This is a genomic window from Pseudomonas sp. FP597 (assembly GCF_030687435.1).
Lineage (GTDB): Bacteria > Pseudomonadota > Gammaproteobacteria > Pseudomonadales > Pseudomonadaceae > Aquipseudomonas > Aquipseudomonas lactucae.
Genome location: NZ_CP117432.1, coordinates 3,448,884 through 3,564,226, shown reverse-complemented (window position 1 = coordinate 3,564,226; position 115,343 = coordinate 3,448,884). Strand labels below are relative to the sequence as shown.

99 protein-coding genes and 3 tRNA genes (1 of these 102 only partly in view) are annotated in these 115,343 nt (G+C 61.3%); 41 read left to right on the top strand and 61 right to left on the bottom strand.

Annotated elements, in window-relative coordinates:
• The first annotated feature begins 148 nt into the window (after positions 1-148).
• Together PSH66_RS16305 and PSH66_RS16300 are read left to right on the top strand one after the other, a co-directional pair.
• Positions 149-463: a hypothetical protein gene (locus PSH66_RS16305; protein WP_042945775.1), complete on the top strand. Its 315-nt coding sequence runs from the start codon at positions 149-151 to the stop codon at positions 461-463.
• Between the two features lie 11 nt (positions 464-474).
• Positions 475-1,623 (top strand): PQQ-dependent sugar dehydrogenase, encoded by a 1,149-nt coding sequence (locus PSH66_RS16300; RefSeq protein ID WP_305427221.1) that lies wholly within the window; start codon positions 475-477, stop codon positions 1,621-1,623.
• A 68-nt stretch (positions 1,624-1,691) separates the two neighbouring features.
• On the opposite strand, the gene PSH66_RS16295 is transcribed toward PSH66_RS16300, so the two are convergent.
• Both PSH66_RS16295 and PSH66_RS16290 read right to left on the bottom strand, forming a co-directional pair.
• Positions 1,692-2,171, bottom strand: a complete 480-nt coding sequence (locus tag PSH66_RS16295) for a nuclear transport factor 2 family protein (RefSeq protein WP_003174233.1) — start codon at positions 2,169-2,171, stop codon at positions 1,692-1,694.
• Between the two features lie 40 nt (positions 2,172-2,211).
• On the bottom strand, positions 2,212-2,775 hold the full coding sequence (locus tag PSH66_RS16290) for a TetR/AcrR family transcriptional regulator (protein ID WP_042944779.1): 564 nt from the start codon (positions 2,773-2,775) through the stop codon (positions 2,212-2,214).
• A gap of 123 nt (positions 2,776-2,898) precedes the next feature.
• Between PSH66_RS16290 and pssA the strand changes: the two genes are divergently transcribed.
• Both pssA and PSH66_RS16280 read left to right on the top strand, forming a co-directional pair.
• Positions 2,899-4,242, top strand: coding sequence for a CDP-diacylglycerol--serine O-phosphatidyltransferase (gene pssA / locus PSH66_RS16285; RefSeq protein WP_078824859.1), 1,344 nt, complete (start codon positions 2,899-2,901; stop codon positions 4,240-4,242).
• Positions 4,243-4,391: 149 nt separating this feature from the next.
• A complete protein-coding gene (locus PSH66_RS16280) occupies positions 4,392-8,108 on the top strand; it encodes a hypothetical protein (protein WP_305427220.1) in 3,717 nt (1,238 codons plus the stop codon).
• A 61-nt stretch (positions 8,109-8,169) separates the two neighbouring features.
• On the opposite strand, the gene efeO (PSH66_RS16275) is transcribed toward PSH66_RS16280, so the two are convergent.
• Genes efeO (PSH66_RS16275) through efeU form a run of 4 tightly spaced genes read right to left on the bottom strand, consistent with a single transcriptional unit; the run spans position 8,170 to position 12,394 of the window.
• Entirely contained in the window at positions 8,170-8,991 is an 822-nt protein-coding gene (gene efeO, locus PSH66_RS16275) for an iron uptake system protein EfeO (protein ID WP_003174229.1), read from the bottom strand.
• A gap of 46 nt (positions 8,992-9,037) precedes the next feature.
• A complete protein-coding gene (efeB, locus tag PSH66_RS16270) occupies positions 9,038-10,321 on the bottom strand; it encodes an iron uptake transporter deferrochelatase/peroxidase subunit (RefSeq protein ID WP_305427219.1) in 1,284 nt (427 codons plus the stop codon).
• Positions 10,322-10,335: 14 nt separating this feature from the next.
• On the bottom strand, positions 10,336-11,538 hold the full coding sequence (efeO, locus tag PSH66_RS16265; protein WP_305427218.1) for an iron uptake system protein EfeO: 1,203 nt from the start codon (positions 11,536-11,538) through the stop codon (positions 10,336-10,338).
• A 10-nt stretch (positions 11,539-11,548) separates the two neighbouring features.
• Complete coding sequence (efeU, locus tag PSH66_RS16260) at positions 11,549-12,394, bottom strand: iron uptake transporter permease EfeU (RefSeq protein WP_078824855.1); 846 nt, start codon at positions 12,392-12,394, stop codon at positions 11,549-11,551.
• A 168-nt stretch (positions 12,395-12,562) separates the two neighbouring features.
• Between efeU and PSH66_RS16255 the strand changes: the two genes are divergently transcribed.
• Entirely contained in the window at positions 12,563-13,579 is a 1,017-nt protein-coding gene (locus tag PSH66_RS16255; RefSeq protein ID WP_141064018.1) for an AraC family transcriptional regulator, read from the top strand.
• Positions 13,580-13,697: 118 nt separating this feature from the next.
• Here the strand turns inward: PSH66_RS16255 and PSH66_RS16250 are convergent, their stop codons facing one another.
• The 17 genes from PSH66_RS16250 to PSH66_RS16170 form a co-directional block, all read right to left on the bottom strand.
• The gene (locus tag PSH66_RS16250; protein ID WP_141063935.1) at positions 13,698-15,113 is read right to left on the bottom strand and encodes an efflux transporter outer membrane subunit; all 1,416 of its coding nucleotides are present in this window, start codon (positions 15,111-15,113) and stop codon (positions 13,698-13,700) included.
• The gene (locus PSH66_RS16245) at positions 15,110-18,289 is read right to left on the bottom strand and encodes an efflux RND transporter permease subunit (protein ID WP_078733393.1); all 3,180 of its coding nucleotides are present in this window, start codon (positions 18,287-18,289) and stop codon (positions 15,110-15,112) included. Before PSH66_RS16245 ends, PSH66_RS16250 begins: the two co-directional genes overlap by 4 nt.
• A 15-nt stretch (positions 18,290-18,304) precedes the next feature.
• Entirely contained in the window at positions 18,305-19,546 is a 1,242-nt protein-coding gene (gene mexE, locus PSH66_RS16240) for a multidrug efflux RND transporter periplasmic adaptor subunit MexE (protein ID WP_078733419.1), read from the bottom strand.
• A gap of 310 nt (positions 19,547-19,856) precedes the next feature.
• The gene (locus PSH66_RS16235) at positions 19,857-20,939 is read right to left on the bottom strand and encodes a chemotaxis response regulator protein-glutamate methylesterase (protein WP_003174221.1); all 1,083 of its coding nucleotides are present in this window, start codon (positions 20,937-20,939) and stop codon (positions 19,857-19,859) included.
• Positions 20,902-21,432: a chemoreceptor glutamine deamidase CheD gene (gene cheD, locus PSH66_RS16230; RefSeq protein WP_003174220.1), complete on the bottom strand. Its 531-nt coding sequence runs from the start codon at positions 21,430-21,432 to the stop codon at positions 20,902-20,904. Before cheD ends, PSH66_RS16235 begins: the two co-directional genes overlap by 38 nt.
• Positions 21,429-22,238 carry a protein-glutamate O-methyltransferase CheR gene (locus PSH66_RS16225; RefSeq protein ID WP_003174219.1) on the bottom strand — a complete coding sequence of 270 codons (810 nt, stop codon included), beginning with the start codon at positions 22,236-22,238 and terminating at the stop codon, positions 21,429-21,431. Before PSH66_RS16225 ends, cheD begins: the two co-directional genes overlap by 4 nt.
• A gap of 9 nt (positions 22,239-22,247) precedes the next feature.
• Positions 22,248-22,787, bottom strand: a complete 540-nt coding sequence (locus PSH66_RS16220) for a chemotaxis protein CheW (protein WP_003174218.1) — start codon at positions 22,785-22,787, stop codon at positions 22,248-22,250.
• A gap of 36 nt (positions 22,788-22,823) precedes the next feature.
• The gene (locus tag PSH66_RS16215; protein WP_305427217.1) at positions 22,824-24,482 is read right to left on the bottom strand and encodes a methyl-accepting chemotaxis protein; all 1,659 of its coding nucleotides are present in this window, start codon (positions 24,480-24,482) and stop codon (positions 22,824-22,826) included.
• Positions 24,483-24,511: 29 nt separating this feature from the next.
• On the bottom strand, positions 24,512-26,551 hold the full coding sequence (locus tag PSH66_RS16210) for a chemotaxis protein CheA (protein ID WP_141063934.1): 2,040 nt from the start codon (positions 26,549-26,551) through the stop codon (positions 24,512-24,514).
• Positions 26,552-26,592: 41 nt separating this feature from the next.
• Positions 26,593-26,880: a lipid asymmetry maintenance protein MlaB gene (locus tag PSH66_RS16205; protein WP_078733386.1), complete on the bottom strand. Its 288-nt coding sequence runs from the start codon at positions 26,878-26,880 to the stop codon at positions 26,593-26,595.
• A 22-nt stretch (positions 26,881-26,902) separates the two neighbouring features.
• Positions 26,903-27,271, bottom strand: coding sequence for a response regulator (locus PSH66_RS16200; protein WP_003174214.1), 369 nt, complete (start codon positions 27,269-27,271; stop codon positions 26,903-26,905).
• Positions 27,272-27,280: 9 nt separating this feature from the next.
• Positions 27,281-28,192, bottom strand: a complete 912-nt coding sequence (locus PSH66_RS16195) for a methyl-accepting chemotaxis protein (RefSeq protein ID WP_370694855.1) — start codon at positions 28,190-28,192, stop codon at positions 27,281-27,283.
• 416 nt (positions 28,193-28,608) lie between these two features.
• Positions 28,609-29,139, bottom strand: coding sequence for a sterol desaturase family protein (locus PSH66_RS16190; RefSeq protein ID WP_003174212.1), 531 nt, complete (start codon positions 29,137-29,139; stop codon positions 28,609-28,611).
• Positions 29,140-29,175: 36 nt separating this feature from the next.
• Positions 29,176-29,664, bottom strand: a complete 489-nt coding sequence (locus PSH66_RS16185) for a response regulator (protein WP_003174211.1) — start codon at positions 29,662-29,664, stop codon at positions 29,176-29,178.
• Complete coding sequence (locus tag PSH66_RS16180; protein WP_003174210.1) at positions 29,661-31,976, bottom strand: ATP-binding protein; 2,316 nt, start codon at positions 31,974-31,976, stop codon at positions 29,661-29,663. Before PSH66_RS16180 ends, PSH66_RS16185 begins: the two co-directional genes overlap by 4 nt.
• Positions 31,973-32,626, bottom strand: coding sequence for a response regulator transcription factor (locus PSH66_RS16175; RefSeq protein WP_003174209.1), 654 nt, complete (start codon positions 32,624-32,626; stop codon positions 31,973-31,975). The genes PSH66_RS16180 and PSH66_RS16175 overlap by 4 nt, the downstream gene beginning before the upstream one ends.
• A complete protein-coding gene (locus tag PSH66_RS16170) occupies positions 32,623-33,789 on the bottom strand; it encodes a sensor histidine kinase (protein ID WP_305427215.1) in 1,167 nt (388 codons plus the stop codon). Before PSH66_RS16170 ends, PSH66_RS16175 begins: the two co-directional genes overlap by 4 nt.
• A 156-nt stretch (positions 33,790-33,945) precedes the next feature.
• Between PSH66_RS16170 and PSH66_RS16165 the strand changes: the two genes are divergently transcribed.
• Positions 33,946-34,464, top strand: a complete 519-nt coding sequence (locus PSH66_RS16165; RefSeq protein ID WP_305427214.1) for an SgcJ/EcaC family oxidoreductase — start codon at positions 33,946-33,948, stop codon at positions 34,462-34,464.
• 72 nt (positions 34,465-34,536) lie between these two features.
• Here the strand turns inward: PSH66_RS16165 and PSH66_RS16160 are convergent, their stop codons facing one another.
• The 6 genes from PSH66_RS16160 to PSH66_RS16135 all read right to left on the bottom strand — a co-directional run bounded on the left by PSH66_RS16160 (position 34,537) and on the right by PSH66_RS16135 (position 42,563).
• Positions 34,537-35,874 carry an MFS transporter gene (locus tag PSH66_RS16160; RefSeq protein WP_003174206.1) on the bottom strand — a complete coding sequence of 446 codons (1,338 nt, stop codon included), beginning with the start codon at positions 35,872-35,874 and terminating at the stop codon, positions 34,537-34,539.
• Between the two features lie 117 nt (positions 35,875-35,991).
• Positions 35,992-36,873, bottom strand: coding sequence for a DMT family transporter (locus PSH66_RS16155; RefSeq protein ID WP_305427213.1), 882 nt, complete (start codon positions 36,871-36,873; stop codon positions 35,992-35,994).
• 355 nt (positions 36,874-37,228) lie between these two features.
• The gene (locus PSH66_RS16150) at positions 37,229-37,522 is read right to left on the bottom strand and encodes a hypothetical protein (RefSeq protein WP_003174204.1); all 294 of its coding nucleotides are present in this window, start codon (positions 37,520-37,522) and stop codon (positions 37,229-37,231) included.
• 374 nt (positions 37,523-37,896) lie between these two features.
• Positions 37,897-39,387 carry a methyl-accepting chemotaxis protein gene (locus tag PSH66_RS16145; protein WP_305427212.1) on the bottom strand — a complete coding sequence of 497 codons (1,491 nt, stop codon included), beginning with the start codon at positions 39,385-39,387 and terminating at the stop codon, positions 37,897-37,899.
• 357 nt (positions 39,388-39,744) lie between these two features.
• Positions 39,745-41,898 (bottom strand): TonB-dependent siderophore receptor, encoded by a 2,154-nt coding sequence (locus tag PSH66_RS16140; protein WP_003174201.1) that lies wholly within the window; start codon positions 41,896-41,898, stop codon positions 39,745-39,747.
• Positions 41,899-42,071: 173 nt separating this feature from the next.
• Positions 42,072-42,563, bottom strand: a complete 492-nt coding sequence (locus tag PSH66_RS16135) for an Lrp/AsnC family transcriptional regulator (RefSeq protein ID WP_003174200.1) — start codon at positions 42,561-42,563, stop codon at positions 42,072-42,074.
• A gap of 121 nt (positions 42,564-42,684) precedes the next feature.
• Here PSH66_RS16135 and PSH66_RS16130 point away from each other — a divergent pair, with 121 nt between their 5' ends.
• Positions 42,685-43,722 (top strand): histone deacetylase family protein, encoded by a 1,038-nt coding sequence (locus PSH66_RS16130; RefSeq protein WP_305427211.1) that lies wholly within the window; start codon positions 42,685-42,687, stop codon positions 43,720-43,722.
• Between the two features lie 61 nt (positions 43,723-43,783).
• Positions 43,784-45,175, top strand: coding sequence for an amino acid permease (locus tag PSH66_RS16125; protein WP_305427210.1), 1,392 nt, complete (start codon positions 43,784-43,786; stop codon positions 45,173-45,175).
• Here PSH66_RS16125 and PSH66_RS16120 read toward each other — a convergent pair.
• Positions 45,172-47,772: an autotransporter outer membrane beta-barrel domain-containing protein gene (locus PSH66_RS16120; protein WP_305427209.1), complete on the bottom strand. Its 2,601-nt coding sequence runs from the start codon at positions 47,770-47,772 to the stop codon at positions 45,172-45,174. The two genes, PSH66_RS16125 and PSH66_RS16120, sit on opposite strands and share 4 nt — an antisense overlap.
• 411 nt (positions 47,773-48,183) lie before the next feature.
• Here PSH66_RS16120 and PSH66_RS16115 point away from each other — a divergent pair, with 411 nt between their 5' ends.
• The gene (locus PSH66_RS16115) at positions 48,184-48,438 is read left to right on the top strand and encodes a hypothetical protein (protein ID WP_305427208.1); all 255 of its coding nucleotides are present in this window, start codon (positions 48,184-48,186) and stop codon (positions 48,436-48,438) included.
• 49 nt (positions 48,439-48,487) lie between these two features.
• Here the strand turns inward: PSH66_RS16115 and PSH66_RS16110 are convergent, their stop codons facing one another.
• From PSH66_RS16110 to PSH66_RS16025, 18 genes are all read right to left on the bottom strand, one after another.
• Positions 48,488-49,249 carry a PIG-L deacetylase family protein gene (locus PSH66_RS16110; protein ID WP_305427207.1) on the bottom strand — a complete coding sequence of 254 codons (762 nt, stop codon included), beginning with the start codon at positions 49,247-49,249 and terminating at the stop codon, positions 48,488-48,490.
• A gap of 177 nt (positions 49,250-49,426) precedes the next feature.
• A complete protein-coding gene (locus tag PSH66_RS16105) occupies positions 49,427-50,086 on the bottom strand; it encodes a glycosyltransferase family 2 protein (RefSeq protein ID WP_003174192.1) in 660 nt (219 codons plus the stop codon).
• Complete coding sequence (locus PSH66_RS16100; RefSeq protein ID WP_305427206.1) at positions 50,083-50,682, bottom strand: SAM-dependent methyltransferase; 600 nt, start codon at positions 50,680-50,682, stop codon at positions 50,083-50,085. The genes PSH66_RS16105 and PSH66_RS16100 overlap by 4 nt, the downstream gene beginning before the upstream one ends.
• A complete protein-coding gene (locus tag PSH66_RS16095; protein WP_003174190.1) occupies positions 50,679-51,437 on the bottom strand; it encodes a PIG-L deacetylase family protein in 759 nt (252 codons plus the stop codon). The genes PSH66_RS16100 and PSH66_RS16095 overlap by 4 nt, the downstream gene beginning before the upstream one ends.
• Complete coding sequence (locus PSH66_RS16090; RefSeq protein WP_305427205.1) at positions 51,434-52,432, bottom strand: acyl-CoA dehydrogenase family protein; 999 nt, start codon at positions 52,430-52,432, stop codon at positions 51,434-51,436. The genes PSH66_RS16095 and PSH66_RS16090 overlap by 4 nt, the downstream gene beginning before the upstream one ends.
• Before the next feature lies 1 nt (position 52,433).
• Complete coding sequence (glgX, locus tag PSH66_RS16085) at positions 52,434-54,593, bottom strand: glycogen debranching protein GlgX (protein ID WP_305427204.1); 2,160 nt, start codon at positions 54,591-54,593, stop codon at positions 52,434-52,436.
• Positions 54,594-54,726: 133 nt separating this feature from the next.
• Positions 54,727-54,993 (bottom strand): DUF2934 domain-containing protein, encoded by a 267-nt coding sequence (locus tag PSH66_RS16080; protein WP_003174187.1) that lies wholly within the window; start codon positions 54,991-54,993, stop codon positions 54,727-54,729.
• Between the two features lie 23 nt (positions 54,994-55,016).
• The gene (locus PSH66_RS16075; protein WP_305427203.1) at positions 55,017-57,767 is read right to left on the bottom strand and encodes a malto-oligosyltrehalose synthase; all 2,751 of its coding nucleotides are present in this window, start codon (positions 57,765-57,767) and stop codon (positions 55,017-55,019) included.
• A complete protein-coding gene (malQ, locus tag PSH66_RS16070) occupies positions 57,764-59,848 on the bottom strand; it encodes a 4-alpha-glucanotransferase (protein WP_305427202.1) in 2,085 nt (694 codons plus the stop codon). Before malQ ends, PSH66_RS16075 begins: the two co-directional genes overlap by 4 nt.
• Entirely contained in the window at positions 59,845-61,590 is a 1,746-nt protein-coding gene (gene treZ / locus PSH66_RS16065) for a malto-oligosyltrehalose trehalohydrolase (protein WP_305427201.1), read from the bottom strand. Before treZ ends, malQ begins: the two co-directional genes overlap by 4 nt.
• 19 nt (positions 61,591-61,609) lie before the next feature.
• Entirely contained in the window at positions 61,610-63,163 is a 1,554-nt protein-coding gene (gene glgA, locus PSH66_RS16060) for a glycogen synthase GlgA (RefSeq protein WP_141063920.1), read from the bottom strand.
• A gap of 585 nt (positions 63,164-63,748) precedes the next feature.
• The gene (locus PSH66_RS16055; RefSeq protein WP_305427200.1) at positions 63,749-64,702 is read right to left on the bottom strand and encodes a D-2-hydroxyacid dehydrogenase family protein; all 954 of its coding nucleotides are present in this window, start codon (positions 64,700-64,702) and stop codon (positions 63,749-63,751) included.
• 26 nt (positions 64,703-64,728) lie between these two features.
• Entirely contained in the window at positions 64,729-65,730 is a 1,002-nt protein-coding gene (locus PSH66_RS16050; protein ID WP_141063918.1) for an alpha/beta fold hydrolase, read from the bottom strand.
• Between the two features lie 47 nt (positions 65,731-65,777).
• The gene (locus tag PSH66_RS16045) at positions 65,778-66,221 is read right to left on the bottom strand and encodes a YqaA family protein (protein WP_003174179.1); all 444 of its coding nucleotides are present in this window, start codon (positions 66,219-66,221) and stop codon (positions 65,778-65,780) included.
• A 3-nt stretch (positions 66,222-66,224) separates the two neighbouring features.
• Positions 66,225-66,671: a DUF411 domain-containing protein gene (locus tag PSH66_RS16040; RefSeq protein ID WP_305427199.1), complete on the bottom strand. Its 447-nt coding sequence runs from the start codon at positions 66,669-66,671 to the stop codon at positions 66,225-66,227.
• Between the two features lie 75 nt (positions 66,672-66,746).
• Positions 66,747-67,211 (bottom strand): SRPBCC family protein, encoded by a 465-nt coding sequence (locus PSH66_RS16035; protein WP_305427198.1) that lies wholly within the window; start codon positions 67,209-67,211, stop codon positions 66,747-66,749.
• Positions 67,212-67,292: 81 nt separating this feature from the next.
• Positions 67,293-69,287: a methyl-accepting chemotaxis protein gene (locus PSH66_RS16030; RefSeq protein ID WP_003174176.1), complete on the bottom strand. Its 1,995-nt coding sequence runs from the start codon at positions 69,285-69,287 to the stop codon at positions 67,293-67,295.
• A 139-nt stretch (positions 69,288-69,426) separates the two neighbouring features.
• Entirely contained in the window at positions 69,427-70,422 is a 996-nt protein-coding gene (locus PSH66_RS16025; protein ID WP_305427197.1) for an aldo/keto reductase, read from the bottom strand.
• A 115-nt stretch (positions 70,423-70,537) separates the two neighbouring features.
• On the opposite strand from PSH66_RS16025, the gene PSH66_RS16020 reads away from it, so the two are divergent.
• Both PSH66_RS16020 and PSH66_RS16015 read left to right on the top strand, forming a co-directional pair.
• Positions 70,538-71,455, top strand: coding sequence for a LysR family transcriptional regulator (locus PSH66_RS16020; protein WP_141063914.1), 918 nt, complete (start codon positions 70,538-70,540; stop codon positions 71,453-71,455).
• A gap of 108 nt (positions 71,456-71,563) precedes the next feature.
• Positions 71,564-71,758 carry a hypothetical protein gene (locus PSH66_RS16015; protein WP_003174173.1) on the top strand — a complete coding sequence of 65 codons (195 nt, stop codon included), beginning with the start codon at positions 71,564-71,566 and terminating at the stop codon, positions 71,756-71,758.
• 1 nt (position 71,759) lies between these two features.
• On the opposite strand, the gene PSH66_RS16010 is transcribed toward PSH66_RS16015, so the two are convergent.
• Positions 71,760-72,140 carry a fe2+ zn2+ uptake regulation protein gene (locus PSH66_RS16010; RefSeq protein WP_305427196.1) on the bottom strand — a complete coding sequence of 127 codons (381 nt, stop codon included), beginning with the start codon at positions 72,138-72,140 and terminating at the stop codon, positions 71,760-71,762.
• Between the two features lie 206 nt (positions 72,141-72,346).
• Here PSH66_RS16010 and PSH66_RS16005 point away from each other — a divergent pair, with 206 nt between their 5' ends.
• Positions 72,347-72,505 (top strand): hypothetical protein, encoded by a 159-nt coding sequence (locus tag PSH66_RS16005; protein ID WP_003174171.1) that lies wholly within the window; start codon positions 72,347-72,349, stop codon positions 72,503-72,505.
• A 75-nt stretch (positions 72,506-72,580) separates the two neighbouring features.
• Positions 72,581-72,654: transfer RNA gene (locus PSH66_RS16000), tRNA-Cys, on the top strand.
• A 224-nt stretch (positions 72,655-72,878) separates the two neighbouring features.
• Here PSH66_RS16000 and PSH66_RS15995 read toward each other — a convergent pair.
• A complete protein-coding gene (locus PSH66_RS15995; protein WP_003174170.1) occupies positions 72,879-73,124 on the bottom strand; it encodes a hypothetical protein in 246 nt (81 codons plus the stop codon).
• Complete coding sequence (locus tag PSH66_RS15990; protein ID WP_305427195.1) at positions 73,125-73,661, bottom strand: GNAT family N-acetyltransferase; 537 nt, start codon at positions 73,659-73,661, stop codon at positions 73,125-73,127.
• 362 nt (positions 73,662-74,023) lie between these two features.
• Between PSH66_RS15990 and PSH66_RS15985 the strand changes: the two genes are divergently transcribed.
• The 3 genes from PSH66_RS15985 to PSH66_RS15975 all read left to right on the top strand — a co-directional run bounded on the left by PSH66_RS15985 (position 74,024) and on the right by PSH66_RS15975 (position 76,933).
• Positions 74,024-74,632, top strand: a complete 609-nt coding sequence (locus tag PSH66_RS15985) for a LysE family translocator (RefSeq protein ID WP_003174168.1) — start codon at positions 74,024-74,026, stop codon at positions 74,630-74,632.
• 342 nt (positions 74,633-74,974) lie between these two features.
• The gene (locus tag PSH66_RS15980) at positions 74,975-75,955 is read left to right on the top strand and encodes a GlxA family transcriptional regulator (RefSeq protein ID WP_305429619.1); all 981 of its coding nucleotides are present in this window, start codon (positions 74,975-74,977) and stop codon (positions 75,953-75,955) included.
• Positions 75,956-76,003: 48 nt separating this feature from the next.
• Positions 76,004-76,933: an ADP-ribosylglycohydrolase family protein gene (locus tag PSH66_RS15975; protein WP_003174166.1), complete on the top strand. Its 930-nt coding sequence runs from the start codon at positions 76,004-76,006 to the stop codon at positions 76,931-76,933.
• A gap of 119 nt (positions 76,934-77,052) precedes the next feature.
• Here PSH66_RS15975 and PSH66_RS15970 read toward each other — a convergent pair whose 3' ends face one another.
• From PSH66_RS15970 to PSH66_RS15950, 5 genes are read right to left on the bottom strand one after another with little or no spacing between them, the layout of a single operon-like run.
• Positions 77,053-78,291, bottom strand: a complete 1,239-nt coding sequence (locus PSH66_RS15970) for an FAD-binding oxidoreductase (RefSeq protein WP_305427194.1) — start codon at positions 78,289-78,291, stop codon at positions 77,053-77,055.
• A gap of 3 nt (positions 78,292-78,294) precedes the next feature.
• Entirely contained in the window at positions 78,295-79,866 is a 1,572-nt protein-coding gene (locus PSH66_RS15965; protein ID WP_305427193.1) for an aldehyde dehydrogenase (NADP(+)), read from the bottom strand.
• 59 nt (positions 79,867-79,925) lie between these two features.
• Positions 79,926-80,873, bottom strand: a complete 948-nt coding sequence (locus PSH66_RS15960) for a dihydrodipicolinate synthase family protein (protein ID WP_305427192.1) — start codon at positions 80,871-80,873, stop codon at positions 79,926-79,928.
• Positions 80,874-80,906: 33 nt separating this feature from the next.
• Positions 80,907-81,833, bottom strand: a complete 927-nt coding sequence (locus PSH66_RS15955; protein WP_305427191.1) for a 4-hydroxyproline epimerase — start codon at positions 81,831-81,833, stop codon at positions 80,907-80,909.
• A gap of 12 nt (positions 81,834-81,845) precedes the next feature.
• Complete coding sequence (locus PSH66_RS15950; RefSeq protein ID WP_141063899.1) at positions 81,846-83,471, bottom strand: APC family permease; 1,626 nt, start codon at positions 83,469-83,471, stop codon at positions 81,846-81,848.
• A gap of 188 nt (positions 83,472-83,659) precedes the next feature.
• Here PSH66_RS15950 and PSH66_RS15945 point away from each other — a divergent pair, with 188 nt between their 5' ends.
• From PSH66_RS15945 to PSH66_RS15895, 11 genes are all read left to right on the top strand, one after another.
• Complete coding sequence (locus PSH66_RS15945; RefSeq protein ID WP_305427190.1) at positions 83,660-84,439, top strand: AraC family transcriptional regulator; 780 nt, start codon at positions 83,660-83,662, stop codon at positions 84,437-84,439.
• Between the two features lie 84 nt (positions 84,440-84,523).
• Positions 84,524-86,587, top strand: a complete 2,064-nt coding sequence (gene treS / locus PSH66_RS15940) for a maltose alpha-D-glucosyltransferase (protein WP_078733337.1) — start codon at positions 84,524-84,526, stop codon at positions 86,585-86,587.
• Between the two features lie 207 nt (positions 86,588-86,794).
• A complete protein-coding gene (gene pstS, locus PSH66_RS15935) occupies positions 86,795-87,823 on the top strand; it encodes a phosphate ABC transporter substrate-binding protein PstS (RefSeq protein ID WP_003174158.1) in 1,029 nt (342 codons plus the stop codon).
• A gap of 73 nt (positions 87,824-87,896) precedes the next feature.
• Positions 87,897-88,865, top strand: a complete 969-nt coding sequence (pstC, locus tag PSH66_RS15930; RefSeq protein WP_003174157.1) for a phosphate ABC transporter permease subunit PstC — start codon at positions 87,897-87,899, stop codon at positions 88,863-88,865.
• A complete protein-coding gene (gene pstA, locus PSH66_RS15925) occupies positions 88,862-89,755 on the top strand; it encodes a phosphate ABC transporter permease PstA (RefSeq protein ID WP_003174156.1) in 894 nt (297 codons plus the stop codon). The genes pstC and pstA overlap by 4 nt, the downstream gene beginning before the upstream one ends.
• A gap of 76 nt (positions 89,756-89,831) precedes the next feature.
• On the top strand, positions 89,832-90,593 hold the full coding sequence (gene pstB / locus PSH66_RS15920; RefSeq protein ID WP_010210300.1) for a phosphate ABC transporter ATP-binding protein PstB: 762 nt from the start codon (positions 89,832-89,834) through the stop codon (positions 90,591-90,593).
• On the top strand, positions 90,593-91,294 hold the full coding sequence (locus tag PSH66_RS15915; protein WP_003174154.1) for a hypothetical protein: 702 nt from the start codon (positions 90,593-90,595) through the stop codon (positions 91,292-91,294). The genes pstB and PSH66_RS15915 overlap by 1 nt, the downstream gene beginning before the upstream one ends.
• Positions 91,291-91,881 carry a hypothetical protein gene (locus PSH66_RS15910; RefSeq protein WP_003174153.1) on the top strand — a complete coding sequence of 197 codons (591 nt, stop codon included), beginning with the start codon at positions 91,291-91,293 and terminating at the stop codon, positions 91,879-91,881. The genes PSH66_RS15915 and PSH66_RS15910 overlap by 4 nt, the downstream gene beginning before the upstream one ends.
• A gap of 99 nt (positions 91,882-91,980) precedes the next feature.
• On the top strand, positions 91,981-92,178 hold the full coding sequence (locus PSH66_RS15905) for a hypothetical protein (protein ID WP_305427189.1): 198 nt from the start codon (positions 91,981-91,983) through the stop codon (positions 92,176-92,178).
• Between the two features lie 244 nt (positions 92,179-92,422).
• Positions 92,423-92,509, top strand: a tRNA-Leu gene (locus tag PSH66_RS15900).
• A gap of 206 nt (positions 92,510-92,715) precedes the next feature.
• Positions 92,716-93,621 (top strand): tetratricopeptide repeat protein, encoded by a 906-nt coding sequence (locus PSH66_RS15895; RefSeq protein ID WP_305427188.1) that lies wholly within the window; start codon positions 92,716-92,718, stop codon positions 93,619-93,621.
• Positions 93,622-93,739: 118 nt separating this feature from the next.
• Here the strand turns inward: PSH66_RS15895 and PSH66_RS15890 are convergent, their stop codons facing one another.
• The gene (locus tag PSH66_RS15890) at positions 93,740-94,066 is read right to left on the bottom strand and encodes a DUF2388 domain-containing protein (protein WP_042944715.1); all 327 of its coding nucleotides are present in this window, start codon (positions 94,064-94,066) and stop codon (positions 93,740-93,742) included.
• A gap of 321 nt (positions 94,067-94,387) precedes the next feature.
• Here PSH66_RS15890 and PSH66_RS15885 point away from each other — a divergent pair, with 321 nt between their 5' ends.
• On the top strand, positions 94,388-95,020 hold the full coding sequence (locus PSH66_RS15885) for a hypothetical protein (protein ID WP_003174049.1): 633 nt from the start codon (positions 94,388-94,390) through the stop codon (positions 95,018-95,020).
• Between the two features lie 219 nt (positions 95,021-95,239).
• Positions 95,240-96,124 (top strand): alpha/beta fold hydrolase, encoded by an 885-nt coding sequence (locus tag PSH66_RS15880; protein ID WP_305427187.1) that lies wholly within the window; start codon positions 95,240-95,242, stop codon positions 96,122-96,124.
• 71 nt (positions 96,125-96,195) lie between these two features.
• Here the strand turns inward: PSH66_RS15880 and PSH66_RS15875 are convergent, their stop codons facing one another.
• Together PSH66_RS15875 and PSH66_RS15870 are read right to left on the bottom strand one after the other, a co-directional pair.
• On the bottom strand, positions 96,196-97,017 hold the full coding sequence (locus PSH66_RS15875; protein ID WP_305427186.1) for an AraC family transcriptional regulator: 822 nt from the start codon (positions 97,015-97,017) through the stop codon (positions 96,196-96,198).
• Positions 97,017-97,565 carry a YbhB/YbcL family Raf kinase inhibitor-like protein gene (locus PSH66_RS15870; protein WP_003174045.1) on the bottom strand — a complete coding sequence of 183 codons (549 nt, stop codon included), beginning with the start codon at positions 97,563-97,565 and terminating at the stop codon, positions 97,017-97,019. The genes PSH66_RS15875 and PSH66_RS15870 overlap by 1 nt, the downstream gene beginning before the upstream one ends.
• 342 nt (positions 97,566-97,907) lie before the next feature.
• Between PSH66_RS15870 and PSH66_RS15865 the strand changes: the two genes are divergently transcribed.
• The 5 genes from PSH66_RS15865 to PSH66_RS15845 all read left to right on the top strand — a co-directional run bounded on the left by PSH66_RS15865 (position 97,908) and on the right by PSH66_RS15845 (position 102,665).
• On the top strand, positions 97,908-98,576 hold the full coding sequence (locus PSH66_RS15865) for a GntR family transcriptional regulator (protein ID WP_003174044.1): 669 nt from the start codon (positions 97,908-97,910) through the stop codon (positions 98,574-98,576).
• Positions 98,577-98,651: 75 nt separating this feature from the next.
• The gene (locus tag PSH66_RS15860; RefSeq protein WP_003174043.1) at positions 98,652-99,461 is read left to right on the top strand and encodes an ABC transporter substrate-binding protein; all 810 of its coding nucleotides are present in this window, start codon (positions 98,652-98,654) and stop codon (positions 99,459-99,461) included.
• Between the two features lie 12 nt (positions 99,462-99,473).
• Complete coding sequence (locus PSH66_RS15855) at positions 99,474-100,250, top strand: amino acid ABC transporter permease (RefSeq protein WP_305427185.1); 777 nt, start codon at positions 99,474-99,476, stop codon at positions 100,248-100,250.
• Between the two features lie 2 nt (positions 100,251-100,252).
• Complete coding sequence (locus PSH66_RS15850; protein ID WP_305427184.1) at positions 100,253-101,032, top strand: amino acid ABC transporter ATP-binding protein; 780 nt, start codon at positions 100,253-100,255, stop codon at positions 101,030-101,032.
• Positions 101,033-101,054: 22 nt separating this feature from the next.
• A complete protein-coding gene (locus PSH66_RS15845) occupies positions 101,055-102,665 on the top strand; it encodes a gamma-glutamyltransferase family protein (protein WP_305427183.1) in 1,611 nt (536 codons plus the stop codon).
• A 55-nt stretch (positions 102,666-102,720) separates the two neighbouring features.
• Here the strand turns inward: PSH66_RS15845 and PSH66_RS15840 are convergent, their stop codons facing one another.
• Complete coding sequence (locus PSH66_RS15840; RefSeq protein WP_003174039.1) at positions 102,721-103,626, bottom strand: LysR family transcriptional regulator; 906 nt, start codon at positions 103,624-103,626, stop codon at positions 102,721-102,723.
• Between the two features lie 96 nt (positions 103,627-103,722).
• On the opposite strand from PSH66_RS15840, the gene PSH66_RS15835 reads away from it, so the two are divergent.
• The 4 genes from PSH66_RS15835 (at position 103,723) to PSH66_RS15820 (ending at position 107,780) form a co-directional block, all read left to right on the top strand.
• On the top strand, positions 103,723-104,514 hold the full coding sequence (locus tag PSH66_RS15835) for an SDR family NAD(P)-dependent oxidoreductase (RefSeq protein ID WP_305427182.1): 792 nt from the start codon (positions 103,723-103,725) through the stop codon (positions 104,512-104,514).
• A 173-nt stretch (positions 104,515-104,687) separates the two neighbouring features.
• Positions 104,688-106,088, top strand: coding sequence for an aspartate aminotransferase family protein (locus PSH66_RS15830; protein WP_305429617.1), 1,401 nt, complete (start codon positions 104,688-104,690; stop codon positions 106,086-106,088).
• 69 nt (positions 106,089-106,157) lie between these two features.
• Entirely contained in the window at positions 106,158-107,525 is a 1,368-nt protein-coding gene (locus PSH66_RS15825) for a glutamine synthetase family protein (protein WP_305427181.1), read from the top strand.
• Positions 107,526-107,699: 174 nt separating this feature from the next.
• Positions 107,700-107,780 (top strand) — tRNA-Asn (locus tag PSH66_RS15820).
• 326 nt (positions 107,781-108,106) lie between these two features.
• Here the strand turns inward: PSH66_RS15820 and PSH66_RS15815 are convergent.
• Positions 108,107-109,030, bottom strand: coding sequence for an Abi family protein (locus tag PSH66_RS15815; protein WP_157135721.1), 924 nt, complete (start codon positions 109,028-109,030; stop codon positions 108,107-108,109).
• A gap of 475 nt (positions 109,031-109,505) precedes the next feature.
• On the opposite strand from PSH66_RS15815, the gene PSH66_RS15810 reads away from it, so the two are divergent.
• From PSH66_RS15810 to PSH66_RS15800, 3 genes are all read left to right on the top strand, one after another.
• A complete protein-coding gene (locus tag PSH66_RS15810; protein WP_305427180.1) occupies positions 109,506-109,670 on the top strand; it encodes a hypothetical protein in 165 nt (54 codons plus the stop codon).
• Between the two features lie 68 nt (positions 109,671-109,738).
• On the top strand, positions 109,739-111,460 hold the full coding sequence (locus PSH66_RS15805) for a ShlB/FhaC/HecB family hemolysin secretion/activation protein (RefSeq protein WP_305427179.1): 1,722 nt from the start codon (positions 109,739-109,741) through the stop codon (positions 111,458-111,460).
• A gap of 32 nt (positions 111,461-111,492) precedes the next feature.
• On the top strand, positions 111,493-115,343 hold the start of the coding sequence (locus PSH66_RS15800; RefSeq protein ID WP_305427178.1) for a hemagglutinin repeat-containing protein. 12,028 nt of this gene lie beyond the right edge of the window; the window shows 3,851 of its 15,879 coding nt (coding positions 1-3,851); it begins with the start codon at positions 111,493-111,495; its stop codon lies off the right edge, out of view.

Below are 115,343 nucleotides of genomic sequence, written 5' to 3'. Positions count from 1 at the left end.
ACTCGGAGGCTGCGGGAAAAGTTTCCCCGAACGGATACGCGGACAGATTGTGTTACACCTGATGAGGAAGTATTTAGTTACCAAAGCCGAACCCTGGGCGTAGCGTGTTATCGAAAGCACGTATTTTCCGTTCCAGAGAGGCATTGTCATGAACACTGCTGTGCGTCACCTTGCGGCACTGGCCTTAGGCCTGGCACTTGCGGGCGCTGCCCAGGCGCAGAACCTGCCCGGCAACAATAACGGCAACAACGGCCCCATTCACCGCGCCAACCCCAACAGCATGCAGGGCACACAGCCCAGTGCGCCGGCGGTTCGCGGGATTCAGACCGGGCCGACCACACGCACACCGACCCTGGAAAACGGCGGCATCGGCAATCGCTACCCCACGCGCGATGCAGCGCCCAGCCGGCCGGCCACCGAAACCAAAGCCCCCACTTATGATGCCAACGGCAATCGCCGGTAAGGACGCGCCTTATGTTTCTACGCAAAACCCTGCTAGCCGTTATCTGTGCAACCAGCATCAGCGCCGTTTACGCCGCCGATGCCCAACAGTTCCCGAGCGAACAAGGCAGCCTTTCCGTCACGCCGATCGCCCAAGGCCTGGATCATCCCTGGGCCGTCGCGTTCCTGCCGGACAGGCAAGGTTTTCTGGTGACTGAGCGTCCCGGCCATCTGCGGTTCGTCAGCCCGGACGGCAAGCTCTCCGCGCCGTTGAGCGGCGTCCCGCAGGTGTGGGCCAAGGGGCAGGGCGGCTTGCTGGATGTGGTGTTGTCGCCCGATTTCAAGGAAGACCGCATGGTCTATCTGTCGTACGCCGAAGGCGGCGGCAAGGGCGGCACGGCCGGCACCGCGGTGGGTCGTGGGCGCCTGGCGAGCGACCTCAGCGGCTTGACCGATTTCAAGGTGATCCTGCGCCAGGAGCCCAAACTGTCCACCGGCAATCACTTCGGTTCGCGCCTGGCGTTCGACCGTGATGGCTACCTGTTCGTGACCCTTGGCGAAAACAATGACCGGCCCACCGCCCAGGACCTGGACAAGCTGCAAGGCAAAGTCGTGCGGATCTTCCCGGATGGCCGCGTGCCGGATGACAACCCGTTCGTGGGCCAGGCAGGCGTACGCCCGGAAATCTGGTCCTATGGCCAGCGCAATCCTCAGGGCCTGGCATTGAACCCCTGGAGCGGCACGGTATGGGAAAACGAACATGGGCCTCGGGGTGGCGATGAAATCAATGTGATCGAACGCGGCAAAAACTATGGCTGGCCGCTGGCGACCCACGGCATCAACTACTCCCTGACACCGATTCCCGAAGCCAAGGGCAAAACCGTTGCAGGCACGGTAGAGCCGCGTCATGTGTGGGAGAAATCACCGGGTATCAGCGGCATGGCGTTCTACGATGCCGATCGCTTCAAGCCGTGGCAGCACAACGTCTTTATCGGCGCGCTCGCCAGCCAGGAGCTGATTCGCTTGCAGTTCGATGGCGACAAGGTCGTGCATGAAGAGCGCTTGCTGGGTGGGTTGAAGGCGCGGATTCGCGATGTGCGGCAGGGGCCGGATGGGTTTTTGTATGTGCTTACGGATGAAGATAACGGCGCGCTGTATCGGGTCGGTTTGAACCAGGACTAGTCTGCGTCGGCAATCCATAACCGGAGAGCGATCCACCTGTGGGAGGGGCACTGCCCCTCCCGCAGGTTTTACAGGCCCAGGTCGGACAGCCCCGGATGATCATCCGGGCGGCGGCCCAAAGGCCAGTGGAACTTGCGTTCGCTTTCCTTGATCGGCATATCGTTGATGCACGCAAAGCGGTGGGCCATCAGGCCGTTCTCGTCGAACTCCCAATTCTCATTGCCATAGGAGCGGAACCAGTTGCCCGAGTCGTCGTGCCATTCGTAGGCATAGCGCACCGCGATGCGGTTATCGGTAAAGGCCCACAGCTCCTTGATCAGTCGGTAATCCAGTTCCTTGGCCCATTTACGCGTGAGGAAACCCTTGGCTTCTTCGCGGTTATGCGCGAACTCGGCGCGGTTGCGCCATTGCGTGTCGAGGGTGTAGGCCAGGGATACACGGTGTGGGTCGCGTGAGTTCCAGCCGTCTTCGGCCAGGCGCACTTTTTCGATGGCCGATTCACGCGTGAACGGCGGGAGGGGCGGGCGTGTTTCTGGGGTGGATGACATGTCATGACTCCTGTTAAGAAGAAGTTGCGCCAGCGTGCGTTCACAGTCCCAATAACGTTTGCGCCATGCATTGCGCATTATCAGCGGCTGTTGAATCGCCCATCACTAGGGCAACGGTGATGGCGCCATCGATCAGGATCAGCAAGTGCGCGGCCTGCCGTCCGGGGTCGGGGGTGCCATGTGCAGTACAGAGTTCGAGCAGGTACTCGAACAGCTTTTGTTTGTGGGCCTTGGCCAGCAGGCGCACCGGGTCGTTCGGGTTGCCGGTTTCACCACTGGTGTTGATGAAGGCGCAGCCGCGGAAATCCGCCGAGCCGAACCAGGTTTTCAAGGCGGCGAATACCGCCAGCAAGCGTGCGCCGCTGCCGTCGACCTGTTCGACTTCGCCACGCAGCCAGTGCATCCAACGCCCATCGCGGCGTTGCAGGGCGGCAATCACCAATTCGTCTTTATTGGCGAAGTAGCGGTAGATACTTTTTCTCGAGACGCCGGCGGTTTTCACCAGTAAATCCATGCCGGTGGCGGCAATGCCATGGCGATAGATCAACTTCTCGGTGACGTCGAGGATAATGTCGCGGGTTTCATTACTGGGCATGTCGTTCATGCTTAATACAGTAGAACGATCGTTCTTCTTTGTCGATAAAATTTTCCATGCCCGGTAGCGAGACCTGAGCAGGCTCATGGTGTAAGCTCGGGCCCTCTTCGGATTCGACCCATTGCGAGCCTTATGCCGTCGTTCTTCAAACGCTCCCTGCTGCCCAAGCTACGTGGTTTTCCAGTCACACCCGAAGCCATTGAGGTGCTGTCCGGCGCCGATGCTTATCGGCGCTGCCTGCTGGAAAAAATCCCCCAGGCCACCCGGCGTATCTACATCGTCGCGCTGTATTTGCAGCAGGACGAAGCGGGGCAAGAGATCTACGACGCCCTGCACGCGGCCAAGGCCGCGCGGCCGCAGCTGGATATCGTCGTCGTGGTCGACTGGCTGCGCGCCCAGCGCGGGCTGATCGGCGCCGGCAAGCAGCCGGGCAACAGTGCCTGGTACCAGGCCATGACCCAGAGCCACGCCAGTGAAGTGCCGGTGTACGGCGTACCGGTGCAAACCCGCGAGCTGTTCGGCGTGCTGCACCTCAAGGGCTTTGTGATCGACGATACCGTGCTGTACAGCGGTGCCAGCCTGAACAACGTGTACCTGCACAAGTTCGACAAGTACCGTTTCGACCGTTACCACCTGATCCACAGCCAACCGTTGGCCGACTCCATGCAGCACCTGGTGGAGCATGGCCTGGTGGCATCCAAGGCGGTGCACCGTCTCGACCTGCCGAACCCGCCCACCACCCGCAGCCTGCGCAACGACATCGGCGACCTGCGCAGCCGTCTCAAACACGCGGCCTACGACACCACGGCCGGGCAACTGCCCAATGGCCATTTGTCGGTGAGCCCTTTGCTGGGCGTCGGCAAGAACAACCCGTTGAGCCGGGTGATCCTGGAGCTGATCGCCAGCGCCCAACAGCAACTGACCCTCTGCACGCCATACTTCAACCTGCCGCTGCCGGTGACCCGCGAAATCAACCGCGCCCTGGCGCGCGGCGTGAAGATCGACATCATCGTCGGCGACAAGACCGCCAACGACTTCTATATCCCGCCCAGCGAGCCGTTCAAGGTCATTGCGGCATTGCCGTACCTGTACGAAATCAGCCTGCGCCGTTTCGCCAAGCGCCATCAGGCAATGATCGACAGTGGCCAACTCAACCTGCACCTGTGGCACGACGGCGACAACAGCTACCACCTCAAGGGCATGTGGGTCGATGAGCGTTACACCTTGCTCACCGGCAACAACCTCAACCCTCGAGCGTTCCGCCTCGACCTGGAAAACGCCTTGCTGATCGATGATCCCAAGGCCCAGTGGCTGGCGCCACGGCGCGCGGAGCTGGCGCAGATTTTCCAGCACGCCACGCGCATCGGCGGCTACCAGCAGTTGCAGACCCTGGTGGACTACCCACCCGCAGTCGGCAAATTCCTGCGCCGGGTCAGTCGGGTGCGGATCGAGCGCTTGCTGTACCGGATCCTGTAAATTTTCCCACTGGTGGCGGCGCCGCATTCCCACTTGAGGGGCAGAAGTATCCGATAACCTGTTCATAGACAGACTTTCTAGAGTGCCTCCCATCCGTTCAGGGATGGGCGGGTTAATCCTTCATGGGTCAATCCGAAAGAGCAACGTTCATGTCGATAATGCCTGTTACCGCTTCGCCCGCTACGCCCATCCCTCATGCTTATCCCTCGGACGCCATGGTCGCCGGCCAGTTGACGACGCCTCAACCGCCTTTGGCGTCTGCTTCTGCACGACGCACACGACGAGAATCCGGGGATATATCACCACTGGCGCCCGCACACCGCTGGACCCTGTCTTCGGCGCAAGTGGCCAACCCGGATCGCAGGGCTGCCGACAAGCTTCTCGGAGAGCGTCTGCTCAACTCGATGCAAGACGGGTATTCCGTGGTGCAAGTGCCGCCGGGTACCTCCCTGGCCCCGGCGTTGGCTGTCTATCGACAAGTTCTGGCCCACCCTGAATTACAGGCGTGGTTCACCAGCAAGGGGTTGGAGACCGATACCCTGACGTTTCGTAAGGACAGCGTGAGCGGTTACGTCAACCGTAACGGTGTGCGCACGGCCGTCACATTCAATACCTCGGACGACTCCGGTTGGTGGCAGGCCAGTGTGAAACTGCGTGCGATCAGGGATCTGCTGGACCCGGCGGACAAGGGCGTCGATTACCTGGCCGGTGATGAAGACTGGGTGCCTCATTCATTGGTAATGCAGGCGTTTGGCATGCCGTTACCAGCCGAAACAGATGAGCGCGCGCAGATCATTACACAACTGCGCACTTCGGGGCTGGTGATGTCGCCCGAGCCGTATCAGCGAATAAGCAGCGGCGTGGTGCGTGTTCGACAAACCATTGGTGATCTGGATGAGCGCGCCTACCTGGCCGAATACCTGCAAGGTCAATTCAAGGACCTGCCTGACGATACGCCTGTCGATTTGTCGCAGCAGCAGGCGTCACTGTCGGTCGACTCGTCGTTGGCAGCGGATGATCAGCCCCTTCGCGAGCGTCTTCAGGCCTTCAGCCAATCGCCTGACCTGCAAGCGTTGCTCAAAAGCAAAGAGCTGCTTTGGCCCGGCCAGCCGTTTCGGATTTGCGAAGGGAAACTCGAGCACCGGACCAGCGAAGGCGAGTGGGTCGACGTGACGAGCTACGTCACGCAGGTGACGGCCCTGGGCCGTGATTTGAGCGCGTTGGTCAGCCTGAGCCAAACCCGTGGAAATGCCGTGTATTCGCAGCCTTATTACGACATCCGCCAGCTTCTTGATCACAAGGGCCTCGGCTCGCCCCGAACCGCTGGCGAGACGCGCAATGCAGTGCAGTGGCTGCGCACCGCTTTACCGCCGGCTCCGGCCCTTGGAAATTACAGCGGTCTTATGGACGATGAGTGGTCACCCGGTCAATTGACACCAGAGGACAAAACCCTCCTCAAGGCTTGGCTCGACGACAACTGGAAGGGCGCAAGCCCGCGAGGTCTGGGCTATCTCGATCAACAGAGTGTACAGGCGCTGCAACAGCACCCGAGTGAACACCTGCAGAAGCTGCTCGACAGCCAAGAGGCGCTGACACTGGGCGAGCAACTGGCGCGACTGTTGAAATGGCAGGGCACGCCATTGTCCAAGCCCGTGCGACAACAATTGGTGATTGCCGCGCTCAAGTTGCGTGCCGATCCGAACGCACCGGCCAAGCCGGGCCATATCGCCGACTACAACCTGTACCAACCCGCCAATATGGGGCGCCCCTTCAGCGCGGTACGCGGCGAGGTAGAGAAGCACCTGCAAGATCACCACGGTCTGGACCCTAAGATGGCAGCACTGGCGGCCCATATCGGCTTTGCACAGGCGGCTCCAGAGTTTCTGGTGCGGGATGTGCCTCAGTCGATCCACATAGGCACGCCCGCCTGGATGGAACTGCGCCTCGGGGCGGCGATGGCGGAGCGCACGGCGCCTGGGACCTCCCGCAGGATGAGCGAGGAGCAGGTCAGTGAATTGACAACGCTGGCGCCCACCAGTGAGGGCCAGGCTACCCTGGTTCAGCTGGAAGCGCTCAAGGTGTTGCTCGATTGGGCGGTGCTCAACGGTGTCGTTCCCGCAGCCGTGGATGGTCAACACCCCCCGTCGGCGGTCAAGACCGCCAGCGAAGCGTTCTTCAAGCAGCGCAGCGAGGTCAATGAAGCCGTAAACACGCTGATTGATCTGCCCATGCGTCGGTCCCTGGCCAGCGAACAATTGCTCAAGGTTTTCCCAGACGTTACGCCCGACCAGCTTGAAAAAATGAAGGTCTTGATTGCCGACGTTGACGCTCGTCGCAACCTGCCCATTTCCGAGCCGCGTACACGCTCCCTGATAGAAACGTACATGACCGGCGACCTGATACCCGGCAAATGGATACTTGCCGACGACATGCCGCAGAGCTTGGTGCAGCCCAGATCGACGCCCTTTCAGATCCATCAGGGTGTCCCAGCGCCTGCGGACAAACGTGCCGAACTGGATGCACGTATTCGACGGCTGCCCGACCTCGACAGCCTCGTACAGACGGCGGTCAACGAGCACCGCCAACGGTTGCAGAAAGCCTATGGCACTCAACTCAAGCTTATGTTTGCCGAACTCCCTTTGGCCGATCGCCAGTTCCTGGAAAAAGGCCAGGTCAGGCTGTTTACCTTGCGCGCGGAAACGGGCCTGCCACCGGTCGAAGAAACGGCGGCGCATCGGGCCGCGGCCAAAGGCCTGCAAGGTACGTTGATGCGTGTTCAACACGGCGCCACCGTGCGTTATTACGAAGTGTTTGCCAATGGGAAAATCGTCAAGCGTACCGACCTTCCCAAAACACTGAGGCTGGGCGACGTGCTTGCCGGCAAGCCTAACCCCTTGGGTCTGCAGGGTGCCTACGTGGTCGCCTTTACAGGTGGGTTTCCTCTGGCCGTGGACTTTGACGCTTATGCAAATGGTAGCGTGCCGCGCGCCGATACCACGTCTAAGGTGATCATCGAAGCACTCGGTGCGCCGATCCCCGGTGAAGCGCCGGCGACGGGTGACTCGCTGAGTACTGAGGTGCCCAACAGCTTCGCTTCGCCGAAGATCAACCAGATTGCGACGCGTATTGCCCAGGATAATTTCTATGAGTCCGCCGATGGAATGCTTGCCAGGGCCAAAGGCACATTACCGCTGGAGCGGCGGCGTGAAGTGCTAGCACGTGAAAAAGCGATTCTGACGGGGCTCGTGCCGTTTGTGGGGGCGTACCAGGATTTTACGAACGGCAACATCGGCAGTGGTTTATTCAACCTTGCGTTGGATGTGGGAGGACTGGCCCTGGGGGCAGGCGGTCGAGTGCGGTCGCTGTTGCGCGCAGGCAAGGGGCTGACCCCCAACCCGGTCATCGGCATCGTGCGCAGGTTGGGAAGCACCGTGGTGCCCGTCACGCCCAAAATCGCCTGGTCAAAACCGGTGGCCAGTTTCGGTGACCGGGCGTTTAACTTCATCAAGGAATCGGTGTTGTTCACCAGCGCGGCCATGAACCCGGCGGACGGTTATGCACAACTGGTCGATGCCGGGCTCAAAGGCCTGTTCAAAATCACTTTGTTGGCCGGCGGCGTCTCCAGGCTGGGCAAGGCGGCTCCGCATTTGGTCACCGTCGAGGAAAAACTGAGGGCTTACTGGCTGGCCGGAGGTTGGAGTCGCGCGTCAACGCCTGTGCAAACCGGTACAGCCGGAACCTCACAAGGGGTCGTCATTCATGCCATTCAGGTCGGTGAGCATTGGTATGCGACCGATCCTGAAAAAGGCGTACCGTTCGGCACACCCTTGCATGACTTTAAACCTTCGGCCATGCCGGTTGCCTGAGCCCCGGAGGCAGAGGTGGCCAGGGCCGGCCGACCTCTGCCGCGTTACCTGAGGGGGTGTATCAGTTCAAACCCAGCTTGCCACGCAATGTCGACAAGTCTTCAGCCAAGGTGTTGACCGGCCCCACCAGCGCCTTGCGGTCGTTTTCCTTGACCTTGTCGTAGGTCTCGAAGCCGCCGTCCTGGGTCTTGTACTTGGCCAGGACCTTGTCGACGCTGGCGAAGTTCTTGTCGACCTTGGTCAGGAATGCCTTGTCTTGCTGCGCGATCTGGCCCCGGAACAGGTCGACGATTTTCTTCGCGCCGTCGATGTTGCCCTGGAAGTCATACAGGTCGGTGTGGCTGTAGCGGTCTTCTTCGCCGGAGATCTTGGTGGCGGCGACTTCTTCGAGCAGGGCGGCGGCACCGCCCACGACTTTCTCCGGCGGGAAGGTCAGGCCGTCGACGCGGTTCTTGAGGTCGCTGACGTCGGTGTTGAGCTTGGCGGTCAGTGTCTCCAGGCCCTTGGTCGAGTTCTGCGAGAACAGCGCGTATTCGATGCGATGGAAACCGGTGAAGTCCTCGGCGGTCACGCCTTTTTCATGGTCGTCGACACGCGAGTCAATGGACGCGTCGAGGTCGCTGAACAGTTCGGCGATCGGCTCGATGGATTCATAGTGCACGCGGGTCGGGGCATAGAGCTTCTTGGCCGTGGCCAGGTCGCCTTTGTTGATGGCGTCGGTGAATGCCTGGGTCTGGGTCACCAGCTCATCGATTTGTTCGGTGACGTAGATCTTATAGTCCGATACCGGGCCTACCAGGTCCAGCGGCGCCGTCGTGGCGGCGAAGGCGGCCAGGGGCGAGAGGGTCATTAACAACGACAACGCGAGAGTCGACTTCTTCATGGGACGGTTTCCGCTGTGGGGGTTGGTTTCAGGTATTGGCAGTGGTTTAGGGGTGCGAAGCCGCGAGCAGCGTGCGTCCAAGGTAATCTTTAGGGCCGGTGACCCCCGGCAAGGTGAAGAAGTACCCGCCGCCGACCGGCTTGAGGTATTCCTCCAGTGGTTCGCCGTTGAGCCGGGTTTGCACGCTGATAAAGCCTTTCTCCAGGTCAGCCTGGTAGCAGATGAACAGCAGCCCCATGTCCAATTGACCGTTTTTGTTGACGCCGTTGGAGTAGTTGAACGGCCGACGCAGGATCAGGTTGGCCTGGGTCTGCGGAGTACGCGGGTTGGCCAGGCGGATATGCGCATCGAGCTTGGTCAATTTGCCGTGCGGGTCCTTGCTGTAGTCGGGCACCTGGCTTTCCATTTGGCCGTCCATGGGCGCGCCGGTGGTCTTGACCCGACCGATGATGCTTTCCTGTTCTTGCAGGGGCGTGCGGTCCCAGCGTTCGACGAAGTTGCGGATGATGCGCACTGCCTGATAGCTGCCATGGGCCGCCCAGGTGGGCTCGTCGCTGCCGGGCTGTACCCAGACAATCTGGTTCATCGCCTTGTCGTCGTTGGAGTCGGGGTTGGCCGAACCGTCACGAAAACCCAGGAAGTTACGCGCGCTCTGCGCAGGCGTGCCGGGCTTGGCGGGCGCCTGGGGCGGCACGCTGCCTTCCTGCTTCCAGCGCACCAGCAGCAGGTCGGGCAGGTTTTTCACGATGTCGCGCAAGGCGTGGATATTGGTGTCCGGGGTATTGGAGCTGAACTGCAGGCTCAAGTCGCCATGGCACTGCGCCGGTTCCAGCGCATCGTTGGGAAAGCCGACCATGCGGCTCAGGCGCTTGGGTTTGACGGCGCCGAGGCCGAAGCGCTCATCGAACAGCGACTCGCCGACGGATACCGTGATGGTGAGGTTGTCCGGTGTGACCACCGGGCCGAGGATTCCGGAATCGGTAGGCGGCAGTTTCGGGTCGACCTGCGCCACGGGGCCGCCGGTCATCAGGAAACTGATGCGTTCGTTCAGGGTGCGGAACAGGCGCTCCAGGTCTTCGCGGTCGCTGGCCAGTACGTCGAACGCCACGACCATGCCGCAGGCCGGACGCGGGGTGACGATGCCGCTCTGGTGCGGGCCAAAAAAGTCGTGGTGGTCCTGGGTCTTGTCGCTGCGCGGAGCCGTGGTGACTTGCTCGGCGGCAGCCATGGCCGGGCAGGCCAGGCTGCTACCGGCAATCGCTGCGCCGGTGGCGGCCATGCCCAGCAGGACACGGCGGCGTTGTGCATCAAACTGTCGGGTATCACTCATTTGTGCGGTCGTCTTCACTGCAGGCCGGAAAGGCCAAGGGCGGGGTCGATTCCATCGAGTGCAACGGCCAGAGCCTTGGCCTTGTCGGCGATCTGCTTGCGCTGATCGACGGTAACGCTGTCGTACGTGCTGTAAGTGTTATCGACCTTAAAGCCTGCGAGTTCGGCATCGAACGCGGCAAGGGCACTGTCGATTTTCGGCAACAGCTGCGCGCCGGATTTGGTCAGCAGCGGGCGCATCAGCTCCACCACCTTGTGGGCGGCCTCCAGGTTGGCGGCGAAACCGTTCAGGTCGATGTGGCTGTAACGTTCTTCTTCACCGCTGAGGGCGCGTGCATCGGCCAGGCTGTTGAGGTTGCGCACCACGATGTTCACCAGTTGTTCCGGTGGCAGGGACTGGGCCAGCAGTTGCTGTCTGAGGGTGGTGACATCCGTCACCAGGCGCTGCGCAAGCGGTGTCAGGCCATCGAGGCTGCGTTGCTGGAACAGGCTGTATTCGAGGCGATGGAAGCCGCTGAAGGCCGGGTCCTGCTCGCGTTTTTCAAAGTAATCGGCGCGCGCGTTGATGGCATTGTCCAGTTCCGCCAGGCGTTGGGCTGCCGGGGCCAGGCGCTGGTAGGCCGCGCGGGCCGGCACATACAGCGCCTGGGCCTGGGCCAGGTCACCGGCCTCGATCGCCTGTTGCAGAGCGGTCGTGGCCTTGACCAGCGCAATGCCCTGGCTGCTCAAGTACACACGAAATTCCGACAGCGGGCCGATAAACGCCACCATCGACGGCTTGGCCTTGGCCTGGGCATCGGATGCCGCCGTGGGGGTCACATGCAAGGTGCCACGCGGGTTGCTCAGCAGGCCGCAGGTGATCGCATAGTCGCCCGGCAACAGGTTGGCATTGATCACCTGGCTCAGGCCGGGGGCGATGTTTTCGCGTTCTTCGACCACCAGCACACCATCGAGAATTTCCCATTCCACCGCCCGTTCGGAGCGGTTGATGATGCGAAAGCTCGCGCGTCCGGCAGGCACTGTCAGCGCATTGGGTTCACAGGCGTGGCCATGGATGGTCACCGCGATTTCATTGCTGTTGGCCTGGCGCTTGGCGGCGGCCAGTTGCGATGCATAGTAGAACAGGCCGCCGGCGGCGATCATCACGACCACCGAGCCGGCCACCGCCCAGCGCAAGGCGCGGGATGGCGGGGCAGGTTGAGGCGTTGGGTTGGACAAGAGACGGTCCTTACTGGCTGGAAGCGGAAGAAGGGGCAGCGGCTGGCTTGGCCGGCGTCGCGGGCAGGAAGAACATCACCAGCGCCACCACCAGGTAAATCAGGTAGGCACCCAGCGTGCTGACGGTCGGTGCTTCCTGATAGCCGAACATGCCGGCCAGCACCGAGCCCAATGGGCTGTCCATTGGCAATACGGCGCTGAAATCGAACAGCACGCTTTGCAGGTGGTTCCACACCCCGGCTTCGTGCAGGGCCTGCACCGAGTTGGCGAGGATGCCGGCCGCGACCACCAGGATAAACAGGCCGGTCCAACGGAAGAATGCACCCAGGTTCAAACGCATGCTGCCGGTGTAGATCAAAAAGCCCACCACAATCGCCAACACCAGGCCGAGCAGGGCGCCCAGCGGTGCGCCGGGGCCTTCGCTCTGCTGAAACACCGCCAGCAGGAAAAACACGGTTTCGAGGCCTTCGCGGGCCACGGCGAAAAACACCATCAGGATCAGTGCGATGACCTGGTGCCTGGACCCGGCCAGCGCCTGATCGAGGGAGGCGTGCAGTGAATGCTTGATCGAGCGCGCGACCTTGCGCATCCAGAACACCATTGAACTGAGGATACCCACGGCGACCAGCCCGACCACGCCTTCGAACAGCTCCTGTTGTTTCTGCGGGAACTCGGCGCTGACCAGTTCCAGGCCGCCGCCCACCAGCAGGGCGAGCGCAGCGGCGAGGAACACCCCAATCCACACGGCGGGCATCCACTGGCCGCGGCCGGTCTGTTGCAGGTAGCTGGCAATGATGCCAACGATCAAGGCTGCTTCAATGCCTTCGCGCAGCATGATCAGAAAAGGGACGAGCATTCAGCACCGCAGGGTCATTAGATAGGGTGCTAAGTTGTAACATAATGATACTCATTGCTAAACGTGAAATATTGACTTTTGCTGAACGGCGGCTGAACGGTGGTGGCAAAGCGCAACCGCCCTTATGATGCACGCCACCTTATGCACGAGCGGATTGCCCCACTGCCCATGTCGGAAAAAGACACCATCTCCATCCACCTGGTGCGCGAAGCCTTGTTGCAGAGCTGCAAGCCGGGGGCGGCCACCGCCGAGGCCCTGAGCAAAGTCGGGATCGACCCGGCGCTGCTGCAACAGCCTGCCGCCCGCGTGCCGGCGGCTGCCTATGCACGCCTGTGGCGCTTGCTGGCGCGGCGTTGCGATGATGAGTTTTTCGGCATGGACCCGCGCAGGCTCAAGTCCGGCAGCCTGGCGTTTCTCTGCCGGGCGGCCATCGCGCAACCGAGCCTGGCGGCCGGCCTGGAAACCGGCTTGGGCTTCCTCTCGCTGATGCTGGAACACCTGCCGGCGCAACTGGTGCGCCAACAGAGCCTTGCGGAAATTGTGTTGCTGGAACCCGATGTCGAGCCCAATCGCGCCTTTACCTATTTCACCTACTGGATGATCGTGCACGGCGTCGCCTGCTGGTTGGCCGGGCGGCGCATCCCGATCCTGGCCATCGAGTTGCGCTGCCCGCCGCCGGATTTTTGTGATGATTATCGGGTGATGTTTTCAGACAACCTGCGCTTTGACCGACCCCGTACGCGCATGATTTTTTCCGCTGAGTGCCTCGACCTGCCGATCAAGCGCAGCCCGGAAGAACTCAAGCGCTTCCTTGCCCAGGCGCCGGCCAACATCCTGGTCAAATACCGCGATCCCGACAGCCTGGCCATGCGTATCAAGCACGATCTGCGTCAGATGCCGCCCGATACCTGGCCGGAAACCGAGGGCCTGGCGGCGGTTCACTGTATTTCCGCCTCGACTTTACGCCGCCGCCTGGCGGAAGAAGGGCAGACCTATCAGGGGTTGAAGGACAGCGTGCGCAAGGAGTTGGCTATCGTGTGGCTGGCAGAGCCGCAGATCAGTTTTGCCGAGATAGCCGAGCGATTGGGGTTTGCTGATACCAGTTCGTTTTATAAAGCGTTTCGTAAGTGGAGCGGGTCAAATCCGGGGCATTATCGGAGTTTGATTCTTAATGAGGCTACGTAGGACGTAAGGGTCTTGTTTTCAATTTTTTAGGATATTTCAAACAAAAAAAGCCCCATGACCGAATCGATCACGGGGCTAAAAATTGGCTGGATGCGACCAACCAAAGGAGCTCTTTACGTTACTTGGCCGTCGCGACGACCGTATCCGGCTGCCATCCGCCGCCCAGCGCCTTGTAGATCGCCACAATCCCGCGATACAGGTCGACTTCGGCCTGGGCCTGGGTGTCTTCGGCGGCCAGGCGTTCGCGCTGGGCGTCGAGCAGGACCAGGAAGTCCACGGTGCCTTCGCGGTAGCGGATCGCGGCGAGGTCGGCGGCGGCGCGGCTGGACTCACTCTGACGGATCAACGAGACCAGGCGCTGTTGGCGTTTACCGTAATCACTGAAGGCATTTTCCGATTCTTCCAGCGCCAGCAGCACTTGTTGCTCGTAGGTGGCCAACGCGCCATCAGCTTCGGCGTCGGCGCCACGCAGACGCGCGCGCACGCTGCCCAGGTCAAAGGCGGCCCAGGTGATGCTCGGGCCCAGGGACCAGGCATTCGCCGCGGCCGAGCCGATCTGCGAACCACGCCCGGCGGTAAAGCCGAGGAAGCCGCTGAGGCTGACCCGTGGGAACAGGTCGGCCTTGGCCACGCCGATGCGCGCGGTGGCGGCGGCCAGTTTGCGCTCGGCGCTGAGGATGTCCGGGCGCCGTTGCAGCAGTTGTCCCGGGTCGCCAATCGGCAACGCCTTGGCAATCGCCGGCAGGTCTTTCGGGCTCAGGTCCACGCTCAGCTTGTCGGGGCGCTGGCCGAGGAGGGTGGCGATGCGGTTGCGCTCGCGCACCTGTTCGGCTTGCAGTTGCGGCACGCTGGCTTCTACCGCCGCCAGGCGTGCGTCGGCGCGTTCCACGTCGAGCTGGTCGCCCACCCCGGCATCGCGCAGGCTGACGGTGATGGTGCGCGACTCCTGCTGGTTCTTCAGGTTGTCCAGGGCGATGCGTTCACGCAGTTGCGCGCCGCGCAGTTGACCGTAGGCGTCCACCAGTTCGGCAATCATCGTGACTTGCAGCTGGTACAAGTCAGCCTCGGCGGCTTGCTGGTCGGCGTCGGTGGCTTCCAGGTTGCGCTGGATGCGGCCGAACAGGTCCAGCTCCCAAGCCATGTCCAGGCCGAGGTCGTAGCGCTCGGTCTTGATCCGGCGAGAGGTTTGCCCCGGGACCTGGCCCTTGCCCTGGTCACTGCTGACGCGGCTGGTGATGGTCGGCATGGCGTCATTGCTGGCGTCATCGCGGATCGCCCGTGCCGCCCGCAGGCGGGCAAAGGCGACGCGCAGATCACGGTTGCCTTGCAGCGACTGAGTGACCAACTGGTTCAGGGTCGGGTCGTCGAACTGTTGCCACCAGATGCCTTCGAACTTGGCATGGTCATACTGCTTGGCATCGGCGGCGGCGGTGATGTTCGCCGCTTCCGGGGTCTGGGTTTTGTAGTCCGGGCCCACGGCACAGGCGCTCAACGCCAGTACCAGCAAGCTCGGCAAAAAGACGTTCACACTCATTGCTGTGTCTCCAGCTTCAAGGCCTTGGCCGCTTTGCGCGCTTCCTGGCGCTCCACATAGCGACGGATCAGTACGTAGAACACTGGCGTCAGCAACAGACCGAAGAAGGTCACACCGATCATCCCGGAGAACACCGCCACACCCATGGCATGGCGCATCTCGGCACCGGCACCGCTGGAGAACACCAGGGGTACCACGCCCATGATGAACGCGAACGAGGTCATCAGAATCGGCCGCAGACGCAGGCGGCAGGCTTCCAGTACCGCGGCGAGCGGGTCGAGGCCTTCCTGCTGTTTGTCCTTGGCGAACTCGACGATCAGGATCGCGTTCTTGCAGGCCAGGCCCACCAGTACGATCAGGCCGATCTGGGTAAAGATGTTGTTGTCGCCGCCGGAGATGATCACCCCGGTAATCGCCGACAGCAGCGTCATCGGCACGATCAGGATCACGGCCAGTGGCAGGCTCCAGCTTTCGTATTGGGCGGCCAGTACCAGGAACGCCAGCAGCACGCAGAGCGGGAACACGAACAGCGCGGTATTGCCCGAGAGGATTTGCTGATAGGTCAGGTCGGTCCACTCGTAGGTCATGCCGTTGGGCAGTTCATCCTTCAACAGTTTTTCGATCGCGGCCTGGGCCTGGCCGGAGCTGTAGCCCGGTGCGGCGTTGCCGTTGATTTCAGCGGTGATAAAGCCGTTGTAGTGCATCACACGGTCCGGTCCCGAGGTGTCGCTTACCTTGATAAAGGTCGCCAACGGGATCATCTCGCCCTTGTTGTTGCGCACTTTCAGCTGGCCGATCTGGTCTTCATCCAGGCGGAACTGCTGTTCTGCCTGCACGTTGACCTGGTAGGTGCGGCCAAAGCGGTTGAAGTCGTTGGCATACAGCGAACCCAGGTAGATCTGCAGGGTGTCGAAGATGTCGCTGATCGCCACGCCGTGGGTCTTGGCCTTTTCCCGGTCGATGGCGGCATCGACCTGAGGCACGTTGACCGTGTAGCTGGTGAACAGGCCGAACAACTCCGGCACGTTATGGCTCTTGGCAATGATGTTCTGGGTTTCCTTGTACAGCTCGTCGTAACCCAGGTTGCCACGGTCCTCGATCTGCAGGCGGAACCCGCCGATGGTGCCCAGGCCCTGTACCGGCGGCGGTGGGAAGATCGCCATGTAGGCTTCCTGGATGTTGCTGTACTGGCCGTTCAAGGCGCCGGCAATCGCACCGGCCGACATGCTCGGGTCTTTACGCTCGTCGAACGGTTTCAAGGTCACGAACACGATGCCGCTGTTCGGGCTGTTGGTGAAACCGTTGATCGACAGGCCAGGGAAGGCCACCGCACTGTCCACGCCCGGTTGCTTCAAGGCGATTTCGGACATGCGCTTGATCACGTCTTCGGTACGGTCCAGGCTCGCGGCGTCGGGCAGCTGGGCGAAGGCCACCAGGTATTGCTTGTCCTGGGCCGGTACGAAACCGGTCGGGGTATGGGCAAAGCCGAACCAGGTCAGCACCATCAGGCCTGCGTACAGGAACAGGGCGATGCCGCTGCCGCGAATCACTCGGCGTACGGTGCCGACGTAACCGTGGCTGGCCTTCTCGAAGAAGCGGTTGAACGGACGGAACAACCAGCCGCCGAAAATCTTGTCGAGCACCTTGGAGAAGCGATCCTTCGGCGCGTCATGGCTGCGCAGCAACACGGCGGCCAGGGCAGGGGACAAGGTCAGCGAGTTGAACGCGGAGATCACCGTGGAGATCGCGATGGTCAAGGCAAACTGCTTGTAGAACTGGCCGGTCAAGCCACTGATAAACGCCGCTGGAATGAACACCGCGCACAGCACCAGCGCGGTGGCGATGATAGGGCCGGTCACTTCGCTCATGGCTTTTTCAGTCGCCGGGAACGGTTCCAGGCCCAGCTCGATGTTGCGCTCGACGTTCTCCACCACAACGATGGCATCGTCCACCACGATACCGATGGCCAATACCAGCCCGAACAATGACAACGCGTTGAGCGAGAAGCCGAACAGGTGCATCACCGCAAACGTACCGATCAACGATACCGGCACCGCCACCAATGGGATGATCGAAGCGCGCCAGGTCTGCAGGAACAGAATCACCACCAGCACCACCAGGATCAGCGCTTCGAACAGCGTATGCACCACCGCTTCGATGGAGCCGCGCACGAAGATGGTCGGGTCATAGACGATGCTGAAGTCCATGCCTTGCGGGAAGCTCTTTTTCAGCTCCGCCATCTTGCTGCGCACTTCGTTGGAAATCTCGATGGCGTTGGATCCCGGACGTTGGAAGATCGGGATCGCCACTGCCGGCTGGTTGTTGAGCAACGAACGCAGGGCATATTGGCTGGAACCCAGCTCGACCCGTGCGATGTCTTTGAGACGCGTGATTTCACCGTTATCGCCGGAACGAATGATGATGTTCTCGAACTCTTCCTCAGTGACCAGACGGCCCTGGGTGTTCACCGACAACTGGAAGGCGGTAGCATTCGGCGCAGGCGGCGCACCGAGGGCGCCAGCGGCCACTTGACGGTTCTGCTCACGGATGGCTGTCACCACATCGGTGGCGGTCAGGTTGCGTGAAGCCGTCTTGTTCGGGTCCAGCCAGACGCGCAGGGAGTAGTCGCCCATGCCGAACAGCTGCACATCACCCACGCCGCCCAGGCGCGCCAACTCATCCTTGATGTTGAGCAAGGCGTAGTTGGACAGGTAGAGCATGTCGTAACGCTGATCCGGGGAGGTCAAGTGCACCACCATGGTCAGGTCGGGGGAGGCCTTGTCCACGGTGATACCGATGCGCGTCACTTCCTCCGGCAGTTTTGGCTGCGTACGCGTCACACGGTTTTGCACCTGCACCTGCGCGTTGTCCAGGTCGGTGCCCAGAGCGAAGGTGATGGTCAGGGTCAGCTTGCCGTCGGCGGTCGACTGCGAGGACATGTACAGCATGTTCTCGACACCGGTGATGGCCTGCTCAAGCGGGGCCGCCACGGTCTCACCGATGACCTTGGGGTTGGCGCCCGGGAAGTTGGCGCGCACCACCACGGTCGGCGGCACTACTTCCGGGTATTCGCTGATCGGTAATTGGAACAGCGAGATCGCGCCGGCGATCAGGATCAACAGCGAAAGCACCGCTGCGAAGATCGGCCGCGAAATGAAGAACTTGGAAAAATTCATCTTGAGTCGTATCCCTTAACCGCGTGGAGTCGCGACACTGGCCAGTTTGGGCGCGGGTTTTTCCGGCGCCACTTGTTCCAGGTTGCTGGCTTCAAGCGCTTGTCGTTGTTGGGCCAAGGCGGCGAGGGTTTCCTTGCTGGCCATCGGAATGGTTTCCGGTGCGACCGGCGAGCCCGGACGCACGCGCTGCAGGCCCTTGACGATAATGGTGTCGTCCTTGTTCAGGCCGCTGCGCACGATGCGCAAACCTTCGATCTTCGGCCCCAGTTCCACCGAGCGATAGGCCGGCTTGTCGCCTTCCATCACCAGCACGAACTTCTTGCCCAGGTCGGTGCCCACGGCTTCGTCGTTGATCAGCACAGCGGAGTAGGTGCCGCTGCCCACCAGCTTCAGGCGCGCATACAAGCCAGGGGTGTATTCGCCCTTGCTGTTATCGAACACCGCACGACCACGGATGGTGCCGGTGGCCGGGTTGACCTGGTTGTCGACGAAGTTCATCTGGCCCAGGTGCGGGTTGCCGGTTTCGTTGGACAGGCCCAGGTACACTGGCGTAGTGGCGCCACGACGGCCCTGGCGAGCCAGTTCGGTGTATTTGAGGAACACGCGCTCATCGGCGTCGAAGTAGGCGTAGACCTTGTCGGTGGAGACCACGCTGGTCAGTGCGGTGGTATCGGCGGTCACCAGGTTGCCGGCAGTGATTTCGGCACGGCTGACGCGGCCACTGATCGGCGCGGTCACGCGCGTGAAGCTCAGGTTCAGCTTGGCCAGGTCCAACTGCGCCTGGATCCCGGCGACGGCGGCGCGGGCTTCCTGGGCGGCGGTGGTGCGCGAGTCGGCCAGTTCGGCGGAGATCGCATTGCTCTGGCGCAGGCGTTCGCCACGCTGGGCTTCGTTGTCGCTGCGGGTGGCGGCGGCTTTGGTTTGAGCGAGCTGGGCTTCAAGGCGGCGCACTTCAGCCTGGAACGGACGCGGGTCGATCTGGAACAGCAGGTCGCCTTTCTTGACCAAAGCGCCTTCGGTGAAAGCAACTTGGTCAATCTGGCCAGAGACCCGTGGACGAATCTGTACGGTTTCCGGCGCTTCAAGACGGCCGGTGAATTCGTCCCACTCGTTGACCGGTTGTTCCAGCACCTTGGCCACGCTGACTTTGGCCGCTGGCATGGCGGCCGCTTGTTCCGGGGTCTTGCCGCACGCGCTCATCACCACCACGGCCAGGATCGCCAGGGGGAAGCGCAAAGGTTTGAATGACTGTTCCATGAGGTGCATCCGCCAATGTATTTGAGATGGGCGGATCATGCGCGGGGACGCGGTATGTCACGAATCGAATGAAGCAAAGGTAACTATCATTCGGAATGATATAAGCGCGAGATTAGCCCTCTAGCCTGGGGGTTTCGTTAGGGGGCTATCAATAGGCGTGATAATACTTGATGAAGCAGTCAGGCCTGGCGGGTCGCCTCGGGAGCACGGCTATCTAACTGACGCGCCGCAGCCTAAATGTGGGCAATCAGCCAGATACGTGTCGGCTATCAGGACGTCAGGGGAGCAAGCTCCCTCGCCACAGGTGTTTTCACTTATGCAAAATCGCCTGGTGAATATCCTGCAACGCCATGATGCGCTGGGCGGCATTGAGCTTGATGGCTTCCTTGGGCATGCCGAACACCACGCAACTGGCCTCGTCCTGGGCCACCGTGGCGGCACCGGCATCGAGCATTTCCTTGAGGCCACGGGCGCCGTCGTCGCCCATGCCGGTCATGATGATGCCGGTGGCGTTCTTGCCGGCAAACTTGGCCACCGAGCGAAACAGCACGTCCACGGACGGCCGGTGTCGGTTGACCAGCGGCCCGTCGATGACTTGCGCGTGATAGAAGGCGCCGCTTCGAGTGACCATCAGGTGCTTGCCGCCGGGGGCGATCAGCGCCAGGCCTGGGAGTATGCGGTCATTGTTGCGCGCTTCGCGCACCTCAATCTGGCACACGCTGTTGAGGCGTTCGGCAAATGATGCGGTGAATTTCTCCGGCATGTGCTGCACGATCACCATGCCCGGGCACACCCTCGGCAGCGCCGTCAACACGGCCTCCAGCGCCTGGGTGCCGCCGGTCGAGGTGCCGATGGCGACGATGCGTTCGGTGGTCTGGGCCATGGCCTGGCCGTTGGCGGCGGGCAGGATCGCATCGGCACTGAGCTTGCCCGCCGGTACAGGGGCCGGGGTCGGTCGCGCAGTGCGCTTGCCGAGGTTCTTGACATTGGAATTGGCAGCCGCGCGGATCGCCGCGACCAGCTCCGGCGCCGACTCGATCAGGAAGTTTTTCAAGCCGGTGGTGGGTTTGGTGATGATTTCCACCGCGCCGGCCGACAGCGCCTGCAGGGACGTCTCCGCGCCTTTCTGGGTCAGTGAGGAACAGATCACCACCGGCGTCGGGCGCTCGCTCATGATTTTGCGCAGGAAGGTGATGCCGTCCATGCGCGGCATTTCCACATCCAGCACGATCACATCCGGCCATTCCCGTGCGAGTTTGTCCATGGCGAAGATCGGGTCGGACGCCGCGCCCATGACGTGGATGTCCGGCGTGTCGTTGAAGATCGCCAGCAGCACCTGGCGCACCACGGCCGAGTCATCGACCAGCAATACACTGATTTTTTTGGAAGGCATTGTTTTCAAGGATTCCCATTGGTTGATGCCGGACCCAGACGTTGCCGTTCCACAGGTCGAACACGATGGTGCGATAACCGGTACTGCCCATGTCCTGGGCCGTCAGGTGCAAGTGATGATGCTCGGCCAGGGCCAGCGCCGCGCGGATATTCAGGCTGGCCACATTGCGCGCCGGCAAGTATTGCTGTGCAGGGAACATCTCGCCGCCGCCGAACACCTTCACCTGATAATCCTGCGCCTGTGTGCCATGGGCGCGCGCGTGCTGAAGCAGCAGCTCCAGCGCTTCGTCACCGTATTTGCCATCCAGGGGCTGATCATGGCGCAAACGTGCCGGCAGCATGAAATGACACATGCCGCCGATCAGCCGTTGCGGGTGCCAGAAGGTGAACGCCACGCAGGAGCCGAGCAGGGTGCGCAGGCGCGTCGGCCGCGTCATAAAACTGACCTGGCCTGGCGCCAACACCACTTCGGCCGCACCGAGGGGCTTTTTCATGGCTTGCGGTAAATCGACGGTGCCACCAGCTTCAGGGTGTCGTTCACCCCATTGAGGCTTTCGGAGTGACTGATGATGAAATGGCCGCCGGGTTTGAGCAGCGGCAGCAGGCGTGCGACCACCTGGCTCTTGGTCTGCTGGTCGAAATAGATCATTACGTTGCGCAGGAAAATCACATCGAATTCGCCCAGGCCCGGCAGTGGTTCGTTCAGGTTGACCTGCACGAAGCTGACACGGTTGCGCAGGCTCTTGTCGATCAGGAAGGTGCCTTCCTGACGGCCGATGCCCTTGAGGCAGTACTTGGTCAACAGCGGCTGGGGCAGGGTGCCGATGCGCTCCATCGAATAATGCCCGGTGCGCGCCTTGGCCAGCACCTGGGTGCTGATGTCCGAGCCGACCACTTCCCAGGGCGTGGTGCCCAGGGCCTCGGCCAGGGTCATCGCCAGGCTGTAGGGTTCTTCGCCCGACGAGCTGGCCGCGCTCCACACGCGAAACACTTTGCCCGGCGCGGCCTTGGGCAGCACCTGCTGACGTAGAAAGTCGAAGTGCTTGGGCTCGCGGAAAAAATAGGTCTCGTTGGTGGTCAGCAGGTCGAGCGCGACTTGCAGCTCACCCTTGCGCTGATCGCTCATGATCAGCTTGAAGTAGTCTCCATAGCTCTCCAGCTCATAGTGCTTGAGACGCTTGAACAGCCGCCCGGCCACCAGGGCTTTCTTGGCCGGCGACAGGTTGATGCCTGCCGCCCGGTACAACCAGGATTGGAACTGACCGAACTCACGGTCATTGAGCGAAGAGGTGTCTGCCATGATCACACCTCAACGCGGGTCGAGGTCGAGCGCCGGGCCCTGGGCGCTTTCGGCCAGGCTGGACATCTCATCGATAGACAGCACTTTGTCCACCTCCAGCACAATCACGAACTTGCCTTCGACCTTGGCCATGCCACCGATGAAGTCGGCACGAATCCGCGCGCCGAAGCTGGGCGGCGGCTCGATCTGCGCCGCCGGGATCTCTTGCACGGCAGATACCGTGTCCACCAGCAGTCCGATGTCCTGGGGCTGACCATCTTCGGTGCTCGCTTCGATGATGATCACACAGGAGCGCCGGGTAATCGCCGAGTTCGCCCGGCCAAACCGCGCCGACAGGTCCACCACCGGCACCACGGCGCCGCGCAGGTTGATCACGCCGCGCACGAACGCGGGCATCATCGGCACCACCGTCAGGCTGCCGTACTCGATGATTTCCTTGATGCCCAGAATGCCGATGGCGAACATCTCGCCGCCGAGCATGAAGGTCAGGTATTGGGCATCCTCATCGGCCGTAACCGCGGCCTGTCGGGTAGTCATCACTGCACCCATGTCATTCTCCCTATAAGCCCGTGTCGATGCCTGGCATCAGAAACGGGTGAATTCCGATTCGTCCGGGGCGCTGGCCATGTTGTAGGCATAGGCCTGGCGCGGAGCCTGCGGTGCCGGGCGCGGTGGCTGACGGCCGGGCTTACTGCCCTGGCTGTCTACGTGGCTGCTTTGCACCGCGGCCCTGGGGGTGGCGTCAAGCACGAAGAAACTCATGGCTTGTTGCAGCTGCTCGGCCTGACTGCTCATTTCTTCGGCGGTGGCGGCCAGTTCCTCGCTGCTGGAGGCGTTCTGCTGGGTGACCTGGTTGAGCTGGGTCATGGCCGTATTGATCTGCGCGACACCGGCGGCCTGTTCCTCGGACGCGGCGCTGATTTCCTGCACCAGGTCGGAGGTCTTGTTGATCGAGGGCACCATCTCGTCGAGCAACTTGCCGGCTTTCTCGGCCATGTCCACGCTGCTGGACGACAACTCGCCGATTTCCTGGGCGGCCACCTGGCTGCGTTCCGCCAGTTTGCGCACTTCGGCGGCGACTACGGCAAAGCCTTTGCCGTGTTCGCCGGCCCGTGCAGCCTCAATGGCGGCGTTGAGCGCCAGCAGGTTGGTCTGGTAGGCGATGTCATCGATGATGCTGATGCGCTGGGCGATTTTCTTCATCGCCACCACCGTCTGCTGCACCGACTCGCCGCCGTCGGTGGCTTCCTTGGCGGCCTTGCTGGCCATGCCATCGGTGACCTTGGCGTTTTCGGTGTTCTGGTTGATGCTGGCGCTCATCTGCTCCACCGACGCGCTGGTTTCCTCGACGCTGGCGGCCTGTTCGCTGGTGGCCTGGCTCATCGATTGCGCGGTGGCGCTGACTTGCTCCGAGGCGCTGGCCAGGTTGTCGGCGGCGTTGCGCACTTCGCCGATGATATGCGCCAGTTTGCCGACCATATTGCGCATGGCGTTGAGCACCATGCCGGTTTCATCCTTCGAGCCTGGCGCGATAGGGGTATTGAGATTGCCCTCGGCCAATTGCTCGGCGGCGCTTGCAGCCAGTCGCAGTGGGCGGGAAATGATCCGCGCAATGAATAGCGCCAGCCCCAGGCCGATCAGCAGCGCCGCGCCCAGTACCACAATGATCAACAGGCGTGATTCTTCATACAGCGCCGAGCCCCTGTCACCGGCTACCGTGGCGCCGGCGTCGTTGAGTTCGACCATTTTCTGCAAGCGGCTGGTCAGCTCGTCGAAGTGCACCTTGGATTCGCCGCGCAGCAGGGCGCGCGCCTGCGCTTCCTGGTTCTGCCGGGACAGCTCGAACAATTGCAGGCTGGCTGCCAGGTAAGCGCTCCAGGCGCTCTTCACGCTGACCAGCAGCTGACGGTCCTCGTCGTTCGACAACAGTTGTTCGTAGGTGCCCAGCCGGGTTTCGAACTGCTGGCGCGCTTCCACGGCTTCACGCTCGGCCTGGGCTTTTTCCTCGGCGATTTCGGTGCTGATGTTGCGGTTTTCTTTCAGTCGGTAGTTGGCGGCAAAAAAACGCATGCCTGCCGCCGCGCGCATCGACGGCATCCAGTTGCCCCGGATCTCCTGCGCCGCATGGTTGACGGCGCCGAGCTGGAGGATGGCGAACGCGCCCATGCCCGCTGTGAGCGCCAGGACCACCAGGAACGAGCTGATCAACTTGGTGGAAATCTTGAGATCGTAGAACCATTTCATCGGGAAACCTCCATGGAATTACAAATGCTTCAGCGCACGACGACCGAGGCCGACGGTGGCACCTGAGGCGTGCGCGCTTCTTGTTGTACGATTTGATTGAGCAGTGCCGGCACATCCAGAATCAAGGCCACCGCACCGCTGCCCAGAATGGTCGAGCCGCTGATGCCGCGCAGCGCGCCGAACAGCTTGCCCAAGGGTTTGATCACGGTCTGGAACTCGCCGAGCAGGTCATCCACCACCAGCCCGGCCTTGTGTTCGGCATAGCGCACCACTACCACGTTCTGACGGCGGGCCGCCGGGCCTTCGTGGTTGAAGTGCTCGCGCAGGTCCACCAGCGGCAACACCTCGCCGCGCAGGTCCAGGTAGCCCTGGTCGCGGCTGGACTGGCGCTGGCGTTCGTCCAGCTCGATGCATTCCTGGACCATGTCCAGCGGAATCACGTAGGTGGATTGGTCGATGCCCACCAGGAAGCCATTGATGATCGCCAGGGTCAGCGGCAGGCGAATGCGCACCACGGTGCCCTGGCCCGGGCGGCTGTCGAGGTCGACGGTGCCGCGCAGCAGGGTGATATTGCGCTTGACCACATCCATGCCGACGCCCCGCCCGGAGAGGTTGGTGACGGCCTCGGCCGTGGAGAAACCGGCTTCGAAAATCAGGTTGTAGATCTCCTGGTCGCTGAGCACCGCACCGCTGGCGACCAGCCCGCGTTCCTGGGCTTTTTCCAGGATCCGTTCGCGGTTGAGGCCGGCGCCGTCGTCGGCGATCTCGATCACGATGCTGCCGGAGTCGTGGTAGGCATTCAGGCTCAGGTGGCCCTTGGTCGATTTGCCGGCCGCACGCCGTGCCTCGGCGTTTTCGATGCCGTGGTCCATGGCATTGCGCAACAGGTGCATCAGCGGGTCGCCGATTTTCTCCACCACGGTCTTGTCCAGCTCGGTTTCCGCGCCGCTGATGATCAGGTCGATGTCCTTGCCCAGCTCCTGGCTGACATCGCGCACCACGCGGCGGAAGCGATTGAATGTATCGCCGATGGGGATCATGCGCAGGTGCAGGGCGCCGTCGAGGATCTCTTCCACCAGTCCCGACACGGTGGACGTGGCTTCCTGCAACGGGTCGTTGTTGCAGGAGCGGGCCAGCAGGCTGGCGCCGGCGCTGGCGATGACCAGCTCGCCGACCAGGTTGATCAATTCGTCGAGCTTGTCGGCATTGACCCGCACGTAGCTGCCGTCCCGGGGCTTGGCTTCGCTGGTCGTCGCCACCCGCTGTTGCGCCGTCTCCACGGGGCCGGGGGCGGCCTGGGTGACCAGCTCGGTGCTGGTGATGGCGCCGCTGTCGCTCGGCTCATCGACGGCGTGGATGTGCACTTCACAGTCATCGCGTACGAAATCGAAGACTTCATTAAGGGTGGTGTGGCTGGCCTTCGAACGCAGGTCGATCTCGAAGCCCAGGTAGCAGCTTTCCGGGTCCCAGGCGTCCATGGGCGGAATGCTCTCGGTCAGGGTGGTGACCTGCAACACCTGGCCCAACGTGTCGAGGTAGCGCAGGAAGGACAACGGGTCCATGCCATTGCGGAATACGTCCACGCCGAAGCGCAGGGAAATGTGCCAGAGCACCTCGGCCTGGGGCGCGTCATCCGCGCCAAAGGTTTCGATGGCGGCGCTGGCGGTCTGCAGCGACTGATAGGCACTCAGCGCCTCGCGCAACACCTCGCCGCGCGCCAACGTCGCAGGTTGCAGCGCGCCACTGTGGTGGTCGACCGCCTCGATCAGATCGAGAATGTGGTCGCCGCACTTGAGCAGCACCGCGATCAGCCCCGCATCCACCGTCACACTGCCGTCGCGCAGGCGGTCGAGCACGTCTTCGACGATATGCGTGAACCCCACGATCGGCGCCAGGCCGAAGAGCCCGGCCGAGCCCTTGATGGTATGTGCGGCGCGAAACACCGCGCCAATGGCATCCTCATCACCTGGCTCGCTCTCCAGTTGCAGCAGGGATTGCTCCATGACCTGCAACAGCTCGCGTGCTTCGGCGATGAAGGTCTGCTGTGCCTGATCGAGATTAATACTCACCTGGACATTCCTTTGTCGCTCGTTGATCGGGGTAGGGCGCGCTAAAAGACAGTGCCGCCACATAATTGCAACGTTTGGGTCACCGCCTGGCTTTGTCCGACAAGGCTTACCGGCGTACCGCCGGCTGTGGCCTCACGGTGGATCACCGCCAGTAATTGCAGGCCGGCGCCGTCGATTTCCGTGACCTGCGACAGGTCGAGCTCCAGGCGCGGCGCAGTGCCGAGTTGGGGCAGCAGCTCGGCGGCCAGTTCGGCCACGGTGTAGATCGTCAGTTCGCCCTCGATGCCCACGCGGGCGATGCCTTCGACTGTTTCGCTGATGATGGGCATGGGGCCTCCGGGCCGTTAGCGATCAGGGCAGGATCAATTTGGACACCGCCGCCAGCATCTGCGCCGGCTGGAACGGCTTGACCACCCAGGCTTTGGCGCCCGCGGCCTGGCCTTCGGCTTTTTTCGATTCCTGCGATTCGGTGGTCAGCATGATGATCGGGGTGAACTTGTAGCTGGCCAGCTTCTTGACCTCCTTGACGAAGGTAATGCCGTCCATGTTGGGCATGTTCACGTCGCTGATGATCAGGTGCACCTTCTGCCCGTTGAGCTTGCCCAGGGCATCCTTGCCGTCGCACGCCTCGATTACGTCGTAGCCGGCGCTTTTCAAGGCGATGCCGACCACTTGCCGCACGCTGCTCGAGTCGTCGACCACTAATACATTCTTCGCCATGCTCTGCTCCTAGAAAAAGGTGATGTCTTCTGAACTCTGTTGCACGGCCGTGGTGCCATGGTGCGTACGCCGCTGCTCGTCGGTGGCATAGGTAGCCTCCATACGCGCCAGCCACTGCCGGGCATCCACGGCCACCGGCTGGTCCGGCGCCTGACTGGCCTGCAGCAGGTGCTCATGCAGGGCGTGCATGTTGTCGCGCACATGACTGAGGATCTGGCTGACCCGGTCCTGGAATTGCAGGTTGACCAGCACCTCGGTCATCTCGTCGCGAATCCCGTAGCTTTCCTGCTTGAGCAGGTCGGCGGAGTCGGCCAGGTGACCGGTGATGGTCTGAAAGCGCTCAAGCACCTGCTGGATACTCTGCTCGGACGCGGCCACCGAGTGGCTGTCCTGGTCGGCGCTGCTGGAGGCCGCCTGCACCAGTTGGTTGATGGCGTTATTGATGATGTCGACCTTGGCCGACATCTGCTGGCCGGTCTCGCTGGACTTGCTCGACAGGCTGCGCACCGCATCGGCCACCACCGCAAAACCACGGCCGGCGTCACCGGCGCGTGCTGCTTCGATCGCCGCGTTGAGGGCCAGCAGGTTGGTTTGTGCCGCGATCGCCGCCACATCAGCGGCCATGCTGCGCAACTCACCGGTATAGGCCGTGAGGCTGCGTACTTGCGACAGGGTCTGGTCGCGGCTCGATTGAGCGGCCCTGAGGGAATCGATGACCTGGCTCAGCTCGCTGTCGCTGCGCGCCAGCACCTTGAGGGCGCCGTCGGCGGCCTGCCCATCGAGCTCGCCGGCGGCTTGCTGTGAGGCCTGCACAGTGTCCTGCAACCGCGTGGAAATACCGGTGAAACGATTAGCCAGGCTGACAATGGCGTCTTCGGTCTGCTGGCGCGAGCTTTCCACCTGTTTGGCCCAGATCGGCATGGCGCCGAGCAAGACTTCGTCGAGTTGTGCCCGTGAATCCGCGCTCTGTTGCGCGGCCTGCGTGGCGCCAGGGGCTTGCAGCGCAAGGGCGCGGCGCACCGCCTCGTGCTGCGCCCTTGCGCTCCAGGCGCAGGCACCGAGGCCGATCAACGCCAGCACCGCGCAGGCCGCCAGGTTGGCCGGCGACGCGGACTGCAGGAGTATCCAGACGACGGCGGGGATGACTGGGAGTAAAGCGAACCAAAGAATACGCGGATGACCGGGAAGGGCAGTACGGCTGGATTGACTCGGGGTCATGAGTTCGGTCCTTGAACAGTATTGCGGATATAAACAACATAGAAGTTATCCGCCCCATTCGCCGCAACTTTAGTCCTCTCTATATGCCTTCCGTCTGGTTTATGACGGGTACGTTACCTTCACTCCACGCGTTCAACCCGCGCCGGCGTGCGAATGAAGGTGCGAAACACGTGATCCCACAATGGCGAGGACACGCCGAAGTTTTTTTCGATGCCTTGGCGGTGATGCAGGTCGTGATTGGCAACCAGCCCCGGAATATAGCGGTACGCCCAATGCGCGGGGCGGTGCATCACGTAATGCACCGAGATGTAATAGAAGTAGCCGGTCACCGCGCCGATGAACGCCGAGGTCAGGCCGGTGTACCAGGCAAACAGCAGCAGCGCGGCAAAGGTGGTGCTGGTTTTCCAGCTCGACACCCCGATGTAGGCCAGTACATCAACGTGATGGGTCCAGTGTTCGCGGCGGTACAGCGAGTGGAACAGGAAGCGGTGCGCCGAATACTCCACCAGCGTCCAGGCCAGCAGACCGGCGAGCAGTTGCCATGGATCCAGGGGCGCCAGCCACAGCGCAAAGCCGATGAACAAGGGGATGGTGAAGAAATCCAGGTAATACGCGACTGACGACATCAGCCATTTGTTCGAAGCCGCCATGTGCGGGCCATCCTTGAGGTGCGATCGATGGGGGAGCTAGGCCGGAGTGTCCCCGGCGGCGTGGAGATTGCCCGTTGATTCACGCCGTTGCAACAACTCGATCCGCTGCGCCGGTACCAACCTGCGCAAGGTTTTGTAGAGCGCGCGGGTTTCCAGCAGGTTCCATACCCGCAACATGGTTTCCAGCGCGTCCAGTGGCTTGCTGATGAAGTCCCTGGCACCCAGCGCCAGGGCACGTAGGCGCGTGTCGCGGGTGGCGTCGGCGGTGAGCACCAGGATCGGCAGGTATTCGTCGTGGGGGATGCGCCGGTTGAGTTGCTCCAGCACCGCAAAACCGTCGAACTCGGGCATGTGCAGGTCGAGGATCACCAAGTCCGGCTCGAAGCTGTTGAACAGTTCCAGGGTGAGCAGCGGCTGGGTGCTGCTCAGCACGTTGGTCAGTCCTTCGCGCGCCAGCAGTTGCTCCACCAGTTCGAGGTTAGGGCGTTGGTCGTCGATGATCAGAATACGCAGGTCGGTGTTCACGCGGGCTCCGGGAAGTACTGGTCGAGATGGGCGAGAAACGCAGGCACGTTGATGGGTTTGTTCAAGACCGCCGTGGCGCCTGCGTCCTGCAAGGCCAGGCGGGTCCGGTCGCTGGCGTCGGCGGTGATCATCAGCACCGGGGTGGCGTGGGTGACCGGTGACTGACGCAGGCGTTGCAGCACTCTCAAGCCGTCGATGTCCGGCAGGGAAACATCCAGCAGAATCAACTGCGGCCCATGCTGCGCGGCCAGGTCCAGGCCCAGTTGGCCTTGCATGCTTGACAGCAGTTTTATCCCCGGCCGACGTTGCAGCAGGGTTTCGATCAGCGCGAGGCTGGAGAGGTTGTCCTCGATACACAGCACCTTGCCCTGAAACGCGCCAGTCAACGGGGCGGGGCGCTTGAGTTCGCTGTCGATGAGCGGTAATGCAAGGCTTTGCGGGGCGTGCAGGCGTACCCACGGCAGTTCCAGGGTGAAACGCGAACCGATGCCGGCCTGGCTGTGTACGTGCAACTGGCCGTCCATGTTTTCCAGCAGGCTTTTGCTCAGCGCCAGGCCCAGGCCGCTGCCTTCCACATTCGGGTCGGCGCCCAGACGCTCGAAGGGGGTGAACAGCTGCCCCAGGTGATCGGCCGCGATGCCCTTGCCGCAATCGCACACCGACACGCCGATGCGCTGGGCGTCGACAGTCACCTCGATGCTCACTTGCCCGTCGCGCCGGTTGTATTTGATCGCATTGGACAGCAGGTTCAGCAGCACCTGGGTCAGGCGCTGGCGGTCGGCGACGATGCCAATGTCGGCCGCCAGGGTGGGCAGCGGCTGCAACTCAATACCCGCGTCGGTCGCCATGGGGGATACCAGCGTCAGTGCCTCTTGCAGCACCTGCGTCAACGGTAGTGGGGCGATGTTCAGCGCCAGGCTTCCCGCTTCGATCTTGGCGATGTCCAACACTTCGTTGATCAGCGTCAGCAGGTGCTGGCCGGCGCGCAGGATATGCCCGACATGCGCCTTTTGCGTCTTGGCCGCGTCCATGTCCAGCAACTGCGCAAAACCCAGGATCGAATTGAGCGGGGTGCGCAGCTCGTGGCTCATGCGCGACAGAAACTCACTTTTGGCGCGGCTGGCGCGCTCGGCTTCCTCGCGTGCGGTGCGCAGGGCTATTTCTGCGGCGCGGCGGTCGGTGATGTCGCGGGTGATCTTGGAAAAGCCGCGCAACGCGCCGGTGCCGTCGTACTGCGCGGTAATCACCACACTGGCCCAGAAACGCGTGCCATCCTTGCGGCAGCGCCAGCCTTCTTCGGTGTAGTCGCCGTCGCGGGTCGCCTCGCGCAAGGCCATCTCGGGGTGTTGCGGGCATTCCTCGGGCAGGTAGAACAGCGAGAAATGCCGGCCGATGATTTCCTGCTCGGTGTAGCCCTTGATGCGTTCGGCGCCGTTGTTCCAGCTGGTGACGTGACCTGCTGTGTCAAGGGCGAAGATCCCGTAGTCCTTGACCCCGTCGATGATCAGCCGCAAGCGTTCTTCGTTGTCGCGCAAGGCGCGTTCGCGTTCAGCCAGCAGCACGCCGGCTTCCACCAGGCGCGTGCCCAACTGGCCGATCTCATCCTGTTCCGGCGGTTGCGCCAGCAACGGCTGACCCAGCGCCAGGCGTTGCGCATTGCGTTGCACGTTCTGTACCCGCGCCACAATGCCCTTGGACAGGAACAGCACCGCGACAATCGCGCCGAACAGCCCGCAGATCGCCGCCAGCCAGGTCGACAGCAACAGCCGTTGACGGGTCTCGGACGCCGCGGCGCTGCGCTCGGCCAGCAGTGATTCTTCCAGGGTCAGCATGCTGCTGATGTGTTGGCGCAACGCATCGAGAATGTGCTTGTTGCTGATCAGAATGGCGCCAATCGATTCCGCCGTGGCGTCGCGGTCCTTGAGCATCTCCTCCAGCCCATCGACCTTGCCGTCGATCAACGGCTTGATCGCACTGAGTTGCTCGCGCACCCGTGGGTCGCGCACGTTGCGGTCGAGCCGATGCAGCGCCGCCTCGATCTGCGGCCTGGCGTTCAAATAGCTGGGCAGGAAGTCCTCGCGCCGGGTCAGCAGGTAACCGCGTACACTGGCCGCCGCCTCGGCGAGCAGGGTGTGCACGGCCTGGATATCGCCCTGCACCCGCAGCACCCGGCGCACATCCTCTTCGGCGCGGGCGGTCTGCCGTTCGGTGATGTAGATCAGCACCAGCGACAACAACAGCACCACCAGCGGCAGCGAAATCACCACCAAGGCCTTGCCCCGCAATGGCAAGTCGGCCCAGCGCCGCTTCATGGTTGCACCACCAGGCCCAGCGCGATGCCACGCACGGCGGCTTGGGTGCGGTCGGCCGCGCCGAGCTTGCCGATCACCCGTTCCACATGGGCTTTGGCCGTGCCGGTGGTAATGCCTAACTGCTCACCGATGGCACGGTTGCTCATGCCATTGGCGACCAGGCCCAATACCTGACGCTCGCGCGGCGTGAGGTGTTCGGCGGGCGCGGCACCGCTGGCCTGGCGCTCGGTCATGCGCCGCAACAGCCGCGCACTGACCGCCGTATTGAGCGCTTCGCCGCCGGCGGCCACCTGTTGCAAGGCCTGGATCACCTCGTCACGGCTGGCATCCTTGAGCAGGTAGCCCACCGCACCGGCATTCATCGCGGCTTCCAGATGGTCGGGGCTGTCGTCCATGGTGAACATCACCACCTTCAGGTCCGGCAAGCGTTGTTGCAGCAAGCGCGCGGCGCCCAGGCCATTGAGCACCGGCATGCGGATGTCGAGGATGACGATATCCGGCAGCAGTTGCTCGCACAGTTCTACTGCGTGTTGTCCGTCACGGGCCTGGCCGACCACCTCGAACTGCGGGTGGCCGGCCAACAGCGCGACAAAACCGGTGCGGGTGACTTCGTGATCGTCCGCCAGTACCAGGCGCAACACCGGGCTCATTGCGCGGCTCCCTGGGGCTGTATTGGCACACGGGCCTGCAGTTGCGTGCCACCGTCGACTGCACTGACGCAGCTGAAAAGACCGCCCAGCAAGCTGGCGCGCTCATGCATGGTGGCAAGCCCCAGGTGCTGGGCGGCATCGCGTGGTTGTTCGCAGATGAAACCCCTGCCGTTGTCGTCCAACTGCAGCACGGCAGTCGCGTCGCGCAACACCAGCGCCAGTCGCACCTGGCTCGCCTGTGCGTGCTTGAGCACATTATTGATGGCTTCCTGGCCGATCCTGAACAGGGCGATTTCCACTTGGCTGGGCAGTCGCGTTTCGCACTGCGCCTGCCACACCACATCGATCCCGGCGTCACGCAGGCGATCGGCTTCTTTATCGAGGGCCTTGAACACACCGAAATCATCCAGCACGGTGGGACGCAGGCCCGCGATCAGTTGTCGGCCCTCGCCGACAGAGTGCTGGGCCAGGCTGAGGATCGCTTGCAAGTCCGCACTCAATGCCTGCGGCAGGTCCGGGCAGCGACCGGCGAAGCCTTGCAGCCGTTGGTGCAAACCGGCAAGGGTCTGTGCGAGGCCGTCGTGCAGGTCGTAGGCCACCCGTTTGCGTTCATCTTCCTGCGCATGCAGCAAGCGGTTGACCAGGTCGGACAGCGTGCGGTCGCGCGCCTTGAGCGTGGTCAGCAGGCGGTGGTTCTCCACATGGGTGGCCAGCAGCGTGGCGAGCAGTTGCAGGGATTCGATGTCCTCATGTTCCGGCGCTCGCAGGCTGACGCTGTTGCTCACGATCAACATGCCAAAGGCCGCGCCGTGACTGCCGCACAACGGCACCTGCAAAGCACTGTGCGGCTGCGTCTGCCAGCGTGGCGCGCGCAGGTCGCGGTCGGCGAGGACGGCCAGGTTGGCCAGGCGCGCCGGGCTGCCATGGCGAGCCGTGATCTGGGCGTCGCCCTCGGCCTCCCATTCCAGCAGCACGCCGTGGTCCATCGCGAGGAAGCCGCAGGCCCTTGTCAGCACGCGTTCGCGCATGACATCGGGGGCCAACTGCGCCAATGCCTGGCCCGTGTCCACCAACAGGCGCAGGCGTGCGGTGCGACTTTCCGATTGTCTGAAATGCGCGCGCATGGCCAGGGCGCTACCGGGGTCAAAGGGTGTGTTCTGCATAACGGGATGCTCAGGGGCGCGAGGGGGCTATTAGACCTTGCCGGGGCGGTTGAGCGCTATCTGCCAAATGGCATAGGCAAATGCCTCCGGTTGGCCGATGGCGCACGGCGGGCGGGTTGGCAAAGTGGGCGCCACGACAACCCCTGGAGTATTGCAATGACTTTCAAAGCCGCTTCGATCGCCCTGGTTCTTGCCTTCAGCGCACCCTTGGTTCAGGCCGCGCAGACGTCACCCTATGTCTACCGTGAGGTGGCCCAGGCACCGGCCAATGTGAAAGATCGTGAGATCGCCGGTTTATTCGACCGTTGGAACAGTGCCTTGCAGACGGGTAACGTGAACACGGTGGTCGACCTGTATGCGCCGGATGCGGTGTTGCAGCCTACCGTGTCCAATCAGGTGCGCACCACGCCGGACCAGATCAAGGACTACTTCGATCACTTCCTGGCGCTCAAGCCGGTGGGCCAGATCAACTACCGCGAAATCCGCCAGCTGGGCAGTAACGTGGCCATGGACAGCGGGGTCTACACGTTTACCTTGACCCAAGCGAACGGCGAGAAGCGTGAAGTGCAGGCGCGTTATACCTTTGTGTATGAGCAGGTGGGGGGCCAGTGGAAGATTCTCAACCATCACTCGTCGGCGATGCCTGAGGTGCAGGTCAAGCATGCCCTGCAATAAGGGCGTTCTTGCTGCGGCGAGCGGCGGGGCGAGTCGCCGCCTTCGCCGGCGCTCGACAGCTGATCTCTGGTGCTAGCGCGAGAGCAACGACGTTGCGCCTTTTTCCTGCGTGCCCACGTCATGCAGCGAAATCCTCGACGTCTCCGGCAACGCCAACCCGCCGGCCAGCGCCAGCAATGCCACCGCAATCAGGTAAAACGCCGGAGAAAGGTTGCTGCCCGTGCTGCTGATCAACCACGTCGCCATCAACGGTGCGGTGCCGCCGAAGATCGTATACGCCATGTTGTAGGTAATCGCCGAAGCGGTGTAGCGCGTGCGGGTGGGAAAGGTCTCCGAGAGCAACGCCGCCGTGACCACGCCACACAACACCGCCCCCACCGCCAGCAACATCACGCCGACGATCGAGGCCGCGAACGAGCCGGAACTGGCCATCAGGAACGATGGATACACCACCACCATCAACAACACACACGCCGTCATCACCGTGACCCGACGCCCCACTCGGTCCGAATACAGCCCTGCCAGCGGGCAAATCGCCGCCGCGAAGATCAACGCAATCAGCGACACCAGCAGCGCTACCGCCCGACTCAGCCCGCCCGCCACTTGCAGGTACGTCGCGAAGTAGGTGGTGAACATATAAAACGACAGCGCCGTCAGCGACACAAAAGCGCCCAGGCAGCAGATCGCCGCACCATGGTTGCGCAGGGTTTCCTTGAGCGGCGAGTGAGCGACCGCATGCTCCTGCTTCACGGCCTGGAAGGCCGGCGTCTCATCCAGCTTCCAGCGCAGGTAAAGCCCCACCAGCCCCAGCGGCGCCGCGATCAGGAACGGCAGGCGCCAGCCCCAACTGCCCATGGCTTCGGCGGACAGCGACGCTTCAAGGGCGTACGCCACCACCGCGGCCGCGGCGAAGGCCGAGAACGTCGAGACCGGCACGAAGCTGCCGTACCAGGCGCGTTTGTCGGTGGGCGCGTGCTCCATCAGATAGGCACAGGCCCCGGCGTATTCGCCCCCGGCCGAGAAGCCCTGGGCGCAGCGGATCAGCGACAACAGAATCGGCGCCGCAACACCAATGGCCGCATAGGTGGGGAGCAGGCCGATCAAGGTCGTGGCGCCGGCCATCAGCAGGATGGTCATGGCCAGGGTGCGTTTGCGCCCGATGCGGTCGCCGAGCATGCCGAAAAAAATCCCGCCCAGGGGCCGGAAGGCGAAGGCCACCGCAAAGACCGCAAAGGTCTTGAGCAGCGCTGCGCTGGCGTCGCCGCTGGGGAAGAACTGCTGGGCGATGGTGGTGGCGAGGAAACCGTAGACGGCGAAGTCAAACCATTCGACGAAGTTACCGATGCCGGCGGCGATGATGACTTTTCGCAGGGTGTGAGGGCTGACCTGTTCGGTGGACGGGCTCGACATGGGGGAGGGCCTCGGAATGCGCAGAGAGAGCGCTGATTATCCGAGGCGGCGGTTGGGCGACGGCGTTCAAAAGAGGCCTCTGCGTAGTCAGTAGCGACCTGATGGGCTCGCTCCAGTCTAGACCTGGGCCTTGACGGGCGCCTGGGCAGACTTGCGATAAGTCAGCAGCACGATTCCCGTCACCACAATGCCCCCCCCGATCATCTGCCCGACGCTGAGCAGTTGATCGAGCACAACCCAGCCCATCAACAACGTCGCCAGCGGCTCGATGTTCATGACCGGTGCATTGCGCGGCATATCCAGGCGAGGCACCGACATGAACAACACGATAAAGGCTGTGCCATAGAGCACCATCAACGTGGCCAGTGCCAGCCAGCCGGTCGCGGTTGCCGGCGGGTTGAGACCGCCGGGAAGGGTGCCGCTCAGGCCCGCGAGGTTGACGCTGGTGAACACGATGAAAATCGTCAGCAGGCTGCGCACCGAACCGCGTACCTGGGACAGTTTGTGGTCGGTGATCCACAGCGCGCCCGCGAATACAAAGGCGGCGCAGAGGGCGAGGCCGACGCCGATCAGCCATTGTGGGCCGATGCTCGTATCACTTGAAAGACGCCCGGGTACGTCCAGCACGAATACCAGCCCCACCAGAATCAAGCCCATCAGCACGGCGGTGCGGACAGTCGGGCGTGGGCCACCCAATGCCCAGGTGAGCAGGGCCAGCAAAATCGGAAAAACATTGGCCACCAGTAACGCCAGCGCGACCGGCACGCGGGCCACGGCGGAGTAGAGACACAGGCTTTGGGCGGCGATGAGCAGCCCCAGCAGCACTTGCCAGCGCCAGGCACCGCGCGGCAGGCGCAGACTTTGGCGTTGCCACAGCACCAACCCGGCCAGTACCAGCAACGTCCCCCCGGAGCGCAGCACAATGGCCAGCAGCACGCCGGCGCCATCGTCGAAGGCGACGCGCGCGGCGACGTGATTGCCGGCGAAGGCGCACCCCATGCAGAGCAGTATCAATACAGCGATAGGACGGGGGAATAGAGCGGGGGCAGGGGGTGTCATGGAAAGGACTCGCGCAGTAGGCCACATCGTCAAGGATGGGGATTTATTTTTATGTTGTCGTACAACATTGAGGATATTTGTAGCGTGTTTGAGTTGCCGGGGCAAGGAAGGATTTTCATCAGATTGCGCTATATATTGGAATATACGGCTTTATTTATCGAATTTTGCGGGCGGTTTCTTTGGCGCGGAGAGATGAGGTTAACTCGATTTTCAATATAGAGGTCGTATGACTTGTTGCGTCGTGGAAAGGCGCGCTGGATCGCAATGTTCTCAGCGCGTGTTTCGTGGATTTGACTTAGCTTGCGGGGGCTTCTTCAGTGTCCGGAACCTGAGCACGTAAGCGTTGACCGATGATATCCATCAGGTCACAGCCATCGCGCAAGGGAATAGCCAGCAACTGCGCGAAGTCAGAAAGCACGACCGAGTCGCTTTCCATCTCGCTGCGAAAGGCGATGTTTTCCAAGACCTGAGTAACGGTGCGAATGCGGTAGTCGGCCATGGCTTGCAGTACATCGAGCGGTGCTTGCGAGTCGATAACCAGCGATGCAGGAACCAGATCGATTCCGGTGAGGGGGACGTATCTTTCCATCTGTGAAGCTCCGATAAATGCAGCGGTTGACCGTCACTCATTCGTCGCCAAACAATTGGGTGGCAGCTGTACGCAGGTTGGCGAACCGGTATCGGAAAACCCGGCAGGCCCGAAGGCCTCCCGCGCACAGCCGCCATAAAGACAGCTTTGCAGGCGTGCAGTAGCATCTACAAAAAAGCGCAGTGCTCTTGCATCCGATAGTCAGGTCGCCAAACCTGATCGCCATGTGGGCGACGGGGCGGACTATAAGCGGCATTGGGTTTTGGGGGCAACCTTGGGATTGTAAGTGAGGTCGGTGAGGAACGAGGCAAAGGGCAGACTGGGAGGAACGACTTTTAAGCAGAATCGGCCGAAAACTACTCCCAACCCCATCACTAACGAAACCGCCTCCCCAGCGCATCCAGCCTCACCGCAATCGGCGGCAACTGCTCGCTGCTTCGGGCCAGCATCTCCACATCCTGCGCCGTGCTCTGCGCGATGCTCTGTACCGAGTGCAAGCGCCCGACGATCTCCAGATTCGCCTCCGTCTGCTCGCGTGTGGTGGTGAAAATCCGCCCATTCAGTTCATCGATCTGCCTGATGTCATTGCCCACCGCGCCTAGCATCTGCACGGCCACCTGGCTGTCTTCCACGCAGCGCTCCACGCCTTGTTGGCTGTCGTGCATGGCCTCGACCGCCTGGCGGCTGCCGTGTTGCAACCCTTCGATGATGGTTTTGATTTCCTGGGTGGAAACGGCGGTGCGCTGCGCCAGGCTGCGCACTTCATCGGCCACCACCGCAAATCCCCGGCCTTGCTCACCCGCGCGGGCGGCTTCGATGGCGGCATTGAGGGCGAGGAGGTTGGTCTGGTTGGCGATGCTGCTGATGACTTCGAGTACCGAGCCGATCTGCTCGGCTTGGACGGCCAGGCCCTGGACCGTCTTGTTGGTGCCCTCCAGGCGGGTGGCCAGTTGGGTGATTTCGTGTTGGGCGCGGCCGACGCTTTCCTGACCGCGCAGGATCTGTTTGCTGGCGACGCCGGCATGTTCAACGGCTTGTTCGACGTGCACCGCGATGTTGTCCATGGCGTGTTCCATGCGTTGCATGGAGCCGGTCATTTCGCTGATTTCGGCCAATTGATGCCGTGCGCCTTTTTCCAGGGTGCCGCTGGCGTGGGCCAGTTCCTGGCCGAGTTGGCCGAGGCCATGGGAGTCACGGGCCACGCCGTCGATCAATTGAGTGAGCTGTTGCAGGAAGTGGTCGAAGCGTTTGGCGAGGGATACACGCACCTTGCCTTCGCCGTGGGCGGTTTGCGCGCTGAACTGGGAGGTCACGTCGAGCATCTTCTCGAGCATTTCCTGGCTCTCCACCGCTTCAGTCTGGCTGTGCACGGCGAGGTAGAGCAGGGCGACGGTTTCCATCACCACATAGAACGCGTGGACGAACACCATGGCCCAGCCGCCGTGGTGTTGCATCACGAACACCGGGAACCCTTGGTGCTGCAAGGCGTGGAAGACTACGTGGTGCACGGCGATGGTGACGGCGGCCACCAGGATCGGCAGCCAGTCGCGGTAGAACGTCAGCACCGCCAGCAGCGCGAAAATGCCGAAGTGCGCTTCGATCACGCCCTGGGCCTGGTTGATGTGCAGCGCGGCCATGACCATCAGCCCCGCGCCCAGTGCGCAACGCATCATGCGGGTGCCGCCGATGGCGCGATAGAGCACGGTCAGCACCAGACTGGTGCCGCCCCCGACGACGAGCGCCTGGGTGAGCGTGTCGTGCCAGAACGCCAACCCCAGGGAGAACAGGGACATCAGCCACATCAACGCCAGCATGATGCGGTCGGCCTTGCGGTAGTGCTCCAGGAAACGGGTATGGGCAGGCATTCACTCTTACTCCTTGTGGACGGGCCAGGAACAAAGCATGCGGCGTGCCACGATGGCGCGCGGGTACAGAGCAAAACAGGTATCGGGATTTTTGCAGAGTCAGGGAAGCCAAACGGCGTATCGGCATTGGGGGCCGGAACTTTAAGCGCTCTTCGAAGCCTTGCTGTAATGCCAGTCAGTTAAGGACGAACACTGTGCCTGTGGCGAGGGAGCTTGCTCCCGTTGGACTGCGCAGCAGTCCCATTGTTTGTAGACAAAGAGCGGGGGCCGCTTCGCGGCCCAGCGGGAGCAAGCTCCCTCGCCACAGGTCACTTTCTACCCTTTCAACTTCTTAACTGCCTGGGATTAAGCTATCGGTCAGAACGTGTACTTGGCCGTCAGCATCATATTCCGTGGGGTGCCGTAGGCGTCGCCGCCGTAGTCCACGGAGTTGGCGATGGTGGAGTAATAGCGGCGGTCGAAGATGTTGTTGGCGTTGAGCTGCAGGTCCACATGCTCGTTGACCTTGTAGCCGGCCATCAGGTCGGTGATGGCGTAGGTGCCTTGTTGGAGGCGGTAGGTGCTGCCATCCGTCAGCTTGACGTCGTTGTACATACGGCTCTGCCAGGAGATGTTGCCGCCTACCCGGAATTTTTCCAGCGGGCCCTGGAGGTTGTAGCGGGTGGTCAGTTTGAACAGGTGTTCCGGTGTGTCGGTGTTGTACTGCTTGTTGACCTTTTGCGGGTTGGCATCGTCTTTGATGGTGTGGGTTCGCGCGTAGGTGTAGCCACCGCCGACTTGCCAGTTCTCGGTCAAGGCGCCTTGCAGCTCGAAGTCGATCCCCTGGCTGCGAATCTCGCCCGAGGCTTCATAACATTCGGTCTGCGGGCAGTTTTGCACGAACACTTGGGTGGCGCGGTTTTCCTGGTCGACGCGGAACAGCGCGACGCTCGCATTCAACGCGCCACCGAGGTATTCGCCCTTGATGCCGACCTCGTAGTTCTTGCCGACAATCGGCTTGACCGGCGTGCCGGCGGTGTCCTTGGCGCTTTGCGGCGTGAAGATGTCGCTGTAGCTGACGTAGACCGAGTGATGGTCGTCCAGCTCGTAGATCAGGCCGGCGTAGCGGGTGAGGTTGCGGGTGACCTTGTAGTCGCCGCTGTCGCTGCCGTGGGCGTCGTAGTCATACCAGTCCAGGCGCCCGCCGAGGATCAGTTTGAGTGGGTCGGCCAGGCTCAGGCGCGTGGTGAGGTAGACGCCGTCCTGGGTGGCTATTGCACGGTCGTCGACGGTGTGGACGAAATTCGGTTTGCCCGCCGTCAGCGGCCAGTTGCTGTCGTACGGGCTGTAGTTGTGGGTGGTCATGTCGTAGATGCGCCGGCTGGCGCCCACCACCAATTCATGGGTACGCCCGAATGCCTGGAACGGGCCGCTGGCAAAGGCGTCGACGCCAGCCTGGTTTTCGTCGTAGGCGGCCTGGTAGACCGTGCGCGCCAGTGACTTGTCGGCGGCCCAGCGCGATTGGTAGGAACCGGAGAACAGCGCATTCTGTTCGGCGTAGTTGGCGTTGACCTGCAGTTTCCAGTCATTGGCCAGTTGCTGGCGCAGTTCGGCGAAGACGGTGTTGATTTCCTGGTCTTTGTTCTCCCAATCGGTGCCAGGGTTGTAGGCGCGCGGCAGGTCCAGGTGATGGCCGTCCTGGCCGATCATGGCGGAGCCCCAGAAGTAGTTGGTCTTGTCCTTCTGGTTCGAGTAGCCAAGGGTGAGGGTGGTGTCTTCGCCCAGGTCGGCTTCGGTGACGGCGTAGAACAGGCCGTGATAGTCCTCGGCGTGGTCGATAAAACTGTTGGCATCGCGGTAAGAGGTGACGACCCGACCACGCCAGGTGCCGCTGTCATTGAGTGGGCTGGAGGCGTCAAGCTCGCCACGGTAGTCGTCCCAGCTGCCGGCGGCACCGGTCAGGGTGACTTTCTGCTCGTCCAGTGGGCGTTTGCGCACCAGGTTGATGGCGGCCGAAGGGTTGCCCGCGCCGGTCACCAGGCCGGTGGCGCCGCGCACGACCTCGACGCGATCGAACATCGCCAGGTTCGGCTGGGCGCCGACCGACGCGCCGCTATAGCCGCTAGGAATGCCGTCATACATCAGGTTGTCGATGTCGAAACCCCGTGCGGTATAGGACTGGCGGCCAGGGCCATTGGAAAAATTCAGGAACAAACCGGGGGTGGCATTGACCACATCATTGATGCTGGTCATGGCCTGGTCATCCATGCGCTGGCGGGTGATGACGGTAACGGCTTGTGGGGTTTCACGCAGGGTAAGGGGCAGCTTGGTCGCGGTCTTCATGGCGCCGGTGGTGTAGGACTGCGTACCTTCGGTGGTTTCGCCCAGTTGGCCTTCGCCGGAGATTTGCGTGGCACCCAGTTCCAGCGTGCCGGCCGGGGTTTCAGCGTCGGCGGCGAAGACCGTGTGTGAGGCGGCCAGCCACACGGCCAACACGATCAAGCGAGGTGTAGATCCTTGTTGCACAGACATCGAACGGGCTCTCCCTAAGTGCCATTCCTGGCGAATAATAAATCTGTTGATAATTATTCGCATTAGTCTGTCAGATCGATTCCATGGATAAAACCCTTTGGGGAGAATTAGTTAGCGAATTTTTCACCTCCGCTCAGCAGGCTTTTAGCCACTACCTGCCGAGCGGGGCAGCGTTAATCGCGCTGTGGAATCGCCACCCGACTCGTGGCTTTTACCTCGCGCAACGCGAGGCTGGACTGGATCGACGCAATGCCCAATTGGCGCCGTAGCACGCTCTCGACAAACTCGCTGTAGCTGTCCAGATCCTCGGCCAACACCTGCAACAGGTAGTCCGCATCGCCAGTAATCTTGTGGCACGAGAGCACCTCGGGCAGGTCCTTGACCACCGCTTCGAAGGCGTCCGGTGCGTGGTCGGTGTGGATGGCAAAGCGCACGTGCACAAACGCCATGATGTCCAGGCCGAGCATTTTGCGATCGAGGTTGGCCTGGTAGCTCTTGATCACGCCTTCTTCCTCCAGGCGTTTGCGCCGACGCCAGCAGGGCGTGAGGCTCAGGGCCAGGCGCTCACTCAGTTGGGCGTTGGAAATGCTCGCGTCTTCCTGAAGCAAGGCCAGGATGGCGAGATCGGTGTCGTCAAGAACGACCTGCTTGGTTTTATTTTTCATTTATGGCTGCCGCTTTAGTAAAAACACCCGATAAAGCTAGCAGTGCCAGAAGTAAAAGCAAAGAAATCCCCTCGCCGCCAGAACAAAATGACGCTTGTCTTTTACTGGCGGATGCACACCCATGCTGACTGTTTTTAGCGATGACCACCGTTTGCACCACGGCACCGAATTGAAGGACGGCGTGCTCAAACCCTCGTTCGAACAACCGAGCCGCGCCGACACCGTGCGCGATCGCGTCCGGCACGTGGGGCTGGGCGACATCATTGTGCCGCGCGCCTTCGACCGTGCCAGTTACGTCAATGCCCATAGCGAGCGCTATGTCGCCTTCCTCGAAAACGCCTGGGCCGAGTGGACCGCCATCGGCCGCAGCCATGACGCACTGCCGCTGGTGTGGCCGGTACGCGACCTGGCCAACCAGCAGGTGCCGGACTTCATCGACGGCAAGCTGGGCTTCTTTGCCATGGACGCCGGTTCGCCGATCACAGCTACCACCTGGCACGCGGTGAAGACCAGCGCAGACATCGCGCTCACCGGCCTGGCGCTGATCGACGAAGGCCACCACAGCGCCTTCGCCCTGTGCCGCCCACCGGGTCACCACGCGGCCCGCGAATACATGGGCGGTTATTGCTACCTCAACAACGCCGCGATTGCCGCGCAGCAGGCCCTTACCCAGGGCGCGAAACGCGTGGCGGTGCTGGATGTGGATTTCCACCATGGCAACGGCACGCAGAATATTTTCTACGACCGTGCAGACGTGCTGTTCATCTCCCTGCATGGCGACCCAGCGGTGTCCTATCCGTATTTTTCCGGGGCCCGCAGTGAACGAGGCACAGGCGCCGGTGAGGGTTTCAACCTGAATTACCCGCTGCCCAAAAACACCACGTGGGACCACTACAACACCGCCCTGGCCGATGCGTGCCGGCAATTAAGAAGTTTTGCCCCCGAAGTGCTGGTGATCTCCCTGGGCGTGGACACGTTCAAGGACGACCCCATCAGCCACTTCCTGCTCGACAGCGAGGACTTCATCGGCATGGGCCAGATCATCGCCAGCGTAGGTGTGCCGACGTTGTTCGTGATGGAAGGCGGCTACATGGTCGATGAGATCGGCATCAACGCCGTCAACGTGCTGCACGGTTTCGAAAGCAAGGCCACCCGATAGCAACAAACGCTCTACCGCCTTTTTTCTGCCAAAACTCAAAAACATAACAAGAGGTTTTGTGATGAAAACAACCACGCCCGGGCTTTATGAAAAGCCTGCGTTGCAACGCACCCTGAGCAACCGCCACATCCAACTGATGGCCATGGGCGGTGCGATCGGCACCGGCCTGTTCATGGGCTCCGGCAAGATCATCGCGCTGTCCGGCACCTCGATCATCCTGATCTACATGATCATCGGCCTGTTCGTGTATTTCGTGATGCGCGCCATGGGTGAGCTGCTGCTCTCCAACCTAAACTTCAAGAGTTTCGCCGACTTTGCCGGCGCTTACCTGGGGCCGCGCGCGGCGTTCTTTCTTGGCTGGTCGTACTGGTTGAGCTGGAGCGTGGCGGTGGTGGGGGATGCGGTGGTGGTCGGCGGATTCTTCCAGTACTGGTTTCCCGACGTCCCGGCGTGGATGCCCGCCGTGGGCATGCTAATGACGCTGTTCGCGTTGAATGTGCTCACCGTCAGGTTGTTCGGTGAAGTCGAGTTCTGGTTCGCGATCATCAAGATCATCGCCGTGCTGACGCTGATCGGCGTGAGTGTGGTGCTGATCGCCAGTTCCTTTGTGTCACCCACCGGCGTGACCGCGTCGTTGAGCCATCTGCTGGATAAACAGGCGGCGTTCCCCAATGGCCTGTTCGGCTTTTTTGCCGGGTTCCAGATGGCGATCTTTTCGTTCGCCGGTACCGAACTGATCGGTACCGCCGCCGCCGAAACCCGCGCGCCGGAGAGAACCTTGCCCAAGGCGATCAACTCGATTCCGCTGCGCATCATCCTGTTCTACGTATTGGCCCTGGCCTGCATCATCGCCGTAACCTCATGGCAGCAGGTGTCGCCGAGCAAGAGCCCGTTCGTTGAGTTGTTCCTGGTGGCGGGCTTTCCGGCCGCGGCGGGGATCGTCAATTTCGTGGTGCTGACCTCGGCGGCGTCGTCGGCCAACAGCGGGGTGTTTTCCGCCAGCCGCATGTTGTTCGGCCTGGCCGACCTGGGGGATGCGCCGGGAATATTCCGACGCCTGTCGCACAGCAGCGTGCCGTTTATCAGCCTGGCGTTTACCACCCTGTTGATGGTGCTCGGCCTGGTGTTGCTGTTTGTGGTGCCGGAGGTGATGACCGCCTTCACCATCGTGTCGACGGTGTCGGCGATCCTGGTGATTTTTACCTGGTCGACCATCCTCGCGTCCTACATCGCCTACCGCAAGAAGCGCCCGGACCTGCACGCTGCATCGGTGTACAAAATGCCGGGCGGTGTACCGATGGCCTGGTTCAGCCTGGCGTTCCTCGCGTTTGTGCTGTGTTTGCTGGCGTTGCGGCCGGACACACGCCTGGCGCTGTGCGTGATGCCGGCCTGGTTTATCTGGCTGGCGATTGCCTTCCAGTTTTCCCGTTTCAAAGCCGTTGGCGCGGTCTAGAACTTTATTCTCAGGCCAAATGTGCCCTGGTGGCCGTTGAACGTGTGGCTGTCCAGGTTGCGGTTATAGCCGACCTCGCTGTAGACACTGACCCCGGCGGCGACCTGTAGCGTGGCGCCGACACTCAACCCCAGCGTGGTGGACTTCTGCTCAGTGTCGATGTCCGTCACATCGTTGAAGGTGACGGTGTTTTGCCCGGCGCTGGTGTGCCACACGTTGGCACGTAGATAAGGTTCAAACGGCATGCCGCGCACTTGATACTCGCCGCGCAAGCGAACGCCCAGGCGCGTGGTTATATTGGTGTTGGCATCGTATGAAACGTCCGAGATGCCATCGTTTTGACTGTCCAGGTGGCTCTTGCTGGCGATCAACTGGGCCTGGGGTTCCAGGACTAAGTTCGTGGTGATTTCGAAAGGCCAGCCCGCTTCGATGGAGGCGGTTAAGTTATGGCCACGGGTCTTCATCTTCACACCACGGTCCGACTCATTGTTGCCGTTGAAGCGCGTGCCCATCAGCACCAGGTCCACGTAAGCCTGGTTGGCGCCGATCAGCGTCCAGTAAACCCCCAGGCTGTCGCCGCGCAGGGTAGTCTTGCCGGCGTCCTTGTCCTGCCAACCGTCGTTGAAGCCTTTGACGTTGCCCCTCAGGCGGCTATGGCCGACGAAAAACCCCAGGCGTTGCAGCAGGCCGTCGTCCAGGGTGCCGGCGTACACATCGCTGCCCACCTGGAAGCCGGTTATCGAACTGTCCAGTGTCGGGCTTACCGTACCGGCAAAACCCTGGCGGCTGCTGCTGCCGTAGACGCGACCCCAACCCGCTGGAAATGCGCCGGTGCGCTGTTGCTGGCGCTGATCGCCCATGCGCTCGTGATAAGTGCCCAGCATGCCCTGCACGATCTGTTGCGCGGCCGGGAACAGCGCGGCATACACCGGCACTTCCGGACGGTAGATCGGAATGGGGGTAATGCCTGGGTTGGGCGGCAGTGGCGGGGTGCCTACGACGGGCTCGGGCAATGGGACGGGCGGGTTCTCGGGCTCGGGCAATGGGACGGGTGGGTTCTCGGGTTCGGGTATCGGCGTAACCGGTATCGCGGAGCGCAGGTAGTAGTTGTGTTCCGTACCGGCCGTGACACCGCCTTTGAACAGGTAGTAGTCAAATGCCCCGGCGGACACCGGCGCCCCGAGGGTGAAGGCACCGGCACTGCTGGTGGCGCCGTTGAGTGCCTGCACCACCTGGATACCATCCTGCAGCGTCTCGGCACCGGCGCCGCCGGCATTGCTGACCGTGATGCTGGTAGAGCCCGCCATGGCACCCTGACTGACCACCAGTTTGTCGCTGGGTGAGCCGTCGCCTCCCAGCGTGCTGTCCAGTTTGAGCCGTGCACCGTCACCGGTGTAATTACCGTTGATGGTCAGGGTATCGTTGGGGCCGTTACTGCCGGAGGTCATGTCGATCAGACCACGGTTGTTGACGCTGACCAACTGGCCGGCGGTAAACGCTTCGATCACGCCGGTGCCGATCAGCAGTTCGCTCGTACCGTCGAGGCTCAATGTGCCGGTCCCGGTGCCACTGTCACCGAGCTTGAGCGTACCGCCCAGGCTCAATTGCGCGCCATTGTCCATCTGGATGGTTTCCCAGTTGGTAAACAGGCCCGGGTCGCCGGCCTTGGTGTTGTCCAGGGTCAGTTTGTCGTTGCCCAGGCCGCCGTCAATCAGCGTCGTTGCTGCCAATTGCGTATTCACCAGGTTCTTCAGCAACGCCGTATCGTCCCCCGCGCCGGCCAGCACGAAGGAGTGCAGGTTACCGCCCGTCCAGTTGAACACGTCGTTGCCGAAGCTGAGCAGGATTTGCCCGTTGACGTCCCCCCCGGAGACTTCCACGCGGTCGTCACCGCCGCTGACGCTGATATTGCCGCCAATGAAGCTGGTGCCGGATACCAGGACGGTGTCTTTGCCAAAACCGGTCACCAGGTTGCCGATGATTTTTCCGCCGCGCATATCGAACAGGTTGTCGTCGAGCTTCATGTCCACTCGGCCGATACTGCCGCCGGTCATCAGTGCCTGGTCGCCATCCTCGAAGGCGCCGGTGATGGTGCCGGCGTTCAACACGAAATCGTCCAGCCCATCGCCCTGCGCCAGGGACGCGATGGTCCCGCCGCTCATGGAGAACTTATCGATGCCGCTGCCCTGGCTCACCGCCCCTATGGTGCCACCGCTGATTTGCACGATGTCCGTGCCCGCGCCCTGAATTAACGCGCCGGTGATCGTGCCGTTATTCATCTGGAAAATATTCGTGCCGTCGCCCTGATTCAGCGTGCCATTGATGCGCATGCTGGTGCTGGTATCGAGAAACGTGACGAGGTCATTGCCTGCGCCGAAGCTGGCATTGCCGGTGACAGCACCGGTGCCGCTCATCGTCAGTGTATTGTTGCCGCCGCTGTCGGTAAAACCGGCGGCAGTGCCGCTGTCGCAGGTGTAGGCGTCGTCGCCGGCGGTGGGTGAGATGGTGCAGGCTGCATAGCTGACCTGAGCCCAGGGCGCCAGGGCCGCGGAGCAGGCAAAACCCAAATAAACCAGAGGTGATAACCGTGTGTGCATGATCCGTCCTCGACTAACGGGAAGGGTGCCCCGGCACCTGCAACAACAGGCGCGGGCCAGACCATGACAACGTGATGCGCGATACGGATCAGGGACTACGGGTTACCTGCATCTGAAAACACCGGCCAATGCAAAGAGTTGGCATGGCTTTCTCGACTGCACATGAACCCGTGCAGCGCTTTTTAGACGTTAGCACACATCGGGCAGAGCGCTACTGTCAGAAATAGCAGGTAGGTACGAGTGGTTTGCTGTGTTGCATTGGCTATGCTGAACAGGCTGGGAACGAAGCGGTAGTGGATGGAGGTAGAGGGTCGAGGCCGATGGGCTTCATGGCGTGGCCGTCACGTGATCCTGTAGTCGGTGTGCCTGGCGAACGGCTGAGACAGCCCCCTTCTACAAAGGAGAACTACTGTGAATATTCAAGCAGCACGCATGTTGCCCGTTGCCCTGGTGTTGATGATGGCGCCTGCCCTGAGCTGGGCGGCCAACTTCGATTGTGCCGTGTATGACATGACAATCAATAGCGGGCAGGGAGCTGAAGCCAGGCAAGCGGATGACAGCATAGAGGCGTCAGACGTTGACGAAGCAGTAGCAGAGATGCGCAAAAGGGAGGATTGGCAGGACGCCGACCAATACATTGTCAAATGCAGGCCGGCAGAAGAGTAAATGCCACGCTGTCGGGAGCGATTTATTGCGCGCTCCCGCTTTCAACCCACTACACAAACACAACCTCATACGGCTCACGCATACGCTCCAGCAGCACCTGCGCCAGTATCGGTGCCAGGCCGATCTCGGGGTCGCCCATCAGTTGGGTGGCGTAGGCGTGGGCCGCATGAAGCTTGCGCGCCACGCCCCAGGTGTTCAGGCGTACCTTGCGTGCGCGATGCCAGGGGAACACGGCCCCTTCGCGGACGGGCCAGTGCCAGGCCCAGATCGGCACCTCATACAACCGCGCCCCCACCAGGCTGCACGCCTTGGCGCTGGCGCGGCCGACGGCGTCGTGGTCGTCATTGCCGTCGTTGCACCAGGTGGTAAACACCACATCGGCCGGTTGCAGATACCGCGCGATAAATTGGCTCAGTTGCGGCTCGCGGGCCGCCAGGGCGTTGTCGCAAAAACCGCCGCGGATCCATTTCAGGCTGTGCAAGGGCATGCCCAGCCGGCGCAGCGCTTCGGCACTTTCCTGGGGCCGAACCACGCTCAAGCGGCTGGCCGGCCAGGTGTGAGAGCCGGGGTGGCTGGCACTGCCGTCGGTGATCGAGATCAGTTGCAGTGGGTGCTCCAGGGTGCTGAGCAATTGCAGCAGGCCGCCGCAGGCCAGCACTTCGTCGCCGGGGTGCGGCGCGATGATGACCACGCGCGCGCCCGGAGGCACCAGCGAGGTGGCAGCGATCGGCGGGATTTGCGCCAGTTGCGGCGCGCTGTTCCAGATTTGCGCGGGGCCGCGACGACCTTCGCTTAAGCAGGCAGGCTTCATGGGGTGTCACGTCCTTGTCGATTGAGGCGGGGTCGTGCCCGATAACGGGACGACTCTCTTTTAGTCACCACAGGCTCCGCCGTGGTGCTGCGTGACCATTCAACCTTGAATGATCAGCAAGGCGTCATGAGCATAGACAAGGATTGAAGGTTTTCACATTTCGGCCTTTGGTTTTTTTCAGGTCGCGCACACCAGGCTCTTCAAAAAGTCGCCGAAGCCACCCTGGGCGCGGGCCTGCAGACGTGCGCTAGTGACGACTTGCGGGCGGTGACTCCAGGCGATGGACGCGCCGCAGCGTTCAAGGTCGCGCACCAGTTGCACATCCTCGTGGCAGGCCAGCGGCTCGAAGCCCCCGGCGCGTATGTAGGCACCCGCGCTCACTCCCAGGTTGGCGCCGTGGATATGCCGATGCCCGTCCCGCGCCGCGTAGCCCTGGTGATAGCGAATCTGCGCCGATGTGTCGAAATCCTCACTCCAGGTATCGACGGTGACGGTGCCGCACACGGCATCCGCCTCCAACGCAAGCTGTGCCACCAGCCAGTCGGGAGAGACCCGGCTGTCGGCATCGGTACAGGCAATCCAGCGTGCGCCCGCATTGAGCAGGTGACGCGCGCCCACACCACGCGCCTGCCCGACATTGCGCGCTTGCACGTCCAGGCACTGCACCGGGTAGGCGCTGGCGATGACCGCGCTGGCGTCGCTGCAACTGTCGAGTACCACCAGGATCTGTACCGCTTCGCCGTGCAGGTCCGGGTGGCTGGCCGCGACCAGTGCGGCGTCCAGACACTCGGCCAACAGTGCCTCTTCGTTGTGCACCGGGATCAGAATGCCGATCATCGCAGGCCCTCCAGATGCGCGACCGAGGTGCCGTCGCGGCTCCACAGGTCAAGGAGAAAATCAGGGTCATGGTAGCCGGCGACCCGCGTCATGCCCAGGCGCTGTCCCAGCAGGGCATGCACCTGTTCGGCGGTTTGAGGGCAGCCCTCGATGGGCGCACGCCAATGGCAGGCCAACACCTGGCCATCGGCGCTCAGCGCGCTGAGGGCGCGGGTGATCAAACGGCCCAGGTCGTCGGCGTCAAGGTAGTAACACAGCTCACTCAATACGATCAGGTCGAACTGGCCCTCGGGCCATTGTTCGGGTAGTCGACTCTGCCGCACCTGGGCATGGGGGAAACCCAGCAGGCGTTTACGCGCCAGGCTCACGGCCGCCGCGGCGGTGTCGCAACACAGCAGGCGATCACAGCGTGGCGCCAGTTCGGCGCTCAGTTCGCCATTGGCACACCCCGGTTCGAAGATCGAGGCATAACGCGGCCGGGTCAGCAACGCCAGGGTCAGTGCGCGTTTGCGCCGTTCGTACCAGCGTTGGCGGAAGGCCCAGGGATCATCGTTGCCAGCAAACAGTCGGTCGAAATAGGGCGTGGCCACACTCATACAAATACCACCTCAAAAGGTTGCAGCAAGCGTTCCACCACATAGGGCGCAAGCACCGGCGCCAGGCCGATCTGCGGGTCGCCTTCCAGCTGGCTGGCGAAGGCATGGATGGCATGGCGCTTGCGGGCGACGGCTTCGCAGGTCAGGGGGATTTTGCGCGCGCGGTGCCAAGGCACCAGGCAGTCCTCGGGGGTCGCCCAATGCCAGGTCCACACCGGCAACTCATACAACGCGGCGCCCACGGCCTGCGCCGCCTTGGCGCTGGCACGGCCGACGGCTTCGTGGTCGCAGTGACCGTCCTCGCGCCAGGTGGTAAACACCACATCGGTGGGCTTGAGGTAGCGCTGGATAAACTCGACCAACTGCGCTTCACGGTCGGCGACGTGGCTGTCGGCAAACCCCGCGCGCAGCCATTTCAGGCTGTGCAGCGGCAGACCCAGTCGATGCAGGGCCTGCGCCGACTCCTGCGGACGCACCACGCTCAAGCGCTCCACCGGCCAACGCCGCGAACCGGGGTGGCTGGCGCTGCCGTCGGTGACCGAAATCAATTGCATCGGCCGACCCAACGCGGCCAAACCTTGCAACAGACCACCACAGCCCAGCACTTCATCATCCGGGTGTGGCGCGACAATCACCGCGCGATGGCCCTCGGGCACCAACTGTTCAACGCTGATCAGCGGCAACTCGGCCATGCGCGACGACGCTTGCCAGCGGTGCAACGGCGTGCCCTGGCCGACGATCGGGTTGGGTTTCATAGTTGCCACCTCCCTGTGGGTTCGCCGGCAACCAGCTCGCCGAGACCGGCAAGATCGCGTTCGGCATGGCTTTGGCGCACATACACCGGCAAGTCCGCCATCAGTTGGGCAAAGTGCCGGTCCTTGCAAAAAGGCCCGGCACCGAGCGCCCGGCCCACATGGTGGATCACCTGTTCTACGCACTCTTCGACGCAGGCCCGTGTGCGTTGGGCCAGTAGCCGGGCGTCAGCGGTGGGCGCACGGTCGATGTGTGCTGCACTGTGGCGCAATGCACAGGCAGCGGCGTACAGCGCGCTGTCCACGGCGCCCAAGTGGGCGAGGGCATGCGGTTCCGGGCGTTGGTTGCACTGCTCGCGCAGCGCCTCTGCCAGGCGTTGCGCCGCGCCGTACCAGCACGCCGCGATGCCGATGCCGCCTTGCCAGAAACCGGGGCGGCCAAGGTAGGCGCCGGGGCCGCCGACGGCAACCCCGTGCGCGTCGTCGAACAGCACCTCGACGCTGCCGGTCGCCGCCATGCCGACTGCGCTCCAGCCTTCATCCGTCACCCTGACCCCCGGCTGTTGCATCGGCACCGCCACCAGTTGCTGACGGTCTTCTTCGTCCCAGGCCGTCAACAACCCGTGGCTGACCACCGCCGCGCCGGAGCACCAAGCCTTGCGTCCGGTCACCCGCACGCGCTCGCCCTGGCGCTGCACGCACACCTTGGCCGTCGGCGGTTCGGCGGCCCACATGCCCCAGGTACTGCCCAACGGCGGCAGTGGGCTGTGCAGCTCGGCGATGATCGCCAGTGCATCAGTGTGGCCTTCGAACAACTTGCACAAGCGCAGGTCGTGCCCGGCCACCTGCGCCAACCGACTGAACCGTGCCAACGTCTCGCCGCTGCCGGGCAGCGGCAAGTGGTCCAAGCCTTCGGCCTGGAGCGCCTTCAGCGCCTCGCCAAGGGCGTGCGTGTTCGCGTAGTCCCGGTGGTGTTGAAGGCATCCCTGCTGGTCCATTTCACGCCTCGTCTTCGCGCTGCAGTTCAAACAGCAACAGCGAGCGGCCGGTGACGGCGTATTCGTGATCGAAATCAAAGCGCTCCTGGCCGCGCACCGCCGGGTCGTTGGTATCGAGCATGCAGGTCCAGAATTCACCCTGGGGCACGGGCGGCAGACGGAAATTGACCATGTCATGATGAGCGTTCACCACCAGCAGCAAGGTGGCGTCGGCACCGGCACGGCGAATCCCGGTTTCCTGGGCGCGGCCATCCATCAGCATGCCGAGGCAGCGCCCGTGGCTGTCCTCCCATTGCTCGGTGGTCATTTCGTTGCCATCCGGCGCCAGCCAGGTCACGTCTTTCACGCCGATGTCTTCGTTGTAGTCGCCGACCAGGAAGCGCCCGCGACGCAGGATCGGGTAGGCCAGGCGCAGCTTGATCAAGCGCTTCACAAACTTGAGCAGCGACTTGCCGTCTTCATCCAGGTCCCAGTTGACCCAGCCGATCTCGCTGTCCTGGCAATACGCATTGTTGTTGCCGTGCTGGGTGCGAGCGAATTCGTCGCCGGCCACGATCATCGGCGTGCCCTGGGCCAGCAGCAGCGTGGCGAAGAAGTTGCGCATCTGGCGCAGGCGCAGCGCGTTGATTTGCGGGTCGTCGGTCGGGCCTTCGACGCCATGGTTCCAGGACAGGTTGTTGTTGCTGCCGTCCTGGTTGTTCTCGTCGTTGTCTTCGTTGTGCTTGTCGTTGTACGACACCAGGTCGTGCAGGGTGAAACCGTCATGGGCGGTGATGAAGTTCACCGAGCTGTACGGCCGACGGCCACGATGATTGAACATTTCACCCGAGGCGGTCATGCGTCCGGCGAAGTCGGCCAACTGGCCGTCGTCGCCTTTCCAGAATGCACGCACGGTGTCGCGGAAACGGTCGTTCCACTCCACCCAGCCCGGCGGGAAATTGCCCACCTGATAGCCGCCCGGGCCACAGTCCCAGGGTTCGGCAATCAGTTTGAGCTGGCGCAGCACCGGGTCCTGGCGGCAGGCGACGAGGAAGCTGTGACGCTCGTCGAAGCCGTCGCGGTAGCGCCCGAGAATGGTTGCCAGGTCGAAGCGGAAGCCATCGACATGCATTTCGTTGGCCCAGTAACGCAGGGAGTCGGTGACCATCTGCAGCACGCAGGGGTGGCTCAGGTCGAGGGTGTTGCCGGTGCCGGAATCGTTGATGTAGAAGCGCTTGTCGTCGGGCATCAGGCGGTAGTACGAGGCGTTGTCGATGCCACGCATCGACAGGGTCGGGCCGCGCTCGTTGCCTTCGGCGGTGTGGTTGTAGACCACGTCGAGGATCACTTCGAGCTTTTGCTCATGCAGGTGCGCGACCATCTCCTTGAACTCGGCGATCTTGCCGCTGGCCAGGTAGCGTGGGTCGGGGGCGAAAAACGCGATGCTGTTGTAGCCCCAATAGTTGGTCATGCCTTTTTCCAGCAGATGCTGGTCGTTGACGAAGGCATGCACCGGCAACAGCTCCACCGAAGAAATGCCCAACTGGCGGATATGCTTGAGCACGTCGTCTTCCATCAGCCCGGCGCAGGTGCCGCGCACCGATTCGCCGACTGAGGGGTGACGCATGCTGATGCCGCGCAGGTGGGTTTCGTAGATGATCGTGCGGTCCCACGGCACCCGCACCGGCTGGTCGTTGCCCCAGGTGTGGGCCGGGTCGATGACCTTGCACTTGGGCACGAAGGGCGCGCTGTCGCGTTCGTCGAAACTGAGGTCGTCGTCGGGGTGGCCGATGGTGTAGCCGAACAGCGCCTCGGACCATTTCAACTCACCGACCAATTGCTTGGCATAGGGGTCGATCAGCAGTTTGTGGTGGTTGAAGCGATGACCGTTGGCCGGGTCATAGGGACCGTACACACGGTAGCCGTAAATCAGCCCAGGGTGGGCGTCGGGCAAATAACCGTGGAAGATTTCGTCGGTGTATTCGGGCAGTTCGATACGTTCAAGCTCGACTTCGCCCGAGTCATCGAACAGGCACAGCTCGACCTTGGTGGCGTTGGCCGAGAACAGCGCAAAGTTGACGCCCAGGCCGTCCCATGTGGCGCCAAGAGGGAAGGGCAAACCTTCACGAATCCGCGACGGCTCATTGCCCGGCGTCGATGGGGTCTTATGGGGTTTGCTCATGAATGTTGCTCCTGCAAGGGTGTTTTCTTCAGGCCGAACGCGGCCGTGCCGACGGAATTTCAGCGTACAAGAATGAAAAGTGAGGTCACCCCCTGCCGGCAGCGCCGGAAGGAGGCTCAGGTCGTGAGGGTGCTCAGGGTTTGGGCTTTTTCGGCGCCGCCGGTTTTTTCGCCGGTGGCGGGGCCGGTTTGCTGGCCGCCGCGGGTTTGGCTTTGGCTGCCGCAGGCTTGGGCGCGGTCTTCGGCTTGGCGGCCGGTTTAGGCTTGGTCGGCGTCAGCGCTTCGGATTCGGCCAGCTTGCGCGCCATCTCCCAGTGGCGTGCATCCTCCCCATGGGGTTTGCCTTCCGACTCCCAGATCTGATGCGCCAGTTCGCGTATGCGTTTGTCTTCAGTACTCATCACAATGCTCCTCACAGAGAATTTCAGCTTTCTTGATCATCAGGATTGATAAAGACATTGACCGGGAAATCCCCCAGGGCAGTGCTGATCAACAGCTCCTTGTCTGGTGTGACTGCACCTGTGTGAAAAAGTCCCTTCCAGTGTTGAGTTGGTGCGGCGAACGGTAATTTGAGCCGGGTATCGCCCCAAACCTGCGCAGTGATGCGCGGATGCACACCGTTTGCAAGCAGGCGGTGGGGCCAGCGCGGCGCCACCACCAGCAGCCGTTTGCCCTGGTGTTCACGGTAGAACGCAACCACGTGTTCGGCGTGTTGGCCGACCACCTCCAGCGGCGTATAGGCGCCGTTGCGAAACAGCCCGGGATGGGCCTTGCGCAAGGCCAGCACCTGGGCAATCAAGGCCTGTTTGATGCGCCCGTCGTGCCAGTTGAATAACAGCTCACCGAGGTCTGGTGGCGTGTTCAACGCGTGTTGCCGCGCGTTGAAATCCACCGGACGCCGGTTGTCCGGGTCCACCAGACTGAAGTCCCAGTACTCAGCGCCCTGGTACAGGTCGGGTACACCCGGCACGGTCATTCGAAGCAAGGATTGCGCCAGGCTATTGAGCGCGCCGGCCGGGGCAATCACCTGGGCGGCAGCGGCGAGGGCCGTGCGCAACGGCTGGCCCTCGACGCTGAGCAGCAGGCGCGACAGGAAGCGTTCGACGCCCTGTTCATAGGCTTCGTTGGGCGCGCTCCAGCTGCTTTGCAACTTGGCTTCGCGCAGGGCTTTCTGTTGCCACTGCCAGAGGCGTTGCTGGTAACCCGTGAAGTCGTCGGTCAGGTCCAGCGGCCAACTGCCCAGCAGCACCTGATAGAGGATCAGTTCATCGCCGGCCGACGGCGCGCTCGCGTCCTCGCGCAACGGTTGGGCGAGGGTGCGCCAGTGCTCAACCTGCTCGGCGTACCACGGTGCGCATTCACTGAGCACCGCCAGGCGCGCACGGCTGTCTTCGCCGCGCTTGTGGTCATGGGTGGCGGTGGCCAGCAGGTTGTCCGGGAACGCCTTCAAGCGTTGCTGATTGACCGCGTGGAACTCGGCCAGCGGCGCGCTGAACTGTTCGGTGCTGAAGCCCACGTCGTTGCGCGACAGCAGCACCGCCGAGCGATAGAACGCGGTGTCTTCCACCGCCTTGGCGGCGGCGGGCGAGGTCAGTTGCTGGAAGCGCACGCAGGCATGCTTGAGCATCTTGCGCTCGCGCCCCACCGGGCGATGACGCCAGGGCTGGCCGCCGAGCCATTGTTCCAGGTAGTCAAGCACCGGCCAATCGCCTTCGTTCAAGGTGCCGCGCGCACCTTCGAGCGCTTGCCGGAAGACCTTGTCGTCATCGGCGCTGCGGCCGTGCGCGCTGATATAGGTACGGTACACCGGGAAGTGCACGATCAGCTCCTGCAAGGCGCGGCGGATCGCGCCCAGGGTCAGGTCGCGGGTCATCACGTCATCGCGGGCCACCTGCAGCAGCGCCTGTGCCACGCTTTCGAAGTCGCCGCCCAACGAACCATTGAGGATTTGCTGACGCGCCAGTCGGGCTTCTTCGATAAAGGCCGAGGGCCGTTCGCTGTGGCGCGTCCACAGTTCGGCCAGTGGGGCAAAACCGTCCGGGTGGTGTTGCAGCAAGGACAGCTGGTTCATGAATTCGTAGCCGGTGGTGCCGTCCACCTGCCAGTCTTCACGCAGGGTCTCGCCTTCGCCGAGGATTTTTTCGACAAAGATCGGCAAATGCCGTTCGGGCGAGAGAGCATCCACCCGGCGTCGCAGCTTGCGGCAGTAACCACGCGGGTCGGCCAGGCCGTCGATATGGTCGATGCGCAGGCCATCCACCAGGCCCTGGCTGATCAGCTCGAAGATTTTGCCATGGGTGGCTTCGAACACGGCGCTGCGCTCCACGCGCAAGCCGCCCAGTTCGTTGACGTCGAAGAAGCGCCGCCAGTTAATATCGTCCGCTGCCGTGCGCCAGCTGGCCAGGCGGTAGCTCTGTTGCTCCAACAGATGATGCAGGCGCTGGAAACCTTCCGGCTGACGGCCATCGAACGCGGCCAGGCGCTGTTCGATGGCCGGCAACACTTCGGTGGCACGTTCGGCCAGGGCCTGTTTGAGCCAGGCGGCTTCGGCATAGGCATCGTCTTGATAGGCGAGGGCCGCGAACCGATCGGCCAAGGGTTTGAGCGATTCGTCGCTGCCCAGGATCAAGGCGTAATCCCGTGGGCAGATCGGGAATCGGTGCTCGTAATGGTCAACGTGGAACGCGCCTTGGGCGGCATCGAATTTCAGGCTCAGCGTGCCGCTTTGCAGGGCTTCGCCGTAGTCGCTGCCCAGGAACGGCATCAACAGTTGGCCCTTGAGCAGCGGGTCGGGGGAGTGCCACTGGATGTCGAAAAATTCGCTGTACGGGCTCAAGCGCCCCCATTCCAGCAGGTCCAGCCACCAAGGGTTATCGGCGCCGCCCACGGCCATGTGGTTGGAGACGATATCGAGGATCAACCCCATGTCATGTTCACGCAGCGTTGCGACCAGGCGCCGCAATGCCGCCTCGCCGCCCAGTTCCGGATTGACGCGGGTGGGGTCGACCACGTCGTAGCCGTGCATGGAGCCCGCGCGGGCGCTGAGCAACGGTGATGCGTACAGGTGGCTGATGCCCAGGCGGGCAAAGTACGGCACCAGCGGCACCGCATCGTCGAGAGTGAAACCTTTATGGAATTGCAGGCGCTGGGTGGCGCGCAGGGGCAGTGCGTTCATCGGTCACGCTCATAGGCTTGGTTGCGCGCGACGGCCAGCAGTTCGAGGCGGCGCGCGGCGCCGGCGTTGTCGAGCAGGCTGGAGGCCTCGCCCGCCAGGCGCCGGCGCCAATTGGGATGGGTATCGGTGGTGCCGGGCAGGTTGGCTTGTTCTTCCACCGCCAGGGCATCCTCCAACGGCAACAGCACCAGCGGCGCACGGGTGTGGCCCAGGTAGCGCACGCTGGCGTCGATCATATGGTCGGTTTCGTTACGGATTTCATCGACGAAGTTCTGCGGATCCTGGCTCAAGGCCTGGCGCAGCGCCTGGCGTTCGCGCAGGCGGTGCTCGCTCCATTGCTCCACGGTGGGTGCATCGATCAGGCCGAGCTGGATGTTCCAGTCGATATCGCGGCTGTGCCACCAACCGTTGAGTGTCGGTAAATCGTGGGTACTGGTGGTGGCCAGGGCGTTGTCCGGCCAATCGAGGATCGGCTTGAACTGGCCGTCGTGGCCTTGTTCGAACAGCAGCACGCGCATGCCCAGGATCGAACGACTGCTGAGTTTTTCGCGCAGGCCGTCCGGCACCGTGCCCAGGTCTTCGCCCAGGACGATGGCCTGGTGACGATGGGACTCCAGGGCCAGCAGCCGCAGCAGGTCATCTACCGGGTAATACAGATAGGCGCCTTCGCGGGGCGAGGCCTCCATGGGGATCACCCACAGGCGCTGCAGGCCCATGACGTGGTCGATGCGCAACCCCCCGGCGTGGGCGAAGTTGGCCCGCAGCATTTCAATGAAGGCGCGAAAACCATTGCGCTTGAGGCCCTCGGGCGAAAACGCGGAGATGCCCCAGCCTTGGCCGGCGCGGTTGAGAATGTCCGGTGGCGCGCCCACGGTCAGGTCGGCCAGCAGTTCATCCTGGCGGCTCCAGGCTTGGCTGCCGCCACCGTCGGCGCCCACGGCCAGGTCGGCGATCAGGCCGACGCCCATGCCGCTGCCCTTGGCCGCTTGTTGGGCGCGTTCAAGGCAACGGGCGATCAGCCATTGGGTAAAGGCGAAATAGCCGATCTCATCGCGGTTGGCGTCGGCGAACTGCGCCAGTGCGGGGCTCTGTGGGTTGCGCCATTCCTCGGGCCAGTGACGCCAGTCGAGGTCTTCGCCCGCCGCCGCGCGTGCGGTTTGAATGGCTTCGAAGCGGCAATGGTTTTCCAGGGCTTCACCGCCGGCCTGGCGGAAGCTCAGGAAGTCGGCATGTTGTGGGTGATGACCGTGGCGGAAATCTTCATACAAGGCGCGCAGCAGGCGTTGCTTGGCGGCGGCGGCGGCAGGCCAGTCGATGAGGCTGTGTTGTTCCAGAGTGTGCAATTCGTCCGTCAGGCCGAGGGCGTCGATGGCGTTGCGCACTTCGCGCTCGCCGAGGATGCACGCGGGCGAGGCATACAGGCTGTTGAGAAACAAGCGGCTGGATGGCGAATACGGACTGTAGCGCCCGGTGTCGGCGCTGAACATCGCGTGCATCGGGCTGATCGCCAGGGCATCGGCCCCTCGTTCGGCGGCGGCGCGTACCAGGTGCTCCAGGGCCAGGGTATCGCCGAAGCCGCCATCGCCCAGGCGGCGCAGAGAGTAGAGTTGCGCACTCAGGCCCCAGGCGCGGGCGGGGCTGCTGTCGACCGCTTCGGCCACGCTGTGGCAGTGGGTGGGGGCGACGGCCAGGGTGAAGGTCTGGTCCTTGATGTGCACCTGATGATAACCAAGGGCGATCACGCCGGGCAGTACCGCATCGCCGTCCAGCCGCAGCTCCAGGGTTTCACCGTTTTCCAGGCAGACCCGGCACTGGGTGTCGGGCTCGAAATAGTGCGCCAGCTCCAGGCCCTGACCGCTGTCGACGGTCATCAGGGGCGGCAGCTGTTTGGCGTGGCGCGCCTGCTCCAGTTCGCGCAGGCTTGCGTCGATCTCGGCATCGGTATCGGCCGGGTGGCCGAGGCCTTTGAGGACCGCGCGCAGGGCATCGGGTGTCACACGTTGCGGGCGGCCGTTGGCGTCGATCCAGTCGACCGCCAGGCCCGCTCGGCTGGCGAGAATTTCCAGGTTCGCTTCGCTCAAGAGTGCTCTCCAACAGGGGATAGGGTGACGCGTGCGCTGTAGGGCGGCAGTTGCGCGCCTTGCTCGGCAGGCGCCTGAAATAGAACTGCGCCGGACGCTGGGTGCTCGAGGGCCGCGGGGCTGAGGTTGAGGTCGATCTGCAACTGGCTGCCGTTGCCCAGGCGCCAGCGCGCCCTGACCGCGCCCTGCGCCAGGACCTGGGCACCCAATGCCACGCTGCCGGGCAAGTACGGCACGATGTGCTGGTGACGCAGGCTCAGCAGGTGGCGATAAAGCTGCGTGTGTTCGTTGTCGGCAAACACCGGGCATGACTGCTTGAAGGTGGCCAGGGCGTTGGGATCGGGAATGCGTTCGCGTCGCTCGGGGTCATGGAACGCGGCGAAGTCGGCAAACTCATTGCGCCGGCCTTCGCGTACCGCTTCGGCCAGTTCACCGTGGTGATCGGTGAAAAACAGGAAGGGCTCACTGGCGTTGACCTCATCGCCCATGAACATCAGGGGGATCATGGGTGACATCAACAACAGCGTGGTCGCAGCCTTGAGCGCGGCGGGCGAGCAGAGCTGATGCAGGCGTTCGCCGAGGGCGCGGTTGCCGATCTGGTCGTGGTTCTGCAAAAAGGCCACGAAGGCCGTGGGCGGCAATGACCCACTGGGTTCGCCACGAGCATGGCCATGGCGGGTGGCGTCGCCCTGGTAGATAAATCCTTCGCCCAGGCAGCGCGCCAGTTTGGCGGTAGGGTCTTGGGCGAAGTCGCTGTAATAGGCATCCGTTTCGCCGGTGAGCAATACGTGCAATACGTTGTGGAAGTCGTCGTTCCACTGCGCGTCAAAATCATGCGTCAGCAGACTGGCCTGGTTCAGCTCGTTTTCCAGCACCAGCCAGACATGCCGGCCGATGTCGGCCTGCTGACGCATCCGATGCGCCAACTGCTGCAGGAAATCGGGATTGTCGATGGCGTGCACGGCGTCCAGGCGCAAGCCGTCGAAGCGGTACTCCAACAGCCACATCAAGGCGTTATCGAGAAAGAAATCGCGCACCTCGCGGCGGTTGAAGTCGATGCCCGCGCCCCAGGGCGTGTGCACGTCTTCCTGGAAGAACCCTTGGGCGTACTGGCCCAGGTAATTGCCGTCCGGCCCGAAGTGGTTGTAGACCACGTCGAGGATCACGGCCAGACCATGCCCGTGGGCGCTGTCGATCAGGTGCTTGAGTTGTTCCGGCGTGCCGTAGGAGGACTGCGGTGCGTACGGCAGAACCCCGTCGTAGCCCCAGTTGCGTTCGCCCGGGAACTGCGCCAACGGCATCAGTTCGATTGCGGTGACGCCCAGCTCGGCCAAGCGTGGCAGGTGTTTCTCGACCTCGGCGTAGCCCCCCAGCGCGCCGACATGCAGTTCGTAGATGACCGCTTCGTGCCACGGGCGCCCTTGCCAGTTGGCGTGTTGCCAGGTGTAGGCGAGCGGGTCGACCACCAGGCTCCAGCCATGCACGTCCGAGGCCTGGGCCCGGGACGCGGGATCGGGGACATCCTTTTCCCCGTCGATGTTGTAGCGATAGCGGGTGCCCGCCGGGCACTTTATTTCGACTTCAAACCAGCCATCCGCCTGAGGCAGCATGGCGATGGATCTACCGTCTTCCAATTCAACGCTGACATAAAACGCGTCTGGCGCCCACAAGGCAAAACGCGTGTGTTGCGCGTCCAGCATGATTGCGCCGTGGGGCCAGGTTTCCAGAGTCCGTAACGGCATCTATAGAGACCTCCCTTGATTACTTGGCTTGTTTCCCCAGTGCCTTGGCCACGAGTTGCTCATACAGTTCGGCGTAGGGTTCCACGGCCTGGCTCCAGTTGAAGGGCTGGGTCATGGCGCGGCAACGCATGGCGTTGAGCAAGCCGGGGAAGGCAAAGACCTTGAAGGCGCGACTCAGCGCTTCTTCGTAGCTTTGCACCGTGGATTCATTGAACAGGAACCCTGTGACGCCATTTTCGATGGTGTCGGCCAGGCCCCCGGTGTTGCGCGCGACCGGCAGTGAACCGAAGCGCTGGGCGTACATCTGGCTCAAGCCGCAGGGCTCATAACGCGATGGCATCAGCAGGAAGTCGCTGCCGGCGAACATGCGGCGTGCATCGGTCTCGTTGAAGCCGATGCGCACGCCCACCTGGCCTGGATAGCGCAGGGCCAGTTCACGCATGGCTTGCTCTTCTTCCGGCTCGCCACGGCCGATGATCGCGATCTGGCCGCCGTTCTCGACGATAAAACCGGCGACCGCTTCGGTCAGGTCCAGGCCCTTCTGGTAAACAAGGCGCGACACCACCGCAAACAGCGGGCCGGTGGAGTCATGCAGACCGAACAGTTCGCGCACATGGGCAGCGTTGACCGCCTTGCCGTCCCAGTCGCCGATATTGAAGTTGTGGATCAGGTGCGAGTCGGTGGAGGTTTCCCAGCTTTCATCGATGCCGTTGGGAATGCCGCTGAGCAGGCCTTGCTGGGTCTTGGCGGCAAGAAAACCATCAAGGCCGCAGCCGAATTCCGGGGTGGTGATTTCCTGGGCGTAGGTGGCGCTCACGGTGGTGATATGGCTGGAGTACGCCATGCCGGCCTTGAGGAACGACATCTTGCCGTAGAACTCCATGCCTTCCTGTTGCAAGGCATGGGGTGGAATCCCCAGCTCCGGCGTCGAGGCCAGGCTGACCACGCCCTGATAGGCCAGGTTATGAATGGTGAACAGCGTCGGTGTGCGTGACCCACGCCAGTGCATGTACGCCGGGGCCAGGCCGGCGGGCCAGTCGTGGGCGTGCACCAGGTCCGGGCACCAATGGATCTGCGCCAGGTTGGCGGCGATGTCGGCGGCGGCGAGGCCCAGGCGGGCGAAACGGATATGGTTGTCGGGCCAGTCGCGGCCATTGTTGGCGCCGTAGGGTGTGCCTTCGCGCTCGTACAGCTCGGGGCAGATCAACACATAGATGACCAGGCCGTCCTTGAGGTCCATGCGTCCGATCTTGCACGGCGGCAGTGCGGCGTGGCCACCCAGCTCGCCGATGATATGGATCGGATTGTCGCTTTCCATCACCTGCGGGTAACCGGGGATCAGCACGCGCACATCATGCAGATGCGCCATGGCGCGGGGCAGGGCGGCGGAAACGTCGCCCAGCCCGCCGGTTTTTACCAGATCGGCAAACTCGGAGGTGACAAACAGCACTTTCTTTCGATTGGGGTTATGACTGGACACCGGCCGCACCGTGTTGAGATCAACCAACGAGGTCGACCCGCCAACTGGCTGAATAACACGTTCTCCCTGAATACTTGCTGCGGCACTGATCATAGTTCTCTCCACGTGTTGGTCGGCTAATGGCCCGCTGCCATTAGCTCCGATGACCGCTTCCTGCGGCCAAGCGCACAGGCGCATTACAAACTGGCAAGGCGTATGCCAGTTGCACGGTTAGCTCAAAAAGATTGGATGGACGGGCATGTAGCGTGTATCGCGGTGTGCTCGCCTTGCCTTAAAACTTGACCTGAGGCCGAGTTGAAAAGTTTAGTTTTTTTGCGGGGTTTTTGTTTTGGAACGGACCCATCGGTCATGAGTCTAGGACAGATCCCAGCGACCGTAGGGTTTATGCGAGATTTTTGTAGGACAAAAAACTTGTAACCGGAGATGCACCGATTTTTAGCGCGCTGTCTGTAGTGAGCAGGTTTGCCCTGCGCCGCGCGCCCAAAATGGCCCATCCGGTGCACCAGTTCGATCAGCGTTGTCTATCTTAGGGCTGCTTCGCAGCCCAGCGCAGGGCAAGCCTGCTCACCACAATAGTCCTGCTTACTCGCCACAATAAGCCTGTTCACCACAGTAAGCCGGCTCATGCAGCGAAGGTCATGTTCACCTCATCGGTGCGCAATGCACTGAATGGGTGCGTCAGCCGAGCACGCGCACGGGCGTTTGATTCGCCCAGGCTTGAATATCTTCGATCATCTGCTGGTAGAACTGCCGGTAATTCTGCTCGCTCACATAGCCAACGTGGGGTGTGGCCAGCACATTAGGCAAGCGGCGGAATGGGTGATCGGCCGGTAATGGCTCATCGCTATAAACGTCCAGCGCAGCCCCCGCCAGCCGACCGCTCCGCAGCGCCCTGACCAGCGCCGGTTCATCCACAATCGGCCCGCGCGCGGTATTGATCAACCTTGCGCTGGGTTTCATCCAGCCCAGGGCCTCGGCGTCCACCAGGCCGCGGCTGCGCTCGCTCAGCACCAGGTGGATGGTCAGGATGTCGGCCTGTTCGAACAACGCCTGCTTGCTGACCCAGGTCACGCCCACCGCCGCCGCACGTTCCGGCGTGAGGTTTTCACTCCAGGCAATCACGCGCATGCCGAACACTTGGGCGAACGCCGCGACCTTCTGGCCAATGCTGCCCAAGCCGAGGATGCCCAAGGTCTTGCCGTGCAGGTCGCCGCCCAACCCCACCTGCCAGTTGCCCGCTCTGAGCGAGTTGGCCTCGGCGAGCAGGTTGCGGGTGGACGCCATGATCAGTGCCCAGGTCAGTTCCGGAGCGGCATGTTTATAGCTGTCGGTGCCGCAGACCCGGATGCCCAGCGCTTTGGCGGCGGGAATATCGATGGCCGCGTTGCGCATGCCGCCGGTCACCAGCAGCTTGAGGTTGGGCAAGCCTTGCAGCAGTGCTTGGTCGAAGGTTGTGCGCTCGCGCATCACGCAAATCACCTCGAAGCCTTGCAATCGCTCGATCAGGGTGGCGGTATCCGCCGGGTAATCGTGCAGGAAGTGCACCTGGCCCACCGACGCCAGCACTGACCAGTCCACCACGCCACTGGCCACCTGTTGCCAATCATCAATCACTGCGATCTGTACCGACATTCACGCGTGCCTCGAATAAGGTTGGATTAAAGGGCGTTCAAACCCTGTAACAGCGCCGCATGGAATTTTTCCGGCTCTTCCATCTGCGGTGCATGCCCCAGGCCTGGGAATTCCACCAGGGTTGCATGGGGAATCAGCTTGGCGACCTGTTTGCCCAGAACCGCATAGTTGCCGAGCCTGGCCTTGACCGCCGGCGGCGCTATGTCCTTGTTGATGGCGGTGTTGTCGGCGGTGCCGATCAGCAGCAGGGTCGGCACCTGCAGGTTCTTGAACTCGTAGTACACCGGCTGGGTGAAGATCATGTCGTAAATCAACGCCGAGTTCCAGGCGACCTGTGTGTGCCCGGGGCCGTTGCTCAGGCCTGCATACATGTCCACCCAACGCTCGTACTCGGGCTTCCAGCGCCCGACGTAATAGGTGTTGAGCTGGTACTTGCGTATGCCCTCGGCACTGACGTTCAGTTCACGTTGATACCACTGGTCAACGCTTAGGGTCGGTACACCCAGGGCTTTCCAGTCTTCAAGGCCGATGGGGTTGACCATGGCCAGCTGTTCGGTCTGCTGCGGATACATCAGTGCGTAGCGGGTGGCGAGCATGCCGCCGGTGGAGTGGCCCAGCAGCGTGGCTTTTTGAACGCCGAGCTTTTCCAGCAACTGGTGAGTGTTGAGCGCCAACTGCTGGAAGCTGTACTGGTAATGCTCGGGTTTGCTGGCGGTGCAGAAGCCGATCTGGTCCGGCACGATCACTCGGTAACCGGCGTCGCTGAGCGCCTTGATCGAACCTTCCCAGGTGGCGCCGCAAAAATTCTTGCCGTGCATCAGCACCACGTTGCGGCCGTTGGGTTTACCGGTGGCCGGTACGTCCATGTAGCCCATCTGCAGGGACTGGCCCTGGGACTGGAAGGTGAAATGTTTGAGCGGGTAAGGGTATTGGAAGCCTTGCAGTTGTGGGCCGTAGGTGGCGGCGAGGACCGGGGCGGCGCTGGCCGTCAGCAGCCCGGCGAAACAAACACTGCGCAATAGTGGCATGGTTCGACGCTCCGAAAAGGGGGGACTCGGATGCTGTTGACAGAGGATTAACGGGGGATTAACACCCACTGCAAGGTCACGGCAGCAAGCGCGCCGTAGCGTAAACCTTTGGCCAATGTCACCAGCAGCACAAACCGCCACAACGGCTCGCGCATCACGCCCGCCACCAAGGTCAGCGGGTCGCCGATGATCGGCACCCAACTGAGCAACAGCGTCCAGTGCCCCCAGCGCTGGTAATGGTGACGGGCTTTTTCAAGCTGCTTGTCGCTCACCGGGAACCAGCGCCGCGCCTTGAAGTGTTCGACCCAGCGCCCCAGCCACCAATTGACCAGCGAGCCCAGCACATTACCCAGGGTGGCGATGCCCAGCAGCCACCACAGGTTGTAATGCCCACTGAGCAACAGGCCGACCAGCACGGCTTCCGACTGCAGTGGCAGCAGTGTCGCGGCGCCGAAGGCCGCGAGGAAAAGCCCCAGGTACCCCGTCAGCACCGATCAGTGCGCCGGGTATTGCGCCACCACCACATCCTGGCCTTCGCGCGTCAGGCCGATGACTTGATAGGCTTCGCTGCGACCTTCTACCTCCATGCCCGGCGAACCCATGGGCATACCGGGCACGGCGAGGCCCAGCAGGTCATCGCGCTTGCGCAACGCCAGCACCTGTTCAGCGGGTACGTGGCCTTCGACGAATTTGCCGTCGATCACCGCCGTATGGCAAGAACCCAGGCGCGGCGCCACGCCCAGGCGTTGCTTGACCGCGCTCATGTCGGCTTCGACATGGTCGTTGACCTTGAAACCGTTGCTTTGCAGATGGCTGATCCACTTTTTGCAGCAGCCACAGTTGGCGTCGCGATGGACGTCGATGGGGATCAATTCGGCGGCCTGGGCCAGGGTGGTGGTGAACAATGCTGAAAGCAGGGCCAATCGCATTGGGGTTTTCATTGAGTCTTCATCCAATACCGTGCAGTAAGCCCGGCATTCTCCCTGCTTTTATGCGTGAGGCGCAGCGGTAATGTTTCAAATTGATGCGAAGGGTGGGTGTTCCAGGCGGTGCTTGAGCCGGTCCAGCGCAACGGCCGACAGTTGGATCATGCGCTCATGCAGGCTGGCCAATTGCAATTCGGTTTCATAGGTCAGCACACGCTTGAACAGCGTGCCGTCGCTATGTGCTTGCAGGAAATAATGAATCGAGCCGTCGACGGCCAGAGACGTGAAGACGGTCTTGAACTCTTCGGGACGCCGGGCGATCTGTACGCGGTAGCTCATGGGCACGCGGATACCCAGCAGGTCGATCATTTCGGTAAAGCGTGCGCCGACGGGGAGGGAGCCGCCGGCGCCGGTGTCGGCACCGAGGGAAGTGGGGTGCCATTCATGCCAGCGATCCGGTTGGGTCACATAGTCGTAGACAGCCTCGATGGGCGCCTGGATATAGCGTTCCTGACTGACCTGCTCCAAGCGGACCGACTGCTCGACAGCGGGCATGGCACACCTCCTGTGTAGCGACTAGGAGCTGTGAGAATAGTCCGACTCCCGCGCATTGCACGGGAGTCTCCAGGCAATTTTTCAGCGAACTTTGAAGCGGCTCATCAATGCAATCACCCGGCCGTTGGCATCCAGCAGGCTTTGCGTATTGGTTTCAGTGGCATGGCCGCTTTCAACCAGCTCTTCGACCATCTGTCGGATCTGCACCATGCTGCGGTTGATCTCTTCGGTCACTGCGCTTTGTTGTTCGGCGGCGGTGGCGATCTGGGTGCTGAGGTTGTTGATATGGCTCACCGAACCGGCCATTTCATCCAGGCCGGTGTTCACTCGTGCCGTGGCATCCGCCGCCGACTGGCAGCTGGCCTGGGTGTTTTCCATCGCGGCCACCGAAGAGCTCACACCGGTGGTCAGGCGCGCCAGCATCTCGTTGATCTGGGAGGTACTGGCCTGGGTACGTGCCGCCAGGGCGCGCACTTCGTCGGCGACCACCGCAAAGCCGCGACCCTGCTCGCCGGCGCGTGCCGCTTCAATCGCGGCGTTAAGCGCCAACAGGTTGGTCTGCCCGGCAATCGCGCCGATCACGCCCAGGGTCTCGGTGATGCGCGCGGCATCCTGGCGCATGTTTTCCACGGTGTGAGTGGCACTGGCGACTTCGCCGATCAAGGCGCTGACGCTGGTGGACGCTTCGCCTACCACCACCCGGGAGCGGTCGGCATGTTCATTGGCGCGCTGGGTGAACGATGCCGTCTCGGCCGCATTTTGCGCAACGTTGTCGGCGGTGGAGCTCATCTCGGTGATGGCGGTGACGGTCTGGTCGGTTTCCGAGGCGTGGCGCACCAGGATCTGGTTGGTGTGCGCCGAGGTCCGCTGCAATTGCTCAAGCCCCGACGACATGGCGCCGGTGGCCTGGGTCACTTCACCGATCATGTCTTGCAGATAGACGATAAAACGGTTCACCGAATGCCCGATCGCGCCCAGCTCGTCTTCGGCGCGAATGGTGATGCGTCGCGTGAGGTCGGCATCGCCGGTAGACAGCGCGTCGATATTGGCTTTCAGGGTTTTCATACGCTGCACCAACTGGCGGATCGCATACGCCGCCAGCAGCACCAGCATCAGCACCATGGGGATCTGCAACAGGGCCAGGCTGCCGAGCACGTCATCGCGCTGGGCGGTGATCAACGAAGTGGGCAGGGCGGTGGCAAGGAACCACGGCGTGCCTTCGATGGGACGCATGTAGAAGGTGCTGGCCACGCCGCCGTTATCGAATTCACTGCGTTGCAGGCCTTTGTCGCGATTGGCCAGGGCCTGGCTGACCTGGGCGGCAAACGCTGAAGTGGCGGTCAGTTCGCTGATGTTCTTCAACACCACCGGGCTGCTCAGGCGGGTACTGTTGCTGATGATCTTGCCGTCGCCTTCGACGATCAGCATCTGCCCGCCGATGTCTTTTTCCTTGGCGGCCACCAGGTCGTTGAAAAAGCCCAGGGTCACGTCGATGGTGGCCACGCCGTAGGCTGCGCCGTCACGCTGGATCGCCATGGCGCAGTTGGTGCGCGGCTCCTGGCTGGCGTCGTCCTTGTAGGCCGCGGCCCAGGCGCATTGACCGCGCGGGGAGGCGAGGCCGCCCTTGTACCAGCTCTGGTCGTAGTAATTGGGCGCGGGGTCGCTGTTCCAGAAGGTGTTCACGGCCAGCTTGCCCGAGGCATCGCGGTGCCAGAAGGTGCTGTGTTTGTTGCGTCCCGGCGTACGCTGGTTGGGCAACGGCCAGATACCGCCACCGAAGACTTTCAGCTCGCCGTATTGATCGACCAGGCCAGGCAGGACCTTGTCGATGGCGTCACTGTCGAGCAACGGGATGGTTTGGGTGATGGTGCGTTGCTGGGCTTGAACCTTGTTCAGTTCGCCCTTGATCTGTTCGGCCACTTCGGCAATGCGGTTGAGCACCACCTGCTCTTCGGTGTGCCTGAGCGTGGGGGCGACCAACTGGCCGATACCGACGACAGTCAACACCAGCAGCACCAGGACGAACAGCACCAGAAACAGGGTATAGCGGGCTTGGATGGAGCGCAGTGGGGGCATGGGGCCGTCCTTACGAAGCGTTTATTGTCGACGCGGCTTTGTTAGAGCTTCGAAGGGCTATCGGCTTGGCGAGGAGGAGCTTTAGGTACGATGGTGCAGAAAAGACGGAGCGCCGACCAGTGGCGCTCCGACGGCCGTTTCAGATATCCAGCATGGCCAAGACTTCTTCGGGGTAGCGCAGGCCCGCCGTTGCATCGGCGGGGAAAATCGCATCCAGCGCAGCCAACTCTGCGGGGCTGAGGGTGATCGATGTGGCAGCCACGTTTTCTTCCAGGTATTTGCGCTGCTTGGTCCCGGGAATTGGCACGATGTAGTCACCTTGCGCCAACACCCAGGCCAGCGCCAGTTGCCCGGCCGTCACGCCTTTGTCGGCCGCGAGGGTTTGTACCTGCTTTACCAGTTCGAGGTTTTTCGCGAAATTCGCGCCTTGGAAACGTGGGCTGAAGCGGCGGTAGTCATCGGCGCCGAAGTCATCCGGGCTTTTCAGCGCGCCGGTGAGAAAACCCCGGCCTAGTGGGCTGTAGGGTACAAACGCGATACCCAGGCGCTGGCACGTCGCGAGGCAGCCGTTGTATTGCTGGTCACGGCTCCACAACGAATACTCGCTTTGCAGGGCACTGATCGGGTGCACCTTGTGCGCGCGCTCCAGGGTGGCGGCCGAGGCTTCGCTCAGGCCCAGGTAGCGTACTTTGCCCTGCCGCACCAGTTCGGCCATGGCGCCGACGGTTTCTTCGATGGCCACTTCAGGGTCGATGCGGTGTTGGTAGTACAAGTCCAGCGTGTCCACGCCAAGGCGTTGCAAGGTGCCGTTGATGGAATCACGGATGTACTCCGGGCGGCCATTCACCCCGCGCAGCGCCGGGTTGGCCGGGTCGCGCACGATGCCGAACTTGCTCGCCAGGAACACCTGGTCGCGCTTGCCGGCAATGGCTTTACCGATCAGTTGTTCGTTGGTGTGCGGGCCGTACATGTCGGCGGTGTCGAGGAAGTTGACGCCAAGCTCCAATGCGCGGTGCAGGGTGGCGGTGGCTTCAGTGGTGTCGCTGCCTGGCGTATAGAAATCGGTCATGCCCATGCAGCCGAGGCCGATGGCGGAAACAGATGGGCCGTTTTTACCGAGTTGACGAGTGTGCATGGTGTTGCTCCGTGTGAAGTAGGCGCCCATTGTCACGCTCGACAAAACCGGGATAAACAGGCTAAAACCGCTATCACTGTTCATGATTTCTAAATAATAAATGGAGCAATCGTCCTTGGACCGTTTCAATGCGATGCGTGTGTTCACCCGTATTGTCGAGCTGGGCGGGTTCGCCAAGGCGGCTGACAGCCTGCAACTGCCGCGTGCTTCGGTGACTGTCCTGATCAAACAATTGGAGGCGCACCTTGGCGTGCAGTTGTTGCAACGCACGACCCGCCAGGTCAATCCGACGTTGGATGGCGCGGCGTATTACCAGCGTTGCGTGCAGTTGCTGACGGACCTGGAAGAAACCGAAGCGGTGTTTTCCACCAGCCGGCGCAACCCGCGAGGTACGCTGAGCATTGATATGCCGTCGGGCATCGGCCGTTTTCTGGTGATTCCCGCATTGCCGACGTTCACTGCGCGTTACCCGCAGATCGAGTTGGAAATCGGCCTGAACGACCGTCCGGTCGACCTGATTCGTGAAGGGGTGGACTGCGTACTGCGCGGTGGCCTGGCGCTGGATGAATCACTGGTGGCGCGGCCATTGGCGATGATGGACCAACTGACCCTGGCCAGCCCCGACTACCTCGAGCGCATGGGCACGCCCGCCACGCTCGATGACCTGGCCGGGCACAGCATGGTGGAGTATGTCTCCACTGTCAGCGGCAAGCGTTTTGGCCTGGAGTTTCAGCTGGCCGGCGAGCTGCGCGCGGTCAACCTGGCGAAAAGGGTGGCGGTGAACAGCTCCGATGGTTATCTCGCCGCCTGCCAGGCCGGGTATGGGTTGATCCAAGCGCCGTATTATCACGCGATCCAGGAGCTGGCACAGGGCACCCTGGTGGAAGTACTGCCGCAACTGGCCGTGCCTAAGATGGCGCTGACCGCGCTGTACCCGCCGCACCGCCAGTTGTCACAGCGGGTGCGGGTGTTCGTCGATTGGCTGGTGGAGTTGTGCGCGCGGCCGGACAGTGGTTTGCAGCGTCGGGCCTGACAGGCGTGCCTTCGGCGTCACGCTCAATCGCAATGTCGTAGGAGCCAAAGTGTTTTCCCGCCTGTAATATGCGGTCCGGCTACTTTCTTAAGGTTCAGGAACCCCGTCATGACTCAAAAGCAACGCTTGAAATACTCGATTCTGATCTCCCTGGTGGTACTGGGCTCGATGTTCGGCCTGTCCTACCTGCAGAACACCGGGGTAATCAGCGAAAAAACCTTCCAGTACATCGCTATTGCGATTGCTGTCGTGGTGGTGGTGATCAACGGCATCATGCGCCGCAAGGTCAAGCCGACCCTCTGAATCAGGCGCGACCTTCGAGTACCTTGGCGGCCTCTTCATGGAGGCTGTAGCTTTTATCGGCATTGAGGGTGATCACGCCCTCACTGCACAGACGCTTGAGCACCTCGCGCACGCTGAGAAACGACAACGGGATGCCCAGCTCCAGCAGATGGCTGTGCACCCCGCGCACCCCGAGGGTGCGCTGGTTGTCGGCAGCGGTGAGCAGGGCGTCGATGACCTTCAGCCGGATCAGGCTGGTGCGCAAACCAAAATACTTGAGCAAATGCCGAATGCGCTGGTTGCCCTGCTGCTCGGGCGACTGCTCGAGCGCGTGCGCGTCGCGGCCGAAATGGGTATCGGCGGCCGCTGAATGTCCTTCCTTGGGCACTGTCGGGTTGTACATGCAAAACTCCTTATCAGAGCCTGATCAGGAAAATGATGGCGCTCTTATGAAATAAGACGAACGAGCGAGCGAAATCATGAAGTGCCGGATGTAGAAATTTTGTCGGTATCGGTTTTGTCACACAGGCAACGGGCTGGATAAGCCGTGCTCGGCGCTGAATTTTCCTTGGTTGTTCGCGCTCAACCGGCGGGGCGGATGCGCCGGAAATGGCCGACGATCAAGGAATAGGGCAGGCACGCAACCCCTTGATGCCAAGGCGAAATATTTTTGAAATCAAGGGGTTGCAGGCAAAAGCAAATGAGTACATAATGGCGCCCATCGAACGCATTGAGGCATTAAAAACTTCAATGTATTCAATGAGTTAGAGTAGAGGCAGGGTTTTACCGCCCACTCAAGTTTTTATGCGGTGAATGTCAGCGGCAGGGGCATTGATCGTTTGAGGCCGAGTAGCAAAATGGTTATGCAGCGGATTGCAAATCCGCCTACGCCGGTTCGATTCCGACCTCGGCCTCCACTCTTGAAAACCCCGTAGATTAGCGTCTACGGGGTTTTTTATTGGCTGTGATTTGGTCATCACTTCCGCAACTTTGCGGGCCGCGAAGCGACCCTCGCTCTTTGTTTACAAAGAGTGGGACTGCTGCGCAGTCCAACGGGAGCAAGCTCCCTCGCCACAGGTACAGTGTTCGTCGTTAACTGACTGACATCAGGGCAAGCCCGCTCCTAAAGTTGTGGGTTTGACTACAACCGGGTAATGCGCTGGGACTTGGCCTCACCGGCGTACACTGCCAGTTTTTCCTGCTGCGCTGCCAGCAACCCAGCCATCTTGAGCAACGCCGCCGTCTCGCTGGGCGTCTTGCCATTGGCCGCAATGGCGGTCAGCTCAACCACCGACCAACCGATGATCGCTGCCGCATCCTCCAGGTCGTAAAACAGTTCCTGCTGCGCGGTTCTGGGGCCGTCAAGGCCCTGTATCAGCTTTTTCATTTACTGCTCCGCTTGGCGCTGATTCAGTTCAAGGCCCATGACAACCATTCCGATTTGCGCGAGGTCCGTACTGAACGGAATCTCACCGATCGGGCGAAACCCAAACCCTTGGTAAAACCGTTGAGCGTGTGAATTGCTCTTGAGCACGTCCAGCCACAGCAAGTGCTCGCCACGCTGCACCGCCTGGTCGCAGATAAACTGCAAAAGCTGCTTACCGTAGCCCCGTCCTGCGGCAGATTTGAGGAAGTAGATTTTTTGCAGCTCTGCGCCCGCTTCTCCGGTGATGGGTGCGGGTGTGGACCAGTTGACCTTGGAGAAACCAAGAGGTGTGCCATCTTCGTCTGAGGCGATAAGCCACGAATGACAGTCGGGAAGGTCAAGCGATCGGCTGAGTGAGTCGCTTGAGAAGTCCTGCGAGAGAAAGTCCTGCATGCCTGCGGGAGACCACAATGTCGAAAAATGCTCCCGGTAGGTCTCGCAGCCGACTGCGCGCAAGGTGTCGAGATCGGCTTCAGTCGCCGCACGAATGTTGATCATGTTTATCTCCGATTGATTCGCGCGATGCACTGATGTGTACCCACTACAACACAAACCCAACCAGGACGTTACCCGCGTTGAGCAATAGGCGAAAACGCGGCCGGCCCTGCACAATGGCCTGCCTGTTTTTTGCCTGCGATAAATCCCGCACAAAGAAAAGCCCGCGTTGGGGAGCGCGGGCTAAAGGGGATGTTCACTAGGAGCTGCATTCACCTTAGGCGCTCGTCTGTGAAAGGTTTGTGAAAGCCCCTCAACTATTTATCGAAGAAGTGTATGCCTTGATTCGACCCTGGCTGTATGGGCCATCGGGCGACATAACCTACTACTGTCGCAGGCATATCTAAGCGTTTGGGTGCGCCATCATGTTTATGTCCAGCAGTCTGCTCTCGGCCTTTGTGCTGTTCGCCTTCGTGTCTTCGATCACGCCAGGTCCCAATAACACCATGCTGCTGGCTTCGGGGGTGAACTTCGGGTTCCGCCGCTCGATGCCCCATGCGCTGGGGATCAGTATCGGGTTCATGCTGCTGGTGATTTCAGTCGGCCTGGGGCTGGGGGAAGTGTTCAAGGTGTTCCCTTGGGCCTATACGGTGTTGCGCTATGTCGGAGCGGCGTATTTGCTGTACCTGGCGTGGAAGATCGCCACGGCGGCGGGCATGTCCGACAGCAACGATGAGCACGCAAAACCGATGACCTTTCTGGGCGCGGCAGCGTTCCAGTGGGTGAACCCCAAGGCCTGGATCATGGCGTTGGGCGCCATCACCACTTACACGCCGGCCGAGGGGTATGTCACTAACGTGCTGGTGATCGCTCTGGTCTTTGCCGTGGTGAACCTGCCCAGTGTGTGCGTGTGGGCGGGCTGTGGCAGCGGCCTGCGCAATGTACTGCGCGAGCCGCGCTGGCTGAGGCTGTTCAATGGGGTGATGGCCGGTTTGCTGGTGTTGTCGCTGTATCCGATGTTGTTTGCCGGCTAAGCGCTAGACCGGCGAGATGGTCGCCAGCAGGCCGATGCCGATGGTCAGTACCAGAAAACCGAACAGGAAGAGTGCCATCTTGGTCATGTCGCCTCCGAGGGGAAGGGGAGTGGGAATAGGGTTATTGTCCGCCTCGATGGCATTTCAATACAGACGCAGGTAACAAAGAAAAAGCCGTATCAGATGGCCTCGCAACTGTTCTGCGGCGGGCCTTGGGCGTTTGTCTGTGCTTCAGGATCAGCGCCTGAGACAGCCGCCGCTTTTACCCCTAAGATGACGCCCACTGCATCAACAATAAGAGTGGGCCAACCCTCGATGGAAAGACGTCAATTCAGTGGCGGCATGAAAGGCAAAAACCTGCGCTACCTCAATGAAACCTCGCAGCCGACGTCGGTGACCCGCGTCGGCTTCCTGTTGCTCGAACATTTTTCCCTGCCTGCGTTCACCCAGACCCTCGACACCCTGGTCACCGCCAACCTGCTGCGTCCCGAGCTGTTCGCTTCGCGCACCTTCGGTTGGGACGACGGTGAAGTCATCAGCGACCTGGGCCTGGTGATTCGCCCGGATGCGCGTCTGGATGCGGTTGCGCTGCAAGACCTGGAACTGCTGGTCATCTGCGGCGGTTTTCGTACCGAACTCAAGGCCAGCGATGGTTTCATCCACTTGCTGCATAACGCAGCCGAACAGGATATCCACCTGGCCGGGCTGTGGAACGGAGCCTGGTTCCTCGGCCGCGCCGGCCTGCTGCAGGACTATCGCTGTGCGATTCACCCGGAACATCGCCCGGCGCTGGCCGAAGTGTCCAAGGCCACCCACGTCACCAGCGAACCTTATGTGATCGACCGCGACCGCCTGACCGCTTCAAGCCCATCCGGTGCGTTCCATATGGCGCTGGATTGGATCAAGAGCCTGCACGGTAAGGCCCTGGTCGAAGGCATTGAAGATATCCTGGCTTTCGAAGAGTCGCGCTACCGGCGCATCAAGCCCACCGAAAACGTCAGCGTCAGCGCGCCCCTGCGCGAAGTGGTGAAGCTGATGGACGCAAACCTCGAGGAGCCGCTGGAACTGGACCAACTGGCCGTCTACGCCGGACGCTCGCGCCGGCAGTTGGAGCGCTTGTTCAAGGAGCAACTGGGCACCACGCCGCAGCGTTACTACATGGAACTGCGCGTCACCGAGGCCCGTCGGTTGTTGCAACACACCGAGCTGTCGCAGGTGGAAGTGCTGGTGGCGTGCGGGTTTGTGTCGCCGAGTCATTTCAGCAAGTGCTATAGCTCGTATTTCGGATATCGCCCCTCCAAAGAGAAGCGGTTGGTCAAGTAAGGTGGTGGCTGACGCCGGTATAGCGGCATGACTTTTCAAGGAGGACAGATGTCTCTTACGTTTTCGGATCGTTATCGCGGCAGCCTGCTGGGCTTGGCCTGCGGCGATGCAGTCGGTACCACTGTCGAGTTCATGCCACGTGGCGCCTTCACGCCGCTTACCGACATGGTCGGAGGAGGGCCATTCAACCTTAAGCCAGGCCAGTGGACAGACGACACCTCGATGGCGCTGTGTCTCGCGGAAAGTCTGGTGCAAAAAGGTGGTTTTGACGCAAGGGATCAGATGGCGCGATATCTGAACTGGTGGAAATGGGGCTACCTGAGCTCCACCGGTGATTGTTTTGATATCGGCCTGACGGTTCGCCAGGCGCTGGCGACCTTTGAGGCCACTGGCGATCCGTTTGCAGGTTCAACGCACCCGTATTCGGCCGGCAATGGTTCGATGATGCGTCTGGCGCCGGTGGTGCTGTTTTACTTTCCAGACATTGAAAATATCCGCACATTCACGCTCCAGAGTTCGCGAACTACCCACGCGGCGCAAGAGGCGCTCGAATGTTGTCTGGTGCTTGCGCAAGCGATCAGCAATGCGCTGCGCGGGGATTCGAAGGACGAGGTGTTGCGTTTTTGCAGCACAGAACTGTCTGAGCCCAAAGTGATCGCCATCGCGCGCGGTGAGTATCGCGCTAAGTCGATGGATGAGATTAATGGAACAGGGTATTCGGTCGCATCTTTGGAAGCGGCCTTGTGGTGTTTCCATCACACGGGCAGTTTTGCCGAGGCGGTGCTTGCAGCGGCAAACCTGGGTGATGACGCTGATACTACCGCAGCGATCGTCGGGCAATTGGCTGGAGCTTACTATGGGGCTCACGCTATTCCTGATGCTTGGATAAGCAAACTGTGCATGCAGGATGAAATCGAGGGAATGGCTGATGCGCTATTGAGCGCTAGCGCAAACCCTGTGGGAGCGCACGAGCTTTAGCGAGGCCGCGATGGCGGAGTGTCAGGCGATAAATAGGTTGGCAATGCCGCCGCCATCGCAGCCTCGCCGGGGCTCGACAGCTCCCACATCTGCATCAGCCGCTCAGCTGTCCCCCTTGTTCAAAAACGATCCAGTCGATACCGCCCAGGCTCCGGTAAATCCGTGCCGGTCGACACCAGTTGCCCGATCCTTTCCGCCGTCACCGCCGCCTGCGTCAATCCCAGGTGCTGATGCCCGAACGCAAGTAACACCTTTCCCTCACACACCCGATCAATCACCGGCAGTGAATCCGGCAGCGAGGGTCTGAAACCCATCCACGGCGTGGCGCCTTGCGGGTTCAGGTCTTCACCAAACAACCCCTTGCTCAACCGATGCAACTGCCAGGCGCGGGCCATGTTCGCCGGACGGTCAAGGCCGGCGAATTCCACGGTGCCGGCCAGGCGCAGGCCGCCGGTCATGGGGGTCATGATGAACTTGCGTTCAAACGAGGTGACGGCAAACGGCAGGCGCTGATGTTCATGGGGCAGCATCAGGTGGTACCCGCGTTCGGTGTCCAGCGGGATTTTTTTACCAGTCAGGGCCGACGTGAGCCTGGCCGAATGGGCGCCGCAGGCGATCAGCACCTGGCGCGCGGTGAGCTGGCCCTGGTCGGTGCTCAATACCACGCCCTCAGCGTCAACCCGGGCATCGCGCACCTGGCGCGTGAGAAATTGCACACCGCTGGCTTTGGCTGCCTCCACCAGTTCGCAGAGTGTCTGGTAAGGATCGAGAAAGTGACCCGTCGCCGGGAAAAACAGCCCACCCTGGATCTGCTCGCTCAACTGCGGCGCGGCCTTGCGCACGGCTTCGGCGGACCAGAAATCCACCGGCACACGCTGTTGCCACATGCGCTGTTGCAGGGCCTCCAGGGCGGGGCGCGAGTCCGCTCGCTCGAACACCAGCAGCGAGCCGTCTTCGTGCAGCAGCCCCGGCCGATCAATGCTGGCCAACAAGCGCCGCCAGGCGCCGAGGCTATCTTCATTGAGCGCGCGAATACCCGCGACGGTGCGTTGGTAGCGGGCCGGGCGCAGGTTCAGCAACAGGCGGACAAACCAGGGCAGAGCACGGGGCAGGTATTTCCAGTCCAGGCGCAGCGGGCCCATGGGGTCCAATAGCATCGCGGGCAAGCGCTTGAGGATTGACAGGTCGGCAATGGGAAACACCTGTTCGGTCGCCAGGTGCCCAGCGTTGCCATAGGAGGCCCCCATTCCCGGCTCCTGCTGGTCGAGCACCACGACGTGCCGGCCCTGGCGCGCCAACTGCAAGGCGCAGGCGACGCCGATAATACCGGCGCCGACCACGACGAAATCTTCGGCCATGGCCTATGCCTCCCTCTGGCCGTCGAGCAAGCGCCGCAGCAGCAACGGGTTGCCGTGCTGGAGCGCCTCGGGCAACAACGCATCCGGGAAGTCCTGGTAGCACACCGGACGCAGGAAGCGCTGGATGGCGGCCGTGCCCACCGAGGTGCTGCGTGAGTCCGATGTGGCGGGGTAGGGCCCGCCATGGACCATGGCGTCACACACTTCCACCCCGGTCGGCCAACCGTTCACGAGCAGGCGGCCGGCCTTGCGTTCAAGTACGGGCAACAGCGCTCTGGCGCTGGACACGTCGTCTGCATCCAGATGCAGGGTCGCGGTGAGCTGGCCTTCCAGGTGCTCGGACACCCGGCGGACTTCGTCGGCATCCGCGCACTGCACAATCAACGAGGCCGCACCGAACACTTCGGCCTGCAATTGCTCATTGCCCAGGAACGCGCTGGCCTGAGTCACGAACAGATGCGCCTGGCCCTGATTGGGGCCGTCGGCCGCCAAGCCTTTCGCAGCGAGGTGGGCGTGTTCGCTCAATGCGCTGATACCCGCGGCATAGGCACTGAAGATGCCGGGGGTGAGCATGGTTTGCGCGGCGCAGTGCGGCAGTTGTTCGCGGGCGGCACTGATGAAGCGATCCAGGCCGCGCCCTTGAATGGCAATCACCAATCCGGGGTTGGTGCAGAACTGGCCCGCGCCTTGGGTCAATGACGTCATAAACCCTTGAGCGAGCGCTTCAGCCCGCGCCTCCAACGCTGCGGGAAACAGGTACACCGGGTTGATCGAGCTCATCTCCGCATACACCGGGATCGGTTCCGGCCGCGCTTGCGCCGCCTGGGTCAGCGCGATGCCGCCTCTGCGCGAGCCGGTAAAACCCACGGCCTTGATGCGTGGATCGCTGACCAGTGCCACACCGAGTGCGTAGCCGCTGTCGTAGAGCAGAGAAAACACCCCATCCGGCAAGCCGCAGGTCTTGACCGCCAACGCCACGGCCCGGCCAACCAGCTCACTGGTACCTGGGTGGGCGCCATGGGCCTTGACGATGACCGGGCAACCGGCGGCCAGCGCCGAGGCGGTATCGCCGCCGGCCACGGAAAACGCCAGCGGGAAGTTGCTGGCCCCAAACACCGCCACCGGCCCCAGCGCGATGTGGCGCTGACGCAGATCACCACGGGGCAGCGGCTGGCGCTCGGGCTGGGCGCTGTCGACGCGAACATCCAGCCATTCGCCGGCGCGGACGGTGCGTGCAAAGGTACGCAATTGCCCGCAGGTACGCCCGCGTTCGCCCTGGATACGTGGGCGTGGCAGGCCGGTTTCGGCGACGGCGCGCTCGATCAACTCATCGCCCAGGGCCTCGATCTGCGTGGCGATGGTCTCGAGAAACGTGGCGCGCACCTCCAGCGAGGTTTCGCGGTAGCTATCAAACGCCGCCCACGCCAAGGCGCAGGCCTGTTCGACATGCTCGGCGCCGCCACCGGCGTAGGCCGGTTCCAGGGGCTCGCCGGTGGTGGGGTTGATGGCTCGGATCGCTTCGCGATTGCCGCTGAGGGAGTGCTGACCGATCAGCATCGTGCCCGTCAAAGTCATGGGGTCGTCCTGAAAAAAGAGGGTGGGCCGCTGTGAACCGCACAGCGGCGCTTAAACAGTCAGTCGACGTTCTGCTCGGTCGACCAGTTGGCGTACCACTGGCGGAACAGCGCGTACTGGGTCTCGGCATACCGGCGCTGGGCGTCGCTGAGCACGTCGGTTTCATTGAAGTGCAGCTCGTAGCCCTTGTCGCCATTGAGCACCATCAAGTGCTTGTAATACAGCACCAGGTCGCAGCCTTCATCGAACGACGACAGCACTGCCAGCGCAGCCTCCAGCTCCCGCGCCTGGCGCCGGGCCTTGGCATCGCCCTTGGCCGCCTGTTTGCTCAGGGCCACCAGTTGCAGCACTTCGCGCGGCAACGCATTGCCGATGCCGGTGATGGCGCCGGTGGCGTTGCAGTTGACGAAGCCGTGCACCACCTGAGTGTCGACGCCGACCATCAGGGTCACGTTATCGTCCTGGGAGGTGATGTGTTCGGCGGCGTAGCGCAGGTCGGCACCACCGCCGAACTCCTTGAAGCCGATCAGGTTCGAGTGTTCGCGGCGCAGTTCGAAGAACAGATCGGCGCGGGTGGCGAAGCCGTAGTACGGGCTGTTGTAGATCACGGCCGGCAGGTCAGGGGCGGCCTTGAGGATCGCCGAGAAGTGCGCCTTTTGCGCGGTCGCCGAAGCACCCCGGGACAGCACGCGTGGAATCACCATCAGGCCGTGGGCACCAACCTTGGCCGCATGGGCTGCATGGGCCACCGCTTCGCGGCTGTTCACCGCACCGGTACCGACGATGGTCGGCACGCCGGCCGCCACCAGGCGTGCCACGCCTTCCTGGCGCTCGGCCTCGCTGAGCAACGGCCAGTCACCCATGGAGCCGCAATACACCACGGCGCTCATGCCGATATCGATCAACTCGCGGCCCTTGGCGACCAGTGCATCGAAGTCCGGCTTGCGCGCGGCGGTGCAAGGGGTCATCAGCGCGGGGATGCAACCGGTGAAGATGTTGTCGCTCATGGTTCTAACTCCGTTCAATCAAAGAGAGGGGGCTCAAATGCCCCAGGCAAAAGGGTCTTGCTCGTCGATCAGCAAAGTGCTGTCGGCGGTCATGTAGGCGCGGCCGGTAATCGAGGGGATGACGCGTTCGCCGTCCCACTCGAAACGGCCTTCGAACTGGCTGCCGGTGATGCTGGCCTGTACCCAGGTTTCACCCTCGGCCAGTTTGCCGTCGGCGGCCAGGCATGCCAGTTTGGCGCTGGTGCCGGTGCCGCAGGGGGAGCGGTCGTAGGCCTTGCCGGGGCACATTACGAAGTTGCGGCTGTCGGCGTGGGCATCGTCGGCGAACAGTTCGATATGGTCGATCAGCGCACCGTCCGCGCCACCGATGCCCTGATCTTCCAGGGCCTTGAGCATCGCCCAGGTGTAATCGGTGAGGGCGTCGACATGATTCATGTCCAGCGTCTTGCCATGCTCGGACACCAGGAAAAACCAGTTACCGCCCCAGGCAATATCGCCATGCACCGTGCCATGGCCAGGCACCTGCACCGGCACATGCTGGCGATAGCGATAGGCGGGCACGTTGCGCAGGGTGACGGCTCCATCTTCGTGCAAGGTGGCCGCCACCGAGCCCACCGGGGTGTCGAGGGTATGCACGCCGGGTTGGATGCGCCCCAAGTGGTGCAACGATGCGATCAGGCCGATGGTGCCGTGGCCGCACATGCCCAGGTAACCGGCGTTGTTGAAGAAGATCACCCCGCAGGTGGCCCCCGGCGTGACAGGCGCGCAGTACAGCGCGCCGACCAGCACATCGTTGCCACGCGGTTCCAGCAGGCAGGCGCGGCGCCATTGATCGTGCTCGGTGCGCAGGGTGTCGAGCTGGTCGGCGATGGTCGCGCCCTTGAGGTCGGGGAATCCGTCCAGTACCAGGCGCGTGGGTTCGCCGCCGGTGTGGGAGTCGATCACATGCAGTCGCTTCATAACGAGCTCCAATCAGTGGGTAGCAGGCGACAGCGGGGCGCTGGCACGGGGTTCGTCGACGGCTTCACTTTCATCGGCTTCATGCTCCAGTTGCACCAGGTGCGCCGGTACGCCGGTGGCCGCGCCCCAGTAGTAGATGCCCAGCGCGCAGATCGCGACCACCAGCGTGTCGAATGGGTGGCTGATCACGCCGGTACCGCCAAAACTGCCGAGCTTGGACAGCAGGATAGTCACTGCGTAAAAGCCGATCAGCCAGGCCGACGAGCGCACTTGTTGTTTGAGGTTGACCTGCGCTGTCGGCACCCAGCGTGCGCACAGCAGGTATACCGCGAACATCAGGATCTGCAGGCCGAGCAGCCACGACACCGTGCTCCAGCCGGACCAATACACAATCAGCGCGGCGATGATGAACGACAGCGGACCCAGCACTGCCATGCCCTTGACCCGGAACGGCCGCGCCATCTGTGGCGCATTGCGGCGCAGCGCGGCGACGGTCACCGGGGCCACGGCGTAGCTGAGGATCAGTGCGGCGGACACCACATTGATCAGCGCTTCCCACGACGGAAACGGCAGGGTCCAGAATACCGACAAGCCAAAGGTCAGCCACAGCGCCGGGCGCGGGATGCCGGATTTTTCATCGATGCGCGTAAAGATCTTGAAGAACGTACCGGTCTGCGCCCAGCCATACACCACACGTGGCGTGGCGTTCATGTAGATATTGCCGCAGCCGCTGGGCGAGATCACCGCATCGGCCACCACCAGGTAGGCCAGCCAGCCCACGCCCAATGCCAGGGCGATATCGCGATAGGGCAACGCCAGTTCCTTGCTGATTCCGGCCCAGCCGTTGGCGAGCATCTCTGTAGGCACGCCGCCGAGGAATGCGGTTTGCAGCAGCACGTAGATGGCGGTCGACAACAGTACCGAGAGGATCAACGCAATCGGAATCGTGCGCTGCGGGTTCTTCACTTCACTGGCCACCGAGATGATCGGCGTAAGGCCCAGGTAAGCAAAAATCACCCCACCGGCCGAGACGGCCATTTCGATCCCCGACATCCCGAACGGCGCAAACCCGTGCGCCTGGAAATTCGCCGGTTTGAAGAAGGTGAACAGCACACCGATCACCAGCAGCGGCACGATGAACTTGAACACGCTCACCAGGTTATTGGCGATGGCGAAGGTCTTCACGCTGCGGTAATTGAGGATAAAAAACACACAGAGCAGGGCGAACTGCAGCAGCCAGCCCAGAGCGGTCGGGTCGCTGGAACCGGCCTTGGTCAACTCGGGAAACCAGGCCGCTGCATATTGGCGCGAGGCGACCACTTCAATCGCCACCAGGCTGGAAAACGCGATCAGCGTGATAAAGCCCATCAGGTAACCCAGCAGCGGGCCGTGGGAGTACACCGGGTAACGCACCACGCCACCGGCGCGGGGCAACGCCGCGCCCAGTTCGCAGTAGACGATACCGAGCAACAGCACGGCGAAACCACCGATCAACCACGAAATAATCCCGGCGGGGCCGGCGATTGCGGAGACGTGGCTGGCCGCGAACAGCCACCCGGAACCGAAGATGGCACCCAACCCGATGAAGGTCAGGTCCATCAATGAAAGCTGTTTCTTGAACTTGCCTTGAGCTGACATAGCGTCGCCTTCTTGTGAGTTATTGGACAGGCATGCAGTGGTCCTATCCTGAAGGCGCAAACCCTGTGGCGATTGATGTTTTTGGCCGGCATTGATGACGAATTCAGCACAGTGTGCGTCGCTCGACAGCGTCCTGGGCATCGGGCAATCTGCTACGCGTCGAGGGAATCAGCAGGGGGTACACAGTGATGATGCACAGCGCATTTGCGAGCCTTTGCCAAGGCAGCGAGACGACGCGCCCCCACAGCGTCGAGCAGTTAGTGGCCGGTATGGTGCAGCTGTTGCCGATGCTGGATGTGATTCCCAATGCGGCCATCTTCATCAAGGACCTGGACGCCCGTTACGTCCTCGCCAACCGCACCCTGGTGCAACGCTGCGGCCTCAAACAGCTGCAACCGCTGCTGGGCAAGACCAGCGCCGAAGTGTTCCCGGCGCAACTGGGGCCGGGTTATACCGAGCAGGACCGCCGCGTGCTGGAGCAAGGTCTGGTGCTCGAAGACCAGTTGGAACTGCATCTGTACGGCACCCGCGAACCCGGCTGGTGCCTGACCCACAAATGGCCGCTGTACGACCCTGAAGGTCGCATCATCGGCCTGGCGGGTATCTCCGTAGACCTGCAATCGGCGAGCGAAACCCACCCGGCGTATCAGCGGCTGGCGGCGGTGGACGAGTACATCCGCACCCACTTCACCCGCCGTGTCACCCTCGGCGAACTGACGCGCATCGCCGGTATTTCCGTGGCGCAACTGGAGCGTTACTGCAAGCGCGTGTTCCACCTCACTCCCCGGCAAATGATCCAGAAGGTACGGCTGGAACAGGCCCATCGCTTGCTGCACAGCGACCTGCCGATCACCGAGGTGGCGTTGCAGTGCGGGTATACCGACCACAGTGCGTTTACGCGGCAGTTCAAGGCTTCCACTGGGTTTACACCGCGTCAGTATCGCCAGGCGACACAAGGATTGGCCTAGCTGTCGCCATTGCAATGCAACGAATGGCCCGCGTCCCCCTCATATGTCTACGAGCAACGTTTCACAACGACAGGTACCAAGCTTATGACCGCGGCTGAAAACAACCATGTGAACTGGCTGGTGGAGCAATCGATGCTGCATGCGGCACGCCAGCGCGCCAAGCTCTATTCCGGGCAGGGCCGGTTGTGGCAACAGCCTTTTGCGCAGACGCGGCCGCGGGATGCTTCGGCGTTGTCGTCGGTGTGGTTTACCGCGTACCCGGCGTCGATCGTGACGCGCGAAGGCGGCACGGTGCTGGAGGCGCTGGGGGATGAAAGCCTGTGGCACGCCCTGTCGAAGATCGGCATCCAGGGCATTCATAACGGCCCGCTGAAAAAGTCCGGCGGCCTGAACGGCACGCGGCACACGCCGACCATCGACGGCAATTTCGACCGCATCAGCTTCGAGATCGACCCGCAACTGGGCACCGAGGCGCAACTGCAGGCGTTGACGCGCATGGCGGCGGCGCACAATGCGGTGATCATTGACGATGTGATCCCGTCCCATACCGGCAAGGGCGCGGATTTCCGCCTGGCCGAGATGGCGTATGAGGATTACCCCGGTCTCTACCACATGGTTGAGATCCGCGAGGAAGACTGGCCACTGCTGCCCGAAGTGGCCGAGGGGCGCGATGCGCAGAACCTCAGCCCATTGCAGGTGGATGCACTGCGCGACAAGCACTACATCGTCGGCCAGTTGCAACGGGTGATCTTCTTCGAGCCTGGCGTCAAGGAAACCGACTGGAGCGCCACGCCTGTGGTGATCGGCGTGGATGGCAAGCCGCGTCGCTGGGTGTACCTGCATTACTTCAAGGAAGGCCAGCCGTCGCTCAACTGGCTGGACCCGACCTTTGCCGCGCAACAGATGATTATCGGCGATGCGCTGCACGCCATCGACGTGATGGGCGCGAAGATCCTGCGCCTGGATGCCAACGGTTTCCTGGGTGTGGAACGCAAGCTCGATGGCACCGCCTGGTCGGAGAGCCACCCGTTGTCGATCACCGGTAACCAACTGCTCGGCGGGGCGATTCGCAAGGCGGGCGGCTTCAGCTTCCAGGAGTTGAACCTGACGGTGGATGACATCGCCTCGATGTCCCATGGCGGCGCCGACCTCTCCTATGACTTCATTACCCGCCCCGCATACCAGCATGCGCTGCTGATGGGCGATGCCGAGTTCCTGCGCCTGATGCTGCGCGAAATGCATCGCCAGGGCATCGACCCCGGCTCGCTGATCCATGCGCTGCAAAACCACGATGAACTGACGCTGGAGCTGGTGCACTTCTGGACCCTGCACGCCCATGACAGCTTTCTGTACCAGGGCCAGACGTTCCCCGGCAACATTCTGCGCGAGCACATCCGCGAGCAGATGTATGAGCGCCTGACCGGCGAGCATGCACCGTACAACCTCAAGTTCGTGACCAATGGCGTGTCGTGCACCACGGCCAGCATCATCACGGCGGCGTTGGGTATCCGGGACCTCGACGCGATCACCCCGGCGGATATCCAGCAGATCCGCCAGATTCATTTACTGCTGGTGATGTACAACGCCATGCAGCCGGGGGTGTTTGCCTTGTCTGGCTGGGACCTGGTGGGGGCCTTGCCGCTGGCGGCGCAAGACGTCGCGCATTTGATGCAGGACGGCGACACTCGCTGGATTCATCGCGGGGCCTACGACCTGGTGGACCTTAACCCCGACGCTGAATTGTCCGCCGGGCAGATGCCGCGCTCGAAAAGCCTGTATGGCAGCCTGAACAGTCAGTTGCAGGACCCCGAATCGTTTGCCTCGCAACTGCAAAAAATCCTCGCGGTCCGCCGCGCCTACGACATCGCCGCCAGCCGTCAGATCCTGGTGCCGGATGTGCAAAACCCGGCACTGTTGATCATGGTCCATGAACTGCCGGCCGGTAGAGGCACGCAAATCACCGCGCTGAACTTCGGCGCCACGTCGATCACCGAAACCGTGAACCTGCCTGATATCGCGGCGGGGATGGTGGTGGACATCATCAATGAGCGGGTGGAAGGCGACCTGACGGAGGAGGGCGTGTTTACCATCAATCTGGACGCCTATGAAGGGCTGGCGCTGAGGGTGGTCAGCACAACCCCGATGTAACACGCGGCCTTTCAGGCGCTGGAGTGCCCTGCGCGGGTGACGCTGCGGCAGGGCTCTTGGTCGCAATTTGTTACGAACTCGTCGCCTCAAAGACTCCTATCGCGTTGCTGGAAGAGCACATCACGGCGTTTTGCCACTCCACGTTCATAAAACCGTAACAAGATTGTTGCAGAGTTCCGGAGCCCGAAATCACTAGGATTCTCCTGAATGAAACGTCTGATGAAGTCTGCTGCACTCGCCGTCGCGGTTTCTCTGGGTGCCACTTCGGTGTTTGCTGCCGAAAGCATCCGCCTGACCGGTTCCGGCGCAAGTTTCCCGGCGCCGATCTACCTCACCTGGTTCAAGGATTTCAGCAAGAAAACCGAGGGCGTCACCGTTGACTATCAGTCCAAGGGGAGCGGGGCGGGTGTACAGGACTTTCTGAACAAGACCGTCGACTTCGCCGCCAGCGATTCGGCGATGAAAGACGAAGACATCGCCAAGGTCGCCGAGGGTGTGCAACTGCTGCCGATGACCGCCGGTGAAATCGTGCTGGCCTACAACCTGCCGGGCAACCCGAAGGGCCTGAAGCTGCCGCGTGACGTGTACTCCGACATCTTCCTGGGCAAAATCACCAAGTGGAACGATCCCAAGATCGTCGCCGCCAACCCGGACCTGAAACTGACCGATACGCCGATCACCGTCGTGGTGCGTGCCGACTCCAGCGGCACCACCGCCGTGTTCACCAAGCACCTGTCGGCCATCAACCCTGGCTTCAAGGAAGCAATGGGTGAAGGCAATACCGTCAACTGGCCTGCCACCGACAAGTTCATCAAGTCGCCCAAGAACGATGGCGTGACCGCCACCGTACGCCAGACCCCAGGCGCGATTGGCTACATCGAATACGGTTTCGCCAAGCTGGCCAAGGTTGACTTCGCCCAGTTGCAGAACAAGGCCGGCCACTACGTGGTGCCGAACGCCGAAAGCGGTGCAGAAGCACTGGCTGCGGTGAAAATGCCGGAAAGCCTGGTGGCCTGGCTGCCGGATCCGGACGGTGCCAAGTCCTACCCGATCACCTCCTACACCTGGATGATCTTCCGCAAGGACAACGGCAACCCGGCCAAGGCCAAAGCCATGCGGGAAATGGTCGAGTACAGCCTGACCGAAGGTCAGAAAATCGCTGACTCGATGGGCTACATCCCTCTGCCAGCTTCGGTAGTCGATCAGGTTCGCAAAGCTTCCGCCAACATTAAGTAAGGCTTGCCAGGTCACGCTCGGCATGGGCGGTCAGCCATGCCGGCGTGCTTCCTCCCTGTTTCGGAATCAACCCATGAACACTCCTTTTGTCGTACCGGTTAACCCGGACTCTGCGTGCCAGCCGCCGTCCACCAAGGACTTTATGGTTGATCGCACCTTCCGTGCGCTTGCACGCATCGGCGTGGTGCTGGTGCTGGCGCTGGTCTTCGCGCTGGTGTTCGAAGTGGGGCGCAAGGCATTGCCAGGTATGGAAAAGCACGGTTTTGATGTGCTGTTCGGCAGTGTCTGGGACGTTAACCAAGGCAAGTACGGCATTCTGCCGGCAATCTGGGGCACGCTGTACAGTGCCTTTATCGCGTTGCTGATCGCCGGTTTCTTCGGTGTCAGCATGGCGATTTTCCTCACTCAGGATTTTCTTCCCGCCAAGCTGGCTGCGGTATTTCGCACCATCGTCGAATTGCTCGCGGCCATCCCCAGCGTGGTTTACGGCCTGTGGGGGATCTACGTAGTGATCCCCGCCATTCGGCCGCTGACGACCTGGTTGAACACCGAGCTTGGGTGGATCCCGTTTTTTGGCACGTCCCTGAGCGGGCCGGGCCTGCTGCCCGCCGCGCTGGTACTGGCGATCATGATCCTGCCGACGATTGCGGCGGTGTCCCAGGACGCGCTCACCGCGGTGCCGATGAAAACCAAACAGGCTGCCTACGGCATGGGCACGACGCATTGGGAAGCGATTCTCAAGGTGATGGTGCCCTCGGCGGCGACCGGCATCTTCGGCTCCCTGGTGTTGGGCCTGGGCCGCGCCCTGGGTGAAACCATGGCCCTGGCGATGCTGGTGGGTAATGCGAACAACATTTCCCTTTCCCTGTTTGCCCCGGCCAATACCCTGGCGGCCTTGTTGGCGCTGAACTTTCCCGAAGCCGGGCCGAACGAGATCGAGGTGTTGATGTATGCGGCGTTGGTGCTGATGTTCATCACGCTGCTGGTCAATGTCGCGGGTTCGATGATCATGCTCTACGCCCAGCGGGGGACCAAACAATGACCAACCTCTCCACGCCTACCGCCGCGCTGCCCAGCCTGCAGCGCCGCTTCGAAGGCCGTGCCCTGCGCAGCCTGGTCTTGACCTCGTTGGTCTGGTTCGGCGCACTGCTGGCCGCCGTGCCGCTGATCTCCGTGCTTTATATGCTGATTACCCGAGGCGGTGCACGCCTGAGCCTTGAGGTGTTTACCGAGTTGCCGCCCACCGGTTTCGAAACGGGCGGCGGCTTCGGCAATGCCATGGCGGGCACCTTTGTCATGGTCGGTATCGCGGCGGCGATCGCCGTACCGGTCGGCATCCTGGCAGCGGTGTTCCTGGCGGAGCTGGGGCCCGACAGCAAGCTTGCGAACGCATCGCGCTTCGCCGCCAAAATGCTCACCGGCTTGCCGTCGATCCTGGCCGGCGTGTTTGCCTACGCGCTGGTGGTGATGACCACCGGGACCTACTCGGCCCCGGCAGGTGGGGTGGCGCTGGCCGTGCTGATGCTGCCGATCGTGGTGCTGACGGCCGAAGAGTCGATGAGGATGGTGCCCAAGATCATGAAGGACGCCGCCTACGGCATGGGCTGCACCCGCTCGCAGGTGATCTGGAAAATCGTGCTGCCCACCGGCATGCCCGCAATCCTCACTGGCGTCATGCTTGCCGTGGCCCGCGCCGCCGGCGAAACCGCGCCCCTGTTGTTCACCGCGCTGTTCAGCAACTACTGGATCTACCACGACGGCAGCCTGGCTGTCATGAATCCCACGGCGTCCCTTGCCGTGCTGATCTACAACTTTTCCGGCATGCCCTTCGACAATCAGCTTGAGCTCGCCTGGGCGGCCTCGCTGGTGTTGGTGATGATCGTGCTGGTCGTGAATGTCGTGAGCCGTATTTTCGGCAAACCCAAGTATTAAGAACGGGAGCACCTGAATTTTGAACTTACCCAATGCGCAAATAGCCGCTCCGTTTGTTACCCAGTCGCCTGTGGTCATGGACTGCAAGCTGGACAAGATTTTCTACGGCAACTTCATGGCCGTGCGTGACAGCCATGTGCCTATCGAAAAGAACAAGATCACCGGCTTCATCGGGCCTTCCGGTTGCGGCAAAAGTACCGTGCTGCGCAGCCTCAACCGCATGAATGACCTCGTCAAGGGCTTCCGCTTCGAGGGCCATGTGCACTTCCTCGGCCAGGACGTGTACGGCAAGGGCGTCGATCCCGTGGTGGTGCGTCGCTACATCGGCATGGTGTTCCAGCAGCCGAACCCGTTCTCGATGAGCATCTTCGATAACGTCGCCTTTGGCCTGCGCCTCAATCGCTACAAGGGCGATTTGGGCGACCGCGTGAAACATGCGCTGCAAGGCGCCGCGCTGTGGGACGAGGTCAAGGACAAGCTCAAGGTCAGCGGCTTGTCGCTCTCCGGTGGTCAGCAGCAACGTCTGTGCATCGCTCGCGCTATTGCCACCGAGCCGGAAGTCTTGCTGCTGGATGAGCCGTGCTCGGCACTCGACCCGATCGCCACTCGCCGGGTCGAAGAACTGATGGTGGAGTTGAAGAAGGATTACACCATCGCGCTGGTAACCCACAACATGCAGCAGGCGATTCGCGTGGCCGACACCACGGCGTTTTTCTCGGTGGATATTTCCCAGGGCACCCGCACCGGCTATCTGGTCGAGATGGGCCCCACTGCGCAGATCTTCGAAAACCCGCGCGAGCAAATGACCGGTGACTACATCAGCGGTAAGTTCAGCTGATGATTGCAACACGTCGTCTGGACTTATCGGCTATTGAGCGCGCACTGCGTGAGCTCCAGCGTCACTTTGCCGCGCTCAGCCGGGACTTTACCGAGCCACGCGACCCATTGACCGACGAGGTGCTGCAGAACGTGCTCGAGGGGTATGCCCTGATTGACGACTACGTTGCGCGCGGTGTCGACCTGTTCGATCTTCAGCAGCTGAACCTGATGCTGGAGATCAATGCCACCGTGCTCTGCGGCAAGAACCCGGCACGCCGGCAGGAATACGCCCAGCACCTGGCGGCGACCGAAGAACACTTCTTCAACAACGTTGAAGGCGGCATCAAGGATTTGTACAGTTGGTACTGCAAGCATCACAGTGAATCGGTCTGGAAGCGTGCCGCGGGGGTTTATGTGCGGGGCCTCAGCAAGCCGCAGTTGTTCATCGAGGGCAATCACCGCAGCGGCTCGCTGATCGTCAGTTACCTGCTGATGCGCGAGGGGTTGCCGCCTTTCGTGCTGACCCTGGATAACGCCGAGGGCTACTTCAACCCGTCCTCGGTCATCCGTAATTCCGCCAAGCATGGCGTCAAGGCGTTGTACGAGTTGCCCAAGATCAAGAAAAAATATGCTGCGTTCCTGGAGAATAACGCTCCAGATCCCATGAAGTTTTTCCTGCACGACACGCCTGCGTCCGTCTATCAGGGCGGTTATCGATGAGAAGGTATTCGGTGTTGCAGACAATCAAACGCGCGTTCAAGCGACCGCGTATCCGTATTTCGTTCGATATCGATGACACGCTGGCCTGCCAGCTTCACCACAGCGCGACCGAACACAGCCGGTTGCCGGCCTGTCTGCATCGTTGGTTGGGCGAACCACTGCGCCACGGCGCCCGTTCGCTGACGCGTGAGCTGCGTCGCCAGGGATGCAGTGTGTGGGTCTATACCTCATCCGGTCGCACCCCGTCCTACATTCGACGTTGGTTGTTGCTGTACGGCATCCACGTCGACGGTGTAGTCAACAGCGTGCGGCATAACCAGGCCCTCACCGAGCGCGGGCTGTCGAACCCGCCATCGAAGTTTCCGCCGGCGTTCGACATCGACTTGCACGTCGATGACTCCGAAGGCGTGCAGCTTGAGGGCCATGACCACGGTTTCCGCGTGGTCGTGGTCGATCCGCAAGACAAACAGTGGGCCCAGCGCGTGCTGGAAGCCGTTGCGCAGGTGCAGGCGCAGTTGGCTCGACAGCAACCGCACCGTTACAAGATGCCGGTGGGGGTGTATTCCGGGCTGACGGTTAACGGTTGAGGGTTGGGGACGCCATTCGTCTAAACCTTGGCACCTGCGGTCACTCGGCGACTCTTATCGTCAAGCGCGGATATTCCGAGCCCAGAACGGAGAGCCAGCATGGATATCGACAAGAACGCCCCCGGAAACCTTTCACAACAGGCGGTGACCCGCAATACGGACAACGAGACAGGGCACGATCCGAGGTATGACGAGGATAAAATCCCACTGCCGCCGGACGACGAAGCACCGCTCGAAGAGGATATGTCTGATGTGGAGGCTGCCGAGTCGGTGACGAGCGAACATCCTGAGCATTGATGCGCAGTGCGCAACCACGGTCCCGGCCTTCGCGCCGGGATTTTAGTGTGCGCTGGGCAGCGCGAGGAGGATTTTCGCCAGGGTCTGCCGGGCTATTGAGGCTGCGACTATTCCTCCAGATGCTTACCTAGCCCTCTGATCTAGCAAGCTTTTTCACCCGTTCGGTGATTCAAGAAAGCTGCCCCGCATCCTTGCATCGAAGCGCCTGGATCTATATATTCCCAACCCTGCAACACGCGCTGCCGCCCGAATGGCGAAACTGGTAGACGCATGGGACTTAAAATCCCCCGCTCGTAAGGGCGTGCCGGTTCGATTCCGGCTTCGGGCACCATCTTTTGTTCCACTGACCGCCAGTAACGTCCGTGGAGCCCTTTAAAACCCGCCTTTTGGCGGGTTTTTTCGTTTTGGGTGCTCTGTCGGTTTTCTACGTTTCCAGATATGGACTCAGGGAATTTCCCCTTATGAATATTGCGAATACGAGTCGTACGCCCGAGTAGTGGCATAATGCCTCATTCCTTTCTGCGGAGGCATGGAAGCATGATCAAACCCCTGTCTTTTCTGCTGCTTCTGACCTTGACCACAGGCTGCCAGAGCCTGAGCCGACCTGCCGATTACGATTCTTCCCTCGTTGGCTTTCGATGCATGATGATCGCCGGTGAGAAACCCTTTGAACGCGCCAATCTGCGCTACATCGAACGGTATGCGGACTATGGCAATGCTACGTGCAAGGCAATGCTGGGCAAGATGTATCAGGAGGGTGGATATGGTGTGGATCAGAATTTCAGCAAGGCGCGAGCGTTGTTCGTTGAATCCAGCAAGCTAAACCCGGCCAGTAATGTTCTTTTGGGGCAGATGGCCGAGCGTGGTGAAGGCGAGCCGGTGGACTACGCAAAGGCGCGCGAGCTTTATCGCCTCTCCGGTAAGAATGCTGTTTTGCTCCTTGGCCGATTGATGGAGGAAGGCAAAGGCGGGCCACGCGACTTAGCTGGCGCGTTGGGACTGTATCTGGATGCGAGCGAACATTGCGGTGATGATGCATGGAAAGCAATGAACCGATTGCGCACAGCGGTGCAATCGCTCAATGAGGTGCAGGAGAAACGCTATGAGCGCCTCTGGTTTGGCGGCTTTCGTGGCGAACAAAGCCGCCGTCTGGCGGTTCGGGAAGTGTTCGAGGCGGTCAATGCCACGGGTACGGTGAAGAACGCGACATTGGCTTATCGTTTTAAATCAGACAGCGGTACACCTGAGGTAACCATGATCAAGGGTACCGGTGATGCCAATGTGGACGGATGGATCATGAAGGCCGCCCAGAGGATATCGATGGGAGACTCAGCGCCGTTGACAAATAGTTCAGGCGTACTGGAAATCAAGGCGCCGCTTGTGATTTCACCTCAAGAGACTCGTCACGTGAATTGGATATGCGGCCGGAAACCCTGTAGTTGATTGCTGCCAGGCGTTTCGATAAGCGGGACGAATTTATTTGAATAGGCCGATACTCATAACGGTAGTAAAGACTCAAAAATATAACTGAGGATAAATAATTCTGTCCCCTTTGGTCCTCTCAGTGCGACGTAGCTATCGCTTGGGCCAGTTGCATGTCTGACATGAGAGGAGAGGGATACGTCGACCGGTAGTACCGGGAGGCCTGCTCAAACTTCGCGCCACGAATCTCGCCGTCGGAACCAACGAACGTCAGTGCGTCAGTCTTGGCTGATTTGAAAATCTTTGGCGGCTCGGTTGTGAGAGATGTGGTCGCTCCAATTAAAATTGTGGGCAAAGAAATTGTGATAAAAATTCCTGCCGCGACAGGGTTGACGTTGTCACCTGATACAGCCTGTGTGCTGACCGATGCCAATAGGGCGATTGCCAGCGTCTTCCATGAGTCCATTCCTTGGTGCTTCCATTGCGTGCAGAGGGCGTTACCATAGCAGAGGAGGGGATCGTTAGAAACAAAATGCCCGGCGCCAGACCAAGGGATAAACGATAAACGGGACAACGATAAACGAACGATAAACGGGACGGATTTATTTAAATAGGCCAATACTCATTATTGCAGTAAAGACTCATAAAATAGAATTCCCCCTTTACCCTTTATTGCCTGGCGTTTGCTTTTGGGGTGCTGGGGAGGGCTTGAAAAAGCCTGATGCCTCTGGGTCAGACTGTCCGGCAGTAGTGGTAATGTCTACGCAGCACCCTTGGAGCCTGCTCGATGAATCGTCAACGTCCACCTCACTGCGCGGCAGCGCCTCTAGTCGCGTCAAACGCTGAAAGCTCCGCCGCCCATCCTCCTATTTGGCATCGCGGCCAGGATTTACTGACCTTTGGCAGCACGGGTGCGGCCATTCTGGGTTTCTGCTTTGTGGTGCTATGGTTGTTGCCGGGCTTAGTGCTGACGATTTTGCTCCTTCTCGGGTTTGAAGCGATGCAAGGTGAACCGAGCAGCGATGAGTCGAGTTTCACAATGTCGACGCTCATTCTAATGCTGATTGGTTGTGTTGTGCTCATGGGGCTGGTCTTTGCGTGGATCTTCTCTGCCGCCAAAGTGCTGGCCTTCACGTTCGACGAAAACCAACAACTGCTTACCCTCACTGTCACCCGTCGCGGCCGTAAACCCACCGAAGTGCAGGTGCCATTTGACGATATTGTTTGTATTAGCCCTTACGTGTTAGCCAGTTATGACCGTGATGGCTATTTTAGCGTCGTGTGTCAGGGCCCGAGGGACAAGGAGTTCGAATATCGATTGGCTGAGGGTACTTCTCTGGAAGAAATGGAGTTTCACACAGCTTGGTTGCGGGGAATAATTGGCTTACGGATGCATGATGTACTGAATCTGGACAAATGAACTACTACGTCGCTTGATACCGATAAAAGTACGATAAACGGGACCGATTTATTTAACTAGGCCGATACTCAAGGGTAGTAGAAGGATAAATAAATTCGTCCCCTTTACCCCTCTTTACCCTGCGTGAAGACACCGCAAACAGGCGAGGTTATCGATTCATTGAGCATGGGCTTGCTTTCTTTGTCCAACCTTTCAATCGCTGATGCTCTGTAGGAGGGAATGATGAAAACGGTCAAAGCCGGTGTTTTGGAAATCGCCTACCTGGAGGTCGGTCCGGTAGACGGAGCCCCCGTCGTGTTGCTCCACGGCTTCCCCTATGACGTGCATGCCTACAATGATGTCGCCCAAATCCTGGCCTCGGCTGGAAAGCGATGTTTCACGCCTTACCTTCGGGGTTATGGCCCCACCACCTTTCTGACCAAACAGACAATGCGCTCTGGAGAGCAGGCGGCAATAGGCGCTGACTTGCTGGCTTTTCTCGACGCGCTGAACATCGAAAAAGCTGTACTTGCAGGTTATGACTGGGGGGGAAGAGGGGCTTGCATCGTCGCTGCGCTATGGCCGGAACGGGTAAAGGGTTTGGTGAGCTGCGGTGGCTACAGTATTCAGGATATCGCTCAAGCGCACCAACCTGTTTGCCCCGAGGCTGAGCACCTTCTTTGGTACCAGTACTACCTTCACGCAAGCCGTGGTCGCGCTGGATTGACCGCGAACAGAAAGGCGTTCTGCCGCTTGCTATGGCGCATGTGGTCGCCGACCTGGGAGTTCTCCCAGGAGGCGTTTGAAACAACCGCCGCAGCGTTTGAGAACGACGACTTTGTGGACGTGGTAATACACTCCTACCGTCATCGTTTCGGATTGGTTGAAGGCGATCCAGCCTATCGGAACATAGAATCCCGGCTTGCCGCGCAACCCAAGATCGCGGTGCCTTCATTGGTTCTCGAGGGGGGTGCCGATGCGGTTGATCCACCTGTCGAGCACGATCCATTCGCAGCTTATTTTATCGGGCCGTATCGCCGGGAAATCCTGGAAAACATCGGCCACAACGTGCCCCAGGAGGCTCCAGAAAAATTCGCCGACGGGGTCTTGAGCCTTGCTGATTGAGGCTATGCAGCCGATGCGTCGACCATTGCGCCTTGGATTACGCCAAAAACGGTCACTGGAGGCCCGCCGCTTCAGCGTCGATGCCCACGAACGGCAGTGGGTGGGAAGCCGAACCGATCACGAAAACGCACGGCAAATTGCGACGGCGTCTGGTAGCCGACGCAAAGCGCTATCTGCATGACGGTCTGCGCGGATGATTGCAACAGTTGCAGGGCAAGGGTCATGCGTGCATCGATCAATAAGCGACTGAACGTGGTGCCTTCTTCCGCGAGCCTGCGCCGCAGCGTGGCTTCGCTGAGCGCAAAGGTGGAGGCGACATCCAGTGCACTCCAGTCGTTTGCCAGGTCGCTGGCGATCAGTTGCCGCACTTTGATCGCCATCGTCGGCAGGCGCGGCGGTTCGAACCGCCCACCCGTCACGCCAACCCAGGTCAGCAATTCCTGTACGCGATGCCGAGCGACAGGGTCTGGCACCGTGCTGTCTATTACCGCTTCAATGGCGCGCCTGAACGACTCGGCAAAATGCCCACCTTCGCCTGTGATGGGTTGAGCGTATCGAATGGCCGCCAGGTGCGTATTGGCTTCGGCGTTCGTTTGGATCAACGCTTCGTCCCACACCAGCCAGTGGGCTTGGTAACTGCCGTCCTGGGCCAGCCGGTTGACGATGTCCAAGGATTGACCACCCGCCACGGCAATCGCCTCGCCTGGGTTGATCAGGTATTCACCCCCTGACCAGCGCACGATTTTCGAGCCCCGCTCAACATAGATCAAGATGGGACTCTCGATATACAAACGCTTGAACTCCAGGTTTCCATGCTGAAGAACGACGCCCGCGGTCCCGACCCCAGGCCGCTGGGTGATGCGCAAAGCGTCGTAAGCGTTCGTGAATGGCATCAGCGGCCGCCCTGTACCGTCAGCGTGGCTTTGGCAAGCGAACCACCTGGCACCATGAAGCCAAGCATTGCCGGTGTGACCGTCGGCGGTAGCGTCAATTTATCGGTTTTCATGGCGTATACCGCGATCACATAGTTGTGGGTTTGCCCTTCGGGTGGGCAGGCACCCAGATAGCCGGGCATACCGTTGTCACCGCGTATCTGCAGCGTACCGGCGGGCAATGTACCACCGACGCTACCTGCGCCTTCCTTCAGTTCATTGACGGTTGCAGGCACGTTAGCCAGCACCCAATGCCACCATCCCGAGCCCGTCGGAGCGTCTGGATCATACAGGGTTACTACAAAGCTCTGGGTGTCCGGCGGGGCACCGCTCCAGGAAATCTCAGGGGAGAGGTTCTTGCCGGTGCAGCCGAACACATTGGCAAATTGACGCTGTCGAAAATGCCCGTCCTGGACACTGCTGCTTTGCACCGTGAACGACTGGGCTTGTGCAGTGGCAGCGATGAGTGAAAGGGCAAAAAGGCCCGCGGCGACACATGGGTATTTCATACCGACTCCTCTTGGTTTGGAGTGGTTAGTCTGGCGTGCCTGGTCAGCCAAGACTGTTTGCCAGCGCTCGATTTTCGTCGCAATCCAGTCAATATGCCTGGACCGTATGGGGCTTCAAGGGTGGTTGAGCGCGTCATCATCCCGCTACCTCCCTGCACAAAAACGGGCAGTCGTTGTGCCATTTGGTAGCACATGGCTCTATCTGCGCCGCGTATCTCGCTTGCGCGTAAACGAAAGATCACATTTGAATCAGCCAGTTAACCCTGAACCAAGCCCATTGGCACACATTCTGCTTAGTTGCATCCGTGGATAATTGGATACAAAAATACAAAGAGGCTGCCAATGCAATTTGCTCCCGCTTACGTTGACCGCCAGCCCCTCACTGCCGAGGAGGAGGCCTACAACTTTCTGCTCGATGCCATCTGCGGCGGTCGCTACCGCAAAGGTGATCGGCTGATCGCCGAGGATATTGCCAGCGAGATCGGCATGAGCCGCATGCCGGTGCGCGAAGCGTTTCGCCGCCTGGATGCCCAGGGGTTGGTGACCCTAAGGCCTAACCGTGGCGCAGTCGTGAGCGGTCTGGATATCGACGAGCTGCACGAGGTGTTCGAGATGCGTAGCGCTCTAGAGGGCCTGGCCGTGCGCGTCGCGGTCAGCCGCATCGGCGAGCGCCAGATGGCGGCTCTGGAGCGGCTGCTGGACGAGATGGATGACTACCGCGACGAGAGCGCCGCGTGGGTCCGTCGCCACCGCGCCTTTCATGAATACCTGTGCAGCCTCAGCGGTCGCCCGCGCTTGATGAAGCAGATTTCGGCGTTGTATTCGCTGGTGGAAGCGCCCATGCGCTTGTGGTTGCAGCACAGCGAAAAACCCCTCAGCGCGCGCCAGGAACACGCGGTGATCCTCGACGCGATCCGCGCCGGTGACGCCGCCCGTGCCGAGGCGGTGGTGCGCGAGCACATCGAAGGCACCGTACCGGCGTTGAGTCACTTTCTGCGCTCGAAAAAATAATAGAGACGGGTCCGAACCCGTCCGTGTTTTGACTTTAGTCCTGCCCCGTTATTCAACGAAGTGGAGTGTCTGGTCATGCATAAACAACGCCGCGCCTTGCTGGTGGCTGTAACCCTGGGTCTGTGCACACAATGGGCGTTTGCCGCGCCCCAAGTGCCGGAGCGCCTGCAAAAGGTCGACAAACTCACCTACTGCTCGGGGATGGATTCACCGCCCCTGGTGTCCTTCGACGAAGCCCAGAAACCGCGCGGCCTCACCGTCGACCTGGGTCTGGAAATCGCCAAGCGTCTGGGCGACAAGCAGGTGCAATGGCGGGTGATTCCGTTCTCCGGCCTGGTGCCGGCGCTGCTCGCCCAGCAGTGCGACATGATCGTCGACCAACTGTTCGATAAACCCGAGCGCCGTCAGGTGATCGACATCGTCAACTACATGTATTCCAGCCAGTCGGTGGTGGTGCCCAAAGGCAACCCTAAAGGCATCAAAACGTTGGATGACCTGTCCGCACACAAGGTTGCGGTACTTAACGGCTCCACCATCAAGACCCTGCTCGATACGCAAAACGAAAACCTCGCCAAGGCCGGCAAGCCCCCGATGAAACTGGTGGTGTACAACACCGACACCGATGCCTTCCAGGCCCTGCGCATCAGCCAGGTCGACGCCTACGGCACCACCGTGGAAACGGCCGGTTACTACGCTGCGATGGCGCCGGAGCTGTTCCAGGAAGGCGTCCCGGCATTCAGCCGCATCCTTACCGGCCTGGGTATGCGCAAGGATGATCCGCAACTGACCGCCGCCGTGCAGCAGATCATCAGCGACATGCGCAGCGACGGCAGCTACGTGCAATTGCTCAACAAATGGCATGTCAGCAGCGACACACTCGACTGAGGCAAAACGGCGATGAATTTCAATTGGGATGTGTTCTGGCAGTACCTGCTGCAGCCCAGCGGGGTGTACCTCACCGGGCTTTGGCTGACCTGCCTGATCAGCGTGCTGGCGATGCTGCTCGGCTGTGCGCTGGGGTTGGCGGCGGCGCTGTTGCGTCTGTCGAAGAACCCGTTGCTGCACTTGCCGGTACGCTTTTACGTGTGGCTGATGCGCGGCACGCCGTTGCTGGTACAGATCGTGTTTCTGTACACCGCACTGGCGGCGGGCGGGATCTTCCGCTTCGAGGACATCGAGCTGTTCGGCCTGATCGTCCCCGGCAATATCCAGGCGGCGATCATCGCCCTGGGCCTGAATGAAGGTGCGTACATGGCCGAGATCATCCGCGCGGGTATCGGCGCGGTGGACAAGGGCCAGTACGAAGCCGGACGTTCCCTGGGCATGGGGTTCGGCAAGCTGATGCGGCGTATCGTGCTGCCCCAGGCGTTCCGGGTGATCGTGCCGCCGCTGGGCAATGAGTTCAACGTGATGCTCAAGAACACCACGCTGGTCAGCGTGATCGGGGTGCAGGAGCTGCTGCTCAGCACCCAGATGATTACGTCGGCGACCTTCCGCGTGTTCGAGCTGTACCTGGTGGTCGCCCTGTACTTCCTGACGCTGACTACCCTGTGGGGCTTTTTCCAACGCTGGCTCGAAAATCGCTTTGGCCAGTCCGACCGGCCGTCGGCGCCGCCGCCGGCCGCCAGCCGCATGTTCGGCCGCGGCACCCTGAAACTGCTGAGGGGACGTTAACCATGGCGCACCAAAGTGAAGAACTGATCATCGAGGCGTTGGACATCCAAAAATCGTTCGGCGCGTTGCAGATCCTCAAGGGCATCTCCCTGCAAGTACGGCGCGGTGAAGTGGTGGTGCTGATCGGTGCTTCCGGCTCCGGCAAGACCACCTTTATCCGCTGCATCAACCTGCTCGAAGACATCCAGGGCGGACGCATCCGCGTCAACGGCCGCGCCATGGGCTATCGCGAACGCAGCGACGGCAGCCTGGTACGCGACTCGGAGTGCAACATCGCCCGCCAGCGCCGTGACATCGGCATGGTGTTCCAGCGCTTCAACCTGTTCCCCCATATGACCGCGTTGGAAAACATCATCGAAGCGCCGATCCAGGTACTCGGCGTTTCGCGTGCCGAAGCGCTGGAGCAGGCGCGTGGTTTGCTGGCGCGGGTCGGTCTGGCGGACAAGGCCGGCCACTACCCGTCGATGCTTTCCGGTGGCCAGCAGCAACGGGTGGCGATTGCCCGTGCGCTGGCGATGAAGCCCCAGGCCATGCTGTTCGACGAGCCCACCAGCGCCCTCGACCCGGAAACCGTCGGCGAGGTCCTGCAGGTGATGAAGGAGTTGGCCGAGGAGGGCATGACCATGGTGGTGGTCACCCATGAAATGGGCTTTGCCCGCGAAGTGGCCGACCGCGTGGTGGTGCTCGATCAGGGCGAGTTGATCGAGCAGGGGCCGCCGGAGCAGATTTTCAGCCACCCCAGCCATCCACGTACCCGGGCGTTTCTCAGCCGCGTGCTATGACCTTTTTTGAAGAGCCTTTGCCATGTTGAAATTCTCCGCTCACGAGTACCCCTATCCGTCGCAACGCCAGAGCGTGTTCGCCCGTCGCGGCATGGTCGCGGCATCGCAGCCGCTGGCGGCCCAGGCCGGCATCCAGATCATGCAGAAGGGCGGCAATGCCATCGACGCCGCTATTGCCACGGCGGCGGCCCTCACCGTCGTAGAACCCACCGGTTGCGGCCTGGGCGGCGACGCGTTTGCCTTGGTGTGGTGCAGGGGCCAGTTGCATGGCCTGAATGGCAATGGCCACGCGCCGGCGGCCTTGAGTATCGAGGCGGTCAAGGCGGCGGGGCACTCACAGATGCCGCTGTACGGCTGGACCCCGGTCACGGTGCCGGGTTGCCCGTCGGCGTGGGCCGAGTTGTCGAAACGCTTCGGTAAATTGCCGTTTGCCGACGTGTTGCAACCGGCCATCAGCCTGGCGCGCGACGGGTTCCCGTTGTCGCCGGTGGTTGCCCATCAATGGCAGATATCCTTGAACGAATTCGGCCCGCACCGCGATGAGGTGCTGCAAGCCTGGTTCGACACCTTCCTGATCGACGGACGCGCGCCTCAAGCGGGTGAGATCTTCCGCAACCCGGCCCAGGCCCGCACGCTGGAAGAGCTGGCCGCCACCTGCTGCGAAAGCCTGTATCGCGGCGCCCTGGCCGAGCGCCTGGACGCGCATTCGCGCGCCAGCGGCGGCTACCTGCGCGCCAGTGATCTCAAGGATTACCGTGCGCAGTGGGTCGAGCCGATCCACATCAATTACCGTGGCGTGGATGTCTGGGAAATCCCGCCCAGCGGCCAGGGCCTGGTCGCCCTGATGGCGCTGAAGATTCTTGAAGGCTTCAGCTTCGATCACCGCGACAGCCAGCAGACCTGGCACCGCCAGCTGGAGGCGATGAAGCTCGCCTACAGCGACGGCCTGCACTACATCACCGACCCGGCGCACATGCGCGTGGCGGTGGCCGACCTGCTCAGCGATGACTACAGCACCCGCCGCCGTGGCCAGATCGGCGAGCAGGCCCAGCCACCCAAGCCTGGCGATCCCCATGCCAGCGGCACGGTGTACCTGGCCACGGCGGACGCCGAAGGCAATATGGTTTCGTTTATCCAGAGCAACTATCACGGCTTCGGCTCCGGCGTGGTGCTGCCCGACAGCGGCATCGCCCTGCAGAATCGCGGGCAGGAATTCAGCCTCGATGAGGCCCACGCCAACTGCCTGGCACCGGGCAAGAAAACCTTCCACACCATCATTCCCGGCTTTCTCAGCAAGGATGGCAAGGCCCTTGGACCGTTCGGCGTAATGGGCGGCTATATGCAGCCCCAGGGCCATGTGCAGATGGTGATGAACCTGGTGGACTTCGGTCTCAACCCGCAGGCGGCGTTGGACGCACCGCGCTGGCAATGGCTGGGCGACATGAAGGTCGGCATCGAACACGGTGCTTCACGGGACCTGGTCAATGCGTTGGCGCGGCGCGGGCACAAGGTGCGGACCGACAGCGACCTGACCGACTACGGGCGAGGGCAGATCATCCTGCGTGACCCGGTCACCGGCGTGTTGTGCGGAGGCACTGAGCCACGGGCGGATTCGCATATCGCGGCTTGGTAAGCGCCTGCCCACCCGAAGGCGATGGCCGCGCAGAGCGGCCATTCATTTTTACTCGTCAAACACGCCGAGGTTCGCCCTCGGCCATTTCGCGCATCAGGCTCAGGTAACGCCGCGCGCCCAGCCCCAGCGGTCGGTTTTTTACCCAGATGATATCGACCCATAACCGCATCTGACTCGGCATGTAGTCAAACACCACCTCCGTCAATGCGCCCGACGTGAGAAGAGGTTGTACCAGCGGCTGTGGAAGATAAGCCCAACCCAATCCTTGCTGCACCAGGTCCAGAGTGGCCAGATAATTGTCGCTGTGCCAGATCCGCCGCGACAGCACAACACGTGGGTCGGAATCTGCAGGTCCTCCGGTCGCAACGATGATCTGCCGAACATTGACCAGTTGCTCCTCACTCAAGGGGCTTTTTTTGCCGGCGGCCGCGGGATGATCTGGAGCAGCAACCGCGACTAGCAACTGGCTCCCCGCCTCAAGAAACGTCTCGCGCTCGTCAAGCCCTGGTCGTTCGAATCCAAGCGCCAATTGCACACGCCCTTCATGGAGCATGCGCATCGCCTCGGGGTGCGACGCGGAGCGAATCTCGATCTCCAGCGTGGGAAACTCCCTGGCGATAATGGACAGCGGACGATTCCAGATGCCTGTTTGCAACTCCGGCGCCATCGCAAGGACCAGGCGCCCCTCCAACCCCTGATGAAGCTGCAGCGCATGGGCGTCCAGCAGGTTCAGCTGGCTGGCGACCTGTCGTGCTTGGGGCTCGAGTGCCTTGGCGGCTGGCGTAGGAATGGCTTTGCGGGTTGATCGGTCAAAAAGCAACAAATCCAGCTCGGCTTCAAGCTGCGACACCGCCATGTTGATGGCCGAGGGGACCCGGCCTAATTTTCGAGCCGCGGCGGAAAAAGAGCCGCTGTCCATGACGCAGAGGAAGAGCTTAAGGGACTCGCTGGTAAACGCCATGGTGGTCGTCAGTTTTTCTGATAATGGTCGTCTTTATTTATCAGGTTTATTGGCCTAGTTTCCACTCTCTTTCAAATTAAATACGTGGGGCACACCATGTTGGGTCAAGAATTGAAGGGGCATGTGGCACTTGTCAGTGGTGCCGGGAGTGACTCCGGGATCGGTATGGCTATTGCTCGCAGACTAGGTGCATCCGGGGCGAAGTTGATCATCACTGCCAGTAGCAAGCGCATCGCGGACCGGGTGGAAGAACTGCGCCATGAAGGGTTTGAAGTTGAAGGCCGGCCAACTGATCTCACCGATCAAAGTCAGGTGCGTGACTTCAGCCTATGGGTCGAGTCAGTCTGGGGGCGGGTTGATATTCTGGTGAACAATGCGGGCATGTCCATGCAGGGCAGCCCTGAGATTTTCTCGGAATTGGCGACAATGGAACTGCATGACTGGAACCTTTCACTGGCCAGAAACCTGACCACTGCCTTTCTGCTGACCCGAGCCGTGTTGCCCGGTATGAAGGCGCGAAATTACGGGCGCATCGTCAACATCAGTTCCACTACGGGAACCCGAGGCAGCAATCCAGGCGAAGTTGCTTACAGCGCCGCCAAGGCTGCAATGATAGGCATGAGCATGGGGCTTGCACTGGAAGTCGCCAGGCAGGGAGTCACTGTAAACAGCGTGGCTCCCGGATGGATCGCCACCGGTTCAACGACGCCCGTTGAAGCGCAGGCGGGGCGCTTCACGCCGATGGGGCGGGCGGGCAATCCCCGAGAAGTGGCCGCGGCGGTTGCCTTTTTGGCATCGCCTGAATCCAGTTACATCACCGGTGAAGTTATTGTGGTGGATGGCGGCAACTGCCTGATCGAGAACAAAGCCCCTCAAGCTGACTATTAAGTTTGAATACGCTCCCACACGATTAACGAAAGTTCCTGGGGAAGGCGCGGCTATATACCACGCTTTATAAAAGTGCGACCTATCAAAAAATAGGTAAGTTCACTGAAGCGTATTCGGCCGCCCGTCAATCATCGATGGTTAATTGATTTGATAACTGACATAGGGTTTTGATCATGTTGAAAAGTGGAATTAGTGAATCAGCAATTGCTGCTTTTGCCGCCTCCGAACGTGCCCGTTTTATACAAAACAATCCAACGTCCATGGCGCTGGCCAAGCGTGCCGAGGCGAATCTGTTCAACGGTGTGCCCATGCACTGGATGAGCGATTGGTCGATGCCTTCGCCGCTCTTCGTCCAGCGTGCCAAAGGGGCACGCTTCACCGATGTTGACGGTCACGAATACATAGACTTTTGCCTGGGCGACACCGGCACCATGTTTGGTCATTCACCTGATCCTATCGTCCGCGCCATCACCGAACAGGCCAATAACGGCTTGACCACGATGCTGCCGGGCGAAGACGCGGTGGTCTGCGGCGAGTTGCTGGCTCAGCGATTCGAGCTGCCTTACTGGCAGGTGAGCGCTACTGCGACTGATGCCAACCGTTATGTGTTGCGCTGGGCGCGGGCTATTACCCAACGCAATGTCTTGCTGGTGTTCGACGGCTGCTATCACGGCACCGTGGATGACGTCATGGTGCGCTGCCGCAACGGCAAAACAGTGCACCGTTCAGGCCTTGTGGGCCAAGCCTACGATCTGACCCAATACAGTCGATCCATCCCCTTCAACGATGTTGCCGCGCTGGAGGCTGCTCTAGCCCAGGGCGATGTATGCGCACTGATGTGCGAGCCGGCGATGACGAACATTGGCATGGTCCTGCCCGATCCGGGTTTCATGCAAAAGTGCCGAGAGCTGACCCGTCAATATGGCAGCCTGCTGATCATTGATGAAACCCACACTATTTCCACCGGCATCGGTGGATGCACGCGCCAATGGGCGTTGGAGCCCGACTTTTTCGTGGTGGGCAAGCCCATCGCAGGTGGCGTGCCTTGCGCTGTGTTCGGCATGACCGAGCACGTTGCCTCGGCCATGCAAGACGCACAGAAGACCGTCAGCGCAGAGGGCGGCGGGCATGGCCACAGCGGTATGGGAACGACGCTGTCCGCCAATGCACTGGCGATGCGTTGCATGCGCGCCAGCCTCGAAGAGGTCATGACAGCGTCGGCCTACCAGCACATGCTGCCCCTGGCCTCGCGCCTGGCCCAGGGATTGCGAGCGTTGTTCAAACTGCACCAACTGAACTGGTCAGTCACCGAGTTGGGCGCGCGTTGTGAGTTTCAATTCTGTGCCACCTCGCCCAGGACCGGTGCGCAAGCCGAGGCGGCGTTTCACGACAGCCTTCAAATGGCCCTGCATCTCTACTTGATCAATCGCGGCATCCTGATCACGCCTTTTCACAACATGACCCTGTGCTGTCCACAAACAAGTGATGCCGATATCGACAGGCTGATCGGTGAGTTGGATAGCGCGCTGACTGCGTTGCTTGCCATACCTGGCGCGCGGGTTATCTCTTCATAACGGCATGTCTGAAAACGCCATTGTTCTTAAATACTGCCAGCCGCTTGAATGAGCGCTAAGAGGTTTGACATGCAATTTGCCGATAAAAAAGAAGCCCAGGATTACCTGGCCGCCCACCCTGAAGTGCTGAGCATCGAGCTGTTCCTAATCGATGCGAACGGTGTTCCACGGGGCAAGCTGTTGCATCGCGACGAGCTACTGGCCATCTACGAGAATGGTCGGCCACTGCCAAGTTCCATTCTCGCCTTGACCGTGCAGGGCGAGGACGTAGACGAGACTGGCCTGGTCTGGGATGTCGCTGATGCGGATTGCTGGACTTACCCCTTGCCGGGAAGCCTGACCCTGCAACCCTGGCGCAGCCATCCCACCGGTCAAGTGCAGGTGAGCCTGCACCCGACCCAAGGTCTTCCCGCCGCGCCCGCCGACCCGCGCCATGTCCTGGTGAACACCATCGAGCGGCTGAAAGCCGATGGATTCCATCCGGTCATGGCGGTTGAGTTGGAATTTTACCTGCTGGACCGGCAACGCGATGTCAACGGCCGGCCGCAGCCGGCGCTGCAAACCAATGGCGTGCGCCCGGTTGCTCCGCAGGTGTATGGCGTCTACGAGTTGGAGCAGCTTCAACCGTTCCTTGATGACCTCTACGCGGCGTGCGCGCTGCAAGGGCTGCCGGTACGTACGGCGATCTCCGAGTACGCTCCGGGCCAGCTCGAGTTGACGCTGGAACATCGTTTCGATGCACTCCAGGCCATCGATGAAGGCGTACGCTACAAGCGCCTGGTCAAAGGGGTGGCCAACAAACATGGGCTGCAAGCGTGCTTCATGGCCAAGCCATTCAGCGATCAGGCCGGTAGCGGCATGCATCTGCACGTCAGCCTGGCGGACGAGGAGGGGAACAACCTGTATGCGAGCGAAGACCCACAGGGCACGCCGCTGTTGCGGCACTCTATCGGTGGGATGATGGCAACTTTGTTTGACGCGCTGGCGATATTTTGCCCGCATGCCAACTCCTATCGCCGGTTCCAGAGCGGAAGTTACGCGCCACTGGCCAAAAGTTGGGGCGTCAACAACCGTACGGTGTCGTTCCGTGTGCCCGGCGGCCCCGCGCTCAGTCGGCATATCGAACACCGCATTTGCGGTGCCGATGCCAACCCCTATCTCGCCGCCGCCGCGGTGCTCGCGGGCATTCACCACGGTATCACTCATCAAAGCGATCCCGGCGCGGCGATTGAGGGCAATGGCTACGAACAGGCGACTGATTTCCTCCCCACCGACTGGCTGACAGCGTTGCAGGCACTGCAACGTTCAACCTGGGCACATGAGGCGCTGGGTGCCGAATTCCTGAAGGTGTTTTTGGCGATCAAGTGGCGCGAGTTCCGTCAATTCAATGCTGAAGTCGGGGAGCAGGACTGGCGTTGGTATCTCACGCACGCATGAATGGCGGCCCGTCAGCAGGCGTTGAAATACATCGCTGACGGCACCGGCTGCCGTGTATTCGACAAGATCACGCTGCAAGAGGGCGCTCACTCACCGTGCCGCCCATGATTACAAATGAAACTTGCCCACCTCCTGCTGAAGGCTGGTGGCAACCCTCTATCTCCATCACGTTCGTCCATGGCCCCGTTGTGCCTAACAGCCAGCAAATGACTGTTAATCATTGGGTCCCTGGTTCGAGTCCAGGTCGTGGAGCCAGATAGGGAAAAGCCTGCAGCGATGCAGGCTTTTTTTCCTGAATTTCTCGGGGCGATCAAAGCGCATAGCGTGACCCGCATGAATGCATCTCTAATCCTATGATTCGGAGGTAAATATCATAAAAGTCGCTGCAGTCGTTTCAACCAAAGGCGGGCCGGGTAAAACCACGGTTGGCGTCAATCTGGGCTGATTTGGGGCCGATGCAGAGGCCGCACCCTGTTCATCCATCTGGATAGTCAGGCGTCGCTGTTCTCGTTCTATGCCCTATCGCATGAGGCGTGTGATGGTGCTTGTTATTGCTGACACCGGACGAAAAAGACAGGATTTCAGATGCCGAACAAGTGCCGCGGAAAACCATCTTCAGACGGAAGCCCAAGGGACCCGAACGGGCACCCAGGAAGGTTAGGTTTGGAATCTATGACATCCGCTACATGTCGGATCCAGTCTGAGCTTGGTCCGATGCGTTGTACCAGGAACCAGATGATAGCGATCTGTCCATAAAGACGAGTGAGTGTGCTGTGATCCAAATTCAACGTTTGGAAGTATGGCTCTGCAGGAAGGTCAGGGAGGGCATTCGCTGAAACCTGGTTCCAAATACGACTGTGATGTGCACAGCGATTTCGAAGGGTGTTAATTTCTTGCAGCCAAAGCTTGAGTGTCCTGGTGTTCGAGACGCCCAGACGCTGTGCGATACGATTTTGATGATTGCCTTTGAGTATCTCGTAGTACTTGGAGAGCGTACCGAAGTCCCATGCCTCAATGGCTACCCAGAAAGGAATCGCCTTGCGGTTTCGTTTGTGCCATTCAATGCAATCCTCTTGGCTGCGGGCAACTAGACCGTTTTGTCGTTCCAGCCACTCTAGCCAGGTGTTGCGTTGCCTTTTGCTTCTATCCATCCAGTTTTGCGTCTGCTTTGGGACGATGAAACTGGGATCCGTATAGGCCAATGCCCCGTGATACCCGACTTCATGGGCAGTGACAGTTCGAACGTGGATCTCGATTCGCTCAATGGCATCAAGCATCAACTGGCGCAGTTTTTTATCGAACAGATAAAGGCTAAACGCGTCGTCGAAAGTGGTATCTGGAAGGAAGGAGTTTTGTCGAAGGGGCTTTTGGGTTACATCACAAAGCACGACATTCTGCTGGGGGTCTCGTACAAAATTACGAGCCGGGAACCAGTAACCACTGAGACGGTAGTAGCCTACCTGAGCGAGTTTACGTTCCGAACGGGCTGGGTTGGCAATGCCCATACCGCGCTCAATCAGTAACGCAACGAGGTCCGGGTAAGTCCGAAAGGGCTTCGGTGGCAAGAGCTGTTGCAACTTCCATGTTCCATAAACAAGAAGGCCCGAACATAGAGCTGGACAAGCCAGCCCCAGAGGATCGGGCGCTATTGGGTCCGATTTTCGGCTATCAGCGTCTCGGTGTCAATCGACTGGCAGCGTGCGTGAGTAGGCTGAGTGTATATGACTATCAGAACCTGAGAGCTCTGGTGAATTTATGAATTTGTCACTTTTGATTAATTTTGAGTGGGCTGGATAGGAGTGAAGCTTCAGCCCTACTGGGCGGAAGTGTTCAGGTGCCGGTAAAGGTTCCGACCCAGCCGGTTAAAGGGGTGGCATCACTGGCCGTACTCGTCAAAGAGCAGGTCAATCAAATTGTCGCAACCACGACTGAGCGGTTTTCTTCCAGTAAAGCTTCCGACCAAGTGTACGGACCGGAGACATGGTTGACCAAGCCAAAGGTACGGACCTCCTTATTGCCTTACCAGGTACCGGCCTGAATTGGATGTTCGTGGTTATTGTTAAGTGCTTGATGTTAAACAAATTATTTTATAAGGCTGAAACTGATCATGTGTCACCGCTGAAACAAAGCCGTGCATTTAATTGACGCCACTAAAATGCCACCATATGATCCCCGCCAATTGGTGGCACTAGGCCATGTAGAGGGATCTAGAAATGGGGCGTTCGGTACACCGGACCAGGCTCAGCTTGTTGTCCGCTTTTTTTTGCCTGGGTTTTGCTGGGACAGCTCAAGGCGCTACCCCGCAAAACACGCCGGGCGTTACCGATCTGATCCGTGATCGTCAGGACCGCCTGCTCGAAGAGCAACAACGCCGCCTCGAAGAGCTCAAGGACCTGCCCGGCAAATCCGCAGCGCCTGCCCGGCCGACAACGCCCGTTGATACACGCTGCTTCCCAATAAAAACCATTGAACTTGCCGGTGCCGATGCGCTGTCCGAAGGTGAGCGTGCGGAACTGATCAAACCCTATATCGGCCAATGCCTGGGTGTGCCACAACTCAACCAAGCGCTCAAGGTCATCACTGATCGCTACTTGGCCAAAGGCCTAGTTACCAGCCGCGCGTACTTGCCACAGCAAGACCTCTCCAGCGGCATCCTCAAAATTCAGGTAGTCGAGGGCAAGCTGGAAAATTTGAAAGGCGCTGAAGGCAGCGGCATTACCGATCGACAATTGGCCATGAGCTTTCCGGGCAAAACCGGCGACTTGCTCAATCTTCGAGAAATCGAACAGATGGTCGACCAGCTCAACCGCCTCCCATCGAACCAGGCGCAGATGGAGCTGGCGCCGGGCAAGCAAGTCGGTGGCAGCGACGTATTGGTGAAGAACACTCCGCAAAAGCCTTGGCGAGTTGGGCTCTCCCGCCACAACGGCGGCCAGCGCAGCACCGGTGAGCAGCAGTGGGGCGCTAGCCTCGACTGGGATAACCCACTGGGTCTGGCCGACCAGCTCTCGTTGCGCGGTGGCCACAATGCGGTCAGCGATCACCAGAAAACCTCACGCAATTCGATGCTCAATTACAGCCTGCCCTTCGGTTGGTGGAACCTCAATTACAGCTACAGCGAAACCGAATACCGCTCGCTGGCCCAAGCCAACAATTTCAACTTCAAGCAGTCCGGCGATAGCCAGAGCCACCAACTGCGTCTGGAGCGGGTGATCCATCGCGACGCCCTGAGCAAAACTTCGCTCAGCACCGGCGTGGCCTACTTGCGCACCAACAATTTCATCGAGGACAGCAAGCTCGCTCTGAGCAGCAACCGCCTCAGCGAAGCCCAGTTCGGCATCAACCACGGCCGGCGTATCGGCACCTCCTTCCTCAACATCGACCTCGGTATGCAGGACGGCATCGGCGCATTCGACGCCCAGGCCAATCACAACCCGCGTCCCGGCCAAGCTGATGCACGCTATCGCAAATACACGGCGACCGTGAGCTACCTGTACCCGTTCAAACTGTGGGGCGAGTCGTTCAGCTTCAGCAGCCTGATGACCGGCCAGCGCAGCGAAGACGTGCTGTTCAGCCCGCAGCGAATGAGCCTGGGCGGGCAGTCGTCGATTCGTGGCTACAAAGATCAAAGTCTGGCCGGCGACAGCGGCGGCTACTGGCGCAACGACCTGCGCTGGAGCCGTCCGGTGACTTGGGCCTGGATGCAACCGGTGTTGAATGAGTACGGCACCAGCCTCGGCTACGACCAGGGTGTGATCAGCCATGGCCGCTACAACGCCGAGCAGCACGGGCGCATGACCAGCAACTCTGTGGAACTGTTTGCGCGCGGCCAGAACGTCGCCGCTACGGTGACCTTTGCACACTCTTTGGAACGCCCGGGGCCGATCACTGAACGTGAAGCGCCGGTTTATTTCCGACTGGATTTCTTTCTCTAAATTTTTATCGCCTTCGGGCATTGGGATCTGACATGGACGTTCGCCAGTTCGCCTTCCTTGCGCGCCAGCCTTCTGCTGCCGTAAAAAGCCGCTCCCAATTCCTGGGGCTGCCTAAACGTGGGTTGGCATTGATCCTTGCCAACGCGATGTTCTGGCAACCGCTGCTGGCCCAGGCCGAAGGCATCGTGGTCAGCGCACCAGGCACAACGCTGGGTCAAGCGGGTAACGGCGTACCGATCGTCAACATCGCCGCGCCCAATGGCAGCGGGTTGTCGCACAACCAGTTCCAGGACTACAACGTCGGTGCCAACGGCGTGATCCTCAACAACGCCACCGGCCGCACACAGACGACCCAGATTGGCGGCATCATAGTCGGCAACCCGAACTTCAACGGCAGCGCTGCCAACGTCATCCTCAACGAGGTCAATGGCGCCAGCCCCAGCCAACTGCGCGGTTACACCGAAGTGGCGGGGCAGTCGGCCCATGTAATCGTCGCTAACCCGTATGGCATCACCTGCAACGGCTGCGGCTTTATTAACGCCCCACAAGCCACCCTGACCACCGGCAAGGCTGTGATCGAAAACGGCCAGATCAGCCGCTATCAAGTCGATCAGGGCAACGTGGCCATCGAAGGCGCCGGCCTGAACGCGACCAACGTTGACCAGTTCGAAATCATCACCCGCGCCGCCACGATCAACGCGCAGATTCAGGCGAAAAAACTCACTATCGTGACCGGTCGCAACGATGTGGATGCGCGCACGCTGAACCCCACGGCGCGAGCGGCGGATGGCAGCCAGGCGCCGGACCTGGCGATCGATTCGTCGGCGCTGGGCGGCATGTACGTGGGCGCGGTCAAGCTGATTGGTACCGAAGCCGGGGTCGGCGTGAAACTCTCTGGGGACATGGTTGCCGGCGGCGATATTCAAATTGATACGGCGGGAAATGTGGTCATGGGCCAGACCTCGGCTGCCGCAGCCGTTAACGTGAAAGCTCAGAGTGTCGACGCTAAAGGCGCAGTTTACGCCGGTACCGATCTATCGGTGAAAACCCAAGGAGCCCTGACGAACCAACAAACCCTCGCTGCCAAAGACAGCATCACTCTGGACGCAGGCGGTCGGTTGACCAACGGCGGGATTATCGAAGCGGGCATCAATGCGGATAACAGCCGCAATGCCCAGGGGGATGTGCGATTGACCGCGCAGGCCATCGACAACAGCGGCAGGACCGTGATTGCCAGTCGAGACCTGAACATTAATGCCGGTGAGCTGGCCAACCAAGGCGGTACGTTGAGTGCCCAAAGCAACGTACAGCTGAACGCCACGCGCGTAGATAACCAGAATCAGGGACGCGTCTTGAGCGCGGGCAGCCTCGGCATACAGGCCGATCAACTGCTTAACAGCCAGGGCGGTTTGGTCACCAGTACCGGCGACCTGACAGCAGGGGTTGGTCAGTTGATCAACCGCAACGGCGAGCTGTCGAGTCTTGCCCAGGTTACGCTGCAACTGAATGAGTTGGATAACGTAGCAGGCCTGATCTCGGCAGGGCGGTCGTTGAGCCTGAATACGAAGGGGTTGATCAATAACCAAGGCGGGCGAATCGCAGCGCGCCAATCGGCGCGGGTGTTGGCAGGCGGTCTGGATAACCGCAATGGTGAGATTGTTGCCACCGATCTCGTCTCCGGTACTGGGGGGCTGGACAACAGAAGTGGAAAAATTCAGGGCGACCTGTCCTTGGCAATCACCAGTGCCGCGCTGAATAACCAGCACGGTACGTTAGCGGCAGGTACTGCGCTTGCTCTGACTGCAACCAGTCTGGACAACACCGAAGGCAAGCTGACCAGTGACGGCACATTGGCCGCCGCTATCGCCGGTCAGTTGTTCAACCAAACCGGCTTGTTTTCCGCCAAGGGCGATGCGCGCCTCAGCCTAGGCAGCCTCGATAACCGTCAGGGTACTGTCGTCGCCGACAACCTCAACCTGCAACTGGTCGGCCCAGTGAACAACCAGCACGGTAATTTGCGCGGCAATGTCCGCCTGGACATAAAAGCGGGTCAGCTCGACAACAGCGAGGGAGGTCGGATCAGCAGTGGTCAGTCGCTCAGTGCCAGCGTCAGCAGTATGGACCAGCATAACGATGGTCGACTTTTTGGGCAGGGCGACGTCAGCCTCGATCTTAATGGTGGTCACCTGAACAACCAGGGCGGCTTGATCAATGCCCCAGGCCGTTTGCTGCTGAGTAACCTCAATAGCGTCGACAACCAAGGCGGTGAAATCTCGAGCAGCCAAGCCTTTACCCTGGCCGCCAACACGTTGGATAACCGCAACGCGAAGCTCCTAAGCGAGCGGACGCTGACCGTGCGAATCGCCCGAGTCCTCGACAACATCCAAGGCCTGGTCTCGGCTAAGAACCTCGATGTAGAAGCCAGCGCTCTGGATAACCAGAGCGGTACTCTCAGTGCTGGCGAAGCGCTGACCGCAAAGGTGGACGGCGCGCTGGATAACCGCAGCGGTCGAGTGCTGACACGCACGGGATCTGTGAAAAGCGCTTCGCTGGATAACCGTCAGGGCCTGGTCCAAGGCGATGCCACGCTCAACCTCAACAGCCTTGGTTTACTTGATAACCGCCAAGGCACGTTGTTCGCGGTACAGAGTGCTGATATCGCCGCCGGTAGCCTGGATAACAGTGGTGGCAAGCTGACCAGTGACGGACAACTCGCTGCACTGATCAGCGCGCATTTGCTCAACCAGACGGGTTTGTTGAGCGCGATCGGTCAACTGCAAGTCAGCGCTGCCAGCCTCGACAACAGTAGCAAGGGAAATCTCTATAGTCAGGCGGCTTTCAGCCTGGATCTGAACCACGGCCACCTGAATAACCAAGACGGCTTGATCCATGCGCCAGGCGTATTGCTGCTAAGCAACCTGGCCAGCGTTGATAATATGGGCGGGGAAATTTCCAGTGCTCATACGCTGAATTTCACCGCTGACAGCCTCGACAATCGCAGCGGTAAATTGCTCAGTGAGCAAGGACTGCTGGTGCGAATCGCTCGGGCATTGGACAACACCAAGGGCCTGGTTGCCGCTGCGGGGGTGGACCTGCGGGTCAATAGCCTGACCAACGCAGAAGGCAAACTCAGCGCGCGCGATGACCTGACCGCACTCATCACCACCGGTCTGGATAACCGGCAAGGCGAGATCCTTGGTGCTAACACTTTGCTGACCGGTGCATCACTGGATAACAGCAAGGGATTGATCCAGGCCGACAAGCTTGTGACCCTCAATCACTCTGGTTTGATCAGCAACCGCAGTGGCCGTGTCGCCGCGGGGCAGTCATTGGACCTTACCGCAGCCAGCCTCGACAACGCGGGCGGCACGCTCACCAGCGACGGCACGCTGAATGCGCTGATCAGTGGTCAACTGCTCAATCAGGCTGGGCTGCTTGCCTCCGCCGGCCTATTGCAACTGACCGCAGCCAGCCTCGATAACCAGAGCAAAGGCCGCATCACCGGCAATAGCGAGCTGGTGCTGACCGCCGGCCAACTGGATAACCGTAGCGGTTTGCTCAATTCCGGCAAAGCCATGACCTTGAAGGTTGATAGCCTGGATAACCGTGCGGGTGAAGTGTCCAGTGTCACGGAGTTGGCACTCAACGGCAGCCAACTGAATAACAGCGCCGGCGGCAAGCTACTCGCCAACGGCGATATTCAACTGAACGTCGACCGTCTTGATAACCAACTCAAGGGCCGCATCTATGCCAAGCGCAACTTGAGTATGGTGCTCAAAGGTCCGCTGCTGAACCAGCAAGGCATACTGCGCAGTGATGCCAGTCTGACCCTGGATATGAACCATGGCGCGCTTGACAACGCCGCGGGTCTTATCAACACACC

Coding starts and splice junctions, on each gene's coding strand:
- PSH66_RS16080 (WP_003174187.1), bottom strand. CDS start 54,993: ATGAGTACTGAAGACAAACGCATACGCGAACTGGCGCATCAGATCTGG.
- PSH66_RS16035 (WP_305427198.1), bottom strand. CDS start 67,211: ATGCCCGCTGTCGAGCAGTCGGTCCGCTTGGAGCAGGTCAGTCAGGAA.
- PSH66_RS15805 (WP_305427179.1), top strand. CDS start 109,739: ATGGGGCGTTCGGTACACCGGACCAGGCTCAGCTTGTTGTCCGCTTTT.
- PSH66_RS16195 (WP_370694855.1), bottom strand. CDS start 28,192: ATGCCGATCTGGGCCAAACAGGTGGAAAGCTCGCGCCAGCAGACCGAA.
- PSH66_RS16235 (WP_003174221.1), bottom strand. CDS start 20,939: ATGCCTTCCAAAAAAATCAGTGTATTGCTGGTCGATGACTCGGCCGTG.
- mexE (WP_078733419.1), bottom strand. CDS start 19,546: ATGGAACAGTCATTCAAACCTTTGCGCTTCCCCCTGGCGATCCTGGCC.
- PSH66_RS16245 (WP_078733393.1), bottom strand. CDS start 18,289: ATGAATTTTTCCAAGTTCTTCATTTCGCGGCCGATCTTCGCAGCGGTG.
- PSH66_RS15995 (WP_003174170.1), bottom strand. CDS start 73,124: ATGAAAAAGCTGATACAGGGCCTTGACGGCCCCAGAACCGCGCAGCAG.
- glgX (WP_305427204.1), bottom strand. CDS start 54,593: ATGAGCAAACCCCATAAGACCCCATCGACGCCGGGCAATGAGCCGTCG.
- PSH66_RS15860 (WP_003174043.1), top strand. CDS start 98,652: ATGCATAAACAACGCCGCGCCTTGCTGGTGGCTGTAACCCTGGGTCTG.
- PSH66_RS15910 (WP_003174153.1), top strand. CDS start 91,291: ATGAGAAGGTATTCGGTGTTGCAGACAATCAAACGCGCGTTCAAGCGA.
- PSH66_RS16190 (WP_003174212.1), bottom strand. CDS start 29,139: ATGGCGGCTTCGAACAAATGGCTGATGTCGTCAGTCGCGTATTACCTG.
- PSH66_RS16130 (WP_305427211.1), top strand. CDS start 42,685: ATGCTGACTGTTTTTAGCGATGACCACCGTTTGCACCACGGCACCGAA.
- PSH66_RS16095 (WP_003174190.1), bottom strand. CDS start 51,437: ATGAAACCCAACCCGATCGTCGGCCAGGGCACGCCGTTGCACCGCTGG.
- PSH66_RS16175 (WP_003174209.1), bottom strand. CDS start 32,626: ATGAGCCCGGTGTTGCGCCTGGTACTGGCGGACGATCACGAAGTCACC.
- PSH66_RS16280 (WP_305427220.1), top strand. CDS start 4,392: ATGTCGATAATGCCTGTTACCGCTTCGCCCGCTACGCCCATCCCTCAT.
- PSH66_RS15905 (WP_305427189.1), top strand. CDS start 91,981: ATGGATATCGACAAGAACGCCCCCGGAAACCTTTCACAACAGGCGGTG.
- PSH66_RS15825 (WP_305427181.1), top strand. CDS start 106,158: ATGCAATTTGCCGATAAAAAAGAAGCCCAGGATTACCTGGCCGCCCAC.
- efeO (WP_003174229.1), bottom strand. CDS start 8,991: ATGAAGAAGTCGACTCTCGCGTTGTCGTTGTTAATGACCCTCTCGCCC.
- PSH66_RS16025 (WP_305427197.1), bottom strand. CDS start 70,422: ATGCACACTCGTCAACTCGGTAAAAACGGCCCATCTGTTTCCGCCATC.
- PSH66_RS15975 (WP_003174166.1), top strand. CDS start 76,004: ATGTCTCTTACGTTTTCGGATCGTTATCGCGGCAGCCTGCTGGGCTTG.
- treS (WP_078733337.1), top strand. CDS start 84,524: ATGACCGCGGCTGAAAACAACCATGTGAACTGGCTGGTGGAGCAATCG.
- PSH66_RS16205 (WP_078733386.1), bottom strand. CDS start 26,880: ATGCCCATCATCAGCGAAACAGTCGAAGGCATCGCCCGCGTGGGCATC.
- glgA (WP_141063920.1), bottom strand. CDS start 63,163: ATGATCAGTGCCGCAGCAAGTATTCAGGGAGAACGTGTTATTCAGCCA.
- PSH66_RS15980 (WP_305429619.1), top strand. CDS start 74,975: ATGAAAGGCAAAAACCTGCGCTACCTCAATGAAACCTCGCAGCCGACG.
- PSH66_RS16100 (WP_305427206.1), bottom strand. CDS start 50,682: ATGAGTGTGGCCACGCCCTATTTCGACCGACTGTTTGCTGGCAACGAT.
- PSH66_RS16295 (WP_003174233.1), bottom strand. CDS start 2,171: ATGTCATCCACCCCAGAAACACGCCCGCCCCTCCCGCCGTTCACGCGT.
- PSH66_RS15875 (WP_305427186.1), bottom strand. CDS start 97,017: ATGCCATTCACGAACGCTTACGACGCTTTGCGCATCACCCAGCGGCCT.
- PSH66_RS15950 (WP_141063899.1), bottom strand. CDS start 83,471: ATGTCAGCTCAAGGCAAGTTCAAGAAACAGCTTTCATTGATGGACCTG.
- PSH66_RS16160 (WP_003174206.1), bottom strand. CDS start 35,874: ATGTCGAGCCCGTCCACCGAACAGGTCAGCCCTCACACCCTGCGAAAA.
- PSH66_RS16155 (WP_305427213.1), bottom strand. CDS start 36,873: ATGGGGTGCGCCTTCGCCGGCAATCACGTCGCCGCGCGCGTCGCCTTC.
- PSH66_RS15960 (WP_305427192.1), bottom strand. CDS start 80,873: ATGAGCGACAACATCTTCACCGGTTGCATCCCCGCGCTGATGACCCCT.
- PSH66_RS15880 (WP_305427187.1), top strand. CDS start 95,240: ATGATGAAAACGGTCAAAGCCGGTGTTTTGGAAATCGCCTACCTGGAG.
- PSH66_RS16250 (WP_141063935.1), bottom strand. CDS start 15,113: ATGAGTGTGAACGTCTTTTTGCCGAGCTTGCTGGTACTGGCGTTGAGC.
- PSH66_RS16120 (WP_305427209.1), bottom strand. CDS start 47,772: ATGCACACACGGTTATCACCTCTGGTTTATTTGGGTTTTGCCTGCTCC.
- PSH66_RS16180 (WP_003174210.1), bottom strand. CDS start 31,976: ATGAAGCGGCGCTGGGCCGACTTGCCATTGCGGGGCAAGGCCTTGGTG.
- pstB (WP_010210300.1), top strand. CDS start 89,832: ATGGACTGCAAGCTGGACAAGATTTTCTACGGCAACTTCATGGCCGTG.
- PSH66_RS16255 (WP_141064018.1), top strand. CDS start 12,563: ATGTCGGAAAAAGACACCATCTCCATCCACCTGGTGCGCGAAGCCTTG.
- PSH66_RS15855 (WP_305427185.1), top strand. CDS start 99,474: ATGAATTTCAATTGGGATGTGTTCTGGCAGTACCTGCTGCAGCCCAGC.
- PSH66_RS15985 (WP_003174168.1), top strand. CDS start 74,024: ATGTTTATGTCCAGCAGTCTGCTCTCGGCCTTTGTGCTGTTCGCCTTC.
- PSH66_RS15870 (WP_003174045.1), bottom strand. CDS start 97,565: ATGAAATACCCATGTGTCGCCGCGGGCCTTTTTGCCCTTTCACTCATC.
- PSH66_RS16040 (WP_305427199.1), bottom strand. CDS start 66,671: ATGAAAACCCCAATGCGATTGGCCCTGCTTTCAGCATTGTTCACCACC.
- PSH66_RS16200 (WP_003174214.1), bottom strand. CDS start 27,271: ATGGCGAAGAATGTATTAGTGGTCGACGACTCGAGCAGCGTGCGGCAA.
- PSH66_RS15840 (WP_003174039.1), bottom strand. CDS start 103,626: ATGGCGTTTACCAGCGAGTCCCTTAAGCTCTTCCTCTGCGTCATGGAC.
- pssA (WP_078824859.1), top strand. CDS start 2,899: ATGCCGTCGTTCTTCAAACGCTCCCTGCTGCCCAAGCTACGTGGTTTT.
- PSH66_RS16030 (WP_003174176.1), bottom strand. CDS start 69,287: ATGCCCCCACTGCGCTCCATCCAAGCCCGCTATACCCTGTTTCTGGTG.
- PSH66_RS15890 (WP_042944715.1), bottom strand. CDS start 94,066: ATGGACTCATGGAAGACGCTGGCAATCGCCCTATTGGCATCGGTCAGC.
- PSH66_RS16105 (WP_003174192.1), bottom strand. CDS start 50,086: ATGATCGGCATTCTGATCCCGGTGCACAACGAAGAGGCACTGTTGGCC.
- PSH66_RS15830 (WP_305429617.1), top strand. CDS start 104,688: ATGTTGAAAAGTGGAATTAGTGAATCAGCAATTGCTGCTTTTGCCGCC.
- PSH66_RS15915 (WP_003174154.1), top strand. CDS start 90,593: ATGATTGCAACACGTCGTCTGGACTTATCGGCTATTGAGCGCGCACTG.
- PSH66_RS15945 (WP_305427190.1), top strand. CDS start 83,660: ATGATGCACAGCGCATTTGCGAGCCTTTGCCAAGGCAGCGAGACGACG.
- PSH66_RS16145 (WP_305427212.1), bottom strand. CDS start 39,387: ATGCCTGCCCATACCCGTTTCCTGGAGCACTACCGCAAGGCCGACCGC.
- PSH66_RS15965 (WP_305427193.1), bottom strand. CDS start 79,866: ATGACTTTGACGGGCACGATGCTGATCGGTCAGCACTCCCTCAGCGGC.
- pstA (WP_003174156.1), top strand. CDS start 88,862: ATGACCAACCTCTCCACGCCTACCGCCGCGCTGCCCAGCCTGCAGCGC.
- treZ (WP_305427201.1), bottom strand. CDS start 61,590: ATGCCGTTACGGACTCTGGAAACCTGGCCCCACGGCGCAATCATGCTG.
- PSH66_RS16015 (WP_003174173.1), top strand. CDS start 71,564: ATGACTCAAAAGCAACGCTTGAAATACTCGATTCTGATCTCCCTGGTG.
- PSH66_RS16135 (WP_003174200.1), bottom strand. CDS start 42,563: ATGAAAAATAAAACCAAGCAGGTCGTTCTTGACGACACCGATCTCGCC.
- cheD (WP_003174220.1), bottom strand. CDS start 21,432: ATGAAAAAGCCCCTCGGTGCGGCCGAAGTGGTGTTGGCGCCAGGCCAG.
- PSH66_RS16140 (WP_003174201.1), bottom strand. CDS start 41,898: ATGTCTGTGCAACAAGGATCTACACCTCGCTTGATCGTGTTGGCCGTG.
- PSH66_RS16010 (WP_305427196.1), bottom strand. CDS start 72,140: ATGTACAACCCGACAGTGCCCAAGGAAGGACATTCAGCGGCCGCCGAT.
- PSH66_RS15845 (WP_305427183.1), top strand. CDS start 101,055: ATGTTGAAATTCTCCGCTCACGAGTACCCCTATCCGTCGCAACGCCAG.
- PSH66_RS16050 (WP_141063918.1), bottom strand. CDS start 65,730: ATGCCACTATTGCGCAGTGTTTGTTTCGCCGGGCTGCTGACGGCCAGC.
- PSH66_RS16005 (WP_003174171.1), top strand. CDS start 72,347: ATGGCCGACGATCAAGGAATAGGGCAGGCACGCAACCCCTTGATGCCA.
- PSH66_RS15835 (WP_305427182.1), top strand. CDS start 103,723: ATGTTGGGTCAAGAATTGAAGGGGCATGTGGCACTTGTCAGTGGTGCC.
- PSH66_RS15850 (WP_305427184.1), top strand. CDS start 100,253: ATGGCGCACCAAAGTGAAGAACTGATCATCGAGGCGTTGGACATCCAA.
- PSH66_RS15955 (WP_305427191.1), bottom strand. CDS start 81,833: ATGAAGCGACTGCATGTGATCGACTCCCACACCGGCGGCGAACCCACG.
- efeU (WP_078824855.1), bottom strand. CDS start 12,394: ATGCTCGTCCCTTTTCTGATCATGCTGCGCGAAGGCATTGAAGCAGCC.
- PSH66_RS15885 (WP_003174049.1), top strand. CDS start 94,388: ATGAATCGTCAACGTCCACCTCACTGCGCGGCAGCGCCTCTAGTCGCG.
- PSH66_RS16075 (WP_305427203.1), bottom strand. CDS start 57,767: ATGAACGCACTGCCCCTGCGCGCCACCCAGCGCCTGCAATTCCATAAA.
- PSH66_RS16300 (WP_305427221.1), top strand. CDS start 475: ATGTTTCTACGCAAAACCCTGCTAGCCGTTATCTGTGCAACCAGCATC.
- PSH66_RS16165 (WP_305427214.1), top strand. CDS start 33,946: ATGACTTTCAAAGCCGCTTCGATCGCCCTGGTTCTTGCCTTCAGCGCA.
- PSH66_RS16055 (WP_305427200.1), bottom strand. CDS start 64,702: ATGTCGGTACAGATCGCAGTGATTGATGATTGGCAACAGGTGGCCAGT.
- pstC (WP_003174157.1), top strand. CDS start 87,897: ATGAACACTCCTTTTGTCGTACCGGTTAACCCGGACTCTGCGTGCCAG.
- PSH66_RS16305 (WP_042945775.1), top strand. CDS start 149: ATGAACACTGCTGTGCGTCACCTTGCGGCACTGGCCTTAGGCCTGGCA.
- PSH66_RS16290 (WP_042944779.1), bottom strand. CDS start 2,775: ATGAACGACATGCCCAGTAATGAAACCCGCGACATTATCCTCGACGTC.
- PSH66_RS15815 (WP_157135721.1), bottom strand. CDS start 109,030: ATGGGCATTGCCAACCCAGCCCGTTCGGAACGTAAACTCGCTCAGGTA.
- PSH66_RS16090 (WP_305427205.1), bottom strand. CDS start 52,432: ATGGACCAGCAGGGATGCCTTCAACACCACCGGGACTACGCGAACACG.
- PSH66_RS16170 (WP_305427215.1), bottom strand. CDS start 33,789: ATGCAGAACACACCCTTTGACCCCGGTAGCGCCCTGGCCATGCGCGCG.
- PSH66_RS16220 (WP_003174218.1), bottom strand. CDS start 22,787: ATGGGTGCAGTGATGACTACCCGACAGGCCGCGGTTACGGCCGATGAG.
- PSH66_RS16125 (WP_305427210.1), top strand. CDS start 43,784: ATGAAAACAACCACGCCCGGGCTTTATGAAAAGCCTGCGTTGCAACGC.
- efeB (WP_305427219.1), bottom strand. CDS start 10,321: ATGAGTGATACCCGACAGTTTGATGCACAACGCCGCCGTGTCCTGCTG.
- PSH66_RS15895 (WP_305427188.1), top strand. CDS start 92,716: ATGATCAAACCCCTGTCTTTTCTGCTGCTTCTGACCTTGACCACAGGC.
- PSH66_RS16110 (WP_305427207.1), bottom strand. CDS start 49,249: ATGAAGCCTGCCTGCTTAAGCGAAGGTCGTCGCGGCCCCGCGCAAATC.
- PSH66_RS16215 (WP_305427217.1), bottom strand. CDS start 24,482: ATGAAATGGTTCTACGATCTCAAGATTTCCACCAAGTTGATCAGCTCG.
- PSH66_RS16150 (WP_003174204.1), bottom strand. CDS start 37,522: ATGGAAAGATACGTCCCCCTCACCGGAATCGATCTGGTTCCTGCATCG.
- pstS (WP_003174158.1), top strand. CDS start 86,795: ATGAAACGTCTGATGAAGTCTGCTGCACTCGCCGTCGCGGTTTCTCTG.
- PSH66_RS15810 (WP_305427180.1), top strand. CDS start 109,506: ATGGTTGACCAAGCCAAAGGTACGGACCTCCTTATTGCCTTACCAGGT.
- PSH66_RS15970 (WP_305427194.1), bottom strand. CDS start 78,291: ATGGCCGAAGATTTCGTCGTGGTCGGCGCCGGTATTATCGGCGTCGCC.
- PSH66_RS15865 (WP_003174044.1), top strand. CDS start 97,908: ATGCAATTTGCTCCCGCTTACGTTGACCGCCAGCCCCTCACTGCCGAG.
- PSH66_RS16225 (WP_003174219.1), bottom strand. CDS start 22,238: ATGGCAGACACCTCTTCGCTCAATGACCGTGAGTTCGGTCAGTTCCAA.
- PSH66_RS15990 (WP_305427195.1), bottom strand. CDS start 73,661: ATGATCAACATTCGTGCGGCGACTGAAGCCGATCTCGACACCTTGCGC.